At 64.5% G+C, this 90,154-nt stretch carries 92 protein-coding genes and 1 pseudogene; 44 read left to right on the top strand and 49 right to left on the bottom strand.

Going from position 1 to position 90,154, the window contains the following annotated elements:
• Positions 1–159: 159 nt before the first annotated feature.
• The 7 genes from VL752_RS21100 to VL752_RS21070 form a co-directional block, all read right to left on the bottom strand.
• Positions 160–1,653, bottom strand: coding sequence for a carboxypeptidase M32 (locus tag VL752_RS21100; protein WP_325358428.1), 1,494 nt, complete (start codon positions 1,651–1,653; stop codon positions 160–162).
• 27 nt (positions 1,654–1,680) lie between these two features.
• Complete coding sequence (locus VL752_RS21095) at positions 1,681–2,613, bottom strand: heme o synthase (protein ID WP_325358426.1); 933 nt, start codon at positions 2,611–2,613, stop codon at positions 1,681–1,683.
• Positions 2,614–2,870: 257 nt separating this feature from the next.
• Complete coding sequence (locus tag VL752_RS21090; protein WP_325358424.1) at positions 2,871–3,536, bottom strand: class I SAM-dependent methyltransferase; 666 nt, start codon at positions 3,534–3,536, stop codon at positions 2,871–2,873.
• An 81-nt stretch (positions 3,537–3,617) separates the two neighbouring features.
• Entirely contained in the window at positions 3,618–4,799 is a 1,182-nt protein-coding gene (locus tag VL752_RS21085; RefSeq protein ID WP_325358422.1) for a ribonuclease E/G, read from the bottom strand.
• A complete protein-coding gene (locus VL752_RS21080) occupies positions 4,729–5,325 on the bottom strand; it encodes an SH3 domain-containing protein (protein ID WP_325358420.1) in 597 nt (198 codons plus the stop codon). The genes VL752_RS21085 and VL752_RS21080 overlap by 71 nt, the downstream gene beginning before the upstream one ends.
• 62 nt (positions 5,326–5,387) lie before the next feature.
• Entirely contained in the window at positions 5,388–5,768 is a 381-nt protein-coding gene (locus VL752_RS21075; protein WP_325358418.1) for a hypothetical protein, read from the bottom strand.
• Entirely contained in the window at positions 5,765–6,562 is a 798-nt protein-coding gene (locus VL752_RS21070) for a HesA/MoeB/ThiF family protein (RefSeq protein WP_325358416.1), read from the bottom strand. Before VL752_RS21070 ends, VL752_RS21075 begins: the two co-directional genes overlap by 4 nt.
• 189 nt (positions 6,563–6,751) lie before the next feature.
• Between VL752_RS21070 and VL752_RS21065 the strand changes: the two genes are divergently transcribed.
• Positions 6,752–7,321 carry a CHAP domain-containing protein gene (locus VL752_RS21065; protein WP_325358414.1) on the top strand — a complete coding sequence of 190 codons (570 nt, stop codon included), beginning with the start codon at positions 6,752–6,754 and terminating at the stop codon, positions 7,319–7,321.
• A gap of 13 nt (positions 7,322–7,334) precedes the next feature.
• On the opposite strand, the gene VL752_RS21060 is transcribed toward VL752_RS21065, so the two are convergent.
• Positions 7,335–8,144: an EipB family protein gene (locus tag VL752_RS21060; protein ID WP_325358412.1), complete on the bottom strand. Its 810-nt coding sequence runs from the start codon at positions 8,142–8,144 to the stop codon at positions 7,335–7,337.
• Between the two features lie 76 nt (positions 8,145–8,220).
• Here VL752_RS21060 and VL752_RS21055 point away from each other — a divergent pair, with 76 nt between their 5' ends.
• On the top strand, positions 8,221–8,709 hold the full coding sequence (locus tag VL752_RS21055; RefSeq protein WP_325358411.1) for a DUF488 family protein: 489 nt from the start codon (positions 8,221–8,223) through the stop codon (positions 8,707–8,709).
• 68 nt (positions 8,710–8,777) lie between these two features.
• Here VL752_RS21055 and VL752_RS22205 read toward each other — a convergent pair whose 3' ends face one another.
• Entirely contained in the window at positions 8,778–9,659 is an 882-nt protein-coding gene (locus VL752_RS22205) for an NAD(P)-dependent oxidoreductase (protein ID WP_408863197.1), read from the bottom strand.
• Positions 9,660–9,793: 134 nt separating this feature from the next.
• On the opposite strand from VL752_RS22205, the gene VL752_RS21040 reads away from it, so the two are divergent.
• The 4 genes from VL752_RS21040 to cynS all read left to right on the top strand — a co-directional run bounded on the left by VL752_RS21040 (position 9,794) and on the right by cynS (position 11,907).
• Positions 9,794–10,405 carry a carbonic anhydrase gene (locus VL752_RS21040; protein WP_325358410.1) on the top strand — a complete coding sequence of 204 codons (612 nt, stop codon included), beginning with the start codon at positions 9,794–9,796 and terminating at the stop codon, positions 10,403–10,405.
• A 3-nt stretch (positions 10,406–10,408) separates the two neighbouring features.
• On the top strand, positions 10,409–11,101 hold the full coding sequence (locus tag VL752_RS21035; RefSeq protein ID WP_325358408.1) for an MT-A70 family methyltransferase: 693 nt from the start codon (positions 10,409–10,411) through the stop codon (positions 11,099–11,101).
• Positions 11,102–11,219: 118 nt separating this feature from the next.
• Positions 11,220–11,426, top strand: a complete 207-nt coding sequence (locus VL752_RS21030) for a hypothetical protein (RefSeq protein WP_325358406.1) — start codon at positions 11,220–11,222, stop codon at positions 11,424–11,426.
• Positions 11,427–11,457: 31 nt separating this feature from the next.
• Positions 11,458–11,907 carry a cyanase gene (gene cynS, locus VL752_RS21025; protein ID WP_325358404.1) on the top strand — a complete coding sequence of 150 codons (450 nt, stop codon included), beginning with the start codon at positions 11,458–11,460 and terminating at the stop codon, positions 11,905–11,907.
• Positions 11,908–11,957: 50 nt separating this feature from the next.
• On the opposite strand, the gene VL752_RS21020 is transcribed toward cynS, so the two are convergent.
• Together VL752_RS21020 and VL752_RS21015 are read right to left on the bottom strand one after the other, a co-directional pair.
• Entirely contained in the window at positions 11,958–12,125 is a 168-nt protein-coding gene (locus VL752_RS21020) for a XapX domain-containing protein (RefSeq protein ID WP_325358401.1), read from the bottom strand.
• Between the two features lie 5 nt (positions 12,126–12,130).
• Complete coding sequence (locus VL752_RS21015; RefSeq protein WP_325358399.1) at positions 12,131–12,682, bottom strand: NADPH-dependent FMN reductase; 552 nt, start codon at positions 12,680–12,682, stop codon at positions 12,131–12,133.
• 94 nt (positions 12,683–12,776) lie between these two features.
• Here VL752_RS21015 and VL752_RS21010 point away from each other — a divergent pair, with 94 nt between their 5' ends.
• The gene (locus tag VL752_RS21010; protein WP_325358397.1) at positions 12,777–13,529 is read left to right on the top strand and encodes an AraC family transcriptional regulator; all 753 of its coding nucleotides are present in this window, start codon (positions 12,777–12,779) and stop codon (positions 13,527–13,529) included.
• Here VL752_RS21010 and VL752_RS21005 read toward each other — a convergent pair.
• Positions 13,474–13,875, bottom strand: coding sequence for a winged helix-turn-helix transcriptional regulator (locus VL752_RS21005; RefSeq protein WP_325358395.1), 402 nt, complete (start codon positions 13,873–13,875; stop codon positions 13,474–13,476). The genes VL752_RS21010 and VL752_RS21005 overlap by 56 nt on opposite strands.
• A gap of 88 nt (positions 13,876–13,963) precedes the next feature.
• On the opposite strand from VL752_RS21005, the gene VL752_RS21000 reads away from it, so the two are divergent.
• On the top strand, positions 13,964–14,980 hold the full coding sequence (locus VL752_RS21000; protein WP_325358393.1) for a zinc-binding alcohol dehydrogenase family protein: 1,017 nt from the start codon (positions 13,964–13,966) through the stop codon (positions 14,978–14,980).
• Positions 14,981–15,013: 33 nt separating this feature from the next.
• Here the strand turns inward: VL752_RS21000 and VL752_RS20995 are convergent, their stop codons facing one another.
• The 8 genes from VL752_RS20995 to tyrS all read right to left on the bottom strand — a co-directional run bounded on the left by VL752_RS20995 (position 15,014) and on the right by tyrS (position 22,104).
• A complete protein-coding gene (locus VL752_RS20995) occupies positions 15,014–15,223 on the bottom strand; it encodes a hypothetical protein (RefSeq protein ID WP_325358391.1) in 210 nt (69 codons plus the stop codon).
• A 211-nt stretch (positions 15,224–15,434) separates the two neighbouring features.
• Positions 15,435–16,214, bottom strand: a complete 780-nt coding sequence (locus tag VL752_RS20990) for an anti-sigma factor family protein (RefSeq protein ID WP_325358389.1) — start codon at positions 16,212–16,214, stop codon at positions 15,435–15,437.
• A complete protein-coding gene (locus VL752_RS20985; protein ID WP_325358387.1) occupies positions 16,211–16,717 on the bottom strand; it encodes an RNA polymerase sigma factor in 507 nt (168 codons plus the stop codon). Before VL752_RS20985 ends, VL752_RS20990 begins: the two co-directional genes overlap by 4 nt.
• A 25-nt stretch (positions 16,718–16,742) precedes the next feature.
• Positions 16,743–17,153 (bottom strand): hypothetical protein, encoded by a 411-nt coding sequence (locus tag VL752_RS20980; RefSeq protein WP_325358385.1) that lies wholly within the window; start codon positions 17,151–17,153, stop codon positions 16,743–16,745.
• Positions 17,154–17,508: 355 nt separating this feature from the next.
• Positions 17,509–19,872, bottom strand: a complete 2,364-nt coding sequence (lon, locus tag VL752_RS20975; RefSeq protein ID WP_325358383.1) for an endopeptidase La — start codon at positions 19,870–19,872, stop codon at positions 17,509–17,511.
• Positions 19,872–20,258, bottom strand: a complete 387-nt coding sequence (locus VL752_RS20970) for an Hsp20/alpha crystallin family protein (RefSeq protein ID WP_325358381.1) — start codon at positions 20,256–20,258, stop codon at positions 19,872–19,874. The genes lon and VL752_RS20970 overlap by 1 nt, the downstream gene beginning before the upstream one ends.
• Positions 20,259–20,538: 280 nt before the next feature.
• A complete protein-coding gene (locus VL752_RS20965) occupies positions 20,539–20,853 on the bottom strand; it encodes a hypothetical protein (protein ID WP_325358379.1) in 315 nt (104 codons plus the stop codon).
• A gap of 3 nt (positions 20,854–20,856) precedes the next feature.
• On the bottom strand, positions 20,857–22,104 hold the full coding sequence (tyrS, locus tag VL752_RS20960) for a tyrosine--tRNA ligase (protein ID WP_325358377.1): 1,248 nt from the start codon (positions 22,102–22,104) through the stop codon (positions 20,857–20,859).
• A 67-nt stretch (positions 22,105–22,171) separates the two neighbouring features.
• On the opposite strand from tyrS, the gene VL752_RS20955 reads away from it, so the two are divergent.
• The 3 genes from VL752_RS20955 (at position 22,172) to VL752_RS20945 (ending at position 24,575) form a co-directional block, all read left to right on the top strand.
• Complete coding sequence (locus VL752_RS20955) at positions 22,172–23,227, top strand: anhydro-N-acetylmuramic acid kinase (protein ID WP_325358430.1); 1,056 nt, start codon at positions 22,172–22,174, stop codon at positions 23,225–23,227.
• Between the two features lie 195 nt (positions 23,228–23,422).
• Complete coding sequence (locus VL752_RS20950) at positions 23,423–23,749, top strand: hypothetical protein (RefSeq protein WP_325358375.1); 327 nt, start codon at positions 23,423–23,425, stop codon at positions 23,747–23,749.
• A gap of 127 nt (positions 23,750–23,876) precedes the next feature.
• Positions 23,877–24,575, top strand: coding sequence for a pirin family protein (locus tag VL752_RS20945; RefSeq protein ID WP_325358373.1), 699 nt, complete (start codon positions 23,877–23,879; stop codon positions 24,573–24,575).
• Between the two features lie 19 nt (positions 24,576–24,594).
• On the opposite strand, the gene VL752_RS20940 is transcribed toward VL752_RS20945, so the two are convergent.
• From VL752_RS20940 to VL752_RS20925, 4 genes are all read right to left on the bottom strand, one after another.
• Positions 24,595–25,020, bottom strand: coding sequence for a pantoate--beta-alanine ligase (locus VL752_RS20940; RefSeq protein ID WP_325358371.1), 426 nt, complete (start codon positions 25,018–25,020; stop codon positions 24,595–24,597).
• A 15-nt stretch (positions 25,021–25,035) separates the two neighbouring features.
• A complete protein-coding gene (gene xylA, locus VL752_RS20935) occupies positions 25,036–26,358 on the bottom strand; it encodes a xylose isomerase (RefSeq protein WP_325358369.1) in 1,323 nt (440 codons plus the stop codon).
• A gap of 36 nt (positions 26,359–26,394) precedes the next feature.
• On the bottom strand, positions 26,395–27,261 hold the full coding sequence (locus VL752_RS20930; protein ID WP_325358367.1) for a slipin family protein: 867 nt from the start codon (positions 27,259–27,261) through the stop codon (positions 26,395–26,397).
• A gap of 91 nt (positions 27,262–27,352) precedes the next feature.
• A complete protein-coding gene (locus VL752_RS20925; protein WP_325358365.1) occupies positions 27,353–28,126 on the bottom strand; it encodes an SDR family NAD(P)-dependent oxidoreductase in 774 nt (257 codons plus the stop codon).
• A 64-nt stretch (positions 28,127–28,190) separates the two neighbouring features.
• On the opposite strand from VL752_RS20925, the gene VL752_RS20920 reads away from it, so the two are divergent.
• Genes VL752_RS20920 through VL752_RS20910 form a run of 3 tightly spaced genes read left to right on the top strand, consistent with a single transcriptional unit; the run spans position 28,191 to position 30,186 of the window.
• On the top strand, positions 28,191–29,093 hold the full coding sequence (locus tag VL752_RS20920; protein WP_325358363.1) for a YicC/YloC family endoribonuclease: 903 nt from the start codon (positions 28,191–28,193) through the stop codon (positions 29,091–29,093).
• Positions 29,090–29,743 (top strand): guanylate kinase, encoded by a 654-nt coding sequence (gene gmk, locus VL752_RS20915; protein WP_325358361.1) that lies wholly within the window; start codon positions 29,090–29,092, stop codon positions 29,741–29,743. Before VL752_RS20920 ends, gmk begins: the two co-directional genes overlap by 4 nt.
• Before the next feature lie 5 nt (positions 29,744–29,748).
• On the top strand, positions 29,749–30,186 hold the full coding sequence (locus tag VL752_RS20910; RefSeq protein WP_325358359.1) for a hypothetical protein: 438 nt from the start codon (positions 29,749–29,751) through the stop codon (positions 30,184–30,186).
• A gap of 21 nt (positions 30,187–30,207) precedes the next feature.
• Here the strand turns inward: VL752_RS20910 and VL752_RS20905 are convergent, their stop codons facing one another.
• The 8 genes and pseudogenes from VL752_RS20905 to ispF form a co-directional block, all read right to left on the bottom strand.
• The gene (locus tag VL752_RS20905) at positions 30,208–31,023 is read right to left on the bottom strand and encodes a DNA-methyltransferase (RefSeq protein WP_325358357.1); all 816 of its coding nucleotides are present in this window, start codon (positions 31,021–31,023) and stop codon (positions 30,208–30,210) included.
• A 10-nt stretch (positions 31,024–31,033) separates the two neighbouring features.
• Positions 31,034–32,461, bottom strand: a complete 1,428-nt coding sequence (locus tag VL752_RS20900; protein ID WP_325358355.1) for a peptidoglycan -binding protein — start codon at positions 32,459–32,461, stop codon at positions 31,034–31,036.
• 1 nt (position 32,462) lies between these two features.
• Positions 32,463–33,626 (bottom strand): flagellar motor protein MotA, encoded by a 1,164-nt coding sequence (locus VL752_RS20895; RefSeq protein ID WP_325358353.1) that lies wholly within the window; start codon positions 33,624–33,626, stop codon positions 32,463–32,465.
• A 16-nt stretch (positions 33,627–33,642) separates the two neighbouring features.
• On the bottom strand, positions 33,643–34,695 hold the full coding sequence (locus VL752_RS20890; protein ID WP_325358351.1) for a hypothetical protein: 1,053 nt from the start codon (positions 34,693–34,695) through the stop codon (positions 33,643–33,645).
• A gap of 140 nt (positions 34,696–34,835) precedes the next feature.
• Positions 34,836–35,666 carry an inositol monophosphatase family protein gene (locus VL752_RS20885; RefSeq protein ID WP_325358349.1) on the bottom strand — a complete coding sequence of 277 codons (831 nt, stop codon included), beginning with the start codon at positions 35,664–35,666 and terminating at the stop codon, positions 34,836–34,838.
• A gap of 15 nt (positions 35,667–35,681) precedes the next feature.
• Positions 35,682–36,248: an elongation factor P gene (efp, locus tag VL752_RS20880; protein WP_325358347.1), complete on the bottom strand. Its 567-nt coding sequence runs from the start codon at positions 36,246–36,248 to the stop codon at positions 35,682–35,684.
• A gap of 67 nt (positions 36,249–36,315) precedes the next feature.
• On the bottom strand, positions 36,316–37,341 hold the full coding sequence (locus tag VL752_RS20875; protein WP_325358345.1) for a lysine-2,3-aminomutase-like protein: 1,026 nt from the start codon (positions 37,339–37,341) through the stop codon (positions 36,316–36,318).
• Positions 37,342–37,351: 10 nt separating this feature from the next.
• Positions 37,352–37,852: pseudogene (gene ispF / locus VL752_RS20870) on the bottom strand (2-C-methyl-D-erythritol 2,4-cyclodiphosphate synthase); the annotation flags it as partial.
• Positions 37,853–37,976: 124 nt separating this feature from the next.
• On the opposite strand from ispF, the gene dusB reads away from it, so the two are divergent.
• The 5 genes from dusB (at position 37,977) to VL752_RS20845 (ending at position 45,454) form a co-directional block, all read left to right on the top strand.
• Positions 37,977–39,053 carry a tRNA dihydrouridine synthase DusB gene (dusB, locus tag VL752_RS20865; protein WP_325358343.1) on the top strand — a complete coding sequence of 359 codons (1,077 nt, stop codon included), beginning with the start codon at positions 37,977–37,979 and terminating at the stop codon, positions 39,051–39,053.
• Positions 39,050–40,210: a two-component system sensor histidine kinase NtrB gene (locus VL752_RS20860; protein ID WP_325358341.1), complete on the top strand. Its 1,161-nt coding sequence runs from the start codon at positions 39,050–39,052 to the stop codon at positions 40,208–40,210. Before dusB ends, VL752_RS20860 begins: the two co-directional genes overlap by 4 nt.
• Positions 40,207–41,652, top strand: coding sequence for a nitrogen regulation protein NR(I) (ntrC, locus tag VL752_RS20855; protein ID WP_325358339.1), 1,446 nt, complete (start codon positions 40,207–40,209; stop codon positions 41,650–41,652). The genes VL752_RS20860 and ntrC overlap by 4 nt, the downstream gene beginning before the upstream one ends.
• A 156-nt stretch (positions 41,653–41,808) precedes the next feature.
• Complete coding sequence (locus VL752_RS20850; RefSeq protein WP_325358337.1) at positions 41,809–44,073, top strand: sensor histidine kinase NtrY-like; 2,265 nt, start codon at positions 41,809–41,811, stop codon at positions 44,071–44,073.
• A complete protein-coding gene (locus VL752_RS20845) occupies positions 44,063–45,454 on the top strand; it encodes a sigma-54-dependent transcriptional regulator (RefSeq protein WP_325358335.1) in 1,392 nt (463 codons plus the stop codon). The genes VL752_RS20850 and VL752_RS20845 overlap by 11 nt, the downstream gene beginning before the upstream one ends.
• Positions 45,455–45,516: 62 nt before the next feature.
• Here the strand turns inward: VL752_RS20845 and VL752_RS20840 are convergent, their stop codons facing one another.
• The gene (locus VL752_RS20840; protein WP_325358333.1) at positions 45,517–49,353 is read right to left on the bottom strand and encodes a glycosyltransferase; all 3,837 of its coding nucleotides are present in this window, start codon (positions 49,351–49,353) and stop codon (positions 45,517–45,519) included.
• Positions 49,354–49,811: 458 nt separating this feature from the next.
• Positions 49,812–50,690, bottom strand: a complete 879-nt coding sequence (locus tag VL752_RS20835) for an ATP-binding protein (protein WP_325358331.1) — start codon at positions 50,688–50,690, stop codon at positions 49,812–49,814.
• Between the two features lie 266 nt (positions 50,691–50,956).
• On the opposite strand from VL752_RS20835, the gene yajC reads away from it, so the two are divergent.
• On the top strand, positions 50,957–51,325 hold the full coding sequence (gene yajC, locus VL752_RS20830) for a preprotein translocase subunit YajC (RefSeq protein ID WP_325358329.1): 369 nt from the start codon (positions 50,957–50,959) through the stop codon (positions 51,323–51,325).
• A 73-nt stretch (positions 51,326–51,398) separates the two neighbouring features.
• On the opposite strand, the gene VL752_RS20825 is transcribed toward yajC, so the two are convergent.
• Positions 51,399–52,007 carry a superoxide dismutase gene (locus tag VL752_RS20825; protein ID WP_325358328.1) on the bottom strand — a complete coding sequence of 203 codons (609 nt, stop codon included), beginning with the start codon at positions 52,005–52,007 and terminating at the stop codon, positions 51,399–51,401.
• Between the two features lie 250 nt (positions 52,008–52,257).
• Between VL752_RS20825 and VL752_RS20820 the strand changes: the two genes are divergently transcribed.
• Positions 52,258–53,052 carry a squalene/phytoene synthase family protein gene (locus VL752_RS20820; RefSeq protein ID WP_325358326.1) on the top strand — a complete coding sequence of 265 codons (795 nt, stop codon included), beginning with the start codon at positions 52,258–52,260 and terminating at the stop codon, positions 53,050–53,052.
• Between the two features lie 7 nt (positions 53,053–53,059).
• Here the strand turns inward: VL752_RS20820 and VL752_RS20815 are convergent, their stop codons facing one another.
• Genes VL752_RS20815 through VL752_RS20800 form a run of 4 tightly spaced genes read right to left on the bottom strand, consistent with a single transcriptional unit; the run spans position 53,060 to position 56,036 of the window.
• Complete coding sequence (locus VL752_RS20815) at positions 53,060–53,464, bottom strand: VOC family protein (protein ID WP_325358324.1); 405 nt, start codon at positions 53,462–53,464, stop codon at positions 53,060–53,062.
• A 30-nt stretch (positions 53,465–53,494) separates the two neighbouring features.
• Positions 53,495–54,241, bottom strand: coding sequence for an SDR family oxidoreductase (locus VL752_RS20810; protein WP_325358323.1), 747 nt, complete (start codon positions 54,239–54,241; stop codon positions 53,495–53,497).
• Entirely contained in the window at positions 54,238–55,026 is a 789-nt protein-coding gene (locus VL752_RS20805) for an alpha/beta fold hydrolase (protein ID WP_325358322.1), read from the bottom strand. The genes VL752_RS20810 and VL752_RS20805 overlap by 4 nt, the downstream gene beginning before the upstream one ends.
• Before the next feature lie 5 nt (positions 55,027–55,031).
• Positions 55,032–56,036: an NAD(P)H-quinone oxidoreductase gene (locus VL752_RS20800; RefSeq protein WP_325358321.1), complete on the bottom strand. Its 1,005-nt coding sequence runs from the start codon at positions 56,034–56,036 to the stop codon at positions 55,032–55,034.
• A 162-nt stretch (positions 56,037–56,198) separates the two neighbouring features.
• On the opposite strand from VL752_RS20800, the gene VL752_RS20795 reads away from it, so the two are divergent.
• The 4 genes from VL752_RS20795 to rpmG all read left to right on the top strand — a co-directional run bounded on the left by VL752_RS20795 (position 56,199) and on the right by rpmG (position 60,179).
• Positions 56,199–57,458: an ABC transporter substrate-binding protein gene (locus VL752_RS20795; RefSeq protein ID WP_325358319.1), complete on the top strand. Its 1,260-nt coding sequence runs from the start codon at positions 56,199–56,201 to the stop codon at positions 57,456–57,458.
• Between the two features lie 138 nt (positions 57,459–57,596).
• Entirely contained in the window at positions 57,597–57,767 is a 171-nt protein-coding gene (locus tag VL752_RS20790; RefSeq protein ID WP_325358317.1) for a DUF1328 family protein, read from the top strand.
• Positions 57,768–58,074: 307 nt separating this feature from the next.
• A complete protein-coding gene (locus VL752_RS20785; RefSeq protein ID WP_325358316.1) occupies positions 58,075–59,865 on the top strand; it encodes a chloride channel protein in 1,791 nt (596 codons plus the stop codon).
• 146 nt (positions 59,866–60,011) lie between these two features.
• Positions 60,012–60,179, top strand: coding sequence for a 50S ribosomal protein L33 (gene rpmG, locus VL752_RS20780; protein WP_227306051.1), 168 nt, complete (start codon positions 60,012–60,014; stop codon positions 60,177–60,179).
• Between the two features lie 90 nt (positions 60,180–60,269).
• On the opposite strand, the gene VL752_RS20775 is transcribed toward rpmG, so the two are convergent.
• Both VL752_RS20775 and VL752_RS20770 read right to left on the bottom strand, forming a co-directional pair.
• Positions 60,270–61,271 (bottom strand): KpsF/GutQ family sugar-phosphate isomerase, encoded by a 1,002-nt coding sequence (locus VL752_RS20775; protein ID WP_325358313.1) that lies wholly within the window; start codon positions 61,269–61,271, stop codon positions 60,270–60,272.
• A gap of 60 nt (positions 61,272–61,331) precedes the next feature.
• Positions 61,332–62,873 carry an amidase gene (locus tag VL752_RS20770; RefSeq protein WP_325358311.1) on the bottom strand — a complete coding sequence of 514 codons (1,542 nt, stop codon included), beginning with the start codon at positions 62,871–62,873 and terminating at the stop codon, positions 61,332–61,334.
• A gap of 183 nt (positions 62,874–63,056) precedes the next feature.
• Between VL752_RS20770 and VL752_RS20765 the strand changes: the two genes are divergently transcribed.
• On the top strand, positions 63,057–63,899 hold the full coding sequence (locus tag VL752_RS20765; RefSeq protein ID WP_325358309.1) for a PhzF family phenazine biosynthesis protein: 843 nt from the start codon (positions 63,057–63,059) through the stop codon (positions 63,897–63,899).
• 120 nt (positions 63,900–64,019) lie between these two features.
• The gene (locus tag VL752_RS20760; RefSeq protein ID WP_325358308.1) at positions 64,020–64,436 is read left to right on the top strand and encodes a DoxX family protein; all 417 of its coding nucleotides are present in this window, start codon (positions 64,020–64,022) and stop codon (positions 64,434–64,436) included.
• 19 nt (positions 64,437–64,455) lie between these two features.
• Here VL752_RS20760 and VL752_RS20755 read toward each other — a convergent pair whose 3' ends face one another.
• The 3 genes from VL752_RS20755 to VL752_RS20745 all read right to left on the bottom strand — a co-directional run bounded on the left by VL752_RS20755 (position 64,456) and on the right by VL752_RS20745 (position 67,210).
• Complete coding sequence (locus tag VL752_RS20755) at positions 64,456–65,025, bottom strand: cytochrome b (RefSeq protein ID WP_325358306.1); 570 nt, start codon at positions 65,023–65,025, stop codon at positions 64,456–64,458.
• A gap of 77 nt (positions 65,026–65,102) precedes the next feature.
• On the bottom strand, positions 65,103–66,509 hold the full coding sequence (locus VL752_RS20750) for a sensor histidine kinase (RefSeq protein WP_325358304.1): 1,407 nt from the start codon (positions 66,507–66,509) through the stop codon (positions 65,103–65,105).
• Positions 66,506–67,210 (bottom strand): response regulator transcription factor, encoded by a 705-nt coding sequence (locus VL752_RS20745; RefSeq protein ID WP_325358302.1) that lies wholly within the window; start codon positions 67,208–67,210, stop codon positions 66,506–66,508. Before VL752_RS20745 ends, VL752_RS20750 begins: the two co-directional genes overlap by 4 nt.
• A gap of 110 nt (positions 67,211–67,320) precedes the next feature.
• Between VL752_RS20745 and VL752_RS20740 the strand changes: the two genes are divergently transcribed.
• Together VL752_RS20740 and VL752_RS20735 are read left to right on the top strand one after the other, a co-directional pair.
• The gene (locus VL752_RS20740) at positions 67,321–67,704 is read left to right on the top strand and encodes a cytochrome c (protein ID WP_325358300.1); all 384 of its coding nucleotides are present in this window, start codon (positions 67,321–67,323) and stop codon (positions 67,702–67,704) included.
• Positions 67,705–67,711: 7 nt separating this feature from the next.
• The gene (locus VL752_RS20735; RefSeq protein ID WP_325358298.1) at positions 67,712–68,419 is read left to right on the top strand and encodes a cytochrome b/b6 domain-containing protein; all 708 of its coding nucleotides are present in this window, start codon (positions 67,712–67,714) and stop codon (positions 68,417–68,419) included.
• Positions 68,420–68,432: 13 nt separating this feature from the next.
• On the opposite strand, the gene VL752_RS20730 is transcribed toward VL752_RS20735, so the two are convergent.
• From VL752_RS20730 to VL752_RS20720, 3 genes are all read right to left on the bottom strand, one after another.
• Complete coding sequence (locus VL752_RS20730; RefSeq protein WP_325358296.1) at positions 68,433–69,365, bottom strand: class I SAM-dependent methyltransferase; 933 nt, start codon at positions 69,363–69,365, stop codon at positions 68,433–68,435.
• 125 nt (positions 69,366–69,490) lie between these two features.
• On the bottom strand, positions 69,491–70,696 hold the full coding sequence (chrA, locus tag VL752_RS20725) for a chromate efflux transporter (protein ID WP_325358294.1): 1,206 nt from the start codon (positions 70,694–70,696) through the stop codon (positions 69,491–69,493).
• 165 nt (positions 70,697–70,861) lie between these two features.
• Positions 70,862–71,599 (bottom strand): helix-turn-helix domain-containing protein, encoded by a 738-nt coding sequence (locus tag VL752_RS20720; RefSeq protein ID WP_325358292.1) that lies wholly within the window; start codon positions 71,597–71,599, stop codon positions 70,862–70,864.
• 203 nt (positions 71,600–71,802) lie between these two features.
• On the opposite strand from VL752_RS20720, the gene VL752_RS20715 reads away from it, so the two are divergent.
• The 5 genes from VL752_RS20715 (at position 71,803) to VL752_RS20695 (ending at position 76,844) form a co-directional block, all read left to right on the top strand.
• The gene (locus tag VL752_RS20715; RefSeq protein ID WP_325358289.1) at positions 71,803–72,477 is read left to right on the top strand and encodes a response regulator transcription factor; all 675 of its coding nucleotides are present in this window, start codon (positions 71,803–71,805) and stop codon (positions 72,475–72,477) included.
• A gap of 17 nt (positions 72,478–72,494) precedes the next feature.
• Positions 72,495–74,027 carry a PAS domain S-box protein gene (locus VL752_RS20710; RefSeq protein WP_325358287.1) on the top strand — a complete coding sequence of 511 codons (1,533 nt, stop codon included), beginning with the start codon at positions 72,495–72,497 and terminating at the stop codon, positions 74,025–74,027.
• Positions 74,028–74,134: 107 nt separating this feature from the next.
• Positions 74,135–74,500, top strand: coding sequence for a response regulator transcription factor (locus VL752_RS20705; protein WP_325358285.1), 366 nt, complete (start codon positions 74,135–74,137; stop codon positions 74,498–74,500).
• Between the two features lie 1,064 nt (positions 74,501–75,564).
• A complete protein-coding gene (locus tag VL752_RS20700; RefSeq protein ID WP_325358283.1) occupies positions 75,565–75,819 on the top strand; it encodes a hypothetical protein in 255 nt (84 codons plus the stop codon).
• Positions 75,820–75,998: 179 nt separating this feature from the next.
• Positions 75,999–76,844 (top strand): Crp/Fnr family transcriptional regulator, encoded by an 846-nt coding sequence (locus tag VL752_RS20695; RefSeq protein ID WP_325358281.1) that lies wholly within the window; start codon positions 75,999–76,001, stop codon positions 76,842–76,844.
• Positions 76,845–77,210: 366 nt separating this feature from the next.
• Here the strand turns inward: VL752_RS20695 and VL752_RS20690 are convergent, their stop codons facing one another.
• Positions 77,211–77,951, bottom strand: coding sequence for a FadR/GntR family transcriptional regulator (locus VL752_RS20690; protein WP_325358279.1), 741 nt, complete (start codon positions 77,949–77,951; stop codon positions 77,211–77,213).
• A 48-nt stretch (positions 77,952–77,999) separates the two neighbouring features.
• Positions 78,000–79,040, bottom strand: a complete 1,041-nt coding sequence (locus tag VL752_RS20685; RefSeq protein WP_325358277.1) for an aldo/keto reductase — start codon at positions 79,038–79,040, stop codon at positions 78,000–78,002.
• 159 nt (positions 79,041–79,199) lie between these two features.
• Here VL752_RS20685 and VL752_RS20680 point away from each other — a divergent pair, with 159 nt between their 5' ends.
• The 10 genes from VL752_RS20680 to VL752_RS20635 form a co-directional block, all read left to right on the top strand.
• A complete protein-coding gene (locus tag VL752_RS20680) occupies positions 79,200–80,270 on the top strand; it encodes a sugar ABC transporter substrate-binding protein (RefSeq protein WP_325358275.1) in 1,071 nt (356 codons plus the stop codon).
• 159 nt (positions 80,271–80,429) lie between these two features.
• Positions 80,430–81,530: an ABC transporter permease gene (locus VL752_RS20675; RefSeq protein WP_325358273.1), complete on the top strand. Its 1,101-nt coding sequence runs from the start codon at positions 80,430–80,432 to the stop codon at positions 81,528–81,530.
• Positions 81,530–82,357 (top strand): ATP-binding cassette domain-containing protein, encoded by an 828-nt coding sequence (locus VL752_RS20670; RefSeq protein WP_325358271.1) that lies wholly within the window; start codon positions 81,530–81,532, stop codon positions 82,355–82,357. The genes VL752_RS20675 and VL752_RS20670 overlap by 1 nt, the downstream gene beginning before the upstream one ends.
• A gap of 77 nt (positions 82,358–82,434) precedes the next feature.
• Positions 82,435–83,358 carry a 5-dehydro-4-deoxyglucarate dehydratase gene (locus tag VL752_RS20665; protein WP_325358269.1) on the top strand — a complete coding sequence of 308 codons (924 nt, stop codon included), beginning with the start codon at positions 82,435–82,437 and terminating at the stop codon, positions 83,356–83,358.
• 32 nt (positions 83,359–83,390) lie between these two features.
• Positions 83,391–84,215 (top strand): NAD-dependent epimerase/dehydratase family protein, encoded by an 825-nt coding sequence (locus VL752_RS20660; protein WP_325358267.1) that lies wholly within the window; start codon positions 83,391–83,393, stop codon positions 84,213–84,215.
• Between the two features lie 395 nt (positions 84,216–84,610).
• Entirely contained in the window at positions 84,611–85,702 is a 1,092-nt protein-coding gene (locus tag VL752_RS20655; RefSeq protein WP_325358265.1) for a sugar ABC transporter substrate-binding protein, read from the top strand.
• Positions 85,703–85,707: 5 nt separating this feature from the next.
• Entirely contained in the window at positions 85,708–86,769 is a 1,062-nt protein-coding gene (locus tag VL752_RS20650) for an ABC transporter permease (protein ID WP_325358263.1), read from the top strand.
• Positions 86,770–86,776: 7 nt separating this feature from the next.
• Entirely contained in the window at positions 86,777–88,279 is a 1,503-nt protein-coding gene (locus tag VL752_RS20645; RefSeq protein WP_325358261.1) for a sugar ABC transporter ATP-binding protein, read from the top strand.
• 11 nt (positions 88,280–88,290) lie between these two features.
• Positions 88,291–89,265: an ABC transporter permease gene (locus tag VL752_RS20640; protein WP_325358259.1), complete on the top strand. Its 975-nt coding sequence runs from the start codon at positions 88,291–88,293 to the stop codon at positions 89,263–89,265.
• A 331-nt stretch (positions 89,266–89,596) separates the two neighbouring features.
• The coding region (locus VL752_RS20635) for an ABC transporter substrate-binding protein (RefSeq protein ID WP_325358257.1) at positions 89,597–90,154 on the top strand (558 nt) is incomplete at its 3' end.

The raw sequence follows: 90,154 nt of genomic DNA, 5'->3' as shown, positions 1-90,154 counted from the left end.
GGGGCGGAATCGAACCACCGACACTGCGATTTTCAGTCGCATGCTCTACCAACTGAGCTACCTGGGCAACGACGCTCTTGGCGTGGCCGGCTGGGTAGCGCAGCCGGCGACCGGGATCAAGGGGGGTAATTGCAACCGAGCTGTCACAGGACGCGCGGCTCAGCCCGGGCCGAGGTAGCGCGCGGTGAGATGCGCCTCGAAAGCCTGCGCATCCAGCGGCTTGCCGGTCGCCGCCCGCAGAAGATCGTTGAAGCCGAGGAGATTAGCGCGGCCGTGGATTTCCCGTCGTACCCAGCCGAGCAGGCCGGAGAGATCGCCCTCCGCCAGCGCCGCGTCGAGATCGGGCAGATCGCGCCGGATCGCCGCCATGATCTGCGCGGCGGCCATTGCACCCAGTGTGTAGCTCGGGAAATAGCCGAAGGCGCCGTCATACCAGTGGATGTCCTGCAGGCACCCGCGGCGGTCGTCCGGCGGGGTGATGCCGAGGAGTGCCGCAAAACCCTCGTTCCAGGCACCGGGCAGGTCCGCGACGGTGAGATCGCCCGCAATCAGCGCGCGCTCCAGCCGGAAGCGCAAGATGACATGGGCCGGGTAGGTGACCTCGTTTGCTTCGACGCGGATGAAGCCGCGCTCAACATGGCGCAGCAGGCGACCCAGATTCTCGGCGCGGTAGAGCGCCGGATCGCCGCCGAAGGCCGCATGGAGCTGGGGGCCGAGCCAGGAGAGCCAGGCGTCCGAGCGGCAGACCTGCAGCTCGATCAGCAGGGACTGGCTTTCATGCGCCGCCATGCCGGCGGCCTCGCCCACCGGCAGCCGCGCATGGGCCTGTGGCAGACCGGTCTCGTAGAGCGCGTGGCCGGTCTCGTGCATCACGCCCATGATGCTCTGGAAACACTCGTCTTCGCTGTAGCGGCTGGTGATACGGGTGTCGGTGGGCGTGCCGCCGCTGAAGGGATGGGCGGAGCGGTCCAGCCGGGCATGGGTGTAATCGAGCCCGGCCGAGGCCGAGAGGCGGCGGCAGAGCGCTTCCTGCAAATCGGTCGGAAAGGGGCCGGACAGGGGCTGGCCCGGGCCACGGGAGGCCTGGATCGCTTCGGCGCGCGGCAGGGCGTCGCCCAGGAAGAGCTCGTAGGCCGAGAAGACCGGCTCCACATCCGCCGCGACGATGCCGCGCTGGTAGAGGTCCATCAGCGCGTCGTAGGGGGCCATGCCGAAGGTCTCGCCGAGCGCGGTCGCCTGCGCTCGTGTGAGACGGACGACCTCCTCCAGATAGGGCTGGACCATGGCGAAATCGGAGGCGGCACGCGCGCGCCGCCAAACGGATTCGCAAGCGGAATTGGCGCGGCTCTGCGCCTCCACCAGATCGGCGGGGAGGGCCACTGCCTGGGCGCGGCGATGGCGCATCAAAGCGAGATTGGCGGCGGCCCAGGGCTCCTGCGGGGGCGCCGCCTCGGCCTCTGCGAGGTCGTCCGCGAGACGGGGATCGACGGTCAGCTCATGGGCGAGACCGGAAAGCACGGCGAGTTGGTCCCCGCGTGCGGCCGCGCCGCCCGGCGGCATCATGACGGATGCATCCCAGTTCAGCATGGCGATCGCCTCGCCCACGGTAGCGATGCGCGCGAAGCGGGCGGCGGCGCGGTCATAGGCGGTCATGGCCGGATCTTTCAGGGAAGCTTGCTCTTAATGAATGACCCGGCAGAGAGCGAGAGCCAGGAAGAGCAGGAAGAGATAGAGAAGGGAGTAGCGGAAGGCCTTCCGCGCTGGGGCGTTCTCCGTCACCGAGGCGCCGCCGGGCCCCGCGCCGTCGTGCAGCACGCGGACGGCATGGAGGATGAAAAGACCGCTGAGTATCAGACTGATGACGAGATAGGGCAGGCCGACGAAGCCCACCATCCAGGGGCTGGCGGCCACCGGCAGCAGCAGCAGCGTGTAGACGAGGATATTGATCCGCGTCACCCGCTGGCCGGAGACGACGGGCAGCATCGGCACGCCGGCCCGCTCATAGTCCCCACTCGCGTAGAGGGCGAGGGACCAGAAATGGGGCGGTGTCCAGATGAAGGTGATGGCGAACATCAGCACCGGCACGAGGTCGATGCTGCCGGTGACGGCCGCCCAGCCGATGATGGGCGGAAAGGCACCGGCGGCTCCACCGATGACGATATTCTGCGGCGTGCGGCGCTTCAGCCACATCGTGTAGATGAAGACATAGAAGGCGATCGAGACCGCCAGCATCAGGGCGGCGACCCAGTTGGTCAGCAGGTCCATGGCGACGACGGAGAGGATGGAGAGCACGACGCCGTAGATCAGCGCCGGCAGCGGCGCCATGCGCCCGGCTGGAATGGGGCGACTGGCCGTGCGACGCATGACCGCGTCGATATCCCGGTCGTACCACATGTTGATGGCGCCTGCCGCACCCGCACCGATGGCGATGCAAAGGATGGCGCCAACAGCGACGAGCGGATCGATGTGACCCGGTGCCAGCACCATTCCACTGGCGCCGGCGAAGACCACGAGGCTCATGACCCGTGGTTTCAGCAGCGCGATCCAATCCGCAAACTCGGCGCTGCCGGGCAGCGTCCGCTCGGCAGGGATCGCGGTAGCAGGCTTATCCATGATCAGGCTTTCGTCTTTCCAGTACCGTCCTTGGGCCAGGCCCACCCTTTACGGGAAATGGGTCAATACCGCGTAGCGCTGACATGGGGCCGCGCATGATGTCTGCCATGCCATCGTCGGGACACTGAGGGCGTGCGGCTGCGCTCCCTCAGGTCTAGCTGGGCTAGCACAGGAGTCTTGGGTCGAGAAACAGTTTGCGTGCAGGCCAAACACGCCTTTCGGAGAGTGCGGCCCTGCGCGAGGGAAGCGGCGCGCGCTCAGCCCGGCTCGGCGGGCAGGTGGACAAGCGTGAAGATGCCGAAGGGCCAGGTTGCGCGGGTCACGGCACGGGCGTTCTCCTCCGGCGTGAGGAGCGCTTCGACGGCGAAATCCGGATGCCAGCCCAGAGCGTGAGAGGCCGGTGCCATGGCGCGTTCGATCCAGCGGCGGGGCCCGGATGGTGCGATGAAGTGATTGACGAAGAGGAGATGGCCGGAGGGGCGAACCAGCCGCCGCATCTCCGTAATCAGCCGCTTCGGATTCGGCACTACGGACGCCACGAACATGGCGACCGCGATATCGAAACTCTGGTCGGGGAAGCCGGTCGCTTCCGCATCCATCTCGTGAAGTCCCGCGACGTGGCGCAGCCCCATCTTTTCGGTGCGCGCCCGCGCACGGGCCAGCATTTCGGTCGAGAGGTCGATGCCCGTCACACGTTTCTCGGGATTGTACAGGGGGAGTGCCAGACCCGTGCCGACGCCGACCTCCAGCACGTCCCGCCCAGGAAGCGCATTGATCAGGGACACGGTGCGGTTACGAGCGGAATGCGAGATTGCACCGAAGGCGCCATCGTAGATACCCGCCCACCGCCGGTAAGCGGCCTGCACGGCGGCCTTGTCCAGAGCCGAGTGCGGCTGGTGCTCACGCGTTTCGGATACCTGCATTACGAGCGGACCTGCTGCTTGTTGACGTTTCGCATCCCAGCCGAAGAGATAGGGTGGAATCTAACGAATGACTTAACAGCGTTACACAATTGTGACCAGACGCCAGGAGTGCGGCCGATCCTCGATTGCGTTGTCTGCATATAGCGCGGGATAATTTCCGGTGCGATCACGAAACTGATCACGGGCGGTGGTATCGCCTTCGATGGCGCCGAGAAGCGCCGGGGAGAGTGCGAGCGCATGGCTCTCGCCCGGCCGTTCCACCACTGCTCGGGCGAGGGAGGCGAGACCCGCGAGTGCCTCCGCATAGGCACCTTGCAGCAGTTCATGGAGCGGCGGATGGGTGCGGCTGCGCTGGATTTCGGCAAGGCCGAGCCCGGTGAAGCCGAGGAAGCGCGGTTTCTGCGGATCGTTGGCGAGCGCCGCCTGGAAGGCCTCGGTGAGCAGCGGGCGCTGGCGCTGGGGCAAGCCCGCCAGGTCGATCACGATTGCGCCAGAAAGATGTCGCAGCCGGATGTGCCGCGCGATGGCCGGGATGAGGCGGCGGTTGAGCGCGAGCTGAGCGTCCTTCTTGCCGCGGCGTTCGCCGGTCAGGCTTGTGGCATCGGCGTCGATCGCGACAAGCGCCGGGGTAGGCGTGATCGAGAAGCGCCCGCCGCCTGGGAGATGCACCTCTGCCTCGGCCAGCGCCGCCCAGATTTCGGCGGCGTGCTGAGCTTCGTCGCCCAGACCCACGGTCATGCGCGGGCGAAACTCGGCGGGAAGGCCGGCCGAGAGGCCGGGCCGGTCCACGAGGATCGCGGCCTCCGGATGGAGCGCCGCCAAGCGTTCGATCGCCCCGGGGCCGCGACCGAGGAGGCGCGGCGGCCCTTCCGCTGCCGCCTCAAGGCGGGCGACGCGCGGGCCCTTGCCTCCCTGGGCGCCGCGGATGACGCGCAGCGCGAGGGGACTGCCCTCAGGAAGCCCGGCCGCACCGGCGGTATCGGGCAGGAACCCGTCTGCGGAACCCGCGGGCAGGGCGACGAAGGCCCCCGCCATGGCCGGCACCTGGGCGCGGATGCGGCCGATGACCTGGTCCCCGGGTTCGAGTGGGCCGCCCGGCCGCTCGATCGCGCTGTCGATCGCGATTCCGCCGACCAGGGCCAGCGCACGGATTTCTCCGGGTCCGGAGGTCGCGAGAATGACCGAGGATGCGCTACTTGGCAGGAATCTTCTCGCCAGGCAGCGAGCCCCAGAATTCGCTGCGTTGCAGCCAGCCAGCGACATGGTCCACGCGCACCCGGCACCAGTCACTGCCGGCATCGCAGCGCTCGATCGCGCCGACGACGCCGGGCATGAGCTGGGCGCGCGGATCGGCGTCGGTCGTCGCGCGGCGATAGAGAGTGACCGGGGCAGTGCCGTTGATCACGAAATGGCGACCGCCCATCAGTGTCGCCTCATGCATCCAGCCCTTGGTCCCCTCCGAATCGACAACCAAGCGCCAGACATCGAATTCGCGCAGCACTTCTACCGGCAGCCCGACCCGATGATAGACCCAGAGAATGGGATATTGGTCGCCCGGTCCGACGCGGAGATTGACCGCATCGGCGCGGAGCGAGACGAAGCGCGGCAGCGGCAGGCCAGAGGAACTGCCGACATGCGGGTCCTGAACCGGTTTGGCCGGCGCAGGCTTGGTGGCGGGAGCTGGGGTCGGCGCGTCTGCGGCCATGGCGCCGGAGGTCAAAACCGCAAGGAAGATCGCAAGGGCCGTGGCGGCTAGGCGGGGCAGGAGGCGCATGGTCCGAAAGCTCATGCCCTGTGCGTGCCAAGCCAGGCGCGCCGGGTCAAGGGGAAGCCGCGCAGCCAGGCGGCCGGTCAAAGGCTGATGGTCTGCGCGCTGGCGCTCTCGGAAAGGAAACGGGCGATCCCCGAGACGGCCACGCCCGGGAGCAGGGCGGTGGCCGATAAGGCTTCCGCCTGGAGTCCGGCCGCGCAGGCGAGAAGCGTCACGCCGAGTTCTTGGCAGGCGTCCCTGAGCGCCGCGAGGCCGGCAACGCCTCGGGCCTGGATCAGCGCGTCCCGCTCGCAGTCCGCCAGGCCGGACCAGTCCGCCGCCAGCGCGTGGCACCCGCCATTCGTCGCGAAAATCAGCGTCGGCCGGCCGAGGGCGGCGGCCCCGGCCGCCAGCGCGAAGGCGTAATGCGCCCGCTCATGCGTGCCGGAGAGGAGCAGGATCGCGAGGGGTTGCGCGCTCATGCCGCGCCGCAGACCGAACAACGGGGATCGCGCGGCACGCGGATGGTGCGAAAACGTGTGGCGAGCGCATCCCAGAGTAGAAGGCGGCCGGACAGGCTTTCGCCGATGCCGAGGATTTCTTTGATCACCTCTGTGGCCTGCAGCGTACCCATGACGCCGGTGACGGAGCCGAGCACGCCGGCTTCGGCACAGGAGGGCGCAAGGCCGGGAGGCGGCGCCTCCGGATAGAGGCAGCGATAGCAGGGGCCCTCGGCATGGGCATGGGGTTTGAAGACAGACAGCTGCCCCTCGAAGCGCAGCACGGCGGCGGAGACCAGCGTCCGCTTCTCCCGCACGCAGGTGTCGGCCACGAGATAGCGCGTCGTGAAATTGTCCGACCCGTCACAGACGAGATCGTAGCGCTGGATGAGGCCGGCCGCTTCCCGCTCACCAAGGCGGAAGGGGTGCTCCTCGACCCGGCAGAGCGGGTTGATGGCGCGCGCGCCGGCCGCGGCCGAAGCGGTTTTGGCCTCGCCTAGCCGGGAAGCGGTATGGGCAATCTGCCGCTGCAGATTGGACAGTTCTACCCGGTCGTCATCGACGAGGCCGATCGTGCCGATGCCGGCGGCCGCGAGATAGAGGGCGAGCGGACTTCCGAGGCCGCCAGCGCCGATGACGAGCACGCGGGCGCGGCGAAGCGCGGCCTGGCCGCTGCCGCCGATCTCCGGCAGCAGGATATGCCGCGAATAGCGCTGGATCTCTTCCTCGGTGAAATCGAGATCGGCGCCGTCGGACACGGAGAGCGCGGTGTTCATGGAAGATCCAAAGCACCGAAGCCTGCGGGCGCACAAGAGCGCGCATGCGGGGGAGCCTTGCCCCGGTGCGGGCTTCGCCTTCAGCGCCGTGTCGCTCTCAAAGTTCTTGTCAGACAACGGTCTGTCGGGTTTTTATCATGTAACGCCTGAGAGATGAGGCGTAGACCGCTTGTCAATGGGATCAGTGGGATGAACCTTCGGCGTAGCTTGGGCCGATCTGGCCTGCGGGGGCTATCCGCCGTCTTGCTGCTGGCCGTCGCCGGATGCGGCGGCGGACGCTACGCCTCCTATGGGCAGAGCACGCCCATGACCTGCGTTCCCTATGCGCGCCAAGTCTCCGGCCTGCCGCTGAGCGGCGATGCCTGGCAATGGTGGTCGGCAGCGCAGGGGCGATACGCCGAAAGCAACCGGCCGGTGCCCGGCGCCATTCTTGTCTTTCGCCGCACGGGCCGGCTCAGCAGCGGCCATCTCGCCGTCGTGACGGCGGTCGTCTCGAACCGGCAGGTGCTGGTGACGCAGGCCAACTGGCTGCCCTACCGGATAACAGACGGCCAACCGGTGGTCGATGTCTCGCCCGGGAACGACTGGTCGGCTGTCCGGGTCTGGTGGCCGCCGTCTGACCGGTTGGGGATGACCGTCTATCCGACCTATGGTTTTATCCTACCCGCGCCGGCCTCACCCTTCCCGGTGACGCCCGGTGCGCGCCAGGGCGTGCCGATCGCGGACGCGGTTCCGAGCCTGCTCAGCGCCGGCTGCTAGGTCAGATCAAACGCTAGCCGCAGTGGCTCGGCAGGAGCTGGAACTTCGCGAGCTTGCCAGCCATGGTGAAATTCCCGAAGTCGAGATCGAGGGAGTCAGCCACGCCATTGTCCCAGTAGCGCATGGCGATCAGCGTGTCCGGCAGCAGCTGCGTCGTGTCCTTCGGAAAGTAGCCCATGTGGACCATCAGGCTGGGCAGTTCGGCGAGTGGCTTGAAGGCGGTCGTCACCTCCTCGCCGCGGGTCGTGATGACGGCAAAGGTATTCTCTGCCGAAGCGCCGGTGGTGCCGTCGAAGACCGGCATGGAGACGAAGGTCTTGCCCTGGTGCGCGGCGGTGAGGACGGCTTCGGTTTGGGCCATCGGAAAGACTGTGCCCGGCGGCAGGGCGACACGCTGGTCGTGCGGTTCCGTATAGACTGCGAAGCCCGGCTTGCCCGGCGGTAACTCGGCATAGCCGGCGCGCTCGTCCCGCGCGCCATTCGTCACCTGGGTGATGCGGAAGCGGAACTTCCGGCCGTCCTTGGATTCCCAGGTGGCGTAGTCGGAGACGGTATGGGTATCTCCGCCTTCACGATCGAGCACCGTCATGTCGAGCCGCTGCTGGGTTGCCCAGCCGGTGCAGCCGTCGATGACCTCGTATTCCATCGCGCCCGAGGCGCTGGTGACGCCGCTGTTGCCGGTGGAGGCAAGGGTGAGGCGGTAATAGGCGCGGTGGGCGGCGAGGGTCATCGCCTGCGCTGGAGCCGGCCGCGCCGCGAGCGGCATGGCAAAAAGGGCGAGGCCCGCGAGAAGTTTTGTCAGGCGGTGGAAGGCTGGCGTCATCCTGGGCTTTCAGTCCTGCAATCCCGGCCCCGGCGGGGCTCGGCCATTATCAAAGCACGATCGGCGAGACAGACACATGGCAATCTTTGAACCCGACGGCAAAGCGCCGACCCTCTTTACCATTGGTTACGAGAAGGCGGGTTTCGGCGCTTTTGTCGAGACGCTGAAGACTGCCGGTGTGCGGCTGGTGATCGATATTCGGGATCTGCCGCTCTCCCGCCGCGCCGGCTTCTCCAAGCGCCAACTCGCTGCCGGCCTGGATGCGGCGGGCATTGCCTATCTCCATCTCAAGGCACTCGGAACGCCGCCGGCAGGGCGGGAGGCCAACCGCCGCCGGCAATGGCCGCTCTTCTGGGAGATCGTGGAAGACAGCCTCGCCCGTCCGGCGGCCGGCGAGGCCTTGGCCGAGGCGGGGAGGGTCGCCGCGGCCGCGCCTTCCGCGCTGCTCTGCTACGAGGCCGAGGCCTGCACCTGTCATCGCCGCAGGGTGGGCGAGATGCTGGCGGAGACGCGCGGATTCCGGATCGAAGATCTCCGTGTCGAGACGCCATTTGAGCCCTTTTAGGTCTGACCGGTTCAGATGAATCGCGGGGGCGATTCCTCTGAACCGTGAATCAGAACCTTCTCAACGGGTCAGAGCCCGGCATCCTCCGCTGCGCGCTTCGCGATGGCGCAAAAATCAAGCGCGCCCTCGCCGCGCGATTCAGTGGCGAGGAAGCGGTCGCGAAGGAGCGAGGCCATGGGCAGCGGTACCGAAAGCTCTTCGCCTGCGGCGAGGATCAGCCGGTTGTCCTTGGCTCCGAGCCCGACCTTCGCCCCGGGCGGGTCATAGGCCTGGTCGAGGATGATGCGGCCGTAATTCTTGTGCACCGGTGCGGTGAAGAAGGATTCCGTCAGCACCTCGAAGAGGGTCGCCTTGTCGACGCCGCCCTTCTCGTTGAGAGCGAAGACCTCCGCCAGCTGCTCGATCGTCGAGAAGATTAGGAAGTTACAGGACAGCTTGATGAGATTGGCCTTGAAGGGCCGGTCGCCGGCGATGAAGAGCCGCTGGCCGAGGCTTTCCAGCACGGGCCGCACCCGCTCCAGAAGGGCTGCCTCGCCCGCGGCCATGACGAACAGCTTGCCCGATTCTGCCGCCGGCGGCCGGCCGAGCACGGGAGCGGCGACAAAACCCTGGCGCAGGCTTGCATGGGCCTCCTCCAGCCGCTTCGAGAGATCGACCGAGATGGTGCTGCCCGAGATATGGATCTGGCCGGGCTTCAATCCGGCCAGCACGCCGTCCGCGCCGAAGACGAGGTTTTCCACCGCCTCGTCATGCGCCAGCATGGTGATGACCAGCCCTGTCCTCTCGGCTGCATCGGCGGGATTGTCCGCGATCGTCACGCCTTCGCCGGCCAGGGCTTCCGCCTTGTCGCGGGAGCGATTGTAGACGACCACCTCATGCCCTGCACGCAGCAGCGTGCGGACCATGCCCTGTCCCATCGGCCCCAGGCCGATCATTCCGACTTTCATGATTTCAGTCCCTTCTTGCTTGTCGTCCTGCGAGACGGTCGCCCGTCGCGTGCCAGGGGTGCCATGTCGTTCCGTACCGGTTACGAATGCGCAGGAAGCATATTGCCGCCCGTCGCCGCAGCCCTTAGTTTGACCATGTGGAAAATCTTCTTAGCGGTTACAGGCGGTTCCGCCATACAGTATGGCCCGGGCGCCGTGAGCGGTTCGAGGCGCTGGCTCAGCGTGGCCAGAAGCCCGAGACCCTGATCATTGCCTGTTCCGACAGCCGGGTTGACCCGGCGATGGTCTTCGACGTCGGCCCAGGCGAAATCTTCATCGTGCGCAACGTGGCCAATCTCGTGCCGCCCTTCGAGAAGGACACCGCCTTCCACGGCACCTCCGCCGCCATCGAATTCGCTGTCCGCGTGCTCGAAGTGCGCAATGTGATCGTCATGGGCCACGCCATGTGCGGCGGTATCAATGCGCTGTTGCATCCGGCCTCCGCCGAGCGGCTGGACTTCATGTCCTCCTGGGTCGAGATCGCGGCCGAAGCGCGGGACCGTGTGCTGGCCTGCGAGCCGGTCGAGGAAAAGCAGCAGCAGATGTGCGAATACGAGGCGATCAAGCTCTCGCTCCGCAATCTCATGACCTTTCCCTGGCTCGCCAAGCGGGTCGAGGACGGGCGCCTGAACCTGCATGGTGCATCCTTCGACATCCGCAGCGGCACGCTTTCGCTGCTGAATGCCAAGGGCGAATTCGAGGCGGCTTAGGCCTTGGGCAGATTTGATCCCTCCTACGGCTCCCTCGTTCCGGGACCGGCGAGCGAGGCCGCCATTGCCTTGGGGCACGCGTTGGGAGGCCGCCAGTTCGCGACGATCCTCGCCGATCCACCCTGGCAGTTCACCAATCGCACCGGCAAGGTGGCGCCCGAGCATCGGCGGCTCGCCCGCTACGGCACGATGACTCTCACCGAGATCATGAGCCTGCCGGTGGCAGCCCATGCGACCGAGCCCGCGCATCTCTATCTCTGGGTGCCAAACGCCCTGCTGCCCGAGGGCCTCGCGGTCATGCGGGCCTGGGGTTTTACGTACAAGACCAATCTCGTCTGGCACAAAATCCGCAAGGATGGTGGGCCGGACGGCCGCGGCGTTGGTTTCTATTTCCGTAACGTGACGGAACTGCTGCTGTTCGGCACGCGCGGGGCGCGGGCCCGCACAGGGGCGGCGGCCCGCCGACAGGTCAACTTCCTGGCCACGCGCAAGCGCGAGCATAGCCGCAAGCCGGACGAGCAATACGATCTCATCGAGCGCTGCAGCCCGGGTTCCTATCTTGAGCTTTTCGCCCGCGGCCCGCGCCCCGGCTGGGTCGGTTGGGGCGATCAGTCCGAGATCTATGCGCCGGATTGGGAGACCTATGCCTATAATTCTCAAAGTGATCTGCCGCGGCTGCACTGCGGCGAGGCCTGACTCGGCGCGTTTCTGACGGCAATGCAGGCTTGCATGGTCGCGCTCCACGCGGTTCCATGGGCGCCGCGATAACCGGCGGTTCGATTGGCTCGAGCCCCCATCCCGGAGAGAGGATTCCATGCTGCGCGCTGCCTCGAGGGGTATCATTGGCTTGTCACTGGTTCTGGCCGTGCTCGCCTTGGCCTGGATCGTCTGCGATCTTCTCCTCGCGGCGCCGGCCACGCTCGTCTTCGAGGAACTCGCAATCGGATGCGCGATGCTGGCGCCGCTCGTCTGCCTGCTCGGCTGGGCGGTGCGCTGGGTCGGCTGCCGATTCGAGACCTGAACGGGGCGTCCGCCTCATCTCGGAGAGTATTATGCAAGACGCGAAAACCGAACTTGGCCAGAAGATCCTCGGGATCAAGCGAGAGAAGGGCTTGAGCTGGGACGTGGTGGCCGGGGCGCTTGGCCAGTCCCCGGTCTGGAGCTGTGCTGCCTGCCTCGGCCAGATGTCGATGCCGCCCGAGGTTGCAGCCCGTGCCGCATCCCTCTTTGATCTCTCGGTTGCCGAGCAAGCGCTGCTCGAAGCAATTCCTTATCGGGGGTCGCTGCCGCCCGGGCCGCCAACCGATCCGCTGATCTATCGTTTCCACGAACTCGTGCAGGTCTATGGCACGACCTGGAAGGAGCTGATCCACGAGGAGTTCGGAGACGGCATCATGAGCGCGATCGATTTCGACATGACGATGGAACGCCAGGCGGACCCCAAAGGCGACCGGGTGCGGATCACCATGAGTGGCAAGTTCCTGCCTTATAAGCGCTACTGAGCGGCCTGGCTTCGCTCTTTGAACCGAGGCTGGAGGACGTGACCAAGCTTTCAATGGATCAGCATCTGCCGCGCCAGAGGGAAGAGGACACTGCCGAGATAGACGCCGAAGGCGCCGATGATGCCGGTGAGCGTGGGCGGTGCCGGCAGGGGCAGGCGCAAAGCGGTGAAGAGAAGGCCGACCGAAAGGCCCGCGCCGAGGGCGAGGAGATGCGCCATGGCGGTCATCCTCGCGCCGAGGCGCCGAGGAAAATATCCAGCGCGCGGGAAAGATGGCGCAGCGTCACGGTGTCCGTCAGCTCTCCGTCCGTGATCTTTTCATTGACCAGCGGCACCACCAGTTCATGCAGCGGCACCAACCGGCAAAGCATGGCAGTCAGCGTCTCGCGCAGCTGAGCCTGGGCGCGCACCCCGCCGAGCGCCCCAGGCCCGATCGTGACGAACAAAGCCGGCTTGCCGACGAAGCAACTCGTGAAGGCCGGTCGGGAGAGCCAGTCGAGCGCGTTCTTCAGCACCCCCGGCAGGCCGTGGTTGAATTCCGGCGTCACGATGATCACCGCGTCGCTGCGGTCAATCTGCGCGCGCCCTGCTACCACGGCCTCGGGCGCGGCCTCGGTATCGAGATCCTGATTGTAATGGGGTAGGGCGCCGATATCGAGTGTCTCGAAGCGGCTGCCAGTGGGCAGCAGCGGAGCGATCCCCCGAAGAACGGCGCGTGCATAGGAGTCGCGGCGCAGGCTGCCAGCAATGCCGGTGATGATGAAGGGCTGGGTCATGGTGTCTCCTTGGCGCCGGCGGCTTGTCGCTGGACTTCCGGAGTGGCATCTATACGCAGCATACGCCGGGGTCTTTCGCCAACCGGCCAAAACCATGCGCCCTGATGCCATGCCGACCTGGACTGCAGATCGTCTCGACCATCCCGCCGGAACCACGATCGATCGCCACAGCCATGCAAGCGGGCAACTCGCTTTTGTGCTCCATGGAACGATGACGGTGGAAGCGGAGGAGGGGGCCTGGCTCGCCCCCCCGGGACGAGGGATCTGGGTGCCCCCGGGAATTCCCCATGCCGCGCGCTATAGCGAGGCCGCCTCTCTTGTTCAGTTGCTGTTGCCGCCGGAGCGGGTGCGGGATTTGCCGAGGGAATGCCGGAGTGTCGCGGCCTCTCCGCTGCTCCGCGAGCTGGCGCTGGAAGCGGTCCGACTGAGCCCGGACGATGAGGCAGAGCGGGGCCTTGTCCTGCAGCTCATCCTGCGCCGGGTTCTGGCGCCGCAGCCCGGGCCCGTGCTCTTCCTGCCCTACGGCCGGGACCCGCGCCTCCGCCGTGCGGTTGCGCTTCTATTGGCTGAACCCGGCAGCGACATCGGCTTTGAAGAAATCGCGAAAATTGCCGGAGCCAGCCCGCGCACGCTCGCCCGGCTCTTCCGGGCGGAGACCGATATGGCCTTCGCCCGCTGGCGCGACCATCTGCGCGTCACTGTCGCGGTTGATCGTCTGATGCGCGGCCACCCCATCACCGCAACGGCGCTCGACCTCGGCTATCAGAGCGCCAGCGCCTTCAGCGTGATGTTCAGCCGGCTGCTGGGGCAGCCACCGGGTCGGTTCCTGAAGGAGCGCGGCCGGTAAAGAGGCCGATATGCGCGTCTCCCCAGAATTTCAGTGCCTGCAGCACGGGTTCGAGTGTGCGTCCGCGGTTGGAGAGGCTGTATTCCACCTTCGGTGGCACCTGGGCATAGACACGACGCAGGATCAGCCCATCGACTTCCAGCTCGCGGAGTTGGTTGGTCAGCATGCGTTGGGTGACGTCTGGAATGCGGCGCCGGAGTTCATTGAAGCGGAGCGTACCGTCCAGCAGGTGGAAGAGGATGACTCCCTTCCACTTGCCGTCGATCAGGCTGAGCGTCGCTTCCACCGAGCAGCCGGGGCTGCAATCGAAGCGGGAATGGCGCGGCGGTGTGGTTACGGTATCCATTTTGATACTATGTGCTCAAATTGTGCGTACTTTTCAGAGTCGATGATAATGGCCAAATTTCTTCTCAACGGCAAAGAGGAGATGCGCCATGCGCGCCATTGGCTATCAAACCCCGGGGCCGATCGGCCGTGCCGATGCCCTGATGGATATCACGCTCGACGATCCGACCCCCGCGGGCCACGATCTGCTGGTCGAGGTCAAGGCGGTCTCGGTTAATCCTGTCGACACCAAAGTGCGGGCGGGCGTGGCGCCGGCCGGGGGCGCCTGGAAGGTTCTGGGCTGGGATGCGGCCGGCGTCGTCCGCGCCGTCGGTCCCAGCGTGACAAGATTCAGGCAGGGCGACGCGGTTTTCTACGCTGGTGACCTGACCAGGCCCGGAACCGATGCCGAGCTTCATTTGGTGGACGAGCGGATCGTGGGTCACAAGCCGGCCTCGCTCGACTGGGCGGAGGCGGCGGCGCTGCCGCTGACGGCGCTCACAGCCTGGGAGGCCTTGTTCGACCGGCTGGACGTAAAGAAGCCGGTGCCGGGCGCGGCGCCCGCCGTTCTTATCATCGGCGGCGCGGGCGGCGTCGGGTCGATTACCATCCAGTTGCTCCGTGCGCTGACGGATCTCACGGTGATTGCTTCGGCCTCGCGCCCGGAGACCCAGGATTGGGTGCGGTCACTCGGCGCGCATCATGTGATCGACCATCGCAAGTCCATCACGGAGCAGGTGGCCGCTTTAGGAATCGGCGCGCCGGGCTTCGTGTTTTCCACGACCCATACGGACAGTCATCTGCCGGCCATCGTTGAGACGATCGCCCCGCAGGGACGCTTCGCCCTGATCGATGATCCGGCGGCGCTGGATGTCGTGCCCTTCAAGCGCAAGGCCGTTTCCGTTCATTGGGAGTTGATGTTCACGCGGTCCCTCTACCAGACCGCCGATCTCGCGGCGCAGGGTGAGATACTGGATGAGACAGCTCGCCTCGTGGATGCGGGGAAGTTGCGGACGACGCTGACGGAGCGGATCAGCCCGATATCGGCCGCAAATCTGATTCGCGTGCACAGGCTGATCGAAAGCCATGCCGCGCAGGGTAAAATCGTGCTCGAAGGCTGGAGCTGACCGGCACGTCGGGTTTGGCCGCCGTTGAGCGATCTAGACGGCGGCTTCCTCGGGTTGCGAATCCTGGCGGTAAGAGCCGTCAGCATCCAGATCGGCCGCGTCGACTTCCTCGGCCGAGGTGAGGATGATAAGGCCGCGCAGGGCTTCAATCTGGGCCTGGCTGCGCTTGGTCGGGGCAATCTGGCCCAATCCTTCGCCGGGAATCCAGGTCCAGTAGCTGTAGACGACGATTTTCCGAGTCACAGGGTTCCTCCGCCCGCCCCTCTTTGAGGGGCGCCGTATCCCTGCAATTATGATCCGGTGCGCGCGGTTTGTTGCATCGCAATCGCGTGTATCGGCATGCGGCGGCTGAAGGGCACGATTGACCGTACCGTCCAACCCTTTGCCGGCGGGGTATATTTTCTGATCGGACTTATGATCTGTCCTCGGACAGGGTCCGGCGGCAGATGATCGTTCAGGTCATCTGCTCATAGACGTCTGCGGCGATCAGCTTGATGTTCGCGCGGCCAATTGGCGCGACAATGGTGCAGTTGAGGCTTGCATCCGTCCAACTCATCATGTCGAGACCGGCCGCCGTCGCGAAGCGCGGCGTGTCGTCCTTTCGTGGTGCAACCGGGGTGAAGAACAGGGTAAGGCGCCGGCCTGCAGCATCCTCGTACATGATCTGCGCTCCAGGCTTGTCGCCCGCAGGAAGGAGGCTGCCGCCGACGAGCGCCCACCCCGCGGCATGCAGATCCGGAATCCTGAGTGTGCGGTCCAATCGCTTGGACAGCCAGGCACCCAGCTCGCCGCTCGGATTGCCGCTGACGTCGACGGGATGGGCGACCTCTCCCGCATAGAGACGATAGGCCGTGAGGGCAGCTGTCATCTGGACGGGAAGCGCCCCCCGCCCGGCGCCGGGGCTTCGATTCCCCAGATACCATCCGCCACCCGCGCCGATGCCAAGACTGAGGATGACCGCTGCTGCCATGCGCTGCCACCCCTGGTGCACGGCTTTCCGCTCGGCCGCCATCCGCCGGACGTTCAGGCTGGGTGGCAGCGGTTCGGTTGCCGCCGGCTGATAGAGATTGGCGATCAGCGCGTTCTGCTGCTGCCAAATCGCGAGGCGCGTCCGAGCTTCCGCGTCGGTCGCGAGAGCGCTTTCTATCTCGCCAACGCGTGCGGCATCGAGTGAGCGGTCCAGATAGGCCATCAGATCGGCATCGGTGATTTTGCTTGCGCGTTTGCCGGTCATTTCACACTCCGCAGTCTCAGCGACGGCGCATCGGTCGCAGTCCGGAGAGCCTGACGCGCGCGCGAAATGCGCGACATGACCGTGCCGATCGGGATCTCCAAGATGGCCGATGCCTCCACATAGGTCATGCCTTCCAATGCCACGAGCATCAGAGCCTCCCGGTGCTCATCTGGCAGCCGCTGCAACGCCCGCGCCACCTCGGCGAGTTCGAGCCGCGAAACCTGATTTCCGGAAGCCCCCGAATGATCGGCCTCGCCTTCGATCGGCACATGAGGCCCCTGCCGCCTTATGCGCCGTTTGTCGTTGCGATAGAGATTGAGAAGAATACGGAAGAGCCAGGGCCGCACCGGTCCGACCGGCCGGAACAGGGACCGTTTCCGCACCGCGCGCTCAAGACAATCTTGGACGAGATCATCGGCGATATCGCGGTCGTGCGACAAGGCACGGGCGTAGCGCCGCAAGGCTGGGATACAGGCCTCGACCTCGTCCAGAAAGACCGTCATGCGGTCCTATCCTCCTGAATCGCGTCTACCAGGCGCCGCCGGTCGAGGATGCGGTGGCGGTGGTCGGCACGACATGCCACACCCCTTGCACGCCGTCGCCGGTCGCCTGTCCCTTCGCCGTGTCATTCTCCCAGAAATAGAGCGGCAAGCCGTTGAACGCCCATTGCTTGGCACCATCCTTGCGCACGACGAGCGAATAGGGGCCGCTGGCAACCGCACCGGCTTTCGCCATGTCGGGAGGCCAGTACTCGGCACACTCGCCATAGCAGTTGGACATCCCCTTCGTGTCCTTGTCGTAGGTATAGAGCGTCATCCCTTTGTCGTCGGTCAGAACGGTCCCCTTGGACGTCTTGGCCGAGGCGAAGGGAAGCGACGCAGCGAGGGCGAGTGGGGCCGCGAAAATCAAAGCGGAAGCTGCGAGCAGCGCGCGTTTCATGGGCGTGTCTCCGGTTGCAAAGGTCGGCACGAGTGATCGTGTCAGAGGGTCAACAACGCCGGCCGTCTTTTATTCCAGGATATTTTCCGGCCACCACGCGAGGGAAACCGATCTTGTTCTCGCATTCGACACCGCAAGCACCGGCAGCCCGGCCTGATGACCGGGGGCACGCGTGTCCTCAATTCGGCAGGAGCTCCGCGAGGCAGGATTGAGGCACATCCACCAAGCCTCGCCGGTTCCTGCACCGGCATGCGCCGATCAAAGACGCATCAACGCCGATTATTTCGAACGACGCTGTGATCTTTCCAAATCCTCGCGGAGCAGGTGAGGATTTCTCCTCTCGCGCGATCCGTCGTTACCCACTCTGCCCATAGGTGCCGATGGTCGGGGCAATGGCATCATCGATCGTCTCGAGCCAGATGAAGTCGAGCGATGTGCGAGCACTGAGAGGGATGTCGTCGTAGTCCCGGCGATTGCGAGCCGGCAACATGACCGTTTTGATGCCGGCCTGTGCAGCCGCGATTACTTTCTCCCGAATGCCGCCGACCGGCAGCACCAGCCCGCGTAAGCTTATCTCTCCCGTCATCGCGATCGTCGGCGGTATGGCGCGCTCGGTCATCACCGAGGCGAGCGCCGCGAACATGGCCACCCCTGCGGAGGGGCCGTCCTTCGGCGTGGCGCCCGCGGGGACATGGACGTGGACATCCTTCTGGGTGAAGAGATCAATATCGATACCCATCGCCACAGCGCGCGTCTTCAGGAGGCTGAGTGCCGCCTGGGCGCTTTCCTTCATAACGTCGCCCAACTGTCCGGTCAGAATGAGCCGGCCCGTACCAGGCATGCGGCTTGCCTCAATAAACAGGATGTCGCCACCGACGGGTGTCCAGGCCAGACCTGTCGCGACGCCGGGGACGGATGCATGCTGAGCCACATCGGATTCAAATCGGCGCGGCCCGAGGATCCCCTCCACCTCCGCCGCATTGACGTGCACTTGGGCAACCTCGCCCTCCGCGACGCGCATCGCGACGTTGCGGAAAACCGCGCCGATCGTGCGCTCCAGGCTCCGCACCCCGGCTTCGCGCGTATAGCCTTCTATGATGAGTGTGAGCGCATCGTCATCGAGGTCGACTGTTTCTGGCGTCAGACCATTCTCCTTCAATTGTCGCGGGATCAGATGCTCCCGCGCAATCGTGAGCTTCTCCTCTGCCGTATATCCCGAGAGGGACACGACCTCCATGCGATCTCTGAGCGGCCCTGGGATCGTGTCGAGCATATTCGCGGTCGCGATGAACAGAACTTTGCTAAGATCGAAGGGCACGCCGAGATAGGCGTCCCGGAAGGTCGCGTTCTGCTCAGGGTCAAGAACTTCGAGCAAAGCCGAGGCAGGATCACCCTGGAAACCACCCGAACCGAGCTTGTCGATCTCGTCGAGCATGACAACGCAATCACGCTCCCCTGCGCGGCGGATGGCCTGGATGATGTTGCCAGGCAGGGCGCCGACATAGGTGCGGCGGTGTCCGCGGATCTCAGATTCGTCATGCACGCCGCCTAGACTGACGCGAACGAATTTGCGCACCATCGCCCGCGCAATGGATTGGCCGAGTGACGTTTTGCCAACGCCCGGCGGTCCGACGAAGCAAAGGATCGGCCCTTTTCCGTCAGGGTTCAACTTGCGGACGGAAAGAAACTCCAGTATCCGGCGCTTGATTTTCTCCAATCCAAAATGGTCTTCATCAAGCACGCGACGCGCCAGCGCGATATCGATTGGTGGCTTTTCAGCGATCTGCCAGGGAAGTTCCGTCAGCCATTCAAGATAAGAACGAACCATGCCCGCTTCGCCGGCGCCCTCGGGCATCTGCGTCAAGCGCCGCAGTTCCCGGTTCGCCTGAGCGGCGACATCCTCGGGCATGCCTGCCTGGTCCAGCTTTCGTTTCAGATCATCGAGTTCGGGTGTCGCACCATCAGATTCTCCGAGCTCTTTCTGGATAGCCTTAAGCTGCTCCCGCAAAAGAAACTCTCGCTGGCGGCCCTCCATGGCGGCCTTGGTTTGCTGGCCAATGTCACTTGACAGCCGCAACACCTCATACCGGTAGGCAAGCCGGGTGATCACCCGGTCCAGCCGGGGCAGCAGTGCGATTGTCTCGAGAATTTCCTGCTTCTCGAAGGGCGTCAGGTCCAGCAGACCCGCGACAAAATCGGCCAGCGCCCCAGGCGCCTCGACCGACCGGATGGTGGCCGCGATCTCGGCCGGCGCCTGATCGACCAGCCGGAGAAGATCGAGCGCTCGTTCCCGCAACTGGTGTCCCCGCGCATCGATATCCGGCGTTCGCTCATGAGGCTCCTCTATGCGCTGAACCGTCACGCTCGGATAAGGCGCGGTTGTCGCCATCCCCGTCAGGCGCAGTCTGCCCACCCCCTGCACGATGGCGTTGTGAGAGCCCTCACGCCCGGTAAAATAGCGAAGGAGGCGCACCTCCGTGCCGATGGCATGGAGATCCCTGATCCCGGGCGTTTCCACGAAAGGCTCCCGCTGCAGCACGACCACCAGATGCTGATCGGTGCGCGCTGCCTCCTGGAGCGCCAGCACAGCGTCCGCGCGGCCAGTGCTCAAGGGCAGGACTGTCCCCGGCAGGATCACGATATCCGTGGCGGGTAGAAGGATCATGGTTTCGGTTGGGCCAGAAGCTTCGACCGGCGCAGAATCGGCGATGTCCATCATCAAAGCTTCCGCATTGTCAGAACAATACAGCCGTCCTGGTGGTCCTGGCTGACAAGCTGGTAGGCCCCAGGGGGAAGGGGCAGGCGACGCTCGAACCGTCCATGAGGAAGCTCGATCCTGTAAACCCGCGCCGGCCTTTGCGGGCACAGCCACTTTCTGGTCCCGCGCACGAGGACCTCACCATGGCTGACGACAATCTCGACCTCTTCCCGCGGGACACCCGGGATGGCGATCACGACCAGGAGCTCCGTCTCGGTTTCCAGGACGTCGACCGGCGGCTCCCAGGCGCTGGAGACCCCGGCAAGTCCTTGCCGGTGCAGCTGATCCGTACGCGCGAGCAGTGCTAGCATGTCTGACCATAGTCCTTCCCGGTCTGAACGAGGCATCGCGGTCCTCCCATTCCTAGGCAAAATTAGCCGATCTCGCTTAGTCCCAATATGAAGTACGGAGAAGCCGCCGCGGCCACCATAATCTGAAACAGGATGCAAACATTTCCTAGTTCGGATCGGAGGCTGCAGCAGCCCGGTCTCCGGGCGCCGTGTCGGGGCTGGCTAAAACTAGAGGGTGTCGTGTCGCTTTAGGCGGTCCCGGCTTGGTGACTTCCGTTCCTGCACGTACGCAGACCGATTGGCTATCATTGATCGCCCAGAGGGCGCTGCTGACCCACTAGCCGAATCTGGCGAAGGTCTGGGCGTCTTTGTTGGCCTGCATCAGCATGGTGAAGCTCGGGATGCTTTCGAAGCCGAGGCCGTGGGGCGGGCCGTCCTCGCTGTCGGCCTCGATCGCGCCATAGGGGGCGCCGCCGATCTTCTCCCATTTGTTGCCGGCCGGCTTCTTCACCTCGAGATTGGCGACCGTCGCCTTCAGCACGAGGCGGACGATCGCCTCCTTATGGGCGCGCGGCTTGGTCAGGCTGAGATTACCGCCCATCATCTGCCAGCCGTTCTTCAAGGCCCAGGCGGTAATTTCCTCCTGCGTCATGTGTCAGCCCTCCGTGCGGATGAGTTTGTGTTGCTTCTTGCCCGCCGAGAGTTTTAGCGCACCATCGCGCAGGTCCGCAGCCGTGACGACTTGGCCCTCTTCCGTGAAGGCAACATCGTTCAGGCGGGCACCGCCGCCGCGGATCAGGCGCCGGGCCTCGCCATTGGTCGTGGCCATCCCGGCCTGCACCAGCAGAGCGAAGGCCGGAATTCCCGCAGCCAAATCTGCCGTCGGCACGGTGACCGTCGGCAGGGTATCGGCGGCAATGCCTTCCTCGAAGGCCCGCCGCGCGGTCTCGGCCGCTTCCAGAGCGGCGGCGCGGCCGTGGCAGAGCGTGGTTGCCTCGGTCGCGAGAATCTTCTTGGCCTCATTGATCTCGGCGCCGCCGAGCCCTTCAAGCCGAGCGATTTCGTCCAGCGGCACATCCGTGAAGAGCCTCAGGAAGCGGCCGACATCGGCGTCCTCGGTATTGCGCCAGAACTGCCAGTAGTCGAAGGGGGAGAGGCGCTCGGCGGTCAGCCAGACGGCACCTTTCGCCGTCTTGCCCATTTTGGCGCCCGAGGCGGTGGTGATGAGCGGCGCGGTCAGGCCATAGACGGTCTTCGCATCCGTGCGGCGGACGAGATCGACGCCGGAAACGATATTGCCCCACTGGTCCGACCCGCCCATCTGCAGAGTCACGCCATAGCGGCGGTTGAGCTCCCGGAAGTCATAGCTCTGCAGGATGGAATAATTGAATTCGAGGAAGGTCAGGCCCTGTTCGCGATCGAGGCGGGACTTCACGCTGTCGAAGGCGAGCATGCGGCTGATGCTGAAATGGGGCCCGACTTCGCGCAGCAGCTCAATATAGCCAAGCTTATCGAGCCAGTCGGCATTGTTGGCCATGATGGCATCGGCCGGACCTTCGCCGAAGGTCAGGAAGGGCTCGATATTGCGGCGGATGCCGGCGATGTTCTCGGCGATCGTCTCGTCCGTCATCAACTGGCGGGCTTCTTCGCGGAAGGACGGATCTCCGATTTTGGCGGTGCCGCCGCCGAGCAGGGCGACCGCCTTGTGGCCATGCTTCTGCAGCAGGCGCAGCAGCATGATCTGCACCATATGGCCGACATGCAGGCTATTGCCGGTGGGATCGAAGCCGATATAGCCGGCGACGGCGTTCTGGGTGAGCGCCTCGTCCAGCGCCGCCTCGTCCGTGCATTGGAAGACGAAGCCGCGTGCCTTCGCCTCCGCCAGGAAACCGCTTTTCACCATCGAGCCTATCCGTGCGTAACTAAAGATCGGGACGGTGGGCTAGCACGAGAGAGGATCGGGCGAAATGCTGCGTGTGATTGGTCTGATGAGCGGAACCTCGCTCGATGGCGTGGATGCGGCGCTGATCGACACAGATGGGGAGCGGGTGGGCGCCTTCGGACCGGCCCTGACGCTTCCCTATGAGCCCGCCTTGCGGGCTGCGATCCGCGAGATTCTGGATCGCGCGCCGACGCTCGAGGCCGATGATCCGCAGCTGCTCGCCGTCACTCGGCGGCTGACGGAAGTGCATGCCGAGGCGGTAAGGGCGCTGGATACGCGCTTTGACCTGATCGGCTTTCATGGCCAGACCATTCTTCATCAGCCCGCGCAGCGGCGGACCTGGCAGATCGGCGACGCCGCCTGGCTGTCCCGAAGGCTGGGGGCACCCGTTGCCTACGATTTTCGCTCGGCCGATGTGGCGGCCGGGGGCGAGGGCGCTCCGCTGGTGCCGGTCTTCCACGCCGGGTTGGCGGCCGATCTGCCGAAGCCGCTCGCCATCCTCAATATCGGCGGGGTCGCCAATGTGACCTTCCTGGGCACCGATGGCAGCATCGCGGCCTGCGATACCGGGCCCGGCAATGCGCTGCTGGATGACTGGGCGATGCGCCATACCGGAAGGGCATTTGATGCCGAGGGCAGGATGGCGGCAGCCGGGCGTGTGGACGAGGACAGGATCGCGCGTTGGCTGGGCCACCCCTATTTCGCGCGGTCCCTGCCCAAATCGCTTGACCGGCTTTCCTTCCACGCATTGCTCGACGATATGGCGGCCATGACCCCGGCCGACGGGGCGGCGACTCTCGCGGCCTTCACAGCGGCGGCGATTGCCGTAACGCGGCTGCCCGCGCCTCCGCGGCAGTGGCTGGTGGCGGGTGGCGGGCGGCACAATCCGGCCCTTATGCGGGCCCTGGCGGCGCGGCTCCAGGTGCCGGTGGCGCCTGTGGAATCAGTGACTTGGCAGGGGGATTTTCTAGAAGCGCAATGTTTTGCCTATCTCGCGATGCGGGTGCAGCGGGGGCTGCCGCTGAGCTTCCCAGGGACAACCGGCGTGCCGAGACCTATGCCAGGAGGCAGGCTCCTGCCATGATTTATGCGCATATCACAGGGATGTGAGGGGTTTTCTTTTCCATTTCAACAAAAAAAGCATGAATAACATGTGTTGCGGCAGCGTTCTAAGGTGACGCCCGCAGTCGTATCTCTCCACCAACGGATGGCGATGGACAGTTCGAGCCTCGCCGCAGGCGGTCCCAGGCGGGCCAGCCCAACAGATTTGGAGAGTATCATGAAGAGCATGCTGATTGCGGCTGTTGCCGCTGTGACCCTTGGGATGACCGGCGCGGCCCTCGCCGACCAGGTTTCCGCGAAGCAGCCCGCTTCCGGCCAGAGCCAGGTGGTGATGCCGAACCAGCGCGCCGGCTATCTCGCGCGTAACGAGAGTGTTCTGCCGAGCCAGCGTCCGGCTTATTTGGCGCGCAACGAGAGTGTGCTTCCGAGCCAGCGCCCGGCCTATCTCGCCCGCAACGAGAGCGTGCTTCCGAGCCAGCGTCCGGCCTATCTCGCCCGCAACGAGAGCGTTCTGCCGAGCCAGCGGCCGGCCTACCTCGCCTAAGCCTCTCTTCGCTTAATGTTTTTCAAGAGCGAGTGAGATAAACAAAAGGCCGGTCGTGAGACCGGCCTTTTGTTTTGATGGGTGTCCGGTCGGCGTGTCATGCTCCCTGTAAAGGGAGGAGCGCGCGATGATCGACCTCAGACCCTATGAGAGCTTGGGCGGCAGCCATTGCGGCTGGCTCAAGACCCGTCACCATTTCTCCTTCGCGGATTACCAGGAGGAGGAACGGATGAACTGGGGTTCGCTTCTCGTCTGGAACGATGACGAGATTGCGCCCGGTGCCGGCTTTCCGGCTCATGCGCACGCCGATATCGACATCATCACCTACGTCCGAGCCGGGGCCCTCACCCAAGGAGACAGCATGGGCCATGACGGCTGCATGGAAGCCGGGCGTGTGCAGGTGATGAGCGCAGGCAGCGGCATGCGCCATTCTGAATATAATTTCGGCCAAGAGCCGGCCCATCTTTTTCAGATCTGGCTACGTCCGCAACAGGAAGGGGGACGCCCCGATTGCTGGGCCCAATCCTTTCCTCGCCTGAACCGTGCGGGCGATTTCGTCGTGCTCGCCAGCGGCCAGGCCGAGGCTGAGGACGTGCCGCGAATCCGCAGCGACGCCCGCGTGCTGGGCCTCATCCTCCGCGCCGGGCAGCAGACGTGCTATGTCGCGGGGCCAGGCCGGCATCTTTACCTTGTGCCAAGCCGGGGCAGCGTGACCGTCAATGGCCGGTTGCTGGCGGCGCGCGATGGGGCGGCGATCACCGGCGAGACCGTGCTGCACCTTGCCGCCCCGCAGGATTCCGAAGCGCTGTTGGTAGACGCGCCCTGAGACAGGGCGGGGTTGCGCCTCAGCGCAGGATCAAACTGTCGATCAGGCGGGTCTGGCCCAGCCGGAACGCGAGGGAAGCGAGCGCCTGGCTGCCGATCTGGTCCAGTTCCTGCAGGGTGACGCAATCCGCGACGCTGACATAGTCGAGCCGCGCGCTGGGCACGGCGGCGACGACCCGCGCCATGGCGGCGCGCAGTGCCTCGCCCGAGCGTTCCCCGGATCTGAACAGCGCTTCGGTGCCCTGCAGCGCATGATAGAGCACCGGGGCAACGGCCCGTTCGGCAGGCGAGAGATAGACGTTGCGGCTCGACATGGCGAGGCCCTCCGTCTCCCGTACCGTCTCGCCGACTATCACCGCCACGGGCAGGTCGAGATCGCGGACCAGCTGACGGATGACGGCGCGCGCCGCCACTCCATGCGCAGAGGCCCAGGTGCCACCAGGCACCTGGGCGCATTCATCTCACAGATAGCGGTTGACAAGGTTTTCCAGATATTCCTGGCGGCCGGAGCGGGGGCTCGGGTTGATGCTGCGTTCCTCGACCAGCTTCGCCATGTCGTCCAGATTGCGCTCGCCGCGCAGAATCGCCTGGTTTTCCGGCTTCCTCCAGCCAGCATAACGCTCTTCCACGAATTGCGGCAGTGCGCCATCCTCGATCATGTCAGCGGCCATCAGCAGCGCGCGGGCGCAGACATCCATGCCGCCGATATGCGCGGTCAACAGATCCTCCGCGTCAAGCGACTGGCGACGGATCTTCGCATCGAAGTTGCAGCCGCCGGTGGTGAAGCCGCCGGCGCGGAACAGATGGTAGAATCCGAGCGCCATGCCGGTTGGATCGTTGGGGAACTGATCCGTGTCCCAGCCGGACTGGCGGTCGCCGCGATTGACGTCGAGCGAGCCCATGATGCCGAGGGCACAGGCGAGCGCGATTTCATGCTCGTAGGTATGGCCCGCCAGCGTCGCGTGATTGTCCTCGATATTGACCTGAACTTCCTTCTGCAGGCCGTAGCGCTCGAGGAAGCCGTAGACGGTTGCAACGTCAAAATCGTACTGGTGCTTGGTCGGCTCCTGCGGCTTCGGCTCCACCAGGATCGCGCCCTTGAAGCCGATCTTGTGCTTGTGCTCCACCACCATGGAGACGAATCGGCCGAGCTGGTCCAGCTCCTGGCCGATGTCGGTGTTGAGCAACGTCTCGTAGCCCTCGCGGCCGCCCCAGAGCACGTAATTGGCGCCGCCCAGACGGTGCGTCGTCTCCAGCGCGTGCTTTACCTGGGCCGCCGCGTAGATGAAGACATCCGGATCCGGGTTGGTCGCACCCCCCGCCATGTAGCGGCGGTTGGAGAAGAGATTGGCCGTACCCCAGAGGAGCTTGACCTTCTCGCGCGCCATTTTCTCGGCGAAGACATCGGCGATGACGTCGAGATTGCGGTTGCTTTCGGCGAGTGTCGCACCTTCGGGGGCGACGTCGCGGTCATGGAAGCAGAAGAAGGGCGCGTCGAGCAGACGGAACAGCTCGAAGCCGACATCGGCCTTGAGGCGCGCCATCGCCATCTCGTCCGACCCGTGCATCCAGGGGCGCAGGAAGGTCTCGCCGCCGAAGGGGTCCCCGCCCGGCCAGGCGAGCGAATGCCAATAGGCGATGGCGAAGCGGAGCTGTTCCTCCATCGTCTTGCCGAGGACCATGCGGTCCTTGTCATACCAGCGGAAGGCGAGGGGGTTCCGGCTGTCGCGGCCCTCATACTGGATCGGCGCCTCCTGGGTGAAGAAGCGGGTAGATGCGGTCATGGACATTCCTTTTCGTGGATCCGGCATGCAGCCGTTTCAGCCGCTGTTCTTAGCATTTTGAGCCTGGGCGGCAACGGCCACGACGCCCAGGGAGCCGAGGCTGCTCGCCATTTCACTCGGAATGATGATGGTCGTGCCGCGCTCCTTGTTCATTTCGTAGACGAGGTTCATCTGGCGGAGCTGCAACGCCACGGGATCGGTGGCGTAAACGGCCGCTGCCTCCCGCACCTGCAGCGCAATGCCGATCTCGGCCGAGGCCAGGGTTTCGCGCGCCTGCTTCTCTCGTTCGGCCTGGGCCTGCCGGCTCATCGCGTCCTGCAGCGACGAGGGAATGGCGATGTCCTTGATTTCGACCGAGGTGATTTCCACCCCCCAGGCGCCGGTCTTGCGGCTGATGGTCTGCCGCAGCTCCTCATCGGCGGTCTTGCGGTCTGACAGGAGTTTGGTGAGGTCATGGCTGCCGATTGTCTCCCGCAGACTGGTCTGGGCAACCCGTTCCACCGCCTGGCGATAGTGTTCAATTTCCGTCGCGGCCCGCATCGGGTCCACCACGCGCCAGAAGACGATGGCGTCCATCGCGATGGAGACGGTGTCCCGCGTCAGCGCCTCTTCCGCTCGAATTTCCGTCGTGCGGATGCGAAGATCGACGACGGTCGCGATGGCTTCCAGAAAGGGGATGAGAATGAACAGCCCGGGGCCACCGAGGCCGCGATACTGGCCGAGGCGCAGCACAATGGCGCGGTCCCACTGATTGGTCATCTTGAGGGTTGCCGGGATGACGATGGCGCCGATTACCAGGATCACGGCGAGGGTGATGCCCGCAGCGCTGCCGCCATGCCCGGCGAGGGCCGCCAGCACCAGGAGAATGACGGAGAAGGCATAGGCGATGGGCGGGGCGTTCATCGGCCGGCTCCTGTATCGGAAGTGCCAACATAGAGGCTTTCGCGCCCCGGAGTGTGATGGCGATCACACGTTCAATTATTGATCAGGCGCCTCAGAGGCTCTTCTTGGCCGGCATGCGGGCGGCGAGGGCTCCCCGCCAGGAAACCGGCAGGAGCGCAGCGAAGCGGGCGGCAGCGGCCATCCAGATGGGGAAAGCTGCGCGCGCCTGCCCGGCGGCGATCGCCCGCAGCATATGCCCCGCTGCCCGTTCCGCGCTCATGATGCCGGGCATCGGGAAGTCGTTCACCGCCGTCATCGGCGAGGTGACGAAGCCGGGGCAGAGGCTCGTCATCACGATGCCTTGTTTCCGCGCCGAGGGTACGGCCCCTACCACCCAGGCATCGACCGCCGCCTTGGAGGCGCAATAAGCCGGTGCCGAGGGACTCGGGATGAAGGCCGCGATTGAGGCGACGACCGCGATGCGTCCGCGCACTCCCCGCGCGTCCGGCGGCTGGGTCGCCATTGCCGCCATTGCGGGCAGGACAGTGTTCAGCACGCCGTCCAGATTGGTGGCGAAGATCGCGCGGGTCTGCGCGTCGCTCTCCATGGCACCCGCCGTGCCGCCGGAAATCCCCGCGTTGGCGATCACGAGGTCGAGCGGGCCAGCGGCTGCGATCCAGGCTTCCATCGCGGCCCGATCCGTGACGCCGACCGCATGTGGCAAGGCCGCGGCTCCCCGGCTTCGGCATTCGGCAGCGACGTCGTCGAGACGCGCCGCATCGCGCCCGCCGAGATGAAGCGTGACCCCCGGCGCCGCGAGTGCCAAGGCCAGGGCGCGCCCGATGCCGGAAGAGGCGCCGGTGAGGAGAACCCGCTTGAACGTCATTTCTGGCACCAAATTCTTGTCGGGCGCATTTGCGAAAGCTGCATTTCGCAATAGAAGCACGCGGATGGAAGAGAAGCAGCCCTTGGCCTCGATGACCGGGTTTGGTGCAGCCGCGGGGGACGCCGCGGGTATCGCCTGGGCCTGGGAAATCCGTAGCGTCAACAGCAAAGGGCTGGAGCCCCGCTTCCGGCTGCCCTCCGGATGGGAGGCGGCGGAGGCCGAACTGCGCCAGGCCCTTCAGAAGCGCATCCGCCGCGGCAGCGTGAATGCCAGTCTCAGCCTCAAGGCCGAGGAACAGGCGGCGATCCAGCCGGATAGTGAGGCGCTGGAGCGGGTGCTGAAGCTCACGCAGGAGATCGCGGCCCGTATCCCGAATGCGCCGCCGCCCCGGGCCGAACTGGTGCTGGGCCTGCCGGGCGTGCTGCGGGCCTCCCAGGTCTCCTCCGGCCCGCCGGCGCCCACGCCTGCTGTGAAGGCCGCCGTTTTCGCCGGCTTCGACGAGGCGCTCGGTCAGCTCGAACGGGGCCGGTTGGATGAGGGGGCGCGGCTCACCGGCGTGCTTGCGGCGTTTCTCGATGAAATTGCCGCGCTCTGCCGCCAGGCCGAGGCCGCGGCCGAGGACCAGCCCCGCCTCCAGCGAGAGCGCATGCTGGACAGCGTGCGGGCCCTGCTGGCCGAGGGGATGAGCCTGCCGGAGGAGCGCATCGCTCAGGAAGTGGCGCTGCTCGCCAGCCGGTCGGATGTGCGGGAGGAACTGGACCGTCTGTCCAGCCATATCGACGCCGCGCGCAGCCTGATGGCGGAGGCCATTCTGGTCGGCCGCAAGCTCGACTTCCTCATGCAGGAATTCAATCGCGAGGCGAACACACTCTGCAGCAAATCGGCCTCGGTACCCTTGACCGGAATCGGGCTCTCCTTGAAGGCCGTGATCGAACAGCTGCGCGAACAGGTTCAGAACGTCGAATGAGCGCCTCATCCCCAAGCGGCTCGGGCATCGGGCGCCGCGGCCTCTGCTTCGTCGTCGCCGCCCCCTCCGGCACCGGCAAGAGCAGTCTGACCCGGGCACTGCTGGCCGAGGAGCCAGAACTCGCGCTCTCGGTCAGCGTCACGACCCGAGCGCCCCGGCCGGGTGAGGTCGAGGGCAAGCACTATTTTTTCCGCAGCCCGGAGCAGTTCGAAACCCTGCGCGAGGAAGGCGGACTGCTGGAATGGGCCCATGTGTTCGGGCGCGAAACCCTCTACGGCACGCCGCGCGCGCCGGTGGAAGCGGCGCTCGCTGCCGGCCAGGACATGATCTTCACCATCGACTGGCAGGGGTTTCGCCAGATGCACGCGGCCATGCCGGGGGATGTCGTCGGCGTCTTCCTGCTGCCGCCTTCGCTCCCTGAACTGGAGCAGCGGCTGCGCCTGCGTGGCCAGGACAGCGAGGCCGAGATCGCGCGGCGGATGGCCTCCACCGCCGGTGAGATGGAGCATTACGCTGAGTTCGATTATGTCGTGGTCAACCAGGATTTCACGGCGGCGGTGGCCGATCTCCGTACCATCCTGAGGGCCGAAAGACTGGCCACGGCGCGGCAGACCGGCCTCGCGCAATTCACCCGCATGACCGCGAGATGAGGCGCATGATGAAGCATACCCTGGGGCTCGGCCTCATCGCTCTCGGCCTCGCGGGCTGCGCCGTGCCTGGGCGCGGACTCTTGGGGCCGAGCCCGCTTCCCCCTGCGGCGACCACCGTGGACACGACCAAGGCTGAATTCGGTCGCGTGCCGCTTGTGACCATTGCGGCGGGCAGCACGACGGCCGACTATCTTTCGGCGCTAACCGGGGCGGTTCAGGCCGCCGAGGCGCGCAAGCCGGATGTCGTCTTTGACGTCGTCTCGACCGTGCCGCAGACGGCAACACCGCTTGACCAGATCACCGCCGCGAAGGCGTTGACGCCGCAGGCGTCCGCAGTCGCCCAGACGATCATGGGGGCAGGGGTTCCGGCGTCTCGTGTTACTCTTGGCGCCCTGGTCCTGCCCGGCATCGGCGGCGAGCAGATTCGCGTCTACGTGCGCTGAGCGGCTCCTATCCGGCCGCACTTAGCCGGTGGGCGTAGCCGCCAGCCGGGCGGTGGCGCGGGCCGCGTAATCCGGGTCGATCTCGAAGCCAATGCCACGCGCGCCGAGACGTTCGGCTGCGACGAGCGTGGTGCCAGCGCCGAGGAAGGGATCGAGCACCAGCGGATCAGCGACCCCCACGAGGCGGATGCAGCGCTCTGGCAGTTCGACCGGGAAGCCCGCCGGATGGTCAAACTTCTGGGCGCGGGATTTCACCGTCTGATAGGGCAGGAACCAGACATTGCCGGCGCAGCGGCGGTCGCGCGCATGGCCCCAGCGCGCGATATTGGACTTGTCCTTGAAAGGCACGCCGACCGCCAGACGGTCGATCGCGACGCGGCCGGACTTCGTGAAGTGATAGATGGCTTCGTGATTGTTGTTGAGGAAGCGGTCACTGGTAATAGGCTTGAAGTGACCCAGCGTATCCTCGCCGATGCTGAGTGACTTCACCCAGACGATATGGTTCTGCAGCACGAGGTCGCGCGTCATGGCGTCCGCCACGTCGCTCGCAATCCAAGGGTCGTTTCCTGTCGATCCGACATTGAGGAAGAGCGAGCCTTCGGGCTTCAGCACGCGGGCGATGGCCAGCCCGACCTCTGCCATCCATTCCAGATACTGCTCCCGCGGCAGGCGGTCCGCATAGGAACGATAGGCGATGCCGATGTTGTAGGGCGGCGAGGTGACGCAGACATCTACGCTCTCTGCTGCGAGCTCAGCGAGGCCCGTGAGACAATCTGTCTGCAGGATGCGCTGGCGGCCGATCGTCCATTCCCCTGGCGCCTTTGTCTTGTCGAGCATGGCGGCGGGGTCAGCGATCCGTCAGGCGGAATTCGATGCGGCGATTCTTGGCATAGGCGTCCGGCGTATGGGCGGGGTCGATCGGCTGGGTATCGCCGAAGGCGGTCGCCGCCAGATGGTTCGCCGGTACGCCGTCGAGGATGAGGAGCTGCACAACCGAAATCGCCCGCGCGGCAGAGAGCTGCCAGTTATTCTGGAACGGGCCGCCGATGACGGGTTGGCTGTCGGCATGGCCGTCCACCCGCAGCATCCAGGAGAGGTCGGGCGGGATCTCCTTCATGATGCTTTTGATGGCCGCGCTGATGCCGTCGATCTGGGTCTGGCCCTCGGGCGTCAGCTGGGCGCTGCCGGAGGCGAAGAGCACGTCGCTCTGGAACACGAACCGGTCGCCCACGATCTTGATGTTGGGCTGGTTCTTCAGGATTTCGCGCAGCTTGCCGAAGAAGTCGCTGCGGTAGCGTTGCAGCTCCTGCACCTTGGCGGCGAGGGCGAGGTTCAGCTTATGGCCGAGATCGGCAATCTGCGCGTCCTTGTCCCGTCCTTGGCTCTCCTGCAGGTTGAGGGCGGCCGAAATCGCCTGAAGCTGGGCGCGGAGCTGTGCCATCTGCTGGTTGAGCAGCGCGATCTGGGCATTGGCGGCGTCGGTCTGCTGTGTCTGCTGGGCGAGATCCTGTTTCTGCTGGGCCAGGGCCGATTGGCTGGCGTTCGCCAGATCCGTCTGCTTCGCGAGATCGCTCGTAACGCTCGCGAGCTTGACCTCCGCCGTTTTCGCCCGCGCCTCCATGGCCGTGAGCTGGCTCTCCAGATTGGCGATTTGATTCTTGGCCGACGTGGCTGCGGCAGAGGCGGTGGCCGCCGCCTCGGTCGCCTGAGCCAGCTGAGCCTCGTCTGCCGAGAGCTTCTTCTGGTTATCTGCGAGGTTGGCCTGCAGCGTGTCGAGCTGCGACTGGGCGGCGGTCGCGGCCGTTGTCTGCTGGCCGAGCTGACCCTGCATGTCGTTGAGACGGGAGGTCGCCGATCGTGCCTGGAGGCGGGCATCGGCGAGCTGTGCCGAAATCTGGTCGCGCTCTGCCGTCAGGCTCGCGACCTTGCTGGAATCGCTCGCGATTTCAGCCTGGGCCGAAGCAAGCTGGCGGGCCAGGCTATCTCGCGTCGCGGTCGCGTCGCCCAGGTCGCGGGCGAGGCTTGCGACATTGTTCTGCAGATCGGTCGCGCGGCCCTTTTCGAGAGAAAGCATGTCCGTCAGCTGTGCGATCTGCTGGTGCAGGCGTTCCAGCGCCTTGTCCTTGCCGCTGAGGGAGACCGAGAGCAGCCCCTGCGCCAGCACGAAAACCAGCAGCACGAAGATCGTGACCATGAGGAGCGTGGAGAGCGCATCCACATAGCCGGGCCAGGCGTCGAGCCCGTTCTGTTGCCTGCGCCGGTGATACCCGGGCATGTCAGCGTGCCCCGTCGCTCATCGCCGCGAGCGTGCGGGTCAGCACGCGGATTTCGTTGCGGATTTCGCCCGTGCTCTGGTTGCGGCCCTGCTCGTTCTCGGCGATCAGCCGCTGCAGCGCGTGCTCGATATTGCGGAGATGGGCATGGCCGACCTCGTCTGCGGCGCGGCTGTCCCGCGTGTCGCCCAGGCGTTGGAGCGCGGGTCCGAGGTTCGCCTGGGTTTCCGCGATGCGCAGCATGAGCTGCTGATTGGCGCGCATCGTGTCGGTGAAGGTATTGAGCCGTTCGGAAAGGGTATTGAGTGCCTGGGCGGATTGCACGCGCCCTTCCTCTCCGCGGGCGAGCACGGTCTGCAGCCCCTCCATGTTCTCGGCGGTCTGCTCCAACAGTGCCTGGACGTAAAGCGGCACATTGCCACCTTCGCCCTCGCCGCCGAGGACACCCGAGGAGAGGCGGGTGAAGCCCGCGAGCCAATCTTCCAACTCGTTATAGAAGCGGTTCTGCGCCTGCCCCGCCTGAAGGTCGAGAAAGCCGAGCACGAGCGCGCCGGCAAGGCCGAACATGGAGGAGGAGAAGGCGGTGGACATGCCGGCGAGCGGCCCGGCGAGGCCGGATTTGAGCTGGTCGAAGATGACGTTGATGTCGCCCGCGCCGACGCTCATGTTCTGGATCACGTCCGCGACCGCACTGACCGTGCGCAGCAGGCCCCAGAAGGTTCCGAGCAGGCCGAGGAAGATCATCAGGGCGGTGGCGTAGCGGGAAAGTTCGCGACTCTCGTCCAGCCGGCTGCCGATCCCGTCGAGCAGGCTGCGCATGGCCTGGGTTGAAAGGCTGACCCGACCTTCGCGCCCATCGCGCCCTGCGGCCTCGGCCCGGGAGGCCAGCATGCGAGCCATGGGGGCGAGGAGCTTGGGCGGGACGATGCCCGAAAGCCGTTGGCGGTTGCGCTGATAGGCCGCGACCCAGGCGACCTCGGGCTCGAGCCGCAGCACCTGACGGAGATTCCAGATGATGCCGAGAAGCAAGACGAAGAAGATGAAGGCGTTGAGCGCCGGATTGCTCGCGAAGAAGATTTTGATCTTCGGGATCAGGAAGACGCCGACCGCCGCGACAGCCGCCAGAAAGACCAGCATTCGGATGAGATAGGTGGTCGGCCGTGTCATGGGGGCGAGAACCTGCTCAGGGTGCGGAGGATGGCGGAGTATGCCCGGGCGCGGGCGGGATGGCGACCACTTCCACCCGGTCGGGCGGGGTGCCGCCGGCATTGCCGCGGGCGAGGAGACGGACCTGGTTCGGCTTGGCGCCGGCGGCCAGCAGTACGGACTGGACGGTCCGGGCGCGCTCCAGCGCAATGCGGCGCGGGGTGGACGGATCGTCGTCTCCGGCGGGCACGGAGGCGAAGGCCTGCACCGAATATTGCGCCTCCGGGCCGTAACGATGGACGAAGGCGGTAAGCATGGCGCTCTCGGCCGCCGGTAGATCGGTATCCTGCCCGGAATAGGGCAGTGTCATGCGGTCCGCGCCCGAGGGCAGGGCGTTGGGGAGCGCATTGCCTTTGGTCTGCCCCTGGGTGGGTGCCGCTGGGGGGGCGGCCGCAGCCTTGGGTTGCGTCGCGGCAGGCGCCGGTGGTGGCGCTCCGGGCAAAGCGAGGGGAGCGCCCGGCGGATTGGCAGACTTTGCAGGAGGTTGAGGCGCAACCGCTTGCGGTACGACGGGCGGGGCGGGTGGCGCGCCACGGGGCAGGGCAACGGAGGCGCCGGCCGGATTGGCAGGCACCGCCGCCGGCTGAGCCGCTTTCGGCTGAGCGGCTTTGGGTGGAGGCGCGGCCGGCGGAGCGACGGGTTTGGGCTTGGCCGGAATGGGCGGTGCTGCGCCGGGCAGGGTCGGCAAGGTCGTGAAGGAGGGGCCGAGTCCTTTCTGCTGTTCCGTGGGGCCGGTCGCCGCAGCAGGTGGAGAGGGCGCGGCCGATTCCGGCGACTTCGGCGCCGACGCCGTTCCCGTCTCCTGGTGCGTCCTTCCTTGGCCCGTCTTATGATGCGTCGCTTTATGCGCGGGCCGCGCATGATGCGCCGGCCCGGGGCGTGCCCCCCGCGGCGGGGCGGGCAGGACGGGACTGCCGAGCGCGTTGAGCGCGTTCGGATCCACGCTCACCTGCGCCATGGCGGGCGCGGCCGCTGGAAGCGGCAGGGCGAGGGTAGCGGTCGCGAGCAGGAATGAGTGGAAGCGGCGCATGTCCTTGCGCCTTTACGGCAGTTTGAACGCCACGGCGAGGGGGGCGGGCGCCCCTTTTCCGCCTTTCCTTCCGAGGCTTGGCGGGAAAGTCTCCAGATGGCTGCCAAGAGCGGGCTGAGCGCGCCGCCCTGACAGGAAGGTCAGGCCTTGCCGGCGGTGGTGACGCCGTCGGCGACGACGGCGAGCAGCTTCGGATGGAGGAGCGGATTGGCGGCCACGAGTTCGTCTTCCACGATCTCGTCCCCCGCAGGGGTGGTGACATAGCCGCCGGCCTCGCGGACGAGCAGGATACCGGCCGCAATATCCCAGGGCTTCACGCCGATCTCCCAATAGCCGTCGAAGCGGCCGGCCGCGACCCAGGCGAGGTCAAGGGAGGCGGCGCCGAAGCGGCGGATACCCGCTACCTGCGGCATCAGGGTGCTGAGCGTGCGGGCGAAGGCGAGGCGTTGGCGCTGCGTGGTGACGGCGAAGGGAATGCCGGTCGCGAAGACTGCCTGGCTAAACTCACGGCGGGAAGCGACCCGCAGCCGGCGCTCGTTCATGAAGGCGCCGGAGCCCTTTTCGGCCCAGAACATCTCATCCGTGCAGGGTGCGTAAATGAGACCGGCATTGGTCTCGATCGTGCCGTCTGCCAGCCGCCGTTCAAGGCCGATCGAAATCGACCAATGCGGCATGCCATGCAGAAAGTTGGTCGTGCCGTCGAGCGGGTCCACCACCCAGCGCCAGGTCCAATTGTCGCCGCCCGAGGCGCCGGATTCCTCCATGAGGAAAGCATAGCCCGGCCGGGCCTTGGCGAGCTCCTGACGGATTGTCGCCTCGGCGCGGAGATCGGCCTGCGAGACGAAGTCAGACGGACCCTTGATGCTGACCTGCAGCTGCTCCACCTCGCTGAAGTCGCGGAGGAGTTGCTTGGCCGCCTTCTGGGCGGCGTTGGCCATGATGGTCAGATGGGCGGAGAGGCGCGCGGCCATGACTGTTTCCGCCCGTTAGGACTTGGCTCGCTCGACGTAAGAGGCATCTTCCGTGCGGACGACGATGCGCTCTCCACTCTCAATGAAGGGCGGCACCATGGTCTTCACGCCGTTCGAGAGGATGGCCGGCTTGTAGGAACTGGCGGCAGTCTGGCCCTTCACCACCGGATCGGCCTCGACGATTTCGAGCACGACGGAAGCGGGGAGATGGATGCCGACGGCCTCGCCTTCGACGAGATCGAGCTCGACCTGCATATTGTCCTGGAGGAAGGCGACGCCCTCACCGAGCAACTCGGCCGGGATCATCACCTGCTCATAGGTTTCCTTGTCCATGAGGACCAGATTGTCGCCATCGGTATAGGAGTAGAGATAATCCTTGTTGTCGGTCATCAGACGCTCGACCGTATCGGCAGTACGCCAACGCTCGTTCGTCTTGTTGCCGGTCTTCAGGTCGCGCATTTCGACCTGGATGAAAGCGCCGCCTTTGCCAGGAGTGATGATCTGCTGCTTGAGGACGGTCCAACGGCGTCCTTCATGCTCGATCACCTGGCCGGCGCGGATAAGGTTCGCCTGCTGCTTCATCGGACTTCTCGATTATCGTCTGGATTGGAGGCGGGGCTTGTAACCTCTCATCCACCGGGGAGCAAGCTCAACGGACTGCGTGCAGCCTATGGGTGATACCCGCGGGGTCGCGCACCTCCGCCTGGGAGGAGAGGTAATCCGGTCCGATCGGGACCTTGCCGTGGCCGCCCGGAATATCCAGCACATAGGTCGGCCAGGCGAGGCCGGTGACACGGCCACGCAACTGCCGCAGCAGGGCCTGACCCTCCGCAATCGGCACATGGAAGCGCGCGGTGCCGGGGGCGGGGTCCAGCTGGTGCAGGTAATAGGGTTTCACGCGCGCCGCGAGCATCGCGCGGAACAATCCTTCAAGCGCCTCTGCGCTGTCGTTCACGCCGCGCAGCAGGACGGACTGGCCGAGCACCGGGATGCCCCGCGCCTGTATGCGGCGCAGCGCGGCACGCCCCTCGGGCGTGAATTCCCTGGCGTGGTTGGCATGCACTACCAGCCAGACGGCGCGGTCGACATCCAGCGCCTCGGCCATCGGCTCCGTCAGCCGTTCAGGCGCCGTCAGCGGCAGACGGGAATGGAGGCGGATCGTCTCGACATGCGGGATCACGGCCAGCCGCCGCATGATTGCCGCCATGCGGCGGGGAGAGAGCATCAGCGGATCGCCGCCCGTCAGGATGACTTCACGGAGTTCCGGCCGGGATTCGATATAGCCGAAGGCCGCCTCAAGCTGCGCCTCGTTCAGCAACCCGCCGTCCGGACCCACATGCTCCCGCCGGAAGCAGAAGCGACAATAGACGGGGCAGACGAGCAGTGGCTTCAGAAGCACCCGGTCGGCATAGCGATGGACGATGCCGGGGAGGGGGGAGAGGGCGTCGTCGCCAATCGGGTCGGCCCGCTCATGCGGCGCTTCCACCAGCTCCTCCCCATCGGGCACGAATTGTCGGCCGATCGGGTCATCCGGGCTTTCTATAAGCTGGCGGACGGTTTCGGGGATGGCGACGGCATAGCGCGCGCCCACAGCGGTCAGCGCCGCGCGGTCGGCTTCTGTCGCCAGGCCCGCGCGGATTAGCCCTTCCATGTCCCTGATGGTGGCGGCGCCCATGACGGGTGCCTCAACCGATATCCGCGAAAGGCACGAGGATCGAGACCGCCGCCATGCAGGCGATGCCTTCGCGCCGTCCGGTGAAGCCAAGCTTCTCCGTTGTCGTCGCCTTGACCGAGATACGGCCCAAGGGAACGCCCAGGAGATCGGCCAGGCGCGCGCGCATGGCCGGGGCATGGGGCGTGATCTTCGGTTGCTCGCAGATGAGCGTCACATCGGCATTGACGAGCAGGCCGCCGCGTCCGGCGATCCGCTCTGCCGCATGCCGCAGGAAGCGTGCGCTGTCGGCATCCTTCCACTGCGCTTCGGAGGGCGGGAAATGGCGGCCGATATCGCCATCCGCCAGCGCACCATAAATTGCGTCGCAGAGCGCGTGGATGCCGACATCGGCATCCGAATGCCCGGCCAATCCCTTCTCGTGCGGCACCTCGACTCCGCAGAGGATGAGCGGCCGCCCCGCTTCCAGGACATGCACATCATAGCCCGAGCCGCTGCGCGTCAGGAAACTGGGGAGAGAAGAGGCATTCGTCATGGGTCACCATGGAGGGCGGGGATTACAGAGGGCGCAAACTCGTCTCTGCCCGATTGCGCGTCAACCCGCTGGTGCTGTATCTGCACAATACATGGGCAATCGAATGATTCTGGATCAAGCCGCGCCGCTTTCGGCGCTGAAGCCGATCGCGCTCGGCGGTCATGGCAATCCCGTGATCGAAACTCCGGTGATTCTCGCGCCAATGTCGGGCGTCACAGATCTTCCGTTCCGCAGGCTCGCGCGCGACCTGGGCGCAGGGCTCGTGGTCTCAGAGATGATCGCCTCCTGGGCGATGGTGCGGGAAAATCAGGCAACCCTGCGCATGGCGCGGGTCGCGGAGGGCGGCGGCCCGAATTCGGTCCAGCTGGCGGGCTGCGACCCCCAGGCGATGGCGGAGGCCGCGAAAATCGCCGTCGGCCATGGCGCCAATATCGTCGACATCAATTTCGGCTGCCCCGTGAAGAAGGTCGCCGTCGGCCAGATGGCAGGCTCGGCCCTGATGCGGGATGAGGCGGGCGCCGCCCGCATTCTGGAAGCGACGGTGCGCGCCGTCGACGTGCCGGTCACGCTCAAGATGCGCATGGGCTGGGACCATAACAGTCTGAACGCGCCGCGGCTGGCCAAGATAGCGGAAGAGAGCGGCATCCGCATGCTGACCGTGCACGGCCGCACGCGGCAGATGTTTTATACCGGCCAAGCTGACTGGGCCTTCATCCGGCAGGTGAAGGAAGCGGTCACGCTGCCCGTCATCGCGAATGGCGACATCATCGTGGAGGAGGATGCGGCGGAAGCGCTGCGCCTTTCGGGCGCAGACGGCGTCATGATTGGCCGCGGCTGCTACGGTCGGCCCTGGTTCCTGAACAATGTCGCGCATTTCCTGCAAACGGGTGAGACGATCCCCGAGCCCGATCTCGCATCGCGCAAGGCGATCCTGCTCACCCATTACGATCTGATGCTGAGCCATTTCGGCGAGATTCCCGGCCTCCGCCTCGCGCGGAAACACCTCGCCTGGTATTCCCGCGGCCTCCCGGGTTCGGCCGATTTTCGCTCGCAGGTGATGCGGGCCGCGGAGCGCCCGACCGTGATGGCCCTGATCGATGCTTTTTTCGACCCGTTGATCGCGCGCGGGTTCCAGGCCCCGACGCCCGATAAATCCGTAGTCCTGGCAGAGGCGGCATGAGCGCAGTAACCAAGGCTGTTCGGCGCACGGTTCTCTCCGTCGTCAGGCGAAACCCAGTGCCCTCATCGCAATTACCCGAGGCGGCGACGATCCTTTCGGCCCTGCCTGTCGCCGTCGTCGTGCTCTCGGAGGACAACCGCTTCACTTTCGCCAATTCCGCCGCCGAACAGTTTTTGGGCATTTCGTTCCCGCAGCTTGCTCAAATGTCGTTGGACGACATCCTGCCCGAGGACAGCCCGCTGTTTCTCATGGTCAATCAGCTGCGTACGGGCGCGAGCTCGATCGCGGACCATGACCTTTCCTTCGACGGTCCGCGCCTGCGGAAAGTCGGCATCAGCGTTCAGGGCACGACGCTCGCCGAGGATCCGGGCAGCGTCCTCCTGGTCCTGCAGGACAGCACCACTGTCCGCTCTCTCGACCGGCAGATCGCCGCGCGCAACGCGGCGCGCAGCATCACCGGCATGGCGGCGATCCTGGCGCACGAAATCAAGAACCCGCTCTCCGGCATTCGCGGCGCCGCACAGCTTCTGGAAAGCAGTGTTTCCGAGAACGATCGCGAATTGCCGGTGCTGATCCGGGACGAGGCCGACCGCATCCGCGCCCTGGTCGATCGCATGGAGATTTTCGGCGAAAAGCCGGTGACGATGGAAGCGGTGAATATCCACCGCGTGCTCGAGCATGTCCGCCGCCTGGCCCGCTCGGGTTTCGCGGATACAATCCGCTTCAGCGAAAGCTATGACCCCTCGCTGCCGCCGGTCTGGGGTAACCGCGACCAGCTGGTGCAGGTTCTGCTGAACCTCGTGAAGAACGCGGCCGATTCGCTGGTCGCTTCGGGCGCGGCCGAGGGTGAGGTGACGCTCATCACCCGCTACCAGCATGGACTTCGCCTCGCGAGCCCGACCGCCGACCCGGACAGCCGGGTCGACCTGCCGCTGCTCGTCACCGTGCGGGACAATGGGCCGGGCATCCCGGACGATATCCGCCCGCATCTCTTCGAACCTTTCGTGAGTTCGAAGCCATCGGGGCAGGGGCTCGGCCTCGCCTTGGTCGCCAAGATCATCGCCGACCATGGCGGTCTGATCGAAGTCGAAAGCCGCCCCGGACGCACGGAATTCCGGCTGCATCTGCCGATGCTGGCCGAGGAGGATGACCAATGATGCCGACCGTTCTGATTGCCGACGACGATCGGTCGATTCGTACCGTGCTCACCCAGGCGCTGGGCCGCTCGGGCTATCAGGTCCGCACCACAGGCAACGCCGCGACGCTGTGGCGCTGGGTAGAAGACGGCGAGGGCGATCTCGTGATCACCGACGTCGTCATGCCGGACGAGAACGGGCTCGACCTCATCCCCCGCATCCGCCGCCTGCGGCCGGATCTACGCGTCGTGGTGATGAGCGCGCAGTCGACGCTGATGACGGCGGTCAAGGCGACGCAGCGCGGCGCCTTCGAATATCTACCCAAGCCCTTTGACCTGCGGGAGCTGCTGGCGGTCGTGGACCGCGCGCTCGCGACGCCCACGGCCCCCGGCGACCAGCCGCCGCCCGAACCCTCGGATGCGGATGAGCGCCTGCCGCTGATCGGCCGCAGCGCGGCGATGCAGGAGATTTACCGCACCGTCGCGCGGCTGACGACGACCGACCTCACCGTGATGATCAATGGCGAATCGGGCACCGGCAAGGAGCTGGTGGCGCGCGCCCTGCACGATTACGGCCGCCGTCGGGGCGGCCCCTTCGTCGCCATCAACATGGCTGCGATCCCGCGCGAACTAATCGAGAGCGAACTCTTCGGCCATGAGCGCGGCGCCTTCACGGGTGCCACCAGTCGCAATCAGGGCCGTTTCGAGCAGGCGAGCGGCGGCACCTTGTTCCTGGACGAGATCGGCGACATGCCGCAGGAGGCCCAGACTCGCCTTCTCCGCGTGTTGCAGGAAGGAGAGTTCACCGCGGTGGGTGGCCGCCAGCCGGTGCGGGCCAATGTGCGTATCATCGCCGCGACCCACCGTGACCTGCGCGCTGCCATTCGCCAGGGTCTTTTCCGTGAGGATCTGTTCTACCGCCTTAATGTGGTGCCCATCCGCCTGCCGCCCTTGCGCGAGCGGGTGGAGGACATCCCCCTTCTCGCCCGCCACTTCCTCGACCGCGCGCGGGCCGACGGCCTGCCCTTCAAGGCGCTGGACACCGCGGCCATCGACCGGCTGCGCAGCTATCGCTGGCCGGGCAATGTGCGCGAGCTCGAGAATTTGATGCGCCGCATGGCAGCACTTCATGCCGAGGAGACCATTACCGGGGACTCGCTCGAACGTGAACTGGCCGAAGCCACCGTGCCTCTCGACGAGGACGGGGGCGATGCCTCCGAGCCGCTGGCCCGCGTGATGGAGCGCCATATTCGTCAATTCCTGACGGCGCATGAGGAAGGGCTTGTCGGCAATGACATCTATGACCGCGTGATCGCGGAGGTGGAGCGTCCGCTCATCCAACTCACCTTGCTCGCGACGCGGGGCAACCAGATCAAGGCAGCTGCCATGCTCGGGTTGAATCGCAACACGCTGCGTAAGAAGATTCGTGACCTTGAGGTCCCCGTCGTGCGCGGGGTCGCCTGAGGCGCCGCGGGCGCGGCGGCGACCAAACCTCTGGGGTCTGATCGGTTTGAATTGAACCGCGTGAGCGATTCATCAGAACCGTGAATCAGATCCTGATCAATAAGTTAGAGTGTGATTGTCACGATCGCACTCTAGGAGACGGGTCGACCCTCGCGAATGCTGATCAGCAATACGCCCAACCCCTCCATGTCGCTTGTGGGCGACGAGGGGCCGAACAAGAAATGGCCGCGCTTGCGCTGGGTGCTGCGCATCGTCCTCGGCAAGACGATGACGCTCATCCTCGCGATGGTTGCGCTGCTGCTGGCCTGCGGCACCTTCGTCGTGCTGTCCGGTGGTTCCTCCCTCGGCCTCAGCCACCGCGAGATCATCGCCCTGGTGCCAGCGAATTTCGTGGTCCTCCTGCTGCTCGCGATCGCCGTTTCCGTCCGGCTCGTGCGCGTGTATCTCGAGCGGCGGCGCGGTTCGGCCGGCTCCCGTATCCAGGCACAGCTTGTACTGCTCTTCAGCGTCGTGGCGGTGACCCCCACCATCGTCGTCGCGATTTTCGCAACCGTCTTCTTCCAGCTTGGCATCCAGGCCTGGTTCAACGAGCGGGTGCGCACTGCACTCGACGAGAGCATGCAGGTAGCCCAGGGCTATCTGACCGAGCATAAGGACGAGATCCGGACGGACGCTTTCGCCATGGCGGACGACATGGCTCGCGCTGGCCCCTTCATCACCAGCGACATGCAGAATTTCGGGCAGTTTCTGGAGACCCAGGTCTCGCTGCGCGGGTTGACCGAGGCTGTGATTTTCGTGCCCTCCACCGGCCAGGTCGTGGCTTCCGCCGGCTTCATGGGGGGCATGACGACGGCGCTTCCGCCGCATTGGGCGATTTCCGTGGCGCATAACGGCGATGTGGTGGTGCTGGGATCCAAAGACGGCACGACGGTGAGCGGCCTCGTACAGCTCGCCTCCACTCCGCCGCTCATGCTCATGATCCAGAAGCCGGTCGATCCTTCGATCCTCGCCCATATGGCGCATACGGCGGCGGCGGTGCAGGAATATCACCGGCTGGAATCGAACCGGCACAGCCTGCAAATTACCTTCGTCGTCATCTTCGCCATGGTGGCGCTGCTCGTGCTCTCGGCCTCGGTTCTCGTCGGTCTCGTCTTCGCTCGTCAGATTGCGCGGCCTGTGGGCCGCCTGATCCGCGCTGCCGAGCGCATCCGCTCCGGCGACCTCGCCGTGCGCCTGCCGGAAAGCCGGCGGGAGGACGAGATCGCCGGCCTCACTCGCGCTTTTAATCGCATGACCGGGCAGCTCGATGCGCAGCGTTCCGAACTCATGCAGGCCTATAGCCAGATCGACGAGCGTCGCCGCTTTACCGAAGCCGTGCTCGGCGGGGTTTCCGCCGGCGTCATCGGCCTCGACCAAGGGGGCCGAATCGAACTGCCGAACCGCGCTGCCTCCAACCTTCTCAGCGTCGATCTGATGGCGGCCCTCGGCCGGCCACTGGCGGAGCTGGTACCGGAATTCGAACCTCTCATCGCGACGGTGCGTGCCAATCCGGAGCGACCGCGCCGGGCCGAAGTCGCGATCGGCCCGGCATCTCATCGCCGTCTGCTCAACGTCCGCCTCGGCGCGGAGATGACCGAAGAGCGTGTCGACGGATTCGTCATCACCTTTGACGACATCACGGAACTCGCCTCCGCGCAGCGCAAGGCGGCGTGGTCGGACGTGGCGCGGCGCATTGCGCATGAGATCAAGAATCCGTTGACACCAATCCAGCTTTCCGCCGAGCGTCTCAAGCGCCGCTTCCTGAGTGAAATCCACTCCGATCCCGAAACATTCGTGCAATGCGCCGATACGATCGTGCGGCAGGTCGGCGATATCGGCCGGATGGTCGACGAGTTCTCGGCCTTCGCGCGCATGCCGCAGCCCGTGATCCATGCCGAGGATATCAGCCAGGTGGCGCGGGACGCGCTGATGCTGCAGCAGCATGCGCGGCCGGATATCCGCTTCACGGCCGAGATTCCGGCGGGCGGCGTGATGGCCGCCTGCGACCGGCGGCTGATCGGCCAGGCGCTGACCAATCTTCTGCAGAATGCGGCGGATGCAATTGCAAGCCGCCCCGGCGCCGCGGAAATTGTGCTGACGGTTGCCGAAGTCGGGGCGGAGGTGCATGTCAGCGTGGCCGATGACGGGATCGGTCTGCCGGATGCCGAGCGCGCCCAGCTGACGGAACCTTATGTGACGACCAAGGAAAAGGGCACGGGTCTCGGTCTCGCCATCGTCAAGAAGGTGATGGAGGACCACGAGGGGCGGCTCATTCTGGAGGACCGCAAGCCGGGGCCGGGCGCCGTGGCGACGCTGGTTCTGCCAGCCGAGGCCAAGGCGGAGCAGGCGGAGCTGATCGTGGCGAGGGATGATGGCTGCTGATATTCTGATCGTCGATGACGAACCGGACATCCGGATGCTGATCGACGGCGTGCTGCGGGACGAGGGCTACACCACGCGCCAGGCCGCCAATGCCGACGAAGCGATCAACGCCTTCCAGGCGCGCCGCCCCGGGCTCGTGATCCTCGACATCTGGCTGCGCAACTCCCGACTCGACGGGCTGGGCATTCTCGAAGTCCTCTCCCGGGAGGAGCCGCAGGTGCCGGTGATGATGATCTCCGGCCACGGCACGATCGAGACGGCTGTGACGGCGATTCAGAAAGGCGCCTACGATTTTATCGAGAAGCCCTTCAAGTCCGACCGGCTGCTGCTCATGGTACGCCGAGCTCTGGAAGCCGCGCGCCTGGCCGCGGAGAATGCCGAACTGAAGCTGCGTATCGGCGCGGAGAACAGCCTGCTCGGCGAGAGCGCGCCGATGCAGGCGCTGCGTGGAGCGATTGAGCGCGTGGCGCCCACTGGCTCGCGCGTGCTCATCAGCGGTCCGGCTGGTGTCGGCAAAGAAGTCGCGGCGCGGATGATCCATGCGCTCTCCCGCCGCTCCGACCAGCCCTTCGTGGCGCTCAATTGCGCGACCCTCAATCCGAGTCGCTTCGAGGAGGAACTCTTTGGCATCGAGGCGGTGAACGGACCCAACCGAGAGCCGCGGCGTGCGGGTGTGCTGGAGCGCGCTCATGGCGGGACACTCTTGCTGGACGAGGTGGCCGACATGCCGCTCGACACCCAGGGCAAGATAGTGCGTGCGCTGCAGGTCCACGCCTTCCAGCGTGTCGGCGGATCGTCCCGCGTCAGCGTGGATGTGCGGGTGATCGCGACCACGAACCGCGATCTGCAGGCGGAGATCGCCGCCGGCCGCTTCCGTGAGGATCTCTACTACCGGCTGGCGGTGGTGCCCCTGCTCGTGCCGGCGCTCCGCCAACGCCGCGAAGACGTGCCGATGCTGGCCGAATATTTCCTGGTGCGCGCGGCCGAGAATGCCGGCATGGCGCCGCGGGAACTGGCGCCCGATGCGATTACCGCGCTGCAGGCCTATGACTGGCCGGGCAATGTCCGCCAGCTGCGCAATCTGATGGACTGGCTGCTGATCATGGCGCCGGGGAGTGCTGCCGACCCCATCCGCGCCGACGTACTGCCGCCCGAAATCGGCGCCCACGCGCCCAAGCTGCTCAGCCTGGAATCCGGGGCCGACATGATGGGGCTCACGCTGCGCGAGGCGCGAGACCTCTTCGAGATCCAGTATCTCCAGGCGCAGCTGCTGCGCCTCGGCGGCAATATCAGCAAGACGGCGGCCTTCGTCGGCATGGAGCGTAGCGCGCTGCACCGGAAGCTGAAGCAACTCGGCGTGACGATCGACGAGCGGGGGTGATGCGCCTGGGTTCTGCGCGCCCGCGCGTGGCAGACCCTTGTCAGGGCCTGGCGCCTTGAACCTCAAGCGGCCTGACCGTCGATCGGTGCTGCCACCCGCTCGTCCTCCCGCCTCCGCGGGTGGGCGGCGAGCCCGACATAGAGTGCCGCGAGCGTGCGCGCCTGATCTTCCGAGCGCCGCAGCGGTGGTGTCTGTTCGAGCGGTCCGAGATAGCGCGCCGGGTTCTCGTCGATCTTGCGGAGCGTGTCCCGCAGATGCTCGAAGTGGTCGGCCGGGACGATGAAGCCGCAGCCCGGCGTCACATCCGCGCTGATGGCGCCGCGATCGGAGACCACAACCCAGCAGCCGGCCTGCAGCGCTTCGCGCACGACGAGACCGAAACTCTCCGGCCACACGGAGGGTGCCAGCAGTACATCGACGTCCCGGTAGAGATCGGCGATGCGGGACTGCGGGGTTTTGCCGCGGAAGGTGACCGGCGTCGTGCCCCAGGTGGTCGTGGTTTCCTGCCCGGGCAGCATGGCGTGGTCGATAACGAGCAGGTCGAGATGATGGAATTGCCCGTCGGTGAGGGCCGCCTGAACCAGCGGATAGCCTTTGTGCAGACCCATGCCGCCGATATGGGCGAGACGGACCCGGCCTGAGGGCGACGGGCTGCGTGGCTGGAAGGCGATGGGCGCCAGGCCGTTCTCGATGACGCGCGGACGGCGCAGGCCGGTTCGCTCGTAGAGTGCTGCGAAGGGCGCTGAGACGGTCAGGACTTCCGCGGCGCCGTCGATCACGTGGCGGAAGAGCTGCATGCGGGAAAGTCGCCCGCCGCCATGCTTTGCAGCTTCCTGAAGCGGCTTGCGATAGTCATACAGCGAAACCGACCCGCTTTCGTCGACCAGGAACTGGTGGTCGGATATCCACCATCCGTCATGCACGGAAATGATATAGGGAATCTTGCGCCGGAGCGGCACATCGCAGATCGCTGCCGTCAGGCGCTGCAGGCAGTGGAAATGGACGACATCGGGCTGGAACCGGTCGATGCAGGCCTCGAAAGCCGCGACCATTTGCTCGTCCCGAATGCGGTGGTCGATGTCCGGGTCGTCGGGTGTCGTGACGGAATGGACCGGGATACCGTTCCAGAGGTTGGTGGCGCTGCGATACGCCTGATGCGAGCCCTCCATTCCAGCAAAAACTTCAATCTCGAGACTGTCTCCGAACAGCTGCTGGAGATCGCGAGCATTGTCGGCGACGACCCGCGTTGCGCCGCCAACCGCCTGGGGCGGGAAGTAGACGTTGACGAGAAGGACACGGGTGCGACGCGATGCCACCCGCGCTTTGCCCGGTCGATGCCCAATGATCCTGCCGAGCTTCTGGGCCATCGCGACTCTGCCGTATTTGCGCACCACATGGTCGTGAGCCGCGCGCCCGACGGAACGCCGCAACTCAGGATCGGAGATGAGCCGGGTCAGAGCCCTGTGCCAGGCATCGGCTTCGGTTGCGAGGAGACCGGTCCGCCCGTCCTCGATCGCCTGCCGATAGGTCTCGGTCGGCGTCGCGACGGAGGGGATCCCGAGGAGGGCTGCTTCCAGCCATTTGATCTCGCTCTTGCAGTCCGCGATGAGGCCTGGCTTCAGCACGGCGATGTTGATGTCCGCGGTGGCGAGAACCTGCCAATAGAGCGCAATGTCCCAAATGGGATCGATGCGGGTGATGCGCGCGCGGAAGGCGGCGAAGGCGGGTGGCAAAGTCAGGTAGCCGATGATGAGGAGATCGACCTTGGCGTTCTCGTGGAGGATGCGCAGCAGCGCGGGCGCTGCGAAAAGATCGAAATCTTCATTATGGGCTGCCGTGCCGCTGCCGTAGACGATTCTGATCCGATCATCCGCGGCGCGGTGCGGGGGGTACCGCAGGAGCGTCTCGTGCGGGCTGTGCAAGGCATTGTGATGCACGAAAACCCGCCGCTCGCCCATGACCGTGGCCATCTGCCGCGCGAGCGCCGGCGTGGAGGCGATGGCAAAGTCGCAAAGCTCCATCGCCGTGCGCAGCTGCGCCGGCGCGATGACGAGGGTGGCGTAGAGCGAGCGCGAGATCTGATTGCCGTAGCTTTCGAAAGACTCGGGGAAGCGCGCCGGGTCGAACATGAGATCGTCGATCTCGTAGAAACTCGGCTTGCCGGCGGCCCGCGTCGCGTCGATCGCTTCAATGACGTCAGGTGTCGCTGTGACGCGGTAGAAGACGACGACATCGAACTGATCGAGTCGGCGGACGAACTCAGCCGTCTCGCAGTGGAAGTCGAAGATCGTGGTCTCTATGCCAAGCTCTTCGAACTGCTCGCGCTTCTGTTCGACGCGGTAGAAGCGGCATTGGTTGAGGCCGAGATCGGCGACGAGCGCCACCGACGCGACCTCCCGCCGGGGCACTTCTTCCAGCCGCTCAGGGACTGCGATCATCAGCCGGATCAGCGCCATCGCCTGGGCGATGACTGATCGGGCTTCATCCTCGAAGCCGTTCTCGCCAAGCCAGAGCGCCTGAGCGCGAAGAGTATCGTAGCCACTGCGGCAAATGTCGCGCAGCCGGCGCTGAACGCCGAGATCGCCCGGCCTTTTGTCGGCCAGCGCGCGCACGGCCATCGCCGCTTGCTGCCATTCCCGAAGCTCGATGAGGCAGCTGGCAAGGTTGAGAAAGGTCCAGGTGGTCTCGAAACCGGTCTGGATCAGCCTGCGGTACTCGCTTGCCGCATTGTGCCAATCACCAAGGCGAAACAGGCAGTCGGCATAATGCCGCCGCGCCGTCACATGATCGGGATCGGCGCGCAAGGTTTCCTGATAGATCAACTGAGCCCGGGGAAGGTGCCCGGCGATGGCCTGAAGGTCGGCGGCCGCACGAAAGAGATCAGCATTGCCGCGGCTCAGCTGGGTACCCCCACGTCCCTCGGCAATGCCGTTCAGAACGCAATGCTGCAAAAGCCGCCAGGGCCCGACGATGATTGCTGCCAGATCGGGGTTCGCCATTCCATAGATCGCCGGCTTGAACCCTTCCGGATAGCGATCGGTCTTGTGAAGCAGGAGTTTAGACAGGAACTTGGTGCGATTCGGCGCCTCATCCCGCCCCAGGCCAAGGCTGAGCCAATGCCGGTAGCTTTCGAAATCCGACAATTCGGTGAGATCGCGGTTGATCTCGCGGTAGAAGGCGGCATCGAAGACCATGTCGAAGCTGATCGGAGCACAGGCCGGCATGCCTCGGAACACGAAATGATGGAGGCATTGAGCCTTGCGACGCAGGCCTAGACCGCTGTGGAAGATAATGTAGTCGGTTGTGCTGAAGACCGGAAGGATACTGTCCGCCGTGAGTCCGACTGAGGCCAGCATATCCTTCGCTGTTTCAAACGCGGGGGTTTCCCCTTTCAGCACCGCTGCGCGCAGGTTGCGACTGTAGGATGAATCGTCATCCAGATAGAGTTCCCGGACGAAATCCCGATCTTGGGGTCGATAGGCGAGGCCCCGGTCGCGGCCAATGCCGAGATAATGCGCCTGCGCATCAAGATCTGATGCTGCCTCCGGCAGCGATTGCGGATAGAGCAGGTGGTAGAGCGCGGCGTCAAAATCAGATGGCAACAGACAACCACGTGTTCTGAAGGTCTCAATGAGCTGAACCGCATTGGGAAAGCGGCCTTCGGCACGCCCGAAGACGTGCCAATGTTTGGTGGCTTCGTTTGCCGTCAGGCTGCGCAGATCCTCATAGAAACCGCGATAGAAGTCGACGCAGAGTCCGTCGGTCGGGAGAGATGCCGCTCCGGCAGCTGGATCGCTTGCGGGTGCCGCCTGGCTGCGTGCGGGCGACGGAATCGGCAAGGCCACCCGTGCGGAGGCGGTGGTGAGTGGACGGGCTTTCTTGCGCGCTCTCAGGCTCATGGATGAATGACGGCCTTCAAGGGGAACCGGAACGGGGATGGAGGTCAGTCTTGGTCGGGAGGCTGAGCGCTTCCGTCTTTGGCTGCGACAGAAGACGGCCTTGGATGGGCGCTAAGGCAGAGTCTCCCGGTTCATGGGAAGGCACGGTCACGATCTTTAAGCGTATAACCTCTAACAATTTCTTAATTGTTGCCGGGGCGCTGGCGCGCCCTGTCTTGGTTGCTTAGATTATATGTAACGGAATGACAACAAAAATTCTTTGGCCTGCCATGGATCGTTTCTCGAGGCAGGTCGCGCGAGACGCAGGGGAGGCGAGCTGCTTCCACAAAATCTTGCGAAAGCGAAACAAATTTGAGGGATTCGCTGAAGGTGTAGAGTCCGAAACGGCGCGTGCGCTCCTCTGGGCAGAGCGGGGGCAACAACGACGGCCGGACGGTCCGGCCGTCGTTGCGCGGTCGTCAGTCCAGGTTGCCCGTGACCGCGATCCCGAGGCTCCCCGCCACGTCCTGAATATACTGCCAGGCGACACGTCCGGAGCGGCCGCCGCGGGTGACCGACCATTCCACCGCCCCGGCCCGCAACGCCTCCGTCTCGATTGGCAGCTGCAGAGCTTTGGCGTAGCCCTCGATCATTGCAAAGAAGGTCGGCTGGTCGCAGTTGTGGAAGCCGATCCAGAGGCCGAAGCGATCAGAGAGAGACACCTTCTCCTCGATCGCCTCACCAGGGTTGATCGCGGTCGCGCGCTCATTGTCGATCATGTCCCTCGGCATCAGATGCCGACGATTGCTGGTGGCATAGAACAGAACGTTATCGGGACGGCCCTCGATGCCGCCGTCGAGCACCGATTTCAGCGCCTTGTAGTCGGCATCCTCCTTTTCGAAGGAAAGATCGTCGCACAGAAGGACGAAGCGCGCGGCCCGGCCGCGCAGCAGGTTCAAGAGCTCGGGCAGGGTCTTGAGGTCGTCGCGGTGGATCTCGATGAGCTTGAAGGGGCTGACGCCGGCGCCCCTGTCTTCTGCCGCCACGGCCGCATGGGCGGCTTTGACGAGCGAGGATTTACCCATGCCGCGCGCGCCCCAGAGCATGGCGTTGTTCGCGGGCAGGCCGCGCGCGAAGCGACGGGTATTCTCAAGGATGATGCCCTTCTGCTGTTCGACCCCCTGGATGAGGGCGATTGGCAGCCGGGAGATATGCGGCACGGGGGCCAGCCGCCGCTCGGCCGGCTGCCACATGAAGCCCTCGGCGGCCGAGAGATCCGGTGCGCTCGCCGGCGGCGGCGCCAAGCGCTCGAGCGCGCCCGCGATACGGGTCAGGAGATCGGTGAGCGAGGCATCCATCGGGCACTTCCGTCGATTAGCAGGTGAAACAGCCGGCGGCACTGCCAGCGGGGCAAGACCTCGGGCCGCAAAAGGGAGCGGTTTCCTATTGAAAAGGATAGGCAATTTCCGACAAGGCTGGTTCCAGGCCTGAACAAGGCTTGACGGCGGGGGCCCGCGCCCTATGGTCCGGCCGCATTGGAGCCGGCTTGTCGGCGGCGATATTCTTCGCTGATCCCGCCTCGCGACCTTGGCTTCGCCACTCTGTCACGGAACCGGATGCCCGCATGCACCTGATTTCACCGGCTTTCGCCCAGTCGCTCGGCGGTAGCTCCTCTCTGGGCAGCTTGGCGCAGTTCGCGCCGCTCGTCCTCATTTTCGGCGTCTTCTATTTCATCCTGATCCGGCCGCAGCAGCAGAAGCAAAAGGCGCTGAAGGCAAGCCTGGCCGCCATGAAGCGCGGTGACCGGGTCGTGACCTCCGGTGGCATCCTGGGCGTCGTGCAGAAGACCCGCGAAGGCTCGGACGAGATCGAGGTCGAGATCGCTCCGAATGTCCGCGTCACCGTGCTGCGTTCGACCATCTCGGCCATCATCAAGCCGGTCGTCGCCAACGACGCTAAGGCGACGCCGCAGCCCCCCGCCAAGACCGGCTGAGCCGGGGCGCAGCGCCCAAAGAAAAAGCCCGGACGCGCGCGCGTCCGGGCTTTTTTGTGTGCGCGCGGCCGGATCAGGCGGCGGCGAGTTCGGCCTCGGCGAATTCGTAGTTCGCGAGCTTGTCCAGATAGTTGGTGACATAGTCCGGACGGCGGTTGCGGAAGTCGAGGTAGTAGCTGTGTTCCCAGACATCCAGGCCGAGGAGGGCCTTACCTTCGCCCGTCGCGAGCGGGTTGGAGCCGTTCGGGGTCTTGGTCACTTTGAGCTTGCCGTCGGCGGCGAGCACGAGCCAGGCCCAGCCGGAGCCGAACTGCGTGGTGGCCGCCGTCTTGAAGGCGTCCTTGAAGGCCTGAACCGACCCGAAATCTTCATTGATCTTGGTCTCGAGCTTGCCCGGCAGCTTGCCGCCGGTGGCCGCGAGGTTCTTCCAGAACAGGATGTGGTTCCAATGCTGGCCGGCATTGTTGAAGACCGGGGCGAGGTCGCTCTGGCCATAGGAGAGCTTCACGATCTCCTCGAGGGACTTGCCCTGCAGCGCGGGGTTTTTCTCAACGAAGCCGTTAAGCGCCGTGACATAGGCCTGATGGTGCTTGCCGTGATGCAGTTCCAGGGTTTCTTGGCACATGCCGGCCCCGGCGAGGGCCGAGACGTCATAGGGCAGTGCGGGAAGCTCGAAAGCCATGATGCGCTCCATTGGTTTTGGTGGCTGAGGGCAAGCGTCGCGGCGGATAAGCCACGGCCGCCCGGTCGCCGTTAACCTTATGCCGAGGGCGGGCAGCGTCAACCCATGGTCGGCGGCTAGCGTGTGATCGTATCAGATCGAAGGGGAGCCGCTTCGATCCGAGCCCTCCATCACACTCTAAGTTTATCAGAGCCTCGCCTTCGTTCCCCGCTTCTTGCTATCGGGCAGCCGCCGGTCCATCACGCGGCCCATGCTGTCTCCCCTTGGCGAATCGCTGCGCCGACACGATCCGGACCGTTTCCTGACCCTGCTTTTCGCGCCGACGGAGCTGCGGGAGCGGCTCGTCATCCTCTATGCCTTCAACCACGAACTCGCGCGCGCACGCGAGGTGACGAGCCAGAACCTGCTCGCCCTCATGCGCCTGCAATGGTGGCGTGAGGTCGTGGAGGGGGAGGCGAAGCCGGGCGAGCTATCGACCCCGCTGCGAACCTTGATTCGGGAGGGCGTGTTCGACCGCGCGCCACTTCTGGCGATGATCGAGGCGCGCGAGGCGGAGATCGACGGCGCTTTTCCGACGCTCGAGGATTGGCGGCAGTGGCTGTTGCAGGGTACGGGCAGCCTCGCCGTTGTGGCGGGCCGCGCGCTGGGCGTCACCCAGGCCGGGATGCTGGAAGGGCTGCGCCTGCGCGGCGCCGCCTATGGCGTGGCGGGGCTGCTCCGCGCCCGCTTCGCGCTCGCGGCTCAGGGCCACGCGCCCTGGCCCGCAGACCTGCTGGAGGCGGCGGGGCTGATCCCGGAAGCCGCCGCCGCCCACCCGCTGGACCCCGCGCTGATGCCGGTTCTCGGCCAACTGCGTGCGCAGGGCGAGGCTTGGCTCGCCGAGGCGCGGCGCCTGCCGCGGCCGCCGCGCAGCGCCGTCGCTGCGGCGCTTCCTGCCATCCTCGCCGCGCGCGATCTGCGCCAGCTCGCGCTACAGCCCGTGGGGCTGCGCGGCTTCGGGGACCGTTTTGCAGTGACGCGCGCCGGGTTTCTCGGCCGCGCGTAGCCGCGCCTCAGGGCTGGGGGTGCTGCCAGCTCTTGTAGACGAATTCGAGACTGTAGCCGTCCGGGTCGAGCACGTTCGCAGCATAGTAGCGGGGGTCGTAGTAGAGCCGTATCCCCGGGGGCCCATTGTCGGTGCCACCCGCCGCCATCGCGGCCTCATAGGCGGCGTCGACTTCGGCCCGGCTATGGGCGACGAAGCCGATATGGGCGGCCCGCCCCTCCACCGTGCCGGCGCGCAGCCAGAACCCGATTCGCCCGCCTGATCCGAAACCCTTGAGGTCAGGATGACCGGGCGGCCCGTCCTGCCCGTCATAGTCATGCCGGATGGTGATCCCGAGCGGGGTCAGTGCCTGGCTATAGAAGGCAACCGAGCGCTCGAGGTCGCTGACGGACAGGAAGGCGTGATCGAGCATGGTCCGATTCCAATCAGGGATAGTCTGCGGTCAGCGGCCGCCCGAGACATCCAGCACCGCGCCGCTGGTATAGGAAGCGGCGTCGCTGAGCAGCCAGAGGATCGGCTCGGCGATCTCGCTTGGCTCGGCCGCACGGCCCATGGGCGTGGTCTCGCCCAGCCGCGCCGCCCGGTCAGGTTGGCCGGCGGTCGCGTGGATTTCGGTCGCCGTCAATCCTGGGCGCACGGCATTCACCCGCACGCCCTCGCGGCCCAGTTCGCGGGCGAGGCCGATCGCCAGCGTGTCCATCGCTCCCTTGGACGCCGCATAATCGATGAATTCGAAGGGCGAGCCGAGGCGGGAGGAGACGGAGGAGACGATAACGATAGCGCCGCCGCGTCCGCCGCGGCTTGTCGAAAGACGCCGCGCCGCCTCGCGCGCGCAAAGAAAGGCGCCGTAGACGTTGACATCGAAGAGCCGCTTTATGCGGCTGGCCTCCATCTCGGCCAGCGGCATGGATTGCGCCGCGATCCCGGCATTGATGACGACGCCGTCGAGTGGGCCGAAGGCCGCTTCGGTGGCATCGAACATGGCGATGACCTCCGCCTCCTCCGCGACATCGCCCTGGATTGCGACAGCGCTGCCGCCGGCGGCTTCGACCTCGGCCACCACAGATTCGGCGGCCTGCCGGTTGCCGGCGTAGTTGACGCCAACGGACCAGCAGCGCGCCCCCGCCAGAAGCGCAGTCGCACGGCCGATGCCACGGCTGGCGCCGGTGATGAGAATCGTCTTGCTCATGCCTCAGCCCCATCCAGGAAGGGAGTGACTGCTGCGAGGAAGCCCGCCGGATCGTCCACATGCAGCCAGTGCCCGGCATCGGGCAGTGTCGCGAAGCGCACCGCCGGGAAAAGCGCGCGGATGTCGGGATAGGCTGTTTCCGGCACGTAGTCTGAGCGGCCGCCCGTGATGAAGAGGGCCGGCCCGTCATAAACCCGGGGGACCGGCTGCCAGCCCTCGATCACGCTCATTCCCTCCGCGATCTCTGAAAGACCGATGCGCCAGCCGTTGGGCTGTGTATTGCCGAGGCGGAGATTGAGCATGAGAAAGGAGCGGATCATGGCATTGGGGATGCGCGATGCGAGAGCGGCGCTCGCTTCCGCACGCGTCATGCCGGGTGTGATCTCCAAGCCCCGCATGGCGGCTGCAAGATCGGCATTGCCGTGCTCATAGGTGCGCGGCGCGATATCGGCCACCACGACGCGGTCAAGCAGGGCCGGGCGGGAAAGGGCGAGTGCCATGGCGACCTTGCCGCCCATGGAATGGCCGAGCAGGCGGCAGAGGCGATGTCCCAGGCTCTCCAGCGTTTCGGCCACGTCCTCCGCCATGGCGGCGTAGGAGGTGACAGGGCCGTGCGGGCTGTCGCCGTGATTGCGGAGATCGAGGGCGATGACCAGCCGCCCGCCGGCGCCAAGCGTCTTCTGGTGCTGACCCCAGTTGCGAGCGGAGCCGAAGAGTCCGTGCAGCAGGACGATGGGCGGGCGGCCGTCAGCCGCCTCGCCGAAACTGATGGCGTTCAGGCGCATCCTGGTTAGCTCGCCATGCTCAGCATGATTTTGCCGATATGGCCGCGGCCTTCCATCAGCCGGTGAGCCTCTGCCACCTGCGCAAAGGGGAAGACCGTTTCGATTACCGGCGCGCAACGCCCTTCATCGAGCACTGGCCAAACCCGCTCCTGCAGTCCCTTCGCGATAGCGGCCTTCTCGGCCGCCGTGCGCGGCCGCAACGTCGAGCCGGTGATCGTCAGCCGCTTCGTCATGACCGGCAGCAGATCGGCGTCGGTGATCGTCGAACCCTGCAGGAAGGCGAGGAAAATGAGCCGTCCGCCGCGCTTGAGGGAGGCAATGTTGCGCGAGAAATAGGGTGCCCCCACGATGTCGAGGATCGCGTCGACCCCCCGATGGGCCGTCAGGCGCGCGATTTCGGTGGCGAAATCTGCCTCGTTGTAGTCGATCGCCGCGTGGGCGCCGAGGCGCTCGGCCGCTCGGGCCTTGTCCCGGCCGCCGACGGTCGTGAAGACGACCGCGCCGAATTCGGCGGCGAGCTGGATGGCGGTGATACCGATGCCGCCCGTGCCGCCATGCACCAGCACGCTCTCGCCCGCATGCAGCCGGCCCATCTGAAACAGATTGGCCCAGACGGTGAACATATTTTCCGGCAGGGCTGCCGCCTGCACGGCATCATAACCCTTCGGCCAGGGCAGGGCTTGGCCCGCCGGCATAGCGCAGTATTCGGCATAGCCGCCGCCATTGGCGAGGGCGCAGACCGCATCGCCAACGGACCAGCCTACGACGCCAGGCGTGACCGCCGCGACATGCCCCGCGACCTCGAGCCCGAGGATCGGGCTGGCATCCGCGGGGGGCGGATAGAGCCCCTGGCGCTGCAAAAGATCGGGACGATTGATGCCCGCTGCCGCGACACGCACGAGGATCTCGCCTGGACGGAGATCGGGCAGCGGCGCGGAGCCTAGTTGCATGACATCGGGGCCACCGCCGCCCTTGGTTTCAATCACGCGCATCGTCTGCGGCAGGGTCATCGGGGCCTCGGTTTGTCTGGAGTCGCGGCAGACTGGCACGGGCGGCGCCTCGCCGGCCCGCGTCGCTGAAGCATAATAGTTAAGCCGCCGCTCTTTCGCCGCCAAGGCCGTCGGATTAGTCATGCGGCTGCGGGCCTGTCCCGCGCGTGGGAGTGTCACCGCATGGCCGCTCGTCGGCGCGATCTTCTCAGCGGACTGGCGACGGGCCTCAGTCTTGGCATCGCCGGCGTGGCGATGCCTGGAGGCAGGTCAGCCCAGGCGGGCACGCCACCGCGGCCGCCCGACAACAAGAGCCTCGTCATCGGCGCGCTCTTCCCCCTCTCCGGGCCGCTGGCGGCCCAGGGCAACGAATGCCTGCGCGGTGTGCAACTCGCGACCGATCTCTGTAATGCGGGTGGTGGCCTGCTGGGCCGACAGGTGAGCCTGGCCCTCGGCGATGCGTCCGATCCGGACCGTGCTGTCGCGGAAGCGCGGCGCCTGATTTCCGATAAGCAGCCGGCTCTCATCTTCGGCACTGGCGAAAGCATGTTGAGCCTTGGCGCCAGCGAGGCGAGCGAGGGGTCCGGCGTGCCCTATTGGGAACTGACGGGTACGATGCCCGCCATCACCACGCGTGGCTTCCACTATCTCCTGCGCCTCTGTGACACAGAGGCCGGAGTTGCTGATCGCTGCCTGGAAGCGATCGCGACCGTCATCGCCTCGGCCCTCCAACGCCCCGCAGACAAGCTCTCGGTGGCATTGCTCTATGCCGACGACACTCCAGGCAGCGCGGTCCAACCGCTGATCGCGGCTGCCGCCCATCGCCACGGCGTCAGCCCGCCCATGAGCATAGCCTACCAGCCGGGAGCTGCGGATTTTGGAGCGCTCGCCGAGAGGCTTGCCGTTATGAAACCCGATATCCTCATCCATCACGGATTGGCGGAGGGGGTAGTGCTGCTGTTTACCGCGCTCGCCGCCCGCGATTGGCGGCCCCAGGTGCTGATTGGCATCTCTGCAGCCTATGGTTCGATGGAAACGGCGGCAATGGTGGGGCCCGGCTTCGACGGCACGCTCGCCGTGGGGGTGGTACCCTATGGTGTCGATGCGCGGCTTGCTCCCGATGCTGGCATGGTGGGGACCCTCTACGAGCAGAATTTCGGGGCGAGCCCGCGTTCCGGACTCAGCTTTTCCCATTTTGCCGGAGCCGGGCTTTGCTTCGATATCCTCCGTCTCGCCAAGAGCGCGGACAAGGACAAGGTGCTTGCCGTCGTCCGCGGCATCGCATTGGCGCGGGGGTCGCTCGCCAATGGCTGGGGTGCGCTTTTCGGCCAGGACGGGCAGAATCTGCGGGCCTTCTCCTGCCTGTCGCAATGGCAGAAGGGAAAGCAGGTTGCGCTGTTGCCGAAGGACGGCGCGGCTGGCGCATTTCGGTTGCGCACTTGAACGGTGCGGCGGCCGCACTTCACGTTTCCGTAAACCGTGGCCTCAATCCACAGGAATCAAGACAGTCCAGGCCGGACCGCGGTGGAAAACAGCGGAGCCGCACCCACGTCGGGATAACAACAAACCGAGGGGTTCGTCATGCTGAAATGGGCGATCATCTTCGCGATCATTGCAATCATTGCCGGTGCGCTGGGTTTTGGCGGTATCGCCGGTGCGTCGGCGGCAATCGCGAAGTTCCTGTTCTTTATCTTCCTGGTCATCTGCATCGTCTTCCTGGTGCTGACCTTCACCGCCGCGCGACAACTATAGCGCACGGTTCGGGGCTTTGCTCCGCAGATGAGGAGGGCGTGCCGGGGGTCTCCTCCCGGCACGCCCTTTTCGTTTTTGGATTGCCGTGCCGAGCCTTCAGAAATGCGAAAATAGGGCAAATTTGCTCCTGCGGGTCTTACTTCCTCCATGAAGTTGTGAGCTAAAGAACTGCACCGCAGCAAAAGGCGGTGTCGGGCGGGATGGGCGGCGGCTGGTCGGGCGCCACCTGGAATTCCGTTTGGCAACCCCGCCGGCATTCACCCTTCGCGGGTGCCTGGGTAGAGAGAGACCGAGGACGGCCCGCACGATGTCGACGCGCTCCCTGTCGAGCCGCAGCCGCCGTCAGCAATGGGGGGAGTGGGTTCTGCACGCCCCGCAGACGCTCCGTGCCCTGGTCCGTGCTGATGAAATCTGGCTCACAGTCCTCGCCGCTGCCATCGGTATCTGTGCCGGCATCGTTGTCGTCGTCATGAACGGCACGATCGAACTGATGCATGAAACGCTGTTCGGTATCCCCGAGGGCAGCCGCCTCAGCTCCGCTTCCGAAATCGCCATTCCGCGCCTGATGCTCGTGCCGATGCTGGGCGGCCTCCTGATGGGGCTGGGTGGCCTCGTTCTCGCACGCTGGCGGCCGCGCCGCGCGGTCGACCCGATTGAGGCGAACGCGCTCTACGGCGGCCGCATGTCGGTCATCGACAGCATCATCGTCTGCGTGCAGACGCTGCTCTCCTGCGGTGTCGGGGCCTCGGTGGGACTCGAAGCCGGCTATACGCAGATGGGCTCGGCCATCGCCTCCTACATCGGGCGGAGCTTCCGGCTGCGCCGCAGCGACCTGCGGCTCATGGTCGGCTGCGGGGCGGCGGGCGCCATCGGCGCCGCCTTCAATGCGCCCATGGCCGGCGCCTTCTATGGCATCGAACTCGTCATCGGCACCTATACCATCGCCAATCTGGCGCCGGTCGTGGTGGCCTCGCTCACCGCCGTCTTCGTGGAGCGCGGGTTGCACGGCGGGATCGACGGTTTCGACCTGATCCTGCCGAGTAGCTTCCCGGTGGTGCAATATATCCCGATCCTGGCACTCGGCATTATCTGCGCCTTGGCCGGGATCGCCGTGATGCGCGGCGTGACGATCGCCGAAAGCTGGTTCCGCCGCAGCCCGCTGCCGGTCTGGAGCCGACCGATGGTGGGCGGGATCGTCGTCGGTCTCTGCGGCCTGGTGACGCCGATGGTGCTCTCCTCCGGCCATGGCGCGCTGCGCGAGGGGCTCGGCATGGATTACCCTCTGCTGCTCATCACGACCGGCTTGGTGCTCAAATCCATCGCCTCCGCGGTCTCGATCGGCTCCGGCTTCAGGGGCGGTCTGTTCTTCGCCTCGCTGTTCCTGGGCTCGCTCGTCGGCAAGATCTTCGCAGGCGTGCTGGCGTTGCTCGCCGTGGGGCCGGTCATGTCGCCCGTGGTCTATGGGCTGATCGGCATGAGTGCGATGGCAGTCGCCGTTATCGGTGGGCCGCTCACCATGTGTTTTCTGGCCCTCGAAAGTACCGGCAGCTTTCCGCTGACCGTCGCGGTACTTGCCGCCGTCATCGTCTCGTCGCTGACTGCACGGCGCACCTTCGGCTACTCGTTCGCGACTTGGCGTTTTCATCTGCGCGGCGAGGCGATTCGCAGTGCCGTCGATATCGGCTGGGTCAACACGCTGAGCGTGGGACGGATGATGCGGCGGGACACCCGCACGGTCAGGGGTTCCACGTCCCTCGAGGTCTTCCGGCGAGAATTCCCGCTCGGCTCCACCCATCGCGTGGTGGTGGTCGACGATAGTGGCCGCTATGCCGGCATCGTGCAGACGGCCGAGGCCTTCAGCCCTGATATGGCTGCCGAGACCGTGGGCGAACTCATCCATGTCGCCGATACCGTGCTGACGCCTGCGATGACGGTGAAAACCGCGATTGCCCTTTTCGCGGAATCGGAAAGCGATGCGCTGGCCGTGGTGGACAGCCAGGAGACCCTGCGGGTCATTGGTCTGCTGACTGAACAGCACGCGCTGCGCCGCTATTCCGAGGAGCTCGATCGCAGGCGACGGGAACTTTCCGGGGAATAGGGTCCGCTCTGCGTCGGTTGGGCTTGACCGGAGGGGGCGGGATGGGCCATGTGCGGCCCTCGTTTTGGAAATAATGCGCTGGTCGGGAGCGCCGATGCCGCGGGGGCGGCGACGGTGGTTTATGGGCGGCGACGGGAATTGGACCTATGGCGAAGTCGAACACCGTTCAGATCAAGCTCCTCTCCACCGCGGAGACGGGCTATTTCTATGTGACCAAGAAGAACACGCGCGCGCAGACCGGCAAGCTGGAATTCAAGAAATACGATCCGGTGGCCCGCAAGCACGTCGTCTTCCGCGAAGCCAAAATCAAGTAATCCCGCGGCGCCCCAATCCCGGCGCCGGTTGAGAGACTTCGGAAAACCCCGCGCTTGCGCGGGGTTTTCGTCGTTGAGATCCCGCCCGGTTCAGGCCACCCCCGCGCGCAGCAGGTCGTGGATATGGACGAGGCCGACCGGCTTCTCGCCCTCCACCACGAAGATGCAGGTGATGCGCGTCTCGTTCATCCGCGCCAGCGCCTGAGCGGCGAGATCGCCCGGCGCCATGATCTGCGGACGGCGGCCCATGGCCTGCTCCACCGGCACATCGGCGAAGCCGGCGCGGAAGGCGCGGCGGAGATCGCCGTCCGTCAGCGCACCCACGAGATGGCCTGCGCCATCCACTACGGCCGCGATGCCGAAGCGCTTGGAGGTCATCTCCACAATGCCCTCGGAGAGCGTCGCATCGTGACGTACCACGGGCAGCGCCTCTCCTACATGCATGAGTTGGCCGACCGTCAGCAGCCGGGCGCCGAGTTTACCCCCCGGGTGGTAACGCTGGAAGTCGCCCGCCGTGAAACCCCGCCGCTCGAGAAGGAGAACGGCGAGCGCATCCCCGGCGACGAGCTGCATGGTGGTACTGGTGGTTGGCGCCAGGCCGTTTGGGCAGGCCTCCTCGGCCAGCGGCAGCACCAGGCAAAGATCGGCCGCCCGACCCAGCGCGCTGTCGGCGCGTGAGGTCAAGGCCAGCAGCTTGATGCCGAAGCGGCGGGTATAGGCCACGATATCGGCGAGCTCCGGTGTCTCCCCGGACCAGGAGAGGGCGAGCACCACGTCATTCGGTCCGATCATGCCGAGATCGCCGTGGCTCGCCTCGGCCGCGTGGACGAAGTGGCTCGGGGTGCCGGTGCTGGCCAGGGTCGCGGCGATCTTGCGGCCGATCAGGCCCGATTTCCCCATGCCGGTGACAATGACGCAGCCGCTCCGCTCAATGAGTTCGGCGGCGGCGAGAAAGGACTCCGAGAGCCCGGCGGGAAGCGCCGCTTCAAGGGCGGCCAGTCCCTGCATTTCTGTCCGCACCGTGCGGGCGATGCTCGCCACATGGTCCTCGGTCCGGTCCGGGACCAGGGAAGTGATGAAATCCGCTGTCATTGTATGCCTCCGGCCCGCCTGTTTTAAGCGAGCCGGGGCATCGGGTCGAGTGAGCCGGCGTCAGAGCAGGGTGGGTGCGCGGCGGTGACCGGTCGCCTGCTCATAGGCATAGGCAAGCGCCAGAATCTCCGCTTCGCTCCATTTCGGTCCAACGAAGATGAGGTTGAAGGGTGCGCCGGAGGCGTAGAAACCCGCAGGCACAGTGACGCCGGGAATCCCCGCGATATTGATTTCGCTCACCGTCGTCTCGTCGATCCGTCCGCCGCTGTGCAATCCGGCGAGATCGGTGCGCATCTGCGGGAAACAGAGCCCGTCCAGCACGTGCTGCGCGAAGACGGCGCCGAAGATCTCGAGATAGCTCTCCCGCGCCGTGATAAAATCGGAGAGATCGGGCGGGACGGACGGATTGGCGAGGCAGGCGGCGAACTGGCGCTGGTAGACCATGTAGTGCAGCGCGCCGCCGGGAGCGAAGGCATCGTCTCCCTTGGTCGCCTCAGCGAATTCCGCGAAGGTCTTCAGGGCGGCGTCTGGCCCAAGGCGCTTCAGATACTGCTCCACGTCGTAGGGCACGGATTCCAAGCCGCGGGCATCGAAATCCTGGCCCGGCACGGTCTGGTGGCGGAGATCGGCGAAGCCCGAGCCCGCGAAAGGGTCTTCCACCAGGATGGCGCCAGCGGCTTTCAGCTCCACCTGCGCGCGCGCGTAGAGGCTGGCGGTCTCCTCCGAGAGCGGCTGGTTGCGCCAGCCTGCGCCATACAGGCCGATACGCTTGCCGGCAAGCGCGTCCTTGGAGAGTTTGGAGGTGTAGCCGCCCTTTGGCTTGTGGCCGACGCCTGCAATCGTCTTCGGGTCTTCTGCGGTGAAGCCCGCCAGCACGTCCAGGCAGAGGGCGGCATCCCGCACGCAGCGGGCGATCGGGCCCACGACATCGCGATGAGCGGAGAGCGGCACCACGCCGGCATTGGGCACCAGCGCGTGGCTCGGCTTGATGCCGACGAGACCTTGGGCCGAGGCCGGATTCTGGATCGAACCGCCGGTCTCCTCGGCAAGGCCGAGCACCGCAAGGCTTGCGGCCACGCACGCGGCGGTGCCGGTGCTGCTGCCGCCGGGCAGCAAGTCGGGTGCGGCGACATTCAGCGTGGGGCCGGCAAAACTGTCATTCGCATCGGCGCCGGTATGGCTGAGGATGGGCACATTGGTCTTGCCGAGGATGACGGTGTCGGCGGCCTTCATGCGGGCGACGACCGGACTGTCGGTCGAAGGCATCAGATCGACGCCACCCGCCTTGCTGTAGAGCTGCGCCCAGCCGGCGGTGGTGGGGATGCCCACCATGTCCATCGGATCTTTCACCACGACTGGGATGCCGGCCAGCGGGCCGAGCTTCTCACCAGCGGCTCGGCGACGATCGATCGCGCGCGCGGTTTCCAGCGCATCCGGGTTCATGAACAGGATGGCGTTGTATTTCGGGTTGTATTCGGCGATGCGGTCCAGAAAGGCCTGGGTCAGGGCTTCGGACGTCATGGCTCCGCTGGCCATGGCGGCCTGAGCCTTTTCGACCGTGAGTTCGACGAGATCAAAGGCGGGCAGTTTGCTGTCAGTCATTTCTAGGAAAAACTCCGGTCCGGATAGCGCAAGGGCGGCAAGGTGGCAGCCTGGGGGCTGGCGATGCAAGATACCGGCCGGTTCGCCGCGCGTCGCGCGGCTGGTCTCATGCGGCGGGCCGGATGGTTGCAGCGGCGCCACTCAGCGTAGGATTCCGCAGCTTCACGCAAAGGGAGAAAGAGAATGGCGCGCCCCTTCCGGCTGGTCGATGTCTTCGGCAGCGGTGAATTTTCAGGCAATCCGCTCGCGGTCGTGGCCGATGCGGCGGGCCTCGACACGGAGACCATGCAGCGTATTACGCGCTGGCTCAATCTGTCGGAGACGACCTTCCTGTTGCCGCCGGAAAATCCGGAAGCGGATTATCGCGTCCGCATCTTCACCCTCGCGCGTGAATTGCCCTTCGCCGGGCACCCGACGCTCGGCACCTGCCATGCCTGGATAGAGGCGGGCGGCACGCCGCGCCGGCCAGGGCAGATCATGCAGGAATGCGGCGTCGGTCTCGTCCCGATCCGTGAGACGCCGCAGGGCTACGCCTTCGCGGCCCCGCCGCTCGTGCGGGAGGGTCGACCGAGCGACGAGGTGATTGCCGAGGCTGCCGCCGTCCTGCGCATCCATGTGGACGCGATCGTCGATGCCGCCTGGATCGACAACGGGCCGGGCTGGCTCGGCATCATGCTCTCTTCCGCCGAGGCGGTGCTGGCGGTGCAGCCGGACGTATCGCCGGGGCGTCATGTCGACATCGGCCTCATCGGCGCCCATCCCCCAGGAAGCGAAGCGGCTTATGAGGTGCGTGCGCTGTTCTCCAATGCCGAAGGCACGGTGATAGAGGATCCGGTCACTGGCAGCCTCAACGCGTCCGTCGCGCAATGGCTGTTCGCCTCCGGCCGCGTGACCGATGGCTATGTCGCGGCGCAGGGCACGGTGCTCGGGCGGCGGGGGCGCGTGCGGATTGATCGCGATGCGGAGGGCGCCATCTGGGTTGGCGGCGCGACGCGCACGCTCTTCGCCGGTGAGGGGCGCTTCTGACAGGTCACCGATTGAAACCTTCGGCAAAGTCATTGTTTTCACTGCCAAAACCTTCATAGATCCTGATCATTCCGCTATGCGCGCCATGATGGCCGCTCACCGTTCGTTCAGGAGAGACGCATGCAAGGCTTCGCCAGTGACAGGCTGCGCGACGAGGTCATCCTCGTCGCGCGCATCCTTCTTGTCCTGCTCTTTCTCATTTTCGGTTGGGGCAAGATCACCGGCTTTTCCGGCACAGTCGGCTACATGGCTCATAGCGGCCTTCCGCTGCCCTGGGCGGCGGCCATCATTGCCATCGTCATCGAGGTCTTCGTGTCGATCGCGCTTGTGATTGGAGTCTACACGCGGCCGCTGGCGCTGGTGATGGCGATCTATACCCTCGCCACCGCCTTCATCGGCCATCCCTACTGGACCATGAGCGGCACGGCCCATTTCGAGGCAGAAATTAACTTCTTCAAGAACGTGAGCATCATCGGCGGCTTCCTGCTGCTCTATGTGACCGGACCTGGCCGCTACGCCTTGCGTTCCACGCTCTAAGCCCGCTCGCGGCCGTCGTTCAGCGCAGCGGGATCATTCGCCGTAGCACCCCGTCCTTCAGCGCATAGTGGTGGAAGAGCGCCGTCGCTGCATGCAGTCCGGCAATGACAATCACGGCCCAGGCCGCCCAGAAATGGATGAAGCCAACGGGGGCGCGCAGGACCGGCTCCGCCGGAAGCGGCGAGGGGATTGAAAAGAGCCAGAAGACATTCAGCGCCTGGCCGGCCGCCCAGCGTTTCAGCGGCCCGGTCACAATCATGGCAAGCAGCAGGAGATAGAGCACGCCATGCCCCGCCTGGGCGAGCTTGCCGACCATGCCGGGGTGCGACAGACGCACGGATCCGAAGACGCGCCAAAGGATGCGCGCGATCACGATCGCCACCAGCAGGCAGCCAAGGGAGACGTGCAGGCCCTGAAGCAGGTGTCGTGCGGGCCCGCGCGGCAGGAACCCCCAGATCTGGGCGAAGGCGAAGAGTGAGACGACCAGCAAGGCCGTCAGCCAATGGAACGCGATCGCGAGCCCGTCATAGCGGCCGGACCAGCGCCCCGCGTGGGTTCGTCCGGCGATGTCACGCGTGGCAACAGGCATGCGGCAATCCTTTGAATTGATGCGCTCGGTCTAGCCTCTGGGGCTGTAACGGAGCATCTCGATATGTATTCGGACGGTTAACGCGCAAGCGGCGGCGCGTCCTCGCCTGCCGTCGGGCCCTCGGTGCCGAGGGTGAGGAGGGCTTCCGTGCCGCCTCCGCTGCGCGGCGCGAGGCTGAGGCTCCCGCCATGAGCTGCTGCGATTTGCGCCACGATGGCGAGGCCCAAGCCGGCTCCGCCCTCACGCGCATGGGGCCCGCGCTCGAAGGGCTGCAGCAGCCGGGCCTCCTGCCCGGGCGGGATGCCGGGCCCACGGTCGCGCACCGCGATTTCCCGCGGCGCACAGACCGCCACCTCGACCGTCGTTCCCCGCGGCGCATAGCCGAGGGCATTTTCGACAAGATTGATGAGCGCCAGCAGAAGAGCGGCGCGGTTGCCGGTGACGGTTAGTGATGCTTCCCCGGTCAGGGCCAGTTCCACCCCCTCGCGAATAGCGAGCGGTGCAAGGCCGGCGACCGCTTCGGCCGCGACGTCGTGCAGGTCGATCGCCTCGGAGAGATCGACCGGCAGGCTTTCGAGCCGCGCCATGCGGAGGAGTTGGGAGACGAGCCTGCTCATGCGGTCGGAATCGTGGCGCAGGCCACAGACCTCCGGTGATTCGGCCATACCGTCCAGCCGGGCTGTGAGCACGGCGAGCGGTGTGCGCAGTCCGTGTGCCGCCTGGGCCATGAAGCTGCGCTGGGCGGCGATGGTGCGTTCCAGCCGGCTCAGCGCCTCGTTCACGGCATCGACCAGCGGCGTCACTTCCCGCGGCAGGCCTTCGGCTGGCAGGCGGCGGCCGGGCTCGCCTGGGCGGATCGCGGTGGCGGCGGCCGAGGCGCGGGTGAGGGGGCGGAGCCCGCGTCGCAACGTGACGATGCTGACACCGAGCATAAGGAGGCCGATCGGCAGTAGCAGCCAGACGGCGGTCCCCAGAAACTGTGTTGTCAGACTGTCGACGATTGCTTCCGCCTGCTCCCGCCCCTGCAGGAGAAGGACGAGCCGCCCATCCACGTTGCGCGCAAACCCCATCAATCCTTGTGGGTGGCCGGGCGTGGGCGGCAGCCGGAGGAAGCCGGGCCCGACGGTGTCGGGCAGGAGCGGGCTGAGGATGGCGGCTTCATCCGGGTCCGAGGTGGAGAGCAACCGTCCGCCCGTGCCGAGGATGAGAAAGACGGTATCGCCGTCCGAAAGACGAAATCGATCGGTGACGGCGCGTGGCAGTTCGAAGGGTTGGTCGGCCGCGCCTTTCGGCAGATGGCGGACCAGGAAATCCACTTGCTGTTGCATCGCCGCGTCGTCGAGATCGTGCAGCGTCGCGACCGTCCGCCAGGCGACGGCTCCGGCCGCGAGCAGAATGGTGCAGAGCATGACGCCGGCGAGCCGCCAAGCGAGGCGGGCGGTAAGCGACCAAGGCCGGCGCCCGCGCCGCGGCGCTGCCTTCACGCGGGTTCGGCCATGAGGTAGCCCACGCCGCGGATGGTATGAATGACCGGCGTGGCGCCTGCTTCCTGCAAGCGGCGTCGCAGCCTGTGGACCAGCACTTCCAGCGCATTGGAGCCGAGTTCGCGGTCTAGACTGTAGAGGCGCTGCTCCATGATTTCTCGCACGACCACGCTGCCCTGCTGCCGCAACAGGATTTCCAGCATCGAGGTTTCGCGCGGGGTGAAGGAGACATCCTGCGCGTTGATTCGGATGTGCCGTCCGACGGTGTCGAGCGCGAGATTGCCGAGTGTCAGGGTGATGCCAAGCGCGGCATTGGGTCGCCGGAGCAGGGCGCGGAGCCGGGCGACAAGTTCCGGCATGTGGAAGGGTTTGACGAGATAGTCGTCCGCGCCCGAATCGAGCCCCAGCACGCGATCTTCCGGCCCGTCCCGCGCGGTCAGGATCAGGATCGGCAGGCTGGTGTCGGACCGCCGGATCTCGCGTAGCAAGGCAATGCCGTCCCCATCGGGCAAGGCGCGGTCCAGGATTGCCGCGTCATAGCCGACGACGGCGAGAAAATCCCGCGCCTCGGCGAGGTTCGCTGCCAGGTCGACCGCGAAACCACCGCGTTCGAGCGCCGTGCGCAGCAGCACGCCAAGTTCAGGCTCATCTTCGATCGCCAGCAGTCGCATCTCCGCCAGTCCCTCCCGCCGGCCGATCATCGGCCGCGAAGCTTACAGGAACATTAGGGCAGGGCCGGCGGCCTGTCAGGTTGTCGTAAGCCGGGCCGGCGATAAGAGCCGCCGAGCGAGAGCCGAGGAGACGCAGGCGGATGAAGACAGTGATCAGCAAAATGATTCTGGCGGCGGCGATCCTCGTACCCGGCACCGCCTTCGCCGGTATCGCCTTGGCTCCTGTCATGCAGAGCTGGAACCACGACCGTCGGCAGATCGACGCAATGCTGGCAGGCGACCGTCCCTTCGACCAGGCGGCGGTGGCGGCGACTATCCACACCTACGTGACCGATGCCAGCATGGTCGCCGGGCATGTGAGCGGCAGTTCGCCGGAGGCCCGGGATTTCGCCGCCCGCTTCCGCCGCTTCGCCCAGACGGCGGCGGCCTCGGCAAAGGACAGTGGCTCGGTCGCGCGCTTTCGTCCGCATTTCGAGGAACTCGTGGGTGAGTGCCGTTCCTGTCACGCGGTCTACAACAATTGAGGTCCTCATGAGCTTCATCGCACCGAGGCAGATCCTGCGTCGTAGCCTGCTGTCGCGCGCAGCGGTCTATCAGAGCGTGGCGCATGGCGAAGCGCGGCGCTCGCATGCGACCCGCCTTCTGCACCTTCTGCTGCTCCTCTCCGTGATCAATCAACTGGGGAGCAGCCAATTCATGAGCCGGCCGTTTCCCGGCGAGGCACCCTCCACCCTCTATGCGCTGCATGAATATGTCGGCATGGGCAGTTTTGGTCTCGTCCTCGGCTTCTGGCTCTGGACCCTCGTGCGGCGTGGCGAGACGACCATCGGCAGGCTGTTCCCCTGGTTCTCTCCCCCGGCCATCGGGGCGGTGATCAGGGATGCGATCGCCCAGCTTCGCAGCATTCTGCAGCGCGATCCCTTGGCCGAGAGCGACGGCGCTTTCGCAAGTGCGGTGCACGGGCTCGGGCTGCTGACCCTCACGGGGATGGCGGCGACCGGGACGCTCTATTTCGTCATGACGGGATCGAGTATCGGCCATCTCGCGCTCGGTCTGCACAAGACGATGGCCAACCTGATGTGGATTTATCTCTTCGGTCACGCGGGCATCGCGGTGCTGCATCACCTGCTCGGCCACGACATCCTGCGCCGCATGTTCTGGGTCCGACGCGGCATCACCATAACGACGCCGCGGCCTCGTAACCGGCAGCGCAGTGAGCGCGATCGGGCGGAGATCTGACCGCGGCCCGCGGTCAGTTGTAGGCGGGCTTGGTCGCCGAGAGATAGACCATGCGTTCGCTGCTCGGATAGTTGCCGGATTCGATTGCCGGGCGCAGCACGCTTTCGAAAAAGCTCTTCTCCGGTTCCGAAAAGCGCTTGTCCATCACGGCGCTGAGCGTCGGTGCCAGGGGATGAGGGGATATCTTGAGAAAGGTCTGCCAGGTGATGGGCCGTGGCGGATCGACGTGGATGTGCAATTGCAGATCGAGATCGCCGAAGCCGGCATTTTGAGCGAAGCGCAGCAGATCGCGTTCCGTATAGTTCGTCATCGGCGTCTCCTCCAGCCGCTCAGTCGAGTCCGGGTATTGCGCGGACTTCCAGCGGTGCAGCAGCGGCAACAGCTGGTCCTCATTATCTGGATCGCGCCGGTCCAGCACGGCGCGAAGGGCGATAGCGTTGAGCGCATCGTCCCGCATCACAGGTTCGGCGATCGAAAGCCGGCCGCCGGGCTTGAGCACACGATACATGGCCCGGAACGCGGCGGGCTTGTCCGGCACATAGGCCAGAACCGATCGCGTCGTGACGGCATCGAGTGTCCCGTCCTCGATGAGAGCGAGATCCTGTGCATCGGTTTGCAAGAGACGGCAGTGACGGGCGACGCCCCGCTGCCGCGCGAGACCTTCCGCCAGACGCAGGATGGAGACGGAGGTATCGGCCATGGTAACGGCAAGCTGGTTCTTCATACGCTCCAACGCGCGGAAGGCGACCAGCCCGTCTCCGGTACCGATGTCGAGCAGGCGGGCGCCGTGAGCGAGTTTCGCCGCGTCCAGTACCCGATCCGCATAATGCTGCAGTCTGGCGTGAAGATGGGTGCGATAGATTGCGTCATCGCCATGACGCTGGTGCAGCAGCCAGATCGCCCAGTGATCGGAGATGGCTGCAGATTCGGGTGCGGTCATCTGCATGGCAGCGGTATCCGCCCTGGGTAAAGTTGAAAGCGCGTCGGCGCGCCGACAGATGGCTTTTACGGAGATAAGGTTTCATAAAACATAACGACTTCGTGATGAATATGAACGAGACGTGAAGATTGTCAAACGCCCGCCATGCCGAGGGCGGCGAGAAGGAGAACGACGCTCCAAGGTGGTGCCTTCCAGACCGTGAGCAGCAGGAAGCCGGTTGCCGCGACCGCGACGTCGGGCGGCCCCCGCACGGCGCTGGTCCAGACCGGGGTATAAAGGGCAGCACCGAGCAGGCCGAGTACGGCGGCATTGGCACCGCGCATCGCGGCCTGGGCGCTGGGATGCAAGCGAAGCCGGTCCCAGAAGGGGAGGATGCCGACAAGGAGAAGCAGGCCCGGCAGAAAGATGCCGGCGAGTGCGATGCCGGCGGCTGCGAGCACGAGCGCGCCCGAGGCATGGGAAGCGGCCGCCATGGCGGCGCCGAGATAGGCTGCGATGGTGAAGAGCGGCCCGGGCACGGCCTGGGCAAGTCCGTAGCCCGCGAGAAAATCATGCTCGCCGAGGAAGCCCGGCGTCACCAGTCGCGCCTGCAGCAGCGGCAGGACGACATGACCGCCCCCGAAGACGAAGGCACCCGCCCGGTAAAAGGCAGAGAAATGCCCGAGCCCGCCCCAGAATCCGGTCCTCGGTATCAGGAACAGCAGCAGGAAGAGCAGCAGGGCCATGGCCGCCGCCCGTCGGGAAACCGGGCCAGTGACATGGCCTGTGGCCGTGATCGGAGCCTGGCGGCAGAGCAGCAGCCCGGCCAGGGCGCCGAGCGCGATCACGCCGAGCTGCACCAGGCTCTGCGGAACCAACAGCACGAGGCAGAGGCCGGCGAGCGCGATGCCGGCGCGCGGCCGGTCGGGCGCCAGGCTTCGGGTCATGCCCCAGACCGCCTGTGCGACGACGGCGACGGCAACGAGTTGCAGCCCGTGCAGCAGGGCCTGGCCAAGCGGCCCCTGCATACGCCCCGCCACGAGCGCGCAAACGAGCAGCAGCAGAGCCGAAGGCAGGGTGAAGCCCGCCCAGGCGGCGAGGCCGCCCAGAATGCCGCCGCCGCGGCGAAGACCCAGTGCAAAGCCGAGCTGGCTCGAGGCCGGTCCCGGAAGGAATTGGCAGAGGGCCAGGAGATCGGCATAGCCCGGCTCGTCGATCCAGCCGCGGCGAAGGACGAATTCCTGCCGGAAATAGCCGAGATGGGCGATGGGTCCGCCAAAGGCTGTGAGACCAAGGCGCAGGAAAGCCAGGAAGATTTCCGCCGGGCTGCCCGCCCGCATGCATCGGCCAAAGATCATCGCAAGGGCATTCCGGAAACGTGAGAGGCGTACGGGCCGCTCTGCCCCGCTTTGGCATTCTGCACCAGCGACAATATCGTGGAAGATGCGCGCCGGTCAGAACCGCAGGACGCGGAGCCCCATGCTGGACGCACACTCGGTCAACGGGCAGACCGATGACCGTCCTCAGTGAAGCGTTTCGGCAGTCAGCGCCCGGCGATTGTGGATGGCGATATGCGCACCTTTGACGGAGATGACACCGCAGCGCTTCAGATCGGACAGGCAGCGGGAAACCGTTTCGATCGTGAGGCCGAGATAATCCGCCATGTCGCCCCGGCTCATCGGCAGCTCCACGATGCCCTGCCTCGATCCTTCCAGCCGCTCCGTCATTTCGAGCAGGAAGGCCGCGATCCGTTCAGCGGCGGTCATGCGACCCAGGAGGACGATCCGGCTGCGCATGGCCTTGGCCTGGCGGGTCAGGTGACGGCGCAGTCGTTGCCCGAAGGCGGCATCCTCCTCGGCCAGCAGTTCCACGGTGGACAGGCGCAGGCGCCGGATGGTGACGGCCGTTACGGCCTCGGCCGCGAACTCGTGTTCGCCGACGGCATCCAGGCCGAAGACATCGCCCGGCATCAGAAAGTCGCTGACCTGACGGCGTCCGTCCTCGAGGCGCTGTACGCTCCGCACGCATCCTTCGACGACCTCGAAACAATATTCGGCGGCATCGCCCTGGGCAATGATGTCGCAGCCTTTTTCGATATCGACCAGCGCGCCGGTATTTTCCACGTGTCCAAGCGCGGCGCTTGCCGGGCCGATGCGAAATCCGTCGATCGCGGCAGAAGCAGCGGCAAGAACGGGGAGGCCAAAATTCTTGCCCGGTGCTGCCTCAATCTTGTTCGCAAAGATGAACGGGGATGCAAACATGGCAGGCTGTCTCCGAATGAATTCTGACATGGGGACAATGCATGGCTCGCCCATTAGGCAAAATTCGTTTGGCCACGTACGTGGTAGTACTTATTCTGTTGAACGCGCATGCGTTGTGAGGCGTGGCTGGCTGTCTCTCGGCCGCTGATAGATGAGACCGTTATCGGATTTGCTAGGCAGTGTCCGGCGGTGAGGGGTTCAGGATGGACGTGGTGCAAACGGTCCATGTCGTCGACGATGACGAGGGGGTCCGGCTTTCGATTGAGTTTCTTTTGAAATCGGAAGGATTAGCACCGGTGACCTATGCAAGTGCCAGTGATTTGCTGAGCACGTCTCTGCAGCCTGCCGGCTGCGTTCTGACCGATTTCCATATGCCCGGCATGGATGGGCTCGAACTGCAGAGCCGGCTCGCCGACCGGGGCGTACGCTTGCCGGTCATCGTTATGACCGGTTTTGCCGATGTCCCCGCGGCGGTGCGCGCAATGAAGGCGGGCGCTGTCGATTTTCTCGAAAAACCTTTTGCCGAGGATCAGTTGCTGCACGCCGTCCGGCGAGCACTGGCAGAAAACCGCCAGGCGCTCGGCGCCCTTCGGGCCGCCCAGCGGGCCTCTCAGCTCATTGCGACCCTGACCCCGCGCGAGAGCGAGGTGCTCCACCTACTGGCTGAGGGCCATTCAAACAAGGAAATGGCCCGGGTTCTCGGCACGAGTCCGCGCACCATCGATGTGCACCGCGCCCGCGTGCTCCAGAAGCTCGGCGTCGAGACCCTGCCCGATCTCGTGCGTCTGGTGTTGGCGGCACGGCCGCCGGAGCAGGGGAGCGGAGACTTCGAACCGAGCGATGGCCCTGGCCGGACCAGCCGCGGCAGGATGACATGAGGTGGAAGAGGTGATGGATGTCCCGGTCTGATGATGTGGCGGAGGTGGCTGGGCAGAAAGATGAGGATGTGCGGCCTTTCCTGGCGGCCATCGCCTCCTCCTCCAATGACGCAATCATCGGCAAGGACCGGCGGGGCAAGATCACCTACTGGAACGCCGCCGCCGAACGCCTGTTCGGCTATCCGGCGTCCGAGATCATCGGCCAGTCGGTTAGCCGCATCATTCCGCCCGATCGCGCTACGGAGGAGATGTCGATCCTCGATCGCGTGGGCAGCGGCGAATACCTCGCGCATTTCGAGACGAAACGGGTCACCAAAGACGGCCGCATCATCCCGGTCTCCCTCACCCTTTCGCCGATCCTCGGCCCTGACGGCGCGGTCATCGGCATATCGGATATTGCCCGCGATCTGAGCGAGACGCAGCGGCTGGCCGAGGCCTTTCAGCAGCGGGAAGCGCTGCTGCGCTCGATCCTCGACAGCAATCCGGACGGCTTCATCGTTATCGGCGAGAGCGGGATCATCAAAATCTTCAGCGCGGCCGCAGAGCGGATGTTCGGCTATGCCGCCGCAGAGGTCGTCGGGCGCAACGTCTCGATGCTGATGCCGGAACCCTATTCGGCGGCGCATGACGGCTATATGCAACGTTACCGGGACACGGGCGACCGGCGGATCATCGGCATCGGCCGGGTGGTGGCGGGCCTTCGCAAGGACGGTACGACCTTTCCCATGGATTTGCAGATTGGCGAGGCGACGGCCCCCGGCGAGCGCCGCTTCACCGGCTTCGTCCGCGATCTGACCGAACGTGAGAATCGTGATCGGCGCCTCGCAGAACTCCAGTCGGAACTGATGCATGTTGCGCGGCTCAGCGAACTTGGCCAGATGGCCTCCGCGCTGGCCCATGAGGTGAACCAGCCGCTGACCGCCGTCGCCAACTATCTGCGCGGCATGCGCCGGCTGTTGAACGACGATTCACCGCCCTTGCTGCGCCAGGGGATCGAAAAGGTGGCCGAGCAGACGGAACGCGCACGTGCCATCGTCCAGAGCCTCAGAAGCCTCGTGAAGAAGGAAGAACGGCCGAGGTCGGCTGAGGATCTGGAGGCGCTGGTCCTTGAAACCGCGGCCCTTGTCCTTGCGGGCATGAGCCGTCGGGTGGCGCTCATCCAGGATATTCCGGCGGACGCGCAGGCGGTTTTCATCGACCGCGTGCAGGTGCAGCAGGTGCTCCTCAACCTGATGCGCAATGGCGTTGAGGCGATGGAGGGCAGGCCCCTGCAGCGATTGACCGTGCGCGCCAGGCGTGTGGGCGAGCGGGTGGAGATCGCGGTCGCCGATACCGGCTCGGGATTGAGTGATGAAGTGCAGGCGCGCCTTTTCCAGCCTTTCGTCACCACCAAAGCGGATGGGCTCGGCGTCGGACTGTCGATTTGCCGCACGATCGTGGAATCCCATGGCAGCCAACTGACTGTGACGAGCGTGCCCGAGCAAGGGACGACTTTCCTGTTCGACGTGCCTGCAGCTCCTGGTCTCGGAGCGCAGGCCGAGCCTCTCTAGGCGCGCGCCCATTCGAACTGACATAGATCAAGGCCGATCTAGTCTCGAATCGTTAAGCAAGGTACGGGAAACACTTATCTTTGTGCCAGGGAGGAGCCGGTAAGCGGATGGCTAAAGTGACAACCGGCAATATTGCCGTGGTGGACGATGATTTCGCCGTCCTCGAATCCTATCAGTTCATGTTGGAACTGGCGGGTTTCCGGGTGGCAGCGTTCACCTCGGCGCTCTCTTACCTCGATGCGTCGGATCTGGCGCCGAGCTGCATGATCCTCGACCAGCACATGCCCCTCATGACCGGTCTCGAATTGGCCGAAACGTTGAAGGATCGGGCGCTGGATATTCCGATCATGCTGGTGACGGCGGCGCCGACACCGGCGATTCGAGAGCGCGCCGCCGAGCTCGGCATCACCAAGGTTCTGGAAAAGCCGCCGAACGAGGATGAGCTTCTGGAGTTCGTCGCGGCCCACGCCTGAGGCAGGGCCGGTCAGGCCGAGATGCGCAGACGGTCGCGGTGCGAGGCCGGTGGCGGCTTGGACCGGCGCTTATGCCAACGGTATGCGTCAGGGCGCGCCTGGGGGTCATTCAGGTCTGGGACCCGGGGCGCCTATGCGCAATCAGCCGGATGCCCTTCTCGGCGGTCGCACAGTCTACCCGCCGAATAGCCATCGGAAAAAATGACGTTTGCCCCCGCTGGATCCTGTTCCATCGGCGCCACGTTAGTGAATGCTTCTGGCTTCGCGGCGCAGTCCGCGGAGAACCCGTCCTCTTCCAGCTTCAGCATGGGTCGCGACCCTGTTCACATAGGCCCAGATTACCTCTTCGAGGGCGATCGCTGTCCAATCCGTCCGACCGCTGCGGCGCTCCTCATTAGCCCGCCGGATCTCGCCTTCGATCTGACGCGACGTGAACAGAGGTGCCCGGATGTCCGCGGGCCGATTATCATAGGTCAGAAGCCATAGGTCAGCGACTGTTGTTGGCATAGCGTGCTCTTTCCGCCTGCTCCCATACAGCAAGCAAGGCTGCCTGTTGAGATAAGCTATCAAGCCTGCCTGTCTCGCGCATTCAACTGGTATAAGTTTTCTTGGATTGCTGCGCGGTGACCAGCTTCCGGATTGTCCGGCCTATGCCGTGAACCGGTTGAGACGACAAGAATCGTTTTTGGAGATGAATCACCGCTCATGCTGTGTAGCACGCAACCGGACTATCCCATGACGTTTCGAACGATTGCTGTTGCCGGTGCGATTTTGTCGGCCCCTTCGGCCGGCCTGCCAGCTTCGCCCAAAGCGTCCGTGGCAGCGCTGACGTTCCGCCGTCAACAACTCGCTCGGCCTTTCCGGAAGCGACACCAGACTGTTCCCGTAACCGTTGGGAGCGGCATCTCGTCGAGCGGCGGAGCTAAGGCCGCCGGTAGGAACGATGCTCGTCTCGGCTACCGGGCACAAATCTGTTGCAGTGCAGCAACAGCGAACTCCCCCGGGGCAGCCGAAACCCAACCTGGTTAAGCGACAATGGCCGCAAATTGGCGCTATACTGCTCGATGGAAATGACACCTGACCCCCACGGCCAAGCCGCCCTCATGCTCTGCGAGAGTGTGCTGCTCCTGCTTATCGACAAAGGGGTGATCGACAAAGATCAGGCTGCAGACGCCATAGACGGTGTTATCGAGGTCAAGCAGGAGATCGCCGGGGTAAGCGAGAGCGTTGTGGTGAGTCTGGAATCAATCACGCTCCTGCGAACTATAGCGCGAAGCATTTCCGCCGCTGCGGACCCAGAACGCGCAGCGATGTCGTGACCGGCTTCTGCGGTGGGCACCAAAAACCAGGGTTCTGGCAACGCCCCATCTCCGCCATGTTCCGGTAACCATCAAACTCCGGTGTCATAAGCCAAGCCAGTTGTTTAGGGACTTTACTAACCCGGATCGCTTCTGGCACTTAACTGGCATAATTTTCTATATCTCGCCGGAGCCATCGCATGGCGCGCTCACCAGAACGGGGTAGTGAGCCCTCCGCCACTGTCTCGAGCGGCAATAGCCCCCTGGTCCGCAAGCTCTCGCACTTTGCGCCGCTGTCGGACTCCGACCGGCAGATTCTCGACGGCCTCACGGTGCAGGACGAGCGCTTCAACGCTGACATGGACATTGTAAGCGAGGGCATGGTCCCGAGATCGGTGTTTCTCCTGAAGGACGGTATGGCGATCCGCTATCGCAGCCTGCCGGATGGAGGGCGTCAGATCATGACGTTCATCATTCCCGGCGATCTGTGCGACGTACATGCGTTCCTGCTCAAGGCCATGGACCATTCGATCGGCACCATAACGCCGGTGAGCGTCGCCTGGATTCCGCGCGACAGCATGATGGACCTGTTCTCCCATCGCCCGCGCATCTCCGCGGCCCTGTGGTGGAGTTCATTACAAGAGGAGGCGATGCTGCGCGAGCGCATCGTCTCGCTCGGTCGTCGCGACGCACGTGGCCGTGTCGCCTACCTGTTGTGCGAGTTGCTTTGGCGGCACGCTGCGGTGGGACTGACGGACGGAGAGACGTTCCGGCTGCCGCTGACGCAGGTCGAGCTGGCCGACACGCTGGGTTTGACACCCGTTCATGTGAATCACGTCCTGAAGGAATTCAGAACACATGGATTGATCACGATGGAGCAAAGGGTCCTTAGTCTGCTCGATGTCAAGGGTCTCCAGGCAAAAGCCGGCTTCAACCAAGATTATCTGCATCTGGGGGGTGCATCGAGCGAAGTGACCCGCTACTTCGATCGTCTCGAGGGCAAACAGAGGATCAGCCGTCGGATGATCCGGCCGCCCGACGCGTAGACGCTTCCGAAGACCGCGCGGACCCCGGCCGCCGCCTTGCCCATCATAGCCACCGAAGACCCCGATAGGTTGCCATATCATGCATTGAACGCTTGACCGCCGCGGGAACCGAGCCATTCGTGAGACCGGTTGAGGCAGGGCGGCGTTGTTGCGCCACCCAGGACATGATGCCCAGAGCCGCGTAACTTACTGGCTTAGTCGACGATAGGCCAACTGGAAGCCTTTCAGGGCGATGCTCATCGCAAGCTCCTGTCCGTTGGGGGCGCCGAAGGTTATTACGAGGTCCTTCCCCTGCAGCGCGCTGGCAACAGCGAGGCCTGGGTCACTGGGGTCCGCAGATGCCAAGCACTGCGGGTGGCCGCCAGGCTACCGATTATGCCCAGCCGCCAATTTGCGATAGCGATCACGGCTTGCTTCGAGATGGTCTCTTACATACCGCCGGGCTAATTTGCCGTCTCCGGTGCGCACAGCCTCGAAAATTTGTCGATGTTCTTTCTGAACTTGGCCGACGTACAAGCGTCGTTCCTCCACCGTCTCGAGGCCAACCCGTATGGTTTGGCGGGGGATGATCACTGGTCCGAGAAACTGGATAAACCTTGGGAAGTAAGGGTTTCCTGTTGCGGCGGAGATGGCGCAGTGGAAGTCGAGATCCTCCTTGACAGCCGAAGCGCCCTTTGCAATTGCCTCGTCGATGTTCCGGAGGGCTTGGCCAATCGCCGCGACGTCTTCATCGGTGCGCCGCTCGGCCGCAAGCCCTGCGGCCTCAACCTCGACCGCTAAACGAAGCTGCAGCACGTTCTCAATTTCAACGAGCGATTTCAGCTCCTCGGACACAATGCGAAAAGGGCGAGCGGAGGTATGGTCTGCCACGAAGACCCCGGCTCCTTGCCGGCTCACGATAAGCCCTTCTGAACGGAGCGTTGCCATTGCTTCCCGAACGACGGTTCGGCTCACGTGGTATTGGGCAATCAGCTCCTGTTCGGTTGGAAGCTTTTCGCCCGGCTGTAGGCGCCCGGCGCGGATGTCCCGGCCGATCCGCTCGGCAAGCTGAGCAGTCCGGCTGGGTGAAGGGGCTATCCGCAGGTCTTCAGCCGATGGTTCGGGCATAAGCCATTCCTCAGTGCGATTTGTGTCTTCCGATTGGCCTCGGAACCGTCAGGAGTATCCACCTATCGGCGAACGGTTGTCGATCAGCCCTTCCGACTTGAGTTCGAGCCAGAACTCCAAGGGCACCGGATGACGCGCATAGCGCGCATTGGCGCTCAGTTCTTCTACCGAACGCGCGCCTGGAATGACGCTGGCGACGAGCGGGTTCAGGAGTGGAAACTGCAACGCGGCAGCCTGGAGAGGGACGTTGTGGCGACGGCAGACCGCCTCGATCGCTCGGACCTTCTGTTTGATCGCATCGCTCGCTGGCCGGTAGTCATAGGTCGCCGTCGGGACTGCGCCGGTTGCGAGAATGCCTGAATTGTAAGGACCCCCGACGATCAGGCTAATCGACTTTTTTTCACATAAGGGGAGCAGCCTATCCATCGAGTCCTGATCAAGAAGGGTGTACCGGCCCGCCAGGAGAAAATAGTCAAAATCGCCGGCTTCTGCGAACTCACAAAGCATCTGCCACTGATTAATTCCGACCCCGATCGCCTTGATCACGCCCTGGGCGCGGAGTTCGGCGAGAGTGGGGAAGGCGCCGTCCATCGCGGCCTTGAAGTGACTTTTGCTGAATGGATCGACACCGGCACCCACATCGACCGCCTCATCGGGATCGTGGATGGCGAGCATGTCGATATAGGGGGTTTTGAGTCGATTCAGGCTCTTCTCGACGCCACGCAGCACGGCGTCGCGGGAATAGTCAAAGTCGGCCCGCATTGCGGGAGGCTCGGCCCAAAGCTGGGGCTTGAGCTCGGCTGGGCTGATGGGCACCAAACTGTAGCCGACCTTGGATGACACAACGATATCCTGGCGCCTCAGTGCATGGATGCCTTCGCCCAGCCGCGTTTCGCTTAAGCCGAAGCCATAGACCGGGGCTGTGTCGAAATAACGCACGCCGGCGTCAATGGCAGTGGCGACGGTGGCTGTGACATCCTTGGGATCCATCGGTCGATACATATTTCCGAAGGGCGTGCCGCCCAATCCGAGTTCGGTCACATGGAGGTCAGTCTTCCCGATACGACGGGTGGCAAAGGCCTTTGTCATTTTCTTTTTCTCTTTTCCCTTCGCTTGCCCGGTCCGCGCCGGACGTGAAAAGACATTGACAGAAAATTTGTCATATTACAATGTAACCTGATTACAGGGTCACAGGGCGATCGGCGGTGCCGGTCCTTGCCCCAAAGAAAAAAGAAACGGGAGGCTCGTGTGGATCAAATCAACGACCTTGGCTTGAGTCGGGCGGTTGCGCCGGGCATGGGGCGGCGATCTGCCGCACGCTTATTGGCTGCGGCAGGTGCCGGGGCCATCGGGATGGCAGGCGCAGGGAACGGCGCCCAGGCGCAGTCAGGGCCTTATCCCGGGCTGCCCAAGAAACCTTTCAAATTTGTCTTTGTTTGCCATGTGACCTTGGACCAGTTCTTTGTTCCGGCTCAGTACGGCATTCAGGATGCGTGTGCGGCCTTTGGCTGCCGGTATCAATGGACGGGATCTCAGAACAACGTCGTGTCTGAGATGGTCAACGCAATGGAAACGGCCATCGCCGAAAAGGCCGACGGAATTGCGGTATGCCTGGTCGATCCGACGGCGTTTGACGCCGCGACAGCGCGTGCAATGGCCGCCGGTATTCCCGTGGTCGCCTTCAATGCCGATGTGCCCAAGGGCAGCCCGAACAAGCGCCTGGCCTATATCGGGCAGCCTCTCTTCCAGGCCGGCTATAACATCGCTGAAAAATGGCTGAAAATGGTGCCGAAAGGCAGCCATGTGATGCTGTCCATCGGCATGCCCGGCTCTTTGAACGAGCAGCCGCGGCTTGACGGCTATATCCAGTGCATCAAGGACAATGGCAATCCGGTCACCTACGATGTGATCAATACCGGGGTGGATGCGGCAACCGAAATCTCGCGTATTGGCAGTTATGTGCTCAGCCACAAGAACGTCGCCGGTATATTCACGACCGGAGGCTCAGATACCTACGCCGCTGGCTTCGTCTCTGCCCAATATGGCCTGGCAAAAAAGGGCGTCATCGTTGCGGGTTTTGATCTCTTCCCGCAGACTCTCGGCTATATCAAATCCGGCGATATGACATTCACGACGGATCAGCAATCCTATCTTCAGGGCTTCTTGCCCGTACAGCAGATGTATATGTGGAAATTGTCCCAAGGACTGGTTGGCACTGCTGACACGAACACCAGCGAAGCCTACGTGACCAAAGACAATATCGACCATTATCTAGGAAAATCCCGCTTCGAAGGCACTGCTCGGGCTGAGCCTGTCTAGCCGTTCGATCATCAACGCGCTCTGTCGATGGGGTGTTCGTTCCGTCCGCGTCATCGGCAGAGCCTAGATTGCACAAAGTCGCGTCGCGCTCCTCCACGTGCTTTGCGAGCAGTAGCCGATCATTCAAGTGGGCAGGATGATGATTAGGAAACGAGGACCGTGGGAATAGCGTTTAAGACAAAAACTAACCCTGTCCCAACATTCAGCGGGACCGGGAAGCGCAGCGTCGGCTTTCATACACCGACCACGCCGGTCGACAAGATACTGACCCTCCTTTCTCGCTATCGGGAAGCAAGTATCGCGCTCGTCGCCATTCTTCTCGTCATCTATTTTCAGATCGGCAGTGACAGTCAGTTCCTGACATCGCAGTTTATGAGTGTTGTCCTGCGGGATACTGGCCGGCTGGGTCTCATCGCCATTGCCGAAGTAATGTTGATGATCACTGGTGAGATCGACCTCTCGGTCAGCAGCGTCTACTCCTTCGCACCTTACAGCATGGTGCTGATGGCAAATTCTCTGGGCGTGCCGCTTCCCTTGGCTGCCATCATCAGCCTGAGCATGGGTATCGCGGTCGGTATTCTGAACGGCGTGGTGACGGTGAGGTTTCGAGTTCCGTCTCTGATTACGACGGTCGGCACGCTCTTCCTGTTCCAAGGCATTGTCGTGTGGATAAATGACAGCCAGCCCATTGTCGCTCCCATACAGGAGCCATTCAATGCGATTTTCGGTCAAAACCTGTTTCGACCAAGCGATTCGCTTCTGTCTTGGCATGCGGTAACGGCCTTTACGCCGTTCCTTTGGACTTTGGCTGCGGTTCTCATCATCGCCCTCGTCCTCAATCGGACGACCTTCGGCCTGCATACCGTCGCGACGGGCAGCAACATCGTCGGGGCGCGGGAGATAGGCGTCAGAACTGATCGGATCAAAATCTACAATTTCATGCTTGCCGGGGGACTGGCTGCTTTCGCTGGCATTATCAACACCGTGCAGTTTTCTTCGGCTGACCCACAGGCTGGAAGCCCGTTTCTGACGCTTCAGGCGATCGCGGCCGCAGTCATCGGTGGTACATCCCTGCTGGGTGGATCGGGCACGGTCATCGGCGCACTCATCGGCGCCTTTGTTGTAGCGACGCTCAATAATGGATTGGTCATGGTTGGCGCCCAGGCCACGGTCTCAGACATCTATCTCGGTGCCGCGATCCTGGCGGCGATGATTCTCAACGTGCAGGTCAACCGACTGCGCGCGCGGAGGCGGATCTAATGTCTCATAACACGATCCCACCGCTCAGCGCTGAAGCGCCGGTGGTACTCGAGATGGCGCATGTCAGCAAAAGCTTCGGTGCGGTGACAGCCTTGGTTGACGTCAGCGTCAAGCTTCGGAAGGGCGAGGTTCTGGCGCTTGTCGGAGACAATGGGGCCGGCAAATCGACCCTCATCAAGGTGCTCTCCGGATATCACAAGCCGGACAGCGGGGAGATCACCTCCAAAGGAAAGTCGATCCGCTTCGATTCGCCACGTGACGCGCGCTCCGAAGGGATCGAGACTGTCTATCAGGATCTGGCGTTGATCGGCGATCTGAGCATCTATCACAATATGTTCATCGGGCGTGAATATCACAAGCGCATGTTCGGGATGAAGTTACTCGACAACCAGAAGATGCGAGGCATGGCCGAAGAATATCTCGCCACACTCGGCATCAATATTCCGAACGTGAACAGCACTGTTGACCGGCTCTCGGGTGGCCAACGGCAATGCGTTGCAGTTGCGAGATCGATCTATTCATCCCCAAGTGTCCTGATCCTCGACGAGCCGCTGGCGGCACTGGGTGTGCGTGAAAGTGCTCATGTACTTGGCTTGGTTCAGAAGCTTCGACGGGAACGGGAGGTGTCCATTATCCTGATCGTTCACAATTACAGCCAAATCTTTGAAGTCTGCGATCGCATAAACTTCCTTCATTCTGGCGAGATCGTTCTGGATGTCTCTACCTCAGACATCACCGAGGAGGAATTGACGCGGACCGTCAAGTCCGGCCTCGGGCGGCTCATGCGCCCGGAAGAATTGGACATTCCGGCGGCGGTCGAGCCCTGAGCCGTTCTTGTTATTCTCATTTCATCCTGCCTCCCGGCGACAGCCCGTGAGACGAAATTCGAATGGAGTCCGGATCTGTGACGTTTTCTCCGAGTGAGTTGGCGGCTTGCGTGACAAGCGGGCTGTTGTCATTTCCCGTGACTTATTTTGATGAATCGGGTGCCTTCAACGAAGCAGGCTATCGTGAACACGTCGCGCATCAGGGCGTAGCGGGCGCTGTCGCGTTGTTTGCGGCCGGAGGTACGGGCGAATTCTTCTCTCTCACCTTCGATGAATATCGGCGCGTGGTCCGAGCGGCGGCGGAGGAAGTGCCCGACCACATGCCGCTTTTGGCCGGCGTCGGCTACGGCACGGAAATGGCCATCGACATGGCGAAGGCCGCGGAGGCTTCCGGCGCGAACGGCATACTCGCACTGCCGCCGTACCTCGTTAACTCTGAGCAGGAGGGACTGCGGCGCCACCTGGAGATGGTGTGTCGTGCGGTCGGGATCGGGGTCATTGCCTATAACCGCGACAACGCGATCTATTCGGCCGATACCCTTCTGGCGGTTGCAGAAAGCTGCCCAAATCTGATCGGCGTGAAGGACGGCGTCGGCGCCACGGAGATGCTCGTCAATCTCCGCTATCGTCTGGAGGATCGTTTCATCTTCATAGGCGGCATGCCGACGGCAGAAGTTTACGCGAGTGCGACGCCGAATAGTGGGATTACCACCTATTCCTCGGCCATCTACAATTTTGCGCCGGAGACCGCTTTGACCTTTTTTCGGGCCTGGCGCGCCGGAGAGCAGGCGGTTGTCGATGATCTCATGCGGCGGTTTTTTCTGCCGTATCTGGCAATTCGCAACAGGCGTGCCGGCTACGCCGTTTCAATCGTCAAGGCTGGTGTCCGTATCAGCGGGAGCGACTGCGGCAGGGTAAGAACACCGCTGGTGGATCTGACGACTGAGGAAGGGACGTCGCTGAGGCAGCTGATGGAGCGCTGCGGCATGCCGGTCGCCTAGTGTCACGACGGGAAACAGAGCCGGAGACGCGTATGCTAAACAACCGCCAACCAATAGCGCTATTGACCGGAGCCTCCGGCCATCTCGGACGCTTGCTTGCCCGGCGCCTCAGCGAATGCGGCTGGCACCTGCGCTTGACGGACATGAGGCCGTTTCCGGACACGATCCCTCACGGCGCAACCTTCGTCGAGCTGGCGCTCGAGGACAAGGACGCGGTCATAAATGCCGCAAAAGACTGCGACGTCATTCTTCACTATGGCGGTATTTCAACGGAACAGTCCTTCGAGGAGACACTCGGACCAAACTATCGGGGAACCTATCATATCTACGAAGCGGCTCGGCGCCACCGTGCGCGCGTGGTCTTCCCGTCTTCGGTTCATGTCGTAGGATTGTATGAGAGAAGCGAGAAACTCGACCAGGACTGCGTTCTGCGGCCAGACGGCTACTACGGCCTGTCTAAGGCTTATGGCGAGATGCTCGCGCGGGTTTATTGGGAAAAGCACGCGGTTGAAAGCGTCGTCGTCCGAATTGGATCCACGCTTCCGGAGCCGACCGATCGCCGGTTTCTCTCGACCTGGCTGTCTTATGATGATTTTGTCTCTCTGATGCAGTGCTGTGCGAAAGCGGAACGGATCGGTTTTACCGTGATTTGGGGCGCGTCCAACAATAGCCGGAGCTTCTGGGGGGCGGACGGGCGCGCCCGCATTGGCTGGACACCCAAGGACAGCTCCGACGGCTTTATTGAACGCGTTGAATCTATCATGACGGAGGATAGGATTGCCGAACACTTGCAAGGCGGTCGTTTCGTGACTGTTGACTACAGCCGCGACGATCTCCCGCCACGAGATCTATTTTGACGACGGGAGGGGAGGCGATCCGGCGCGGGATGTTCTGAACTGTATTGTTAAGACATCGACAGCCCAACCGGCGCCGTCCGGTGCTCCTGCGGTGATGGGGTAGCTGACTCTCCAATCACAAATGCCTCAAAGACCTCAGTTGTAGTTTTACTCTGCAAGTATTGGCGTGGCTCCGTTGCTGGAAAACGGGCGAATCACAGCGGACGAGCTTCCGGTGACAGCGGCTTCGGTCTGCCTGCTAATCTAAGCTTGCCGGATCTCAAGCCTTTGAGTAGGCTCATCCTATAGGACGGTTGTCATATAAGTGAGCTTCTTTTAGGCGGCGATCCGCGACGAAAAGATCTGACCAATTACAAGAACGACCGCAAAGGTCGTCTTTCCGAGGGACCTACAAAATGGCGATTGACCACGAGATGTTTCGGGCGGCCGTCCATCGTCGGCGGTTTTTGGCGGGCACGGCAGCTTTGGGTGCCGGGGTCGCGGCGGGAGCTTTGCCACGATATGCACGGGCAGACTCACCTCCTATGCTCGTGACCTCGATCCGCTCGCTGTCCAACCCCTATCACGCGGTATGGAAGGTGGGCGCAGACGCCTTCGCCAAGCAGACGGGTCTTGCCCACGTCACGCTCGTCACCGAAGGCAATAGCGAAAAAGGCATCTCCGACATCAATGCCATGATTGCCAAGACCAATGGGCACATGGTTCTGAACGTCGACCCCAATAATACACCCGATGCCCGGCCGATCGTCGAGGCCTGTGCGAAAGCCGGCGTCTATGTCGTGACCTGGTGGAACAAGCCGGCCGACCTGCACCCCTGGAACTTCAACCCTCACTATATCTCCCACATCGAATTCGACGGCGCGAGCAGTGGTGCTTACATTGCAGATGAGCTGTTCAAGGCGATGGGGAACGAGGGTGGCTTCGTCGCTATTGGCGGCATCATCTCGGATTCCGCCTCGATCGACCGGCGCCGCGGCATGCTGGCGGCGCTGAAGAAGAATCCTAACATCTCTCTTCTGGACTGGCAGACGGCCGATTGGCAGTCTCAGAAGGCCTTCGACATCATGAGTTCCTGGCTTACGCGGTTCGGGCCAAAAATCAAAGGCGTCTGGGCTGCAAACGACGATATGGGCACGGGCGCGCTGGAGGCGTTGCGTTCGCAAGGTTTGGCCGGTCAGGTTCCTGTTGTTGGCATCGACGGCATTAAAGCTGCCGTTGAGGCTGTGAAGGCTGGTGAATTCGTCTGCACGGTTACCTCCGATCCCTATTGGCAGGGCGGCATCGGCCTCTCGATGGGTCTGGAGGCATCCCAGGGCAAGTTCGACCCGGCGAAGGAACCGCGCATTGACCGTGAATTCAATGCGACAACCGTCAAGATTACACGCGCGAACGTCGATACCTATATCAAGACAGAGGTCGATAGCCATCCGCAAATCGATTGGACCAACCTGTGGAATCGCGTGGCGAGTCCGATTTCCTATAGCTGAGACCGGTGGCCGAAGGCGCGATGGACTCGCCGCCACAGATGCCTGAACTTCCCGCGAGAGCGAGAGTTTCGGCGCTCACGACGGGCGACGGACGCGGGGCGGGGCGCCCGTCGTGGCTTAAGCGGCGGCTTGCAGGCATGGCCCCGCTGCTTGTTCTCGTTGCACTCTGCATTTTGCTAGGCATTCTAAGCCCGTCATTCTTCAGCTTCCGTAACCTCGTTTGGGGCGTCGCCAACCAGGCAGCGATTCCACTGATCCTTGCTATGGGGGCTACGTTTGTCATCCTCATGGGTAGCATCGATCTTTCGATCGAGGGCATACTCTGTGTCGGTGCGATGATCGTGGCGCTGCTTTGTGCCAATGACACGAACACCAATAATTTCGGTTGGCTGGGGCCGCTGTTCGCCCTGCTGGCCTGCACGGCGCTTGGCCTGGTCAGCGGACTTGTGCATGTGGGCCTGCGCATTCCCTCTTTCATGGCAACACTCGGAATGTGGTTTGTTGGGCTTGGCATTGGCACGGTTATCCTGGGCGGGACTGCCGTGCGGGTGCTCGATCCGCGCGTCCGGGCCATGGCCTTTCTCCGAATCGGCTATTTCCCGATGGCCGTGTGGGTTGCTGCGGCGGTCTTTGTGTTGGCGCTTCTGATCGAACGGCGCACCCGCTTCGGTCGATACGTCTATGCGATTGGCGGCGGGGAAGATATCGCCAAGCTCTCCGGCGTCCCGGTCGCCCGCACGCGTATCCTGGCCTTCACGCTCGCTGGTTTTTTCACCGGAATCGCCGCGGTGCTTGCGAGCGCACAGCTCGGCCAAGCCAATACCACGATCGCGGACGGCCGGCTTTTCATGACCATCACTGCGGTCGTCGTCGGCGGCACAGCGCTGACAGGCGGATGGGGCGGCGTGGTCAATTCACTGGTCGGCACGCTGACGGTTGTCGTGCTCGCCAATGGCATGGTGCTTTTGGGTATCTCGCCCTACGTACATGAGACGGTACAGGGACTGATGATTATCGCGGCCGTAGCACTCTCCGTACGCCGTGGCGCGCGGTTGGTAATCAAATGAGGGTCCTGTGCTGAACGTTGAGCAGATCAGCAAAAGCTACGGCCCCGTGCACGCGTTGCGGGAGGTTTCCATCGAGGTTCGTCCGAACGAAGTCGTCGGGCTGATCGGGGAAAATGGCGCCGGGAAATCAACGCTCATGCGCGTGCTGGCGGGCACCGTCCGCCCGGATAGCGGCCGCATCTTGATAGATGGCACGTCGGTCTCCTTAAGGGATAGCCGGCATGCCAATGCCTGCGGCATCGCGATGGTTTTTCAGGAGCAATCGCTGCTTCTGAACATGTCCGTCGCCGAGAACATCCATCTGGCGCAGGAGGGCGAGTTCATGCGGCTCGGCCTGTTGGACAGGCGGCGCATGAACGAGGTCGCCCGCGCCCATCTTGCCAGGGTCGGTCTCGACGTTGATCCGCGCACAAAAGCAGGCGAACTGACCTTCGCCGCCCGGCAGATGGTGGAACTCGCCAAGGCTCTGGCGCTGGAGCAGCGGACAACGGCGCCGCTCACGATCTTTCTCGATGAGCCGACGTCGGTGCTGGAATCGCGCGACATCGCAATTCTCTTCGATCGCATGCGGTCGCTCAAGTCGCGAGCGAGCTTCATCTTCGTCTCCCACCGGTTGGATGAGGTGTTGGAGATCAGCGACCGCGTCTATGTCCTGAAGGATGGAGCGGTGGTGGCCGAAAGGCCGGCGGCGGAGGCCACGGTACCCGAACTCCACGCCATGATGGTCGGGCGAGCCTTGCACTCCGGCTACTACCGCGAGGACCGGCAAGGGGTGCCGGGCGCCGAACCTGTTCTGGAGGCGCGACAGCTGACCGTGCGCGGGGCTTTCGAATCGGTGGACTTGACCCTGCGCCGGGGTGAGGTGCTGGGCGTTGCCGGCGTCATTGGGTCGGGCCGCGAGGAGCTTATGCGGACGCTGTTCGGCTTTCTGCCGCAGACCGGCGGCACGCTGAAGGTGAATGGCCAGGAGGTCGTCCTGCGATCGCCGACGCAGGCGGTTGCTGCGGGCATAGGCTATATTCCTCGGGAACGTCGGGTTGAGGGGCTCGTTATGGACCTCTCTGTCGCCGTCAACATGACCCTCGCCAACCTCGACGTTGCAATGACACACAATATGATCGACCACGGGCGGGAGAGGACGATTGCGGATGATTGGATCCGGCGGCTACACATCCGCACGCCGAGCGCCGCGCAGGTCTGCCGCAATCTCAGTGGCGGCAACCAGCAGAAGATCGTTCTGGCACGCTGGTTGACGGCAAAATCCCGCATACTCATCCTCGACCATCCGACGCGGGGCCTCGATGTCGGTGCCAAGAGTGAGGTCTATGACCTCATTCGCGATCTGTCCGCCCAGGGAGTGGGTATCATTCTCACCTCCGATACACTGGAAGAGACAATTGGGCTTTGCCACACGATCCTTGTCATGCGCGATGGCATGATCACCGGGCGCCTCGACGCTCCCGCCGAGGCCAAGCCAAGCCAAGTGGCCGTGCTGGAACACATGGTCTGAGGAGTTTAATCATGGCGAAGACCGATATGGTCGGAATGGCGCCGGGCGCGGCTCTTAGCCGGGTCCGCCCTTTCACGCCAGTACTACTTCTCGTCCTGCTGCTTCTCGGCATCGGTATCGTGGAGCCTGGCTTCCTGCGGGCGAAGGATCTCTCGGTTGTCCTCTCCGATGCCTCCGTCCTCTTTGTGATGGCGACCGGCATGACCTTGGTCATCATGCTCGGCGGAATCGATCTTTCGGTGCAGGCTGGCGCCTCGTTTGCAAGCATGGTTGTTGCTGAACTTCTCCCCAGCCTCGGCTATGCGGCCTTTCCGCTGACAGTTCTGATCGGGCTCGCGGTTGGGATTTGCAGCGGCTTCGTCCATGTCAAATTACGCATTCCATCCTTCATCGCGACGCTCGCGACCGGAGGCATCATGACGGGGCTCTCGCTCCTGATGGAGGAGGGGCGATCCGTTGCTCTGCTTGACACGGGGCGACACGAAGTTCGCTGGATCACCGGGAGCATCTTCGGCATCCCGAACGTGATTCTGATCGCAGCGATACTCGCGGCCGGAGGCATGTTCGTTCAACGCTATACACGCTTTGGCCGCTATAGCGCGGCCATCGGCGCCGGTGAACCGGCCGCGCATGCGGCTGGGATTTCGGTTGACCGCTACAAGATCATGGCCTTTGGCCTTTCGGGTGCCTGCGCGGCCTTCGGCGGTGTGCTGCTTGCTGCGCGCCTCAGCAGCGGCTCACCCGATCTCGCGAGCCAGTTGTTGCTGCCGACTATTGCGGCCGTAGTCGTCGGTGGGACAGCCATTACGGGTGGTATTGGCAATATAGGCCTCACCGTTGTCGGCACGCTGATCGTCTCCATTGTGCGGATCGGCATGACCTTCGTCGGCGTCGATATCTTCGCCCAACAGATCGTCTTCGGTGGGGCCCTTATCCTCGCGGTATTTGTCACCATCGACCGCAGCAAGATCGCGATCATCAAGTAAGGCCAAGTTCGGCCGTCCTCGACCGCCTGCCTGCCTGGGCAGCCTGTGCGAACTATTGCGACGGCGCCGGATATAATTGGGCCGCCGCGCAGGTGGAAGAAGTTTGCCGAGAATTGCTGCAAGTTTGATGGACGTCTGCGTCTTTTCTTGACAGTGCTTTTGCCAAAAGTTACTGTCACCCGGTTGTCTGACAACCGGGTGAATACGCCTTGGGTAATCCCGAACGATAACACGGCCTCACCATCACAATGTCCCGTTGGCTGTACGAGCCAAGAAAAGAAGGACGGAGGAACGGATGAAAAGATTGGGGTTTGGGCTAGGACTTGCGGCAATGGGTTTGCTCACGGTGATGGCGGGTAGCGCTCTCGCCGCGGATCAGGAGCTAAAAGTCGGTGTAGTGGCTGCGGAGTCAGGGTCGTTTGTTTCTGCCGGCAATACGATCGTCGCGGCCGCCAAACTAGCCGCTGAAAAGATCAATGGCGGCGGTGGAATCAAGGTCGGAGATAAAACCTATAAAATCAAACTTTACATCCGGGACAATCGAACCGACGTGAATGTTACGATCGCGGCGGCTCAGGAACTCGTGAACGACATCGGCGTAAAGGCCATCTGGGGCACCGAAACGCACGATTTTTCGATAGCAATGGCGAAAATTACCGGACCCGCCAACGTGCTGCAGTTCTCCGGCAATAGTTCCCTTGGCAGCGCGCTCGACGCCAAGTCCGTCGCCCCGGGCGGTTGGCTCCACTATGCCTTTCAGACCGAACCCCAGGAGTGGCAGCGCAGCGGCAGCACGGCAAAAGGCGTGTTGGCGCTTTTGGCACCATTGATGGAAAAGAAGCCGGTTCATTCGGTCGTTCTCGTCGGAAACGACGCAACGGGTCAGTAT

The sequence above is a fragment of the Acidisoma sp. genome (genome assembly GCF_035492295.1).
Lineage (GTDB): Bacteria > Pseudomonadota > Alphaproteobacteria > Acetobacterales > Acetobacteraceae > Acidisoma.
Note: the sequence above shows the minus strand (reverse complement) of the source record. Positions and strands in the feature narration are given on the sequence as shown.

Excerpts from the sequence above, each read along its gene's own strand:
- VL752_RS21100 (WP_325358428.1), bottom strand. The coding sequence starts at position 1,653 with ATGACCGCCTATGACCGCGCCGCCGCCCGCTTCGCGCGCATCGCTACC.
- VL752_RS21095 (WP_325358426.1), bottom strand. The coding sequence starts at position 2,613 with ATGGATAAGCCTGCTACCGCGATCCCTGCCGAGCGGACGCTGCCCGGC.
- VL752_RS21090 (WP_325358424.1), bottom strand. The coding sequence starts at position 3,536 with ATGCAGGTATCCGAAACGCGTGAGCACCAGCCGCACTCGGCTCTGGAC.
- VL752_RS21085 (WP_325358422.1), bottom strand. The coding sequence starts at position 4,799 with ATGTCGCTGGCTGGCTGCAACGCAGCGAATTCTGGGGCTCGCTGCCTG.
- VL752_RS21080 (WP_325358420.1), bottom strand. The coding sequence starts at position 5,325 with ATGAGCTTTCGGACCATGCGCCTCCTGCCCCGCCTAGCCGCCACGGCC.
- VL752_RS21075 (WP_325358418.1), bottom strand. The coding sequence starts at position 5,768 with ATGAGCGCGCAACCCCTCGCGATCCTGCTCCTCTCCGGCACGCATGAG.
- VL752_RS21070 (WP_325358416.1), bottom strand. The coding sequence starts at position 6,562 with ATGAACACCGCGCTCTCCGTGTCCGACGGCGCCGATCTCGATTTCACC.
- VL752_RS21065 (WP_325358414.1), top strand. The coding sequence starts at position 6,752 with ATGAACCTTCGGCGTAGCTTGGGCCGATCTGGCCTGCGGGGGCTATCC.
- VL752_RS21060 (WP_325358412.1), bottom strand. The coding sequence starts at position 8,144 with ATGACGCCAGCCTTCCACCGCCTGACAAAACTTCTCGCGGGCCTCGCC.
- VL752_RS21055 (WP_325358411.1), top strand. The coding sequence starts at position 8,221 with ATGGCAATCTTTGAACCCGACGGCAAAGCGCCGACCCTCTTTACCATT.
- VL752_RS21030 (WP_325358406.1), top strand. The coding sequence starts at position 11,220 with ATGCTGCGCGCTGCCTCGAGGGGTATCATTGGCTTGTCACTGGTTCTG.
- cynS (WP_325358404.1), top strand. The coding sequence starts at position 11,458 with ATGCAAGACGCGAAAACCGAACTTGGCCAGAAGATCCTCGGGATCAAG.
- VL752_RS21020 (WP_325358401.1), bottom strand. The coding sequence starts at position 12,125 with ATGGCGCATCTCCTCGCCCTCGGCGCGGGCCTTTCGGTCGGCCTTCTC.
- VL752_RS21015 (WP_325358399.1), bottom strand. The coding sequence starts at position 12,682 with ATGACCCAGCCCTTCATCATCACCGGCATTGCTGGCAGCCTGCGCCGC.
- VL752_RS21010 (WP_325358397.1), top strand. The coding sequence starts at position 12,777 with ATGCGCCCTGATGCCATGCCGACCTGGACTGCAGATCGTCTCGACCAT.
- VL752_RS21005 (WP_325358395.1), bottom strand. The coding sequence starts at position 13,875 with ATGGATACCGTAACCACACCGCCGCGCCATTCCCGCTTCGATTGCAGC.
- VL752_RS21000 (WP_325358393.1), top strand. The coding sequence starts at position 13,964 with ATGCGCGCCATTGGCTATCAAACCCCGGGGCCGATCGGCCGTGCCGAT.
- VL752_RS20990 (WP_325358389.1), bottom strand. The coding sequence starts at position 16,214 with ATGACCGGCAAACGCGCAAGCAAAATCACCGATGCCGATCTGATGGCC.
- VL752_RS20985 (WP_325358387.1), bottom strand. The coding sequence starts at position 16,717 with ATGACGGTCTTTCTGGACGAGGTCGAGGCCTGTATCCCAGCCTTGCGG.
- VL752_RS20980 (WP_325358385.1), bottom strand. The coding sequence starts at position 17,153 with ATGAAACGCGCGCTGCTCGCAGCTTCCGCTTTGATTTTCGCGGCCCCA.
- lon (WP_325358383.1), bottom strand. The coding sequence starts at position 19,872 with ATGATGGACATCGCCGATTCTGCGCCGGTCGAAGCTTCTGGCCCAACC.
- VL752_RS20970 (WP_325358381.1), bottom strand. The coding sequence starts at position 20,258 with ATGCCTCGTTCAGACCGGGAAGGACTATGGTCAGACATGCTAGCACTG.
- VL752_RS20965 (WP_325358379.1), bottom strand. The coding sequence starts at position 20,853 with ATGACGCAGGAGGAAATTACCGCCTGGGCCTTGAAGAACGGCTGGCAG.
- tyrS (WP_325358377.1), bottom strand. The coding sequence starts at position 22,104 with ATGGTGAAAAGCGGTTTCCTGGCGGAGGCGAAGGCACGCGGCTTCGTC.
- VL752_RS20950 (WP_325358375.1), top strand. The coding sequence starts at position 23,423 with ATGAAGAGCATGCTGATTGCGGCTGTTGCCGCTGTGACCCTTGGGATG.
- VL752_RS20945 (WP_325358373.1), top strand. The coding sequence starts at position 23,877 with ATGATCGACCTCAGACCCTATGAGAGCTTGGGCGGCAGCCATTGCGGC.
- xylA (WP_325358369.1), bottom strand. The coding sequence starts at position 26,358 with ATGACCGCATCTACCCGCTTCTTCACCCAGGAGGCGCCGATCCAGTAT.
- VL752_RS20930 (WP_325358367.1), bottom strand. The coding sequence starts at position 27,261 with ATGAACGCCCCGCCCATCGCCTATGCCTTCTCCGTCATTCTCCTGGTG.
- VL752_RS20925 (WP_325358365.1), bottom strand. The coding sequence starts at position 28,126 with ATGACGTTCAAGCGGGTTCTCCTCACCGGCGCCTCTTCCGGCATCGGG.
- VL752_RS20920 (WP_325358363.1), top strand. The coding sequence starts at position 28,191 with ATGGAAGAGAAGCAGCCCTTGGCCTCGATGACCGGGTTTGGTGCAGCC.
- gmk (WP_325358361.1), top strand. The coding sequence starts at position 29,090 with ATGAGCGCCTCATCCCCAAGCGGCTCGGGCATCGGGCGCCGCGGCCTC.
- VL752_RS20910 (WP_325358359.1), top strand. The coding sequence starts at position 29,749 with ATGATGAAGCATACCCTGGGGCTCGGCCTCATCGCTCTCGGCCTCGCG.
- VL752_RS20905 (WP_325358357.1), bottom strand. The coding sequence starts at position 31,023 with ATGCTCGACAAGACAAAGGCGCCAGGGGAATGGACGATCGGCCGCCAG.
- VL752_RS20900 (WP_325358355.1), bottom strand. The coding sequence starts at position 32,461 with ATGCCCGGGTATCACCGGCGCAGGCAACAGAACGGGCTCGACGCCTGG.
- VL752_RS20895 (WP_325358353.1), bottom strand. The coding sequence starts at position 33,626 with ATGACACGGCCGACCACCTATCTCATCCGAATGCTGGTCTTTCTGGCG.
- VL752_RS20890 (WP_325358351.1), bottom strand. The coding sequence starts at position 34,695 with ATGCGCCGCTTCCACTCATTCCTGCTCGCGACCGCTACCCTCGCCCTG.
- VL752_RS20885 (WP_325358349.1), bottom strand. The coding sequence starts at position 35,666 with ATGGCCGCGCGCCTCTCCGCCCATCTGACCATCATGGCCAACGCCGCC.
- efp (WP_325358347.1), bottom strand. The coding sequence starts at position 36,248 with ATGAAGCAGCAGGCGAACCTTATCCGCGCCGGCCAGGTGATCGAGCAT.
- VL752_RS20875 (WP_325358345.1), bottom strand. The coding sequence starts at position 37,341 with ATGGGCGCCGCCACCATCAGGGACATGGAAGGGCTAATCCGCGCGGGC.
- dusB (WP_325358343.1), top strand. The coding sequence starts at position 37,977 with ATGATTCTGGATCAAGCCGCGCCGCTTTCGGCGCTGAAGCCGATCGCG.
- VL752_RS20860 (WP_325358341.1), top strand. The coding sequence starts at position 39,050 with ATGAGCGCAGTAACCAAGGCTGTTCGGCGCACGGTTCTCTCCGTCGTC.
- ntrC (WP_325358339.1), top strand. The coding sequence starts at position 40,207 with ATGATGCCGACCGTTCTGATTGCCGACGACGATCGGTCGATTCGTACC.
- VL752_RS20850 (WP_325358337.1), top strand. The coding sequence starts at position 41,809 with ATGCTGATCAGCAATACGCCCAACCCCTCCATGTCGCTTGTGGGCGAC.
- VL752_RS20845 (WP_325358335.1), top strand. The coding sequence starts at position 44,063 with ATGGCTGCTGATATTCTGATCGTCGATGACGAACCGGACATCCGGATG.
- VL752_RS20840 (WP_325358333.1), bottom strand. The coding sequence starts at position 49,353 with ATGAGCCTGAGAGCGCGCAAGAAAGCCCGTCCACTCACCACCGCCTCC.
- VL752_RS20835 (WP_325358331.1), bottom strand. The coding sequence starts at position 50,690 with ATGGATGCCTCGCTCACCGATCTCCTGACCCGTATCGCGGGCGCGCTC.
- yajC (WP_325358329.1), top strand. The coding sequence starts at position 50,957 with ATGCACCTGATTTCACCGGCTTTCGCCCAGTCGCTCGGCGGTAGCTCC.
- VL752_RS20825 (WP_325358328.1), bottom strand. The coding sequence starts at position 52,007 with ATGGCTTTCGAGCTTCCCGCACTGCCCTATGACGTCTCGGCCCTCGCC.
- VL752_RS20820 (WP_325358326.1), top strand. The coding sequence starts at position 52,258 with ATGCTGTCTCCCCTTGGCGAATCGCTGCGCCGACACGATCCGGACCGT.
- VL752_RS20815 (WP_325358324.1), bottom strand. The coding sequence starts at position 53,464 with ATGCTCGATCACGCCTTCCTGTCCGTCAGCGACCTCGAGCGCTCGGTT.
- VL752_RS20810 (WP_325358323.1), bottom strand. The coding sequence starts at position 54,241 with ATGAGCAAGACGATTCTCATCACCGGCGCCAGCCGTGGCATCGGCCGT.
- VL752_RS20805 (WP_325358322.1), bottom strand. The coding sequence starts at position 55,026 with ATGCGCCTGAACGCCATCAGTTTCGGCGAGGCGGCTGACGGCCGCCCG.
- VL752_RS20800 (WP_325358321.1), bottom strand. The coding sequence starts at position 56,036 with ATGACCCTGCCGCAGACGATGCGCGTGATTGAAACCAAGGGCGGCGGT.
- VL752_RS20795 (WP_325358319.1), top strand. The coding sequence starts at position 56,199 with ATGGCCGCTCGTCGGCGCGATCTTCTCAGCGGACTGGCGACGGGCCTC.
- VL752_RS20790 (WP_325358317.1), top strand. The coding sequence starts at position 57,597 with ATGCTGAAATGGGCGATCATCTTCGCGATCATTGCAATCATTGCCGGT.
- VL752_RS20785 (WP_325358316.1), top strand. The coding sequence starts at position 58,075 with ATGTCGACGCGCTCCCTGTCGAGCCGCAGCCGCCGTCAGCAATGGGGG.
- rpmG (WP_227306051.1), top strand. The coding sequence starts at position 60,012 with ATGGCGAAGTCGAACACCGTTCAGATCAAGCTCCTCTCCACCGCGGAG.
- VL752_RS20775 (WP_325358313.1), bottom strand. The coding sequence starts at position 61,271 with ATGACAGCGGATTTCATCACTTCCCTGGTCCCGGACCGGACCGAGGAC.
- VL752_RS20770 (WP_325358311.1), bottom strand. The coding sequence starts at position 62,873 with ATGACTGACAGCAAACTGCCCGCCTTTGATCTCGTCGAACTCACGGTC.
- VL752_RS20765 (WP_325358309.1), top strand. The coding sequence starts at position 63,057 with ATGGCGCGCCCCTTCCGGCTGGTCGATGTCTTCGGCAGCGGTGAATTT.
- VL752_RS20760 (WP_325358308.1), top strand. The coding sequence starts at position 64,020 with ATGCAAGGCTTCGCCAGTGACAGGCTGCGCGACGAGGTCATCCTCGTC.
- VL752_RS20755 (WP_325358306.1), bottom strand. The coding sequence starts at position 65,025 with ATGCCTGTTGCCACGCGTGACATCGCCGGACGAACCCACGCGGGGCGC.
- VL752_RS20745 (WP_325358302.1), bottom strand. The coding sequence starts at position 67,210 with ATGATCGGCCGGCGGGAGGGACTGGCGGAGATGCGACTGCTGGCGATC.
- VL752_RS20740 (WP_325358300.1), top strand. The coding sequence starts at position 67,321 with ATGAAGACAGTGATCAGCAAAATGATTCTGGCGGCGGCGATCCTCGTA.
- VL752_RS20735 (WP_325358298.1), top strand. The coding sequence starts at position 67,712 with ATGAGCTTCATCGCACCGAGGCAGATCCTGCGTCGTAGCCTGCTGTCG.
- VL752_RS20730 (WP_325358296.1), bottom strand. The coding sequence starts at position 69,365 with ATGCAGATGACCGCACCCGAATCTGCAGCCATCTCCGATCACTGGGCG.
- chrA (WP_325358294.1), bottom strand. The coding sequence starts at position 70,696 with ATGATCTTTGGCCGATGCATGCGGGCGGGCAGCCCGGCGGAAATCTTC.
- VL752_RS20720 (WP_325358292.1), bottom strand. The coding sequence starts at position 71,599 with ATGTTTGCATCCCCGTTCATCTTTGCGAACAAGATTGAGGCAGCACCG.
- VL752_RS20715 (WP_325358289.1), top strand. The coding sequence starts at position 71,803 with ATGGACGTGGTGCAAACGGTCCATGTCGTCGACGATGACGAGGGGGTC.
- VL752_RS20710 (WP_325358287.1), top strand. The coding sequence starts at position 72,495 with ATGTCCCGGTCTGATGATGTGGCGGAGGTGGCTGGGCAGAAAGATGAG.
- VL752_RS20705 (WP_325358285.1), top strand. The coding sequence starts at position 74,135 with ATGGCTAAAGTGACAACCGGCAATATTGCCGTGGTGGACGATGATTTC.
- VL752_RS20700 (WP_325358283.1), top strand. The coding sequence starts at position 75,565 with ATGGAAATGACACCTGACCCCCACGGCCAAGCCGCCCTCATGCTCTGC.
- VL752_RS20695 (WP_325358281.1), top strand. The coding sequence starts at position 75,999 with ATGGCGCGCTCACCAGAACGGGGTAGTGAGCCCTCCGCCACTGTCTCG.
- VL752_RS20690 (WP_325358279.1), bottom strand. The coding sequence starts at position 77,951 with ATGCCCGAACCATCGGCTGAAGACCTGCGGATAGCCCCTTCACCCAGC.
- VL752_RS20685 (WP_325358277.1), bottom strand. The coding sequence starts at position 79,040 with ATGACAAAGGCCTTTGCCACCCGTCGTATCGGGAAGACTGACCTCCAT.
- VL752_RS20670 (WP_325358271.1), top strand. The coding sequence starts at position 81,530 with ATGTCTCATAACACGATCCCACCGCTCAGCGCTGAAGCGCCGGTGGTA.
- VL752_RS20660 (WP_325358267.1), top strand. The coding sequence starts at position 83,391 with ATGCTAAACAACCGCCAACCAATAGCGCTATTGACCGGAGCCTCCGGC.
- VL752_RS20655 (WP_325358265.1), top strand. The coding sequence starts at position 84,611 with ATGGCGATTGACCACGAGATGTTTCGGGCGGCCGTCCATCGTCGGCGG.
- VL752_RS20640 (WP_325358259.1), top strand. The coding sequence starts at position 88,291 with ATGGCGAAGACCGATATGGTCGGAATGGCGCCGGGCGCGGCTCTTAGC.